90 protein-coding genes, 1 tRNA gene, 1 other RNA gene and 2 pseudogenes (1 of these 94 running past the window's edge) are annotated in these 115,343 nt (G+C 72.0%); 59 read left to right on the top strand and 35 right to left on the bottom strand.

The window, feature by feature from the left end:
- The 3 genes from ABGB21_RS18440 to ABGB21_RS18430 all read right to left on the bottom strand — a co-directional run.
- Positions 1–770, bottom strand: the 5' portion of a protein-coding gene (locus ABGB21_RS18440; RefSeq protein WP_347678650.1) for a siderophore biosynthesis protein. The gene continues 439 nt to the left of window position 1, outside the view; 770 of the gene's 1,209 nt are visible here — the first part of the coding sequence; its start codon is at positions 768–770; its stop codon lies off the left edge, out of view.
- Positions 771–922: 152 nt separating this feature from the next.
- Entirely contained in the window at positions 923–1,378 is a 456-nt protein-coding gene (locus tag ABGB21_RS18435; RefSeq protein WP_347678648.1) for an ABC transporter substrate-binding protein, read from the bottom strand.
- A 205-nt stretch (positions 1,379–1,583) separates the two neighbouring features.
- Entirely contained in the window at positions 1,584–1,775 is a 192-nt protein-coding gene (locus ABGB21_RS18430; protein WP_347653552.1) for a CsbD family protein, read from the bottom strand.
- A 212-nt stretch (positions 1,776–1,987) separates the two neighbouring features.
- Here ABGB21_RS18430 and ABGB21_RS18425 point away from each other — a divergent pair, with 212 nt between their 5' ends.
- The 5 genes from ABGB21_RS18425 to ABGB21_RS18405 all read left to right on the top strand — a co-directional run bounded on the left by ABGB21_RS18425 (position 1,988) and on the right by ABGB21_RS18405 (position 7,427).
- Complete coding sequence (locus tag ABGB21_RS18425) at positions 1,988–2,635, top strand: hypothetical protein (RefSeq protein ID WP_347678646.1); 648 nt, start codon at positions 1,988–1,990, stop codon at positions 2,633–2,635.
- The gene (locus tag ABGB21_RS18420; RefSeq protein ID WP_347653554.1) at positions 2,632–3,135 is read left to right on the top strand and encodes a phage holin family protein; all 504 of its coding nucleotides are present in this window, start codon (positions 2,632–2,634) and stop codon (positions 3,133–3,135) included. The genes ABGB21_RS18425 and ABGB21_RS18420 overlap by 4 nt, the downstream gene beginning before the upstream one ends.
- Positions 3,132–3,872, top strand: coding sequence for a DUF3618 domain-containing protein (locus tag ABGB21_RS18415; RefSeq protein WP_347678644.1), 741 nt, complete (start codon positions 3,132–3,134; stop codon positions 3,870–3,872). Before ABGB21_RS18420 ends, ABGB21_RS18415 begins: the two co-directional genes overlap by 4 nt.
- A gap of 184 nt (positions 3,873–4,056) precedes the next feature.
- A complete protein-coding gene (locus tag ABGB21_RS18410) occupies positions 4,057–4,566 on the top strand; it encodes a hypothetical protein (protein ID WP_347653556.1) in 510 nt (169 codons plus the stop codon).
- Between the two features lie 62 nt (positions 4,567–4,628).
- Positions 4,629–7,427, top strand: a complete 2,799-nt coding sequence (locus ABGB21_RS18405; RefSeq protein ID WP_347653557.1) for a S8 family serine peptidase — start codon at positions 4,629–4,631, stop codon at positions 7,425–7,427.
- A gap of 118 nt (positions 7,428–7,545) precedes the next feature.
- Here the strand turns inward: ABGB21_RS18405 and ABGB21_RS18400 are convergent, their stop codons facing one another.
- The 6 genes from ABGB21_RS18400 to ABGB21_RS18375 all read right to left on the bottom strand — a co-directional run bounded on the left by ABGB21_RS18400 (position 7,546) and on the right by ABGB21_RS18375 (position 15,697).
- Complete coding sequence (locus ABGB21_RS18400; protein WP_347653558.1) at positions 7,546–8,289, bottom strand: cellulose binding domain-containing protein; 744 nt, start codon at positions 8,287–8,289, stop codon at positions 7,546–7,548.
- Positions 8,290–8,360: 71 nt separating this feature from the next.
- On the bottom strand, positions 8,361–8,744 hold the full coding sequence (locus ABGB21_RS18395; RefSeq protein WP_347653559.1) for a DUF742 domain-containing protein: 384 nt from the start codon (positions 8,742–8,744) through the stop codon (positions 8,361–8,363).
- Positions 8,745–8,750: 6 nt separating this feature from the next.
- Positions 8,751–9,170 (bottom strand): roadblock/LC7 domain-containing protein, encoded by a 420-nt coding sequence (locus ABGB21_RS18390; RefSeq protein WP_347653560.1) that lies wholly within the window; start codon positions 9,168–9,170, stop codon positions 8,751–8,753.
- Positions 9,142–11,679, bottom strand: coding sequence for a nitrate- and nitrite sensing domain-containing protein (locus tag ABGB21_RS18385; protein WP_347653561.1), 2,538 nt, complete (start codon positions 11,677–11,679; stop codon positions 9,142–9,144). Before ABGB21_RS18385 ends, ABGB21_RS18390 begins: the two co-directional genes overlap by 29 nt.
- Entirely contained in the window at positions 11,676–14,372 is a 2,697-nt protein-coding gene (locus ABGB21_RS18380) for a helix-turn-helix transcriptional regulator (RefSeq protein WP_347653562.1), read from the bottom strand. Before ABGB21_RS18380 ends, ABGB21_RS18385 begins: the two co-directional genes overlap by 4 nt.
- Before the next feature lie 11 nt (positions 14,373–14,383).
- Positions 14,384–15,697, bottom strand: coding sequence for an Hsp70 family protein (locus ABGB21_RS18375; protein WP_347653563.1), 1,314 nt, complete (start codon positions 15,695–15,697; stop codon positions 14,384–14,386).
- A 414-nt stretch (positions 15,698–16,111) separates the two neighbouring features.
- Between ABGB21_RS18375 and ABGB21_RS18370 the strand changes: the two genes are divergently transcribed.
- The 3 genes from ABGB21_RS18370 to ABGB21_RS18360 all read left to right on the top strand — a co-directional run bounded on the left by ABGB21_RS18370 (position 16,112) and on the right by ABGB21_RS18360 (position 21,087).
- A complete protein-coding gene (locus tag ABGB21_RS18370; RefSeq protein WP_347653564.1) occupies positions 16,112–17,035 on the top strand; it encodes an IniB N-terminal domain-containing protein in 924 nt (307 codons plus the stop codon).
- A gap of 213 nt (positions 17,036–17,248) precedes the next feature.
- Positions 17,249–19,552: a dynamin family protein gene (locus ABGB21_RS18365; protein ID WP_347678642.1), complete on the top strand. Its 2,304-nt coding sequence runs from the start codon at positions 17,249–17,251 to the stop codon at positions 19,550–19,552.
- On the top strand, positions 19,549–21,087 hold the full coding sequence (locus ABGB21_RS18360; RefSeq protein ID WP_347653566.1) for a hypothetical protein: 1,539 nt from the start codon (positions 19,549–19,551) through the stop codon (positions 21,085–21,087). The genes ABGB21_RS18365 and ABGB21_RS18360 overlap by 4 nt, the downstream gene beginning before the upstream one ends.
- Before the next feature lie 76 nt (positions 21,088–21,163).
- Here ABGB21_RS18360 and ABGB21_RS18355 read toward each other — a convergent pair whose 3' ends face one another.
- The 3 genes from ABGB21_RS18355 to ABGB21_RS18345 form a co-directional block, all read right to left on the bottom strand.
- Complete coding sequence (locus tag ABGB21_RS18355; protein ID WP_347678640.1) at positions 21,164–22,174, bottom strand: hypothetical protein; 1,011 nt, start codon at positions 22,172–22,174, stop codon at positions 21,164–21,166.
- Between the two features lie 14 nt (positions 22,175–22,188).
- Positions 22,189–22,623 (bottom strand): hypothetical protein, encoded by a 435-nt coding sequence (locus tag ABGB21_RS18350; RefSeq protein ID WP_347653568.1) that lies wholly within the window; start codon positions 22,621–22,623, stop codon positions 22,189–22,191.
- A 118-nt stretch (positions 22,624–22,741) separates the two neighbouring features.
- Positions 22,742–23,941, bottom strand: coding sequence for a hypothetical protein (locus tag ABGB21_RS18345; RefSeq protein WP_347653569.1), 1,200 nt, complete (start codon positions 23,939–23,941; stop codon positions 22,742–22,744).
- A 134-nt stretch (positions 23,942–24,075) separates the two neighbouring features.
- Here ABGB21_RS18345 and ABGB21_RS18340 point away from each other — a divergent pair, with 134 nt between their 5' ends.
- The gene (locus ABGB21_RS18340; protein WP_347653570.1) at positions 24,076–24,618 is read left to right on the top strand and encodes a hypothetical protein; all 543 of its coding nucleotides are present in this window, start codon (positions 24,076–24,078) and stop codon (positions 24,616–24,618) included.
- 29 nt (positions 24,619–24,647) lie between these two features.
- Here ABGB21_RS18340 and argS read toward each other — a convergent pair whose 3' ends face one another.
- From argS to ABGB21_RS18325, 3 genes are all read right to left on the bottom strand, one after another.
- The gene (gene argS / locus ABGB21_RS18335; protein WP_347653571.1) at positions 24,648–26,375 is read right to left on the bottom strand and encodes an arginine--tRNA ligase; all 1,728 of its coding nucleotides are present in this window, start codon (positions 26,373–26,375) and stop codon (positions 24,648–24,650) included.
- 354 nt (positions 26,376–26,729) lie between these two features.
- Positions 26,730–27,602: an NAD(P)-dependent oxidoreductase gene (locus ABGB21_RS18330; RefSeq protein ID WP_347653572.1), complete on the bottom strand. Its 873-nt coding sequence runs from the start codon at positions 27,600–27,602 to the stop codon at positions 26,730–26,732.
- A 301-nt stretch (positions 27,603–27,903) separates the two neighbouring features.
- Positions 27,904–28,605 carry a GAP family protein gene (locus ABGB21_RS18325; RefSeq protein WP_347653573.1) on the bottom strand — a complete coding sequence of 234 codons (702 nt, stop codon included), beginning with the start codon at positions 28,603–28,605 and terminating at the stop codon, positions 27,904–27,906.
- Positions 28,606–28,991: 386 nt separating this feature from the next.
- Here ABGB21_RS18325 and ABGB21_RS18320 point away from each other — a divergent pair, with 386 nt between their 5' ends.
- Genes ABGB21_RS18320 through ABGB21_RS18310 form a run of 3 tightly spaced genes read left to right on the top strand, consistent with a single transcriptional unit; the run spans position 28,992 to position 33,243 of the window.
- On the top strand, positions 28,992–30,893 hold the full coding sequence (locus ABGB21_RS18320) for a sigma-70 family RNA polymerase sigma factor (RefSeq protein ID WP_347678638.1): 1,902 nt from the start codon (positions 28,992–28,994) through the stop codon (positions 30,891–30,893).
- 43 nt (positions 30,894–30,936) lie between these two features.
- Positions 30,937–31,770 (top strand): MerR family transcriptional regulator, encoded by an 834-nt coding sequence (locus tag ABGB21_RS18315; RefSeq protein WP_347653575.1) that lies wholly within the window; start codon positions 30,937–30,939, stop codon positions 31,768–31,770.
- A 9-nt stretch (positions 31,771–31,779) separates the two neighbouring features.
- Complete coding sequence (locus ABGB21_RS18310) at positions 31,780–33,243, top strand: aldehyde dehydrogenase family protein (protein ID WP_347653576.1); 1,464 nt, start codon at positions 31,780–31,782, stop codon at positions 33,241–33,243.
- Between the two features lie 83 nt (positions 33,244–33,326).
- Here the strand turns inward: ABGB21_RS18310 and ABGB21_RS18305 are convergent, their stop codons facing one another.
- Positions 33,327–34,559: an SUKH-3 domain-containing protein gene (locus ABGB21_RS18305; protein ID WP_347653577.1), complete on the bottom strand. Its 1,233-nt coding sequence runs from the start codon at positions 34,557–34,559 to the stop codon at positions 33,327–33,329.
- 114 nt (positions 34,560–34,673) lie between these two features.
- Here ABGB21_RS18305 and ABGB21_RS18300 point away from each other — a divergent pair, with 114 nt between their 5' ends.
- The 13 genes from ABGB21_RS18300 (at position 34,674) to ahcY (ending at position 50,961) form a co-directional block, all read left to right on the top strand.
- Complete coding sequence (locus ABGB21_RS18300) at positions 34,674–35,096, top strand: YbaB/EbfC family nucleoid-associated protein (RefSeq protein WP_347653578.1); 423 nt, start codon at positions 34,674–34,676, stop codon at positions 35,094–35,096.
- Positions 35,089–35,415 carry a hypothetical protein gene (locus tag ABGB21_RS18295; RefSeq protein WP_347653579.1) on the top strand — a complete coding sequence of 109 codons (327 nt, stop codon included), beginning with the start codon at positions 35,089–35,091 and terminating at the stop codon, positions 35,413–35,415. Before ABGB21_RS18300 ends, ABGB21_RS18295 begins: the two co-directional genes overlap by 8 nt.
- Positions 35,412–39,998, top strand: a complete 4,587-nt coding sequence (locus ABGB21_RS18290; RefSeq protein WP_347678636.1) for a toxin glutamine deamidase domain-containing protein — start codon at positions 35,412–35,414, stop codon at positions 39,996–39,998. The genes ABGB21_RS18295 and ABGB21_RS18290 overlap by 4 nt, the downstream gene beginning before the upstream one ends.
- A 152-nt stretch (positions 39,999–40,150) precedes the next feature.
- A complete protein-coding gene (locus ABGB21_RS18285) occupies positions 40,151–40,639 on the top strand; it encodes a DUF1877 family protein (RefSeq protein WP_347653581.1) in 489 nt (162 codons plus the stop codon).
- 129 nt (positions 40,640–40,768) lie between these two features.
- Positions 40,769–41,395 (top strand): hypothetical protein, encoded by a 627-nt coding sequence (locus ABGB21_RS18280; protein ID WP_347653582.1) that lies wholly within the window; start codon positions 40,769–40,771, stop codon positions 41,393–41,395.
- Between the two features lie 254 nt (positions 41,396–41,649).
- Entirely contained in the window at positions 41,650–42,321 is a 672-nt protein-coding gene (locus ABGB21_RS18275; protein WP_347655600.1) for an endonuclease V, read from the top strand.
- Positions 42,322–42,497: 176 nt separating this feature from the next.
- A complete protein-coding gene (locus ABGB21_RS18270) occupies positions 42,498–43,880 on the top strand; it encodes a hypothetical protein (protein WP_347655592.1) in 1,383 nt (460 codons plus the stop codon).
- Positions 43,881–44,004: 124 nt separating this feature from the next.
- Positions 44,005–45,390, top strand: a complete 1,386-nt coding sequence (locus ABGB21_RS18265) for a phosphomannomutase/phosphoglucomutase (protein ID WP_347678634.1) — start codon at positions 44,005–44,007, stop codon at positions 45,388–45,390.
- A 62-nt stretch (positions 45,391–45,452) separates the two neighbouring features.
- Positions 45,453–45,674, top strand: a complete 222-nt coding sequence (locus ABGB21_RS18260; RefSeq protein WP_347655590.1) for a Trm112 family protein — start codon at positions 45,453–45,455, stop codon at positions 45,672–45,674.
- Positions 45,674–46,867: an SIS domain-containing protein gene (locus ABGB21_RS18255; protein ID WP_347655599.1), complete on the top strand. Its 1,194-nt coding sequence runs from the start codon at positions 45,674–45,676 to the stop codon at positions 46,865–46,867. Before ABGB21_RS18260 ends, ABGB21_RS18255 begins: the two co-directional genes overlap by 1 nt.
- Positions 46,868–46,919: 52 nt before the next feature.
- Complete coding sequence (locus ABGB21_RS18250; protein ID WP_347655589.1) at positions 46,920–47,888, top strand: cation diffusion facilitator family transporter; 969 nt, start codon at positions 46,920–46,922, stop codon at positions 47,886–47,888.
- 3 nt (positions 47,889–47,891) lie between these two features.
- Positions 47,892–49,079, top strand: coding sequence for a mannose-6-phosphate isomerase, class I (gene manA / locus ABGB21_RS18245; RefSeq protein WP_347655588.1), 1,188 nt, complete (start codon positions 47,892–47,894; stop codon positions 49,077–49,079).
- A 382-nt stretch (positions 49,080–49,461) separates the two neighbouring features.
- Positions 49,462–50,961, top strand: coding sequence for an adenosylhomocysteinase (ahcY, locus tag ABGB21_RS18240; RefSeq protein WP_347655587.1), 1,500 nt, complete (start codon positions 49,462–49,464; stop codon positions 50,959–50,961).
- A gap of 131 nt (positions 50,962–51,092) precedes the next feature.
- On the opposite strand, the gene ABGB21_RS18235 is transcribed toward ahcY, so the two are convergent.
- Both ABGB21_RS18235 and ABGB21_RS18230 read right to left on the bottom strand, forming a co-directional pair.
- Complete coding sequence (locus ABGB21_RS18235) at positions 51,093–51,236, bottom strand: hypothetical protein (protein WP_347655586.1); 144 nt, start codon at positions 51,234–51,236, stop codon at positions 51,093–51,095.
- On the bottom strand, positions 51,233–52,435 hold the full coding sequence (locus tag ABGB21_RS18230) for an RDD family protein (protein WP_347655585.1): 1,203 nt from the start codon (positions 52,433–52,435) through the stop codon (positions 51,233–51,235). The genes ABGB21_RS18235 and ABGB21_RS18230 overlap by 4 nt, the downstream gene beginning before the upstream one ends.
- Positions 52,436–52,478: 43 nt before the next feature.
- Here ABGB21_RS18230 and ABGB21_RS18225 point away from each other — a divergent pair, with 43 nt between their 5' ends.
- Complete coding sequence (locus ABGB21_RS18225) at positions 52,479–53,513, top strand: stage II sporulation protein M (RefSeq protein ID WP_347655584.1); 1,035 nt, start codon at positions 52,479–52,481, stop codon at positions 53,511–53,513.
- Between the two features lie 36 nt (positions 53,514–53,549).
- Here ABGB21_RS18225 and ABGB21_RS18220 read toward each other — a convergent pair whose 3' ends face one another.
- From ABGB21_RS18220 to ABGB21_RS18200, 5 genes are all read right to left on the bottom strand, one after another.
- A complete protein-coding gene (locus ABGB21_RS18220) occupies positions 53,550–54,860 on the bottom strand; it encodes a DUF58 domain-containing protein (RefSeq protein ID WP_347678632.1) in 1,311 nt (436 codons plus the stop codon).
- Entirely contained in the window at positions 54,857–55,786 is a 930-nt protein-coding gene (locus ABGB21_RS18215; RefSeq protein ID WP_347655598.1) for a MoxR family ATPase, read from the bottom strand. Before ABGB21_RS18215 ends, ABGB21_RS18220 begins: the two co-directional genes overlap by 4 nt.
- Before the next feature lie 101 nt (positions 55,787–55,887).
- Positions 55,888–57,357, bottom strand: coding sequence for a DUF4350 domain-containing protein (locus ABGB21_RS18210; protein ID WP_347655582.1), 1,470 nt, complete (start codon positions 57,355–57,357; stop codon positions 55,888–55,890).
- Positions 57,354–57,968 (bottom strand): DUF4129 domain-containing protein, encoded by a 615-nt coding sequence (locus ABGB21_RS18205; protein ID WP_347655581.1) that lies wholly within the window; start codon positions 57,966–57,968, stop codon positions 57,354–57,356. Before ABGB21_RS18205 ends, ABGB21_RS18210 begins: the two co-directional genes overlap by 4 nt.
- Positions 57,965–58,810, bottom strand: a complete 846-nt coding sequence (locus tag ABGB21_RS18200) for a hypothetical protein (RefSeq protein WP_347655580.1) — start codon at positions 58,808–58,810, stop codon at positions 57,965–57,967. The genes ABGB21_RS18205 and ABGB21_RS18200 overlap by 4 nt, the downstream gene beginning before the upstream one ends.
- A gap of 349 nt (positions 58,811–59,159) precedes the next feature.
- On the opposite strand from ABGB21_RS18200, the gene mtrA reads away from it, so the two are divergent.
- The 5 genes from mtrA (at position 59,160) to raiA (ending at position 65,255) form a co-directional block, all read left to right on the top strand.
- Positions 59,160–59,849: an MtrAB system response regulator MtrA gene (gene mtrA, locus ABGB21_RS18195; RefSeq protein WP_331212357.1), complete on the top strand. Its 690-nt coding sequence runs from the start codon at positions 59,160–59,162 to the stop codon at positions 59,847–59,849.
- Positions 59,850–59,925: 76 nt separating this feature from the next.
- Positions 59,926–61,716, top strand: a complete 1,791-nt coding sequence (gene mtrB / locus ABGB21_RS18190; RefSeq protein ID WP_347678726.1) for an MtrAB system histidine kinase MtrB — start codon at positions 59,926–59,928, stop codon at positions 61,714–61,716.
- Positions 61,713–63,530, top strand: a complete 1,818-nt coding sequence (locus ABGB21_RS18185) for an LpqB family beta-propeller domain-containing protein (protein WP_347678630.1) — start codon at positions 61,713–61,715, stop codon at positions 63,528–63,530. The genes mtrB and ABGB21_RS18185 overlap by 4 nt, the downstream gene beginning before the upstream one ends.
- Positions 63,531–63,564: 34 nt before the next feature.
- On the top strand, positions 63,565–64,275 hold the full coding sequence (locus ABGB21_RS18180) for a ComF family protein (RefSeq protein ID WP_347678628.1): 711 nt from the start codon (positions 63,565–63,567) through the stop codon (positions 64,273–64,275).
- A gap of 323 nt (positions 64,276–64,598) precedes the next feature.
- Entirely contained in the window at positions 64,599–65,255 is a 657-nt protein-coding gene (gene raiA / locus ABGB21_RS18175) for a ribosome-associated translation inhibitor RaiA (RefSeq protein ID WP_347655577.1), read from the top strand.
- Positions 65,256–65,312: 57 nt separating this feature from the next.
- Here the strand turns inward: raiA and ABGB21_RS18170 are convergent, their stop codons facing one another.
- Positions 65,313–66,623 carry a GNAT family N-acetyltransferase gene (locus ABGB21_RS18170; RefSeq protein WP_347678626.1) on the bottom strand — a complete coding sequence of 437 codons (1,311 nt, stop codon included), beginning with the start codon at positions 66,621–66,623 and terminating at the stop codon, positions 65,313–65,315.
- Between the two features lie 198 nt (positions 66,624–66,821).
- On the opposite strand from ABGB21_RS18170, the pseudogene secA reads away from it, so the two are divergent.
- Positions 66,822–69,696 (top strand): annotated as a pseudogene (gene secA / locus ABGB21_RS18165) (preprotein translocase subunit SecA).
- Positions 69,697–69,791: 95 nt separating this feature from the next.
- Here the strand turns inward: secA and ABGB21_RS18160 are convergent.
- Both ABGB21_RS18160 and ABGB21_RS18155 read right to left on the bottom strand, forming a co-directional pair.
- Positions 69,792–70,154, bottom strand: coding sequence for an Rv3235 family protein (locus ABGB21_RS18160; RefSeq protein ID WP_347655574.1), 363 nt, complete (start codon positions 70,152–70,154; stop codon positions 69,792–69,794).
- Positions 70,155–70,902: 748 nt separating this feature from the next.
- Positions 70,903–71,130: a helix-turn-helix domain-containing protein gene (locus ABGB21_RS18155; RefSeq protein ID WP_347655573.1), complete on the bottom strand. Its 228-nt coding sequence runs from the start codon at positions 71,128–71,130 to the stop codon at positions 70,903–70,905.
- 292 nt (positions 71,131–71,422) lie between these two features.
- Between ABGB21_RS18155 and ABGB21_RS18150 the strand changes: the two genes are divergently transcribed.
- Complete coding sequence (locus tag ABGB21_RS18150; protein WP_347655596.1) at positions 71,423–71,935, top strand: hypothetical protein; 513 nt, start codon at positions 71,423–71,425, stop codon at positions 71,933–71,935.
- An 86-nt stretch (positions 71,936–72,021) separates the two neighbouring features.
- Here the strand turns inward: ABGB21_RS18150 and ABGB21_RS18145 are convergent, their stop codons facing one another.
- A complete protein-coding gene (locus ABGB21_RS18145; protein WP_347655572.1) occupies positions 72,022–73,185 on the bottom strand; it encodes a hypothetical protein in 1,164 nt (387 codons plus the stop codon).
- Positions 73,186–73,598: 413 nt separating this feature from the next.
- Here ABGB21_RS18145 and pruA point away from each other — a divergent pair, with 413 nt between their 5' ends.
- From pruA to ABGB21_RS18090, 11 genes are all read left to right on the top strand, one after another.
- Positions 73,599–75,227: an L-glutamate gamma-semialdehyde dehydrogenase gene (pruA, locus tag ABGB21_RS18140; RefSeq protein WP_347655571.1), complete on the top strand. Its 1,629-nt coding sequence runs from the start codon at positions 73,599–73,601 to the stop codon at positions 75,225–75,227.
- Positions 75,228–75,657: 430 nt separating this feature from the next.
- Positions 75,658–76,173 (top strand): helix-turn-helix transcriptional regulator, encoded by a 516-nt coding sequence (locus ABGB21_RS18135; RefSeq protein ID WP_347655570.1) that lies wholly within the window; start codon positions 75,658–75,660, stop codon positions 76,171–76,173.
- A 90-nt stretch (positions 76,174–76,263) separates the two neighbouring features.
- Complete coding sequence (prfB, locus tag ABGB21_RS18130; RefSeq protein WP_347655569.1) at positions 76,264–77,385, top strand: peptide chain release factor 2; 1,122 nt, start codon at positions 76,264–76,266, stop codon at positions 77,383–77,385.
- A 164-nt stretch (positions 77,386–77,549) separates the two neighbouring features.
- Positions 77,550–78,230 carry a cell division ATP-binding protein FtsE gene (gene ftsE, locus ABGB21_RS18125; RefSeq protein WP_331212371.1) on the top strand — a complete coding sequence of 227 codons (681 nt, stop codon included), beginning with the start codon at positions 77,550–77,552 and terminating at the stop codon, positions 78,228–78,230.
- A 79-nt stretch (positions 78,231–78,309) separates the two neighbouring features.
- A complete protein-coding gene (gene ftsX / locus ABGB21_RS18120; RefSeq protein ID WP_347655568.1) occupies positions 78,310–79,185 on the top strand; it encodes a permease-like cell division protein FtsX in 876 nt (291 codons plus the stop codon).
- Positions 79,186–79,336: 151 nt separating this feature from the next.
- Positions 79,337–79,813, top strand: a complete 477-nt coding sequence (gene smpB, locus ABGB21_RS18115) for an SsrA-binding protein SmpB (RefSeq protein ID WP_347655567.1) — start codon at positions 79,337–79,339, stop codon at positions 79,811–79,813.
- Between the two features lie 164 nt (positions 79,814–79,977).
- Positions 79,978–80,353, top strand: a transfer-messenger RNA (tmRNA) gene (gene ssrA / locus ABGB21_RS18110).
- Positions 80,354–80,780: 427 nt separating this feature from the next.
- Positions 80,781–81,371: a YqgE/AlgH family protein gene (locus ABGB21_RS18105; protein ID WP_347655595.1), complete on the top strand. Its 591-nt coding sequence runs from the start codon at positions 80,781–80,783 to the stop codon at positions 81,369–81,371.
- A gap of 118 nt (positions 81,372–81,489) precedes the next feature.
- Positions 81,490–81,562 (top strand) — tRNA-Ala (locus ABGB21_RS18100).
- Positions 81,563–82,036: 474 nt separating this feature from the next.
- Positions 82,037–82,282: a hypothetical protein gene (locus ABGB21_RS18095; protein ID WP_347655566.1), complete on the top strand. Its 246-nt coding sequence runs from the start codon at positions 82,037–82,039 to the stop codon at positions 82,280–82,282.
- 1 nt (position 82,283) lies between these two features.
- Positions 82,284–82,823 carry a DUF3322 domain-containing protein gene (locus ABGB21_RS18090; RefSeq protein WP_347655565.1) on the top strand — a complete coding sequence of 180 codons (540 nt, stop codon included), beginning with the start codon at positions 82,284–82,286 and terminating at the stop codon, positions 82,821–82,823.
- A gap of 248 nt (positions 82,824–83,071) precedes the next feature.
- On the opposite strand, the gene ABGB21_RS18085 is transcribed toward ABGB21_RS18090, so the two are convergent.
- On the bottom strand, positions 83,072–83,458 hold the full coding sequence (locus ABGB21_RS18085) for a hypothetical protein (protein WP_347678624.1): 387 nt from the start codon (positions 83,456–83,458) through the stop codon (positions 83,072–83,074).
- Between the two features lie 230 nt (positions 83,459–83,688).
- Here ABGB21_RS18085 and ABGB21_RS18080 point away from each other — a divergent pair, with 230 nt between their 5' ends.
- A complete protein-coding gene (locus ABGB21_RS18080; RefSeq protein ID WP_347678622.1) occupies positions 83,689–83,958 on the top strand; it encodes a hypothetical protein in 270 nt (89 codons plus the stop codon).
- Between the two features lie 179 nt (positions 83,959–84,137).
- Positions 84,138–86,963 (top strand): AAA family ATPase, encoded by a 2,826-nt coding sequence (locus ABGB21_RS18075; RefSeq protein WP_347655562.1) that lies wholly within the window; start codon positions 84,138–84,140, stop codon positions 86,961–86,963.
- Between the two features lie 30 nt (positions 86,964–86,993).
- Here ABGB21_RS18075 and ABGB21_RS18070 read toward each other — a convergent pair whose 3' ends face one another.
- Positions 86,994–87,509, bottom strand: a complete 516-nt coding sequence (locus tag ABGB21_RS18070; RefSeq protein ID WP_347655561.1) for a cupin domain-containing protein — start codon at positions 87,507–87,509, stop codon at positions 86,994–86,996.
- A 266-nt stretch (positions 87,510–87,775) separates the two neighbouring features.
- Between ABGB21_RS18070 and ABGB21_RS18065 the strand changes: the two genes are divergently transcribed.
- The 4 genes from ABGB21_RS18065 (at position 87,776) to ABGB21_RS18050 (ending at position 92,264) form a co-directional block, all read left to right on the top strand.
- Entirely contained in the window at positions 87,776–89,266 is a 1,491-nt protein-coding gene (locus ABGB21_RS18065; RefSeq protein WP_347655560.1) for an MFS transporter, read from the top strand.
- A 57-nt stretch (positions 89,267–89,323) separates the two neighbouring features.
- The gene (locus ABGB21_RS18060) at positions 89,324–89,926 is read left to right on the top strand and encodes a malonic semialdehyde reductase (protein ID WP_347655559.1); all 603 of its coding nucleotides are present in this window, start codon (positions 89,324–89,326) and stop codon (positions 89,924–89,926) included.
- A gap of 372 nt (positions 89,927–90,298) precedes the next feature.
- Positions 90,299–91,063 carry a glucose 1-dehydrogenase gene (locus ABGB21_RS18055; RefSeq protein ID WP_347655558.1) on the top strand — a complete coding sequence of 255 codons (765 nt, stop codon included), beginning with the start codon at positions 90,299–90,301 and terminating at the stop codon, positions 91,061–91,063.
- A gap of 55 nt (positions 91,064–91,118) precedes the next feature.
- Positions 91,119–92,264: a methyltransferase gene (locus ABGB21_RS18050; RefSeq protein ID WP_347655557.1), complete on the top strand. Its 1,146-nt coding sequence runs from the start codon at positions 91,119–91,121 to the stop codon at positions 92,262–92,264.
- Between the two features lie 16 nt (positions 92,265–92,280).
- On the opposite strand, the pseudogene ABGB21_RS18045 reads toward ABGB21_RS18050, so the two are convergent.
- The 4 genes and pseudogenes from ABGB21_RS18045 to ABGB21_RS18030 form a co-directional block, all read right to left on the bottom strand.
- A pseudogene (locus tag ABGB21_RS18045) lies at positions 92,281–92,721 on the bottom strand (isochorismatase family protein); the annotation flags it as partial.
- 124 nt (positions 92,722–92,845) lie between these two features.
- Positions 92,846–94,063 carry a 3-deoxy-7-phosphoheptulonate synthase gene (locus ABGB21_RS18040; protein WP_347678620.1) on the bottom strand — a complete coding sequence of 406 codons (1,218 nt, stop codon included), beginning with the start codon at positions 94,061–94,063 and terminating at the stop codon, positions 92,846–92,848.
- 127 nt (positions 94,064–94,190) lie between these two features.
- Positions 94,191–96,149 carry an anthranilate synthase family protein gene (locus ABGB21_RS18035; protein ID WP_347655555.1) on the bottom strand — a complete coding sequence of 653 codons (1,959 nt, stop codon included), beginning with the start codon at positions 96,147–96,149 and terminating at the stop codon, positions 94,191–94,193.
- A gap of 181 nt (positions 96,150–96,330) precedes the next feature.
- Positions 96,331–97,920: an FAD-dependent monooxygenase gene (locus ABGB21_RS18030; protein WP_347655554.1), complete on the bottom strand. Its 1,590-nt coding sequence runs from the start codon at positions 97,918–97,920 to the stop codon at positions 96,331–96,333.
- Between the two features lie 177 nt (positions 97,921–98,097).
- On the opposite strand from ABGB21_RS18030, the gene ABGB21_RS18025 reads away from it, so the two are divergent.
- Genes ABGB21_RS18025 through ABGB21_RS17995 form a run of 7 tightly spaced genes read left to right on the top strand, consistent with a single transcriptional unit; the run spans position 98,098 to position 105,404 of the window.
- On the top strand, positions 98,098–99,336 hold the full coding sequence (locus tag ABGB21_RS18025) for an aspartate kinase (RefSeq protein ID WP_347655553.1): 1,239 nt from the start codon (positions 98,098–98,100) through the stop codon (positions 99,334–99,336).
- A gap of 14 nt (positions 99,337–99,350) precedes the next feature.
- Positions 99,351–100,178, top strand: a complete 828-nt coding sequence (locus tag ABGB21_RS18020; protein ID WP_347655552.1) for a 2-amino-3,7-dideoxy-D-threo-hept-6-ulosonate synthase — start codon at positions 99,351–99,353, stop codon at positions 100,176–100,178.
- 36 nt (positions 100,179–100,214) lie between these two features.
- Complete coding sequence (locus ABGB21_RS18015; RefSeq protein WP_347655551.1) at positions 100,215–101,318, top strand: 3-dehydroquinate synthase II; 1,104 nt, start codon at positions 100,215–100,217, stop codon at positions 101,316–101,318.
- 4 nt (positions 101,319–101,322) lie between these two features.
- Complete coding sequence (locus ABGB21_RS18010) at positions 101,323–102,096, top strand: amidohydrolase family protein (protein ID WP_347655550.1); 774 nt, start codon at positions 101,323–101,325, stop codon at positions 102,094–102,096.
- The gene (locus ABGB21_RS18005) at positions 102,093–103,406 is read left to right on the top strand and encodes an AMP-binding protein (protein WP_347678618.1); all 1,314 of its coding nucleotides are present in this window, start codon (positions 102,093–102,095) and stop codon (positions 103,404–103,406) included. Before ABGB21_RS18010 ends, ABGB21_RS18005 begins: the two co-directional genes overlap by 4 nt.
- An 11-nt stretch (positions 103,407–103,417) precedes the next feature.
- Positions 103,418–104,599 (top strand): FAD-dependent monooxygenase, encoded by a 1,182-nt coding sequence (locus ABGB21_RS18000; RefSeq protein WP_347655548.1) that lies wholly within the window; start codon positions 103,418–103,420, stop codon positions 104,597–104,599.
- Between the two features lie 28 nt (positions 104,600–104,627).
- Positions 104,628–105,404: a 2,3-dihydro-2,3-dihydroxybenzoate dehydrogenase gene (locus tag ABGB21_RS17995; protein ID WP_347655547.1), complete on the top strand. Its 777-nt coding sequence runs from the start codon at positions 104,628–104,630 to the stop codon at positions 105,402–105,404.
- A 174-nt stretch (positions 105,405–105,578) separates the two neighbouring features.
- Here ABGB21_RS17995 and ABGB21_RS17990 read toward each other — a convergent pair whose 3' ends face one another.
- Positions 105,579–106,787, bottom strand: a complete 1,209-nt coding sequence (locus ABGB21_RS17990) for a LuxR C-terminal-related transcriptional regulator (RefSeq protein ID WP_347655546.1) — start codon at positions 106,785–106,787, stop codon at positions 105,579–105,581.
- An 856-nt stretch (positions 106,788–107,643) separates the two neighbouring features.
- Between ABGB21_RS17990 and ABGB21_RS17985 the strand changes: the two genes are divergently transcribed.
- The gene (locus ABGB21_RS17985) at positions 107,644–107,871 is read left to right on the top strand and encodes a TM2 domain-containing protein (RefSeq protein ID WP_347655545.1); all 228 of its coding nucleotides are present in this window, start codon (positions 107,644–107,646) and stop codon (positions 107,869–107,871) included.
- Positions 107,872–107,944: 73 nt separating this feature from the next.
- Here ABGB21_RS17985 and ABGB21_RS17980 read toward each other — a convergent pair whose 3' ends face one another.
- Positions 107,945–109,915, bottom strand: coding sequence for a penicillin-binding transpeptidase domain-containing protein (locus ABGB21_RS17980; RefSeq protein ID WP_347655544.1), 1,971 nt, complete (start codon positions 109,913–109,915; stop codon positions 107,945–107,947).
- Positions 109,916–110,223: 308 nt separating this feature from the next.
- On the opposite strand from ABGB21_RS17980, the gene ABGB21_RS17975 reads away from it, so the two are divergent.
- A complete protein-coding gene (locus ABGB21_RS17975) occupies positions 110,224–115,296 on the top strand; it encodes an NAD-glutamate dehydrogenase (RefSeq protein ID WP_347655543.1) in 5,073 nt (1,690 codons plus the stop codon).
- The last annotated feature ends 47 nt before the right edge of the window (positions 115,297–115,343 follow it).

The following is a 115,343-nucleotide window of genomic DNA, read 5'->3' as shown; positions in this document are numbered from 1 at the left end:
GCGACGACAAACTCGGTGTGGCAGGCGCCGAATCCGACACCGAGCGCGGCGAGCTGGGCCAGCACCTGCTCGGCGACGGACGGCGGCAGCTCCGGGACCCAGTCGAGCGCCGCCTCGACGAAGGTCGGCGGCGGGCCGAGCTCGGTCCGCCAGCCACCGAGCACCGTCAGGATGCGTCCGTCGCCGAACGTCTCCAGGGTGTGCAGGTCGCCGGCCAGGTACTCCTCGACCAGCAGCGGCAGCCGGGGCCGGCGGTCCCGGATCTCGGTGACCCGGCGGCGCAGGTCGGCCCGGTCCGCGACCAGGTAGACGTCCTCGCTCGCCACCCCCTCCCGGGGCTTGACCACCGCCGGGAACGGCAGGGCCCGCGCCAGGTCGGAGTCGTCGTCCGGGCCGAGCGCGACCGCCGCCACGGTGTCCAGTCCGGCGTCGGCCAGGGTACGTCTGGTGAGCCGCTTGTCCTTGCACCGCAGCGTCGCCCGCCAGTCCTTGCCGGGCAACCCGAGATAGTCGGCGGCCAGCGCGGTCGGCGTCTGCAGGTGGTCGCTGTTGGACAGCAGCGCGGTCGGCGGTTCGGCCGACTGCACCACGTCCACGATCGCCCGGACGTCCCGTACGTCGGCGCCGGTGAGCGTGACCTCGGGCAGGTCCGGCCAGTTCGTCGGCTGGTCGGTCAACACCGTCACCGGAAGGCCGAGCCGGGCGGCGGCCGGCAGGAAGCCGTCGAGCACCGCGTCGGTCGGGTTGAGCGCGGTCAGGTAGAGCCGCACGGACAGGCCTCCTCCGGCCGGGTCACCGCTGCGTCGGGTACGCCGGCGCGACGGAGCCGTCCACCGGCGGTCGGGTCGACGCGATCGTCGACACCAGGGTCAGGATGAGCGTCGACGGGGCCGCACCGCGGCGACCCGACGCACGTCCGGCGCTACGTGACCGGGTCGATCCGAAAGGTGTCGGCCAGGATGACGCCGACGAACGAGGCCCCTGTCATCAGGTGGGTGTTCCCGTCGCCGAACCGGACCACCGAGATCGTCGGGTTGTCGGCCCTGGTGTTGATCTCGTCGCCGAGCTGCTTCGCCCGGGCCTCGTAGCGGGTGAGTTCCTGGGCGGCCCGGATCTCCGCACCGAGGGCCCGGCCGAGCAGCGTGACGTTCTCCTTCCAGGTCGGACCGGTGGCGACGACGAGGACGGTCGGGGCGAGCGCGGCGAGCTTGTCGTACAGCCTGTCGTGCCGGACGGTCGTCGAGGCGATCAGGTCCGGACGCAGCGAGGCGATCAGGTCCAGGTTCGGCCTGTCCGACGCTCCGACGGCCATGGCCATTCCGGTCAGGCCCACCGCGAGTCGGGAGACCGCCCCTCGGCCGGTTGCGAATCGACGCATCTGTCGTTCCTCGTTCCGCACTAAGGTAAGGCTCGCCTATATCGCGGTTAGGCTATCCTTACTCGGCGGTGGAGGGAAATCCAGCGCGCCGTAAGTCGACGAACCGCGCCTACCGGCCGGTGGCGGTCCGTTCACGACAACGGGGTGGGCGGCCCGACGTCGGGCCGCCCACCCCGGCGGAGTTGACCGCCGATCCGTGACCGGATCAGTGCCGGCCGAACGCGTCGCGGGCGTCCCGGGCGGCGTCACCGACGTGGTCGCCGGCCTGCTTGACGTTCGCCTCGGTCTGCTCGGTGGCGCCCTCCGCCTGGAGCCGCTCGTTGTCGGTCGCGTCCCCGACCTTCTCCTTGGCCAGGCCGGCGACTTCCTCCACCTTGTGTCGAATCTTGTCCGTCATGCCCATGGTGTCCTCCAGTCGTCCTGACGTCGAAGCGCGACGTCGCTGTCCTGTTGGTGCCCGGCGGCGAGCGCCGGGAAACGACCTGTCCGACGGGCGGCGGCTTCCCCACCGGCCGGTCGCCGCCACGGTGGGTATAACTGCCGACGCCCCGGGTAGCCAGCGTCGTCGGCGGTTCCGTCGACCATGGTGGTAGAGCTGAGGGGCCTGTCATGACGCAGAGAGCGAGTGCCGGCGCGACCGGCGACGGCCTCGGGTCGACGACCCAGGCCGCCCGACAGGGCGCGACCGAGGCTGGTCAGCGGATCTCCCAGGCGGGCGGTGGGCTGGCACACAGCGCGGCTGACCGGGGCAGGGACGTCGCCGGGGAGGCCAGCCGGCAGGCGCAGAACCTGATGGGTCAGGCGTCCGCCCAACTCAGGGAGCAGGCCGGGGCGCAGCAGCAGCGGGCCGCCGACGGGCTGCGTCAGCTGGGGGAACAGCTGCGGATGATGTCCGACCGGACCGACCAACCGGGCGTCGCGACGGACCTGGTACGCCACGCCTCCGACCGGGTACAGCAGGCGGCACAGTGGCTGGACCAGCGTGAACCGGGCACCGTCCTGAACGACGTACGGGACTACGCCCGCCGCAGACCCGGACTCTTCCTCGCCGGGGCGGCGGTCGCGGGGATCCTCGCCGGCCGGCTCACCCGCAGCCGCGGTGGCATGTCCGGCCAGGGTGGAGAGCAGCAGGCAGGCGGCCACCCGGACGGCATGCGCGGGCAGCTCTCCGACCCGTCACAGCGGATGTTGGGCGAGATGGAACGCCGGCGACACGAACAGCCGAGCGGCGACGGCCGGGCCCGGGAGGCACGATGAGTTCCTCGGACGGCCAGGGCGCCGGACGGGACCGGGACACGGCGACCCAGACCGCGTACCGGGAGCCGGACCCGTTACGGACCCCGTTCCGGGAGCGGGACACCTCGCAGGCCTCGGTCGGCGAACTGCTCACCTCGATCACCCGTGACACGTCGACCCTGGTCCGGCAGGAAATCCAACTGGCCAAGGTGGAGCTGCGCCAGGAGGCGCGGACCGCCGCCACGGTCGCCGGGATGTTCGGTGGCGCCGCCCTGGGCGGACTGATGGTGCTGCTGTTCCTGTCGTACGCCGCGTGGTGGGGGCTGGCGAACGTGATGGACCAGGGCCTCGCGGCGCTGGTCGTGGCCGGGGCCTGGGCGCTGATCGCCGTGGTCCTGCTCTCGGTCGCCCGGAAACAGACGAGAAAGCTGAGCACCCTGCCGCAGACGGCCGAGTCCGTGCGGCGGACCCCGGCCGCCGTCCGTGGCCAGACCCATCGTCAATCGGGGGGACAACGATGAGCACCGATCCGAGTCAGATCCGGGCCGAGATCGAGCGTACCCAGGACGACCTCGGCGACAACGTGAACGCCCTGACCGACCGGATGAACCCGCGAAGCGTTGCGCGACGGCAGAAGGAGCAGGTCCAGGGCCGGGCCCAGGGCACCTGGCAGCGCATCCGCGACCGGGTGATGGGCACCGGCCAGCACACCCGGGACCGGATGACGGGCTCCGGCCAGCACGCCCGGGACAGCGTCGTGGGCGGCGCCCAGCAGACCCGGGACAGTGTGGTGGGCGGCGCCCAGCATGCCCGGGAAGGTGTGCAGCACGCCCGGGAGACCTCCCAGGCCCGGCTGTCGGCCGCCTCCTCGATGGCGGGTGACCGGATGCACCAGATGGGGCAGAGCGCCCGGCAGCAGACCGAGGGGCACCCGCTCGCGGCCGGGCTGGTCGCGTTCGGGCTCGGCGTACTCGCCTCCGCCCTGCTGCCGCCCACCTCGCCGGAGCGCCGGGTGGCGGGCCAGCTGCGGAACAAGATCTCCGAACACTCCGACCAGATCGACCAGATCAAGCAGCAGGCGACCGGCGTCGCCCGGCAGGCGCAGGAGAACCTGCGGGAGCCGGCGCAGCAGGCGGCGCAGTCGGTGCGGTCGAAGGCCGGTCAGGAGGCGGGCGGCATGCGCGACCAGGCCCGCTCGTCCGCCCAGGACCTGCGGGGACAGGCCCAGCAGAAGGCCGGCGAGGTCCGCCACCGCTGACCTGTGTGGAAGGGGTCCTGCCCACCGAGTTGGCGGCAGCCGGCGGTGGGCAGGACCCCTTCCTGACACCTCTGGACATCCTGTCCGGAGCTGACCGGGTCTGACTGATCAAGGACATTTGAATAGGAAGCAACCCGTTCGCCGCGCTAACTTCTCCCCGCTGTCCCGGGGGAGGGAGCGCGGCGTGACCGTACGACCCGTCGGATCCACCATGGCGGCGATCGGCTTCGTGCTGGTCGCCGCGGCCTGCGTCGAGTCGTCCGGCCCCCCGACCGTCCTCCCAGCCCCCTCCGCCCCGCCGACCTCGTCGGTGGTGACACCGCCGACCGGTCCACCCGACCCGCCACCCACCCCGGGCGCCTCGCCCCGGGCGTCCCACGCCGACCGGGCACTGTTCGATGCCCTGCGAGCCGGCCGCGGCGTGGTACGGCTGGTGGTCACCGTCGCCGTCGCGCACGTACCCGAAGCCGAGTTGCCCGATCCCGCCGCCGTACGACGTCAGCGGGACCGGATCGCCGACGTCCAGCGGCGGCTGCTCGCCGAACTGGCGCCGTACCAGGTCGAGGTGCTGACCCGGTACGAACGCCTGCCCCAGCTCGCCCTCACGGTCGACGAGCCGGCCCTCCGGCACCTGATCGGCTCGCCGCTTGTGGTGCACATCCAGCCGGACAGACCGGATTCCACCACCGACTGACCCGCTGGGCCTGACCCCCGTCCCCCGGGGCACGATGCCCTTCCCCCGACCAGGAGCGCACGGTGAAGAAGAGATGCCTGTTCCGCGCCCTGCTCGCCGCCGCGACCGTGGTGGCGACACTCACCCTCGTCCCGGCCCCGGTTCGGGCGGCGACGCTGACCGCCCCCGGCGATCGGGCCGGCCTCGGTGATCAGGCCGGCTCCGGTGATCAGGCCGCCCCCGGCGATCAGGCCGCCTCCGGTGCGGGCAGCGGTCCCGCGATCGACCCGGCACGGCGGGACCGTGAGATCCGCGGCCTCGTCGCCCGGGCCGAGGCGGAGGGGCCGCAGCGGGTCGTCGTCCGGCTACGCCAGCAGAGCGACCAGGCGACGGTGCTCAACAGCCTGCGGAACGCCCGCTCGGAGTTCCGGACCCTGACCCGTTTCCACCGCTATCCACTGTTGGCGCTCGAGGTCGGCACCCCGGCCCTGCAACGGCTGGCCGCCGCCCCGGAGGTGCTGCGGATCCAACCGGACGTGGCGCAACCACCGACGCTGGCGTCGAGTCTGCAGGTCATCAACGCCGACGACGTACACGACTTCGGGCACGTCGGCACCGGCCAGACGGTGGCGATCCTGGACACCGGCATCGACCGCGACCACCCGTTCTTCGCCGGCCGGCTGGTCGACGAGGCCTGCTACTCCAGCGACGGTGACGGCGAGCAGACGCTCTGCCCGAACGGCGGCACCAGCCAGACCGGTGCCGGTGCGGCGGACGCGACAACGGCGACCTGTGTGGACGGTACGACGAATCTCTGCGACCACGGCAGTCACGTGGCCGGAATCGCCGCCGGCGCCGCCGCCGGGGTCCCCGGCGCGCCGGGCGACGGGGTGGCGCCGGGCGCCGAGATCATCGCCGTCCAGGTCTTCACCCGGTTCGACAACGCCGACGACTGCGGTGACAACCCGGTCCCGTGCGTGCTGAGCTACGTCTCCGACCAGATCGAGGCCCTGGAGCGGATCGCGGACATCAGCGGCGGGCACGACATCGCGGCGGTGAACATGAGCCTCGGTGGCGGCGAGGAGGCCGCCGCCTGCGACGACGACGCCCGCAAGGAGGCGATCGACGACCTGCTGGCGCTCGGCATCACCAGCGTGGTCTCCGCCGGCAACGACGGGCACGGTGCCGCCGTCGGCGCCCCGGCCTGCATCTCGACCGCGGTCACCGTCGGCGCGACCACCGACGGCGACGCGGTGGCCGGGTTCAGCAACCGGGGTACGCTGCTCGACCTGTTCGCCCCCGGGGTCGGCATCGACTCCTCGGTGCCGGACAACACCTGGGCGAACTTCGACGGCACCTCGATGGCGGCTCCGCACGTCACCGGGGCGTACGCCGTACTCGCGGCGGCCCTGCCCGGGCAGACGCCGGCACAGCTCCTCACCGCACTGCGGGACACCGGGGTGCCGGTGACGTACGCCAGCGGCGGCGGCAACGTCACCACACCCCGGATCGACCTGCTCGCCGCGGCCGACCCGGCGATCCCGGACCCGCCGACCGCCGACGCCGGCGGTCCCTACCAGACCGTCGAGGGGACACCGGTGACGCTCGCCGGCAGCGGCACCAACGCCACCGCGTACGCCTGGGACTTCGACGGCGACGGCGCCTTCGACGACGCCAGCGGCACCAATCCGACGTTCGGCCTGGTCGGTCGGGACGGTGTGGTCACCGTACGGCTGCGGGTGACCGGCCCCGGCGGCACCGCCACCGACCAGGCCACGGTGACCATCACGAACGCGCCGCCGCAGGTGACCGCGACGGTCGGCGGCCCCCGGTCCGAGGGAGCGGCGGTCACCGCCAGCGGCACGGTCAGCGACCCCGGCTGGCTGGATCCGCTCACCGCGACCATCGACTGGGGCGACGGGACCAGCGGCCCGCTCACCGGCCCGGTCGAGAACAATCCGCCGAACGCCACCCTGACCTTCGACACCAGCCACGTGTACGGCGACAACGGCACCTTCACGGTGACCGTCTGCGGCAGCGACGACGACACCACCACCTGCGGCGACACCGAGGTGACCATCACCAACGTCGCCCCGGACGCCGGGATCGACCGGTCGCGGGCCGTCGACACCCCCGGGGGCAGCACGATCGTGACCCATGCCGACGACGAGGTGGCACTCTCCGCCCGGGTCACCGACCCCGGCAGCGACGACCTCACCGTCTCCTGGGACTTCGGCGACGGTGCCCCGACCCCGGACCGGACGACCACGTCGCTGGTCAACCCGCCGAATCCGGACCCGCCGTTGAGTCCGAGCGTGCAGCCCCGGGACATCACCGACACCACCGGGGTCAGCTACGACCGGGCGTGTGTCTACCAGGTCGGGCTGGCGGCCACCGACGACGACGGCGGTACGGACACCGACTCGGTGACCGTGGTCGTCCAGGACAACGGGCTGCTGAAGAAACTGCCGACGATCTGGTACCTGGAGTTCCTGGTGACCTCGTTGCCGCCGGAGCACCTGCCGGACGACATCCTGGAGTGCTACCTGGACATCGCCGGGCACATGAGCGCGGTCTTCGGCGAGGTGACCGACGCGTCGACGATCGAACGGGCCCGGAACGTGCTCGCGCTGCGGCTGCTGCCGACCGCGCAGCAGCGGTTCGACCGGGACCTGCTCGCGGTCTGGTTGAACTTCGCACACGGCCCGTTCGAGCTGGACGACCCGGTGGACACCGACTGTGACCTACATGCCGACGACGGCACCTTCGCGGAGGTGGTCGCCGCCGCCGAGGCGGTCCGGGTCAACCCGGCCTCGTCGGCCGCCGCGGTCCGGGCTCAGGCGGCGGTGCTGGAACGGGTCAACCTCTGCAACCCGCTCTGACCGGTCCGGCCGGCCCGGTTACCACCGGGCCGGCCGGGTCACGTCAGACCAGGTCACGTCAGACCAGGTCACGTCAGACCGGGTCACGTCGGACAACCGGGGGGTCGGCAGTCGACGCTCAGCGGTCGGCCGGCTTCGACGGCTGCGCACAGGGGCGGCCGTTGACCGCACAGCCGGTCGGCGCCGCGTCGAGCACCGCTCCGTCCACCCGGAACCGCACCCGCACCGAACCGCCGGCCGGGACCCGACGCGTCTCCTGGTCCGGTACGAACGTCCAGGTCGCCCCGTCCCGGCTCACCTTCGCACCGTCGACCAGGCCGATCGACTGGGTCTGCCGGGGCAGGGTCAGCACCAGCGTCCAGTCGCCGGCGGCACTCCGGCCCGGGTTCGTGATCGTCACCGAGGCGGTGTAGTGCAGCAGCGTGACGTCCTCCGTCGTGTAGCTGCCGAGCAGCGCGGCCGGCGGGGGTGGGGGCGGTCCGGGGTCGGCGTCGGTGTCGGCGGGCGGGTTCGGGGCACGGCTCGGCGGCGGGGGCAGCGGTGAGGAGGCCGGCGGAGTGCCGCTCGCCTCGCCCGGAGTCCGCCCGTCGTCGCCCCCGGCCTCCGGAGTGGGGCTCGGTGGGGCGGCCACCCCCAGCGGGGCGAGCTGGTCCGGTGCCCGCAACAGGGCGGCGACGACGAATCCGGTGCCGGTGACCACGGCCAGTGCGGCGGCGACGATCACGACGGCGAGAGCCCGGTCACCGCGCCGGCCCGCCGGAAGCCGGACCGTGCGACGTGCCAGCCCCCGGACGGCCGCCACCCCGGTCAACAGCAGGTCGAGTACGACGACCGGCAGGGTACGTGACGGACGTTGTTCCACCTCTTGCACTTACCTTCCCTCCACTGCGCGGGTGACGGCACCGGACCGGCCGCACCCCTCGGTTCCGGGACTCACAGCGCCCGCAGCCCGGCGAGCACCGCCTCCAGCAGTTCCTCCGAGGGCGCGTCCAGCAGCGGCGGCGCGTGGGTGTCGATCAGCCCCACCTCCAGCAGGTCGCCGAGCAGCACCCGGACCGTCCCCACCGGAAGGTCCAGCGCGGCGGCTATCTCGGCCACCGAGAGCGGCCGCTGGCAGTGGCCGAGGATGGCGGTCTGCTCCGGGGTGAGGTCCGCCCCCTCCGGTGCCGGACCGCGTGCCACCACCAGGGAGATGAGGTCGAACTCCCCCCGGACCGGCTGGGTACGTCCCCGCGTCATCGCGTACGGCCGTACCACCGGCCCGGCGTCCTGGTCGTACCAGGCGTCGTCGGTGCGGCCGTCGGTACCGGTGCGCACCGCGGGTCACCCCCCGGTCAGGTCATCGGCCGGCACCGGAAAGGTGGGCAGGTGCAGGTTGGCCTGACCGGCCGCCACCGCCACCTCGTACGCCATCGCGTCGACCTCGGTGTCCCCGGTGAACCGGACGGCGAGGATGGCGCCGCCCCGGGTCGCGGTGACGAAAAGGAAGGCCTCGTGCATCTGCACGATCACCTGACGTACCCCGCCGGGGCCGGCGTACCGGGCGGCGGCCGTCGCCAGGGCCTGCAGGCCGGCGACGATGCTGGACATCTGTTCGGCCAGTTCACCGTCGACCCCCCGGGAGACGGCGAGCAGCAGCCCGTCGGGGGAGAGTGCCACGGCATGCTCGGCGGCCGAGACACGGTCCACGAACTCGTCGAGGATCTCGACCAGGTTATCCGTCGTGACCAGGGCGTGAGTCACCTGTTGTCCTCTCACTGCTGGTGGGTTGGTCGCCGATGGGCGTCGGCAGGGTAACCGGCAGCTCGATCGTCATCGACCAATCGGGTTCGGCGGGGCGGGCCGGCGCACCGTTCTGGTGCGGGCCGGTCGCCCCGGTGGGCACGCCCGCCGAGGGGCCCAGGTGGGGCTGGCGGACCCGTACCGGCAGGGCGTCCGGCCCGTCTCCTGGGCGGGTCGGATCCCCGGGGTGGCCGACGCCGGTGTCGGCCGGGATCACCGTGTCGCCGGTCCCTTCCGGCGGATCCGGCCGGTCGGACCCGGCGTTGGCACGGTCCGGGTCGGCTGGCGGATCCGTCGGATCGAGGTCGGCGGTCCGGACCAGCAGGGTAGCCGGTATCAGCACGGTGGTGGCCGTGCCGCCCCGGGGACCGGCGGCCAGTTCGACCGTGATGCCGTGCCGGCGGGCCAGCCGACCGACGACGTACAGGCCGGTCATGCCGTGCAGCGGCGAGTCCGTCGGGGTGTCCCGGATCAGTGTGTTGAGGGTGGCGAGTTCGGCGGGTCCCCGGCCCACGCCGTCGTCGCTGACCACGATCGCCTCCGCACCGCCGCGGCGTTCGCCGGCGATCCGGACCGTGGTGGTCGGTGGTGAGCTGGCGAGGGCCGTCTCGACCACCTCGGCGAGCAGGTGGATCAGGTCGGGCAGGGCTCGTCCGGCGACCTCTCCGGACCAGTTCGGCGCCACCAGGACGCGGGCGTAGTCGGAGACCTCGGCCACCGCGCCGCGGACGACGTCGATCAGGGGCACCGGACGCCGCCAGCGTCGGCCGGGGGTGCCGCCGGAGAAGCTGATCAGCTGTTCGACGTTGCGGCGGATCCGGGTGGCGAGGTGGTCGAGGCGGAACAGTTCGGCCAGCGCCTCGGTGTCGGTCTCCCGTCGCTCCAGCGTGTCGAGCAGGCCGATCTGCCGGTGCAGCAGGGTCTGGTTCTCCCGGGTCAGCCGGACGAAGACCTCCCGGGCCCGCTGGTATGCCGCCAACCGCGCCGCGACCTGCGCGGTCCGTTCCGTCGCGCGGTCCGTCTGCGCCTGCCGGCGTACGGTCTGCGCCACCAGTTGTTCCCGTTGGGCGGCGAGCTGCCGGCGCTGGGTCGACAGCTGGGCGGCCTGGGCGGCGAGCCGGCCGGCCCGCTCCGCCTGCACCGCCACCCGGGACGCCAGTTCGTCCCGGGAGGTACGCAGCGCCGTGTGTTCGGTGCCGAGCCGGTCGAGGTCGTCGACGAGCCGCCGGGCGGCCCGGAAGGCGAGGACGACGGTACCGACCACCAGGACGAGACCGAGGCCGCCGACCAGGCCGACCTGGACCACCACACCGGCGGCGCCGGGCGCGGCCTGTTCGACGCTGTGCCGGACGCCGGCGCTGACCAGGCCGCGTAGTTCGGCCAGGGCGGGTTCGACCGCCGCCTGCCACTCCGCGGCCCCGACCGGCGGCCGCCCGGTGCCCGCCTCCGGGGTGGTGCCGGCCCGGCCACCGGTCAGCAGCTGCTCCTCGACGACCCGGAGCCGGGTGAGGACCGGTCCGGTGGTCATCCGTTCGTAGCTGGCCCGTTCGGTGGCGGAGAGCCCCGCCACCGCCTCGCCCCTTGCGAACCGTTGGACGACGACCAGCTCGGCGAACTGGGCGTGTTCGGTCGCGGTCAGCAGGTTCGCCGCGAGGGCGCCGGCGACCAGGGTGTCCTCCCGGGCCAGCAGCTCGATCGACCGCGCCAGTGCCACGAGCGGCCGGGTCTGTTCGGTCAGCTCCAGGTGTCGACTCGTCCACTGTGCGCCGTACACGGCGAAGCCGGCGTCGATGAGGCCGGCGTACGACGCCGCGACGGTGGCCCGGTCGACGCCGCCCCGGTCGATGTCCTCCCGCAGTGGCCTGACCGTCTCCAGTTGCCGGACCAGTTCGGCGGCCCGGTCCCGGGCCGCGCCCGCGGTCAGCAGCCGGAGGTCGCCGTCCTGGACGAACCGGCGCAGTTTCCCGATCGTGTTGTCGGTGCGGGACCGTTGTGCGGCCAGCGCGTCCCGGTGCCGGCCGGGCGCGGCCAGTTCGACCACGGTCAGCCGGCGCTCCGCCTGCAGGTCGAGCAGGAGCGTCTCGGTCGGCTGTCCGAGTCGTCCGGCGAGGGTACGGAGCGCGAGCAGGTCCATCGCGTCCCGGGTGGCCAGGAAGGCCCCGTATCCCCAGAGCAGGACGAGCACGACGAGTACGGCGGCGGTGAACCGGCGGAGTCGCTCGGCGGTGACCGGCGACGCGGTCCCCTCGGTCCGGTCCGGCCGACCCGTCCCGACCGGGTCACCCGCCGAGTCGCCACCGGCTGGGGATGCGGGCCGGTTGCCGCCGGTCGGTGGTGCGGGCCGGTTGCCGCCGGTCGGTGGTGGCGTGGCGTCCGGGTCGGTAACGGGTCTGGCGACCGGTGCGGTCCGGGTCAGTCGCCGGCCCACCCGGCCGAGGTCGCCGAGACCCCGCCGCAGCGCCGCCATCATCGCGCCACCCGCTGGCCTGACCAGGCGGAACCGGTCGGCTGGCCGCCGGACCGTTCCTCGGTGATGGTGCGCAGCCGGGCCAGCAGTTCGCTGCGGTTCGCGCAGTTCAGCCGCTGACGCATCCGGGCCACGTGGTGCTCCACCGTCTTCGCCGAGATGAAGAGGCGGTCACCGATCTGCTTGTAGGTCAGGCCACCGAGCACCAGTTCGGCGACCTCCCGTTCCCGTTCACTGAGTCGTCCCTCCGTCGGTGCGGTGACCGGGTCGGCGACCGGTGGGGTACCGGTGGCGGCCGGCCGGGCAGTTCCCTTCACCCCGGTCGGCCGGCCCTGCAGCATCCGGGCACAGTCGAGCAGCGTGGTCATCGCCCGGCGGTCCGAGGTACGGATCGCGGCCTGCCCGGCCAGCCGGGCGCCGTCCCAGCACAGGCCGATCCCGTGCAGGCCCCGGGCGGCGTTCTCCACCCGTACCGGGTCGACCTCGCCGCGCAGCACCTCCACCCAACTCTGCCCGGCGGCGGCCAGTACGGCGGCGTACGGGCTGTGGCCGGCGGTCGCGGTGAGGGCGGCGACGTGGGCGTCGGCGACCGTCGGCCGGTCGGTCATGATCGCCGCGTGCAGGCTGCTCCAGTGCAGTGGCAGTGTCCACATCGGCGGGTCGCCGAGTCGGGTCAGCAGGGTACGGGCCTCGTCGAGGTACGGCGCCAACCGGTCCAGTTCGCCGAGTCGGGCCGCGGCGATGGCGAACTCGCCGAGCGGCAGCAGGGTGAACAGGTCCACCGGATGCCGGACCACCGCCTCCCGGGCCCGCACCCAGCCGCGCTGCAGGCCGGGCAGGTCACTGTTGCGCCGGGCGATGCCGAGCTCGAGCGCGGTGGCGAAGAGCAGGTCACGGGATTCCAGCGGGGTGCCGCCGGCGGTCGCCGCCGCCAGCCGGGGCCCGGCGTCGGCGGTCCGGCCGCGCACCATCAGCAGCCAGGTCTGCAGCAGCCGGTGCCGGCGGGCGGTCAGCGTCGCGCCGAGACCGGCGGCGACCGCACGGTCCAACGTCCGCTCACCGATGTCCAGCTCGCCGGAGTGGATCGCGACCAGCGCGGCCAGGGCCGCCGGGCTCTCCGGCAACAGCACGGCGCGGCCGGCCGGCTCCAGCAGCGCGGACGCCTGCACGAGGGTGGAGAGCGCGGCGGTCGGTGGGCCGGAGAGGGTCTCCCGCAGCCCCCGGGCCATCAGCAGTGCGGCGCTGGCGAGCAGGGTCGGTGGGCCGTCGGTCGGCGGGTCGTCGAGCAGCCGGTCGAGCGGGCCGGCCTGACCGGTGCCGACCGCGCCGATGGCGGCGAAGGCCATCGAGGCCGGGGTGCCCGCCCAGCGGTAGAGCTCGACGGCACGGTCGGGATGCCCCCGGTGCACCAGCGCGGTGGCGGCCACCGCCGCCCCCTCCGCCCGGTACGGCGACTCGGCGTCGGCGATCAACCGGTCGGCCAGCCGCAGCGCGGAGTCGAGGTCGCCGGCGAGCGCCGCCGCCATCGCCCGGCGGGCCGCGGTCGGTCGGCCGGCCGCCTCGGCGACGGCGAAGAGCCGGGCGGCGAGCGGCGGGTCCTCGGCCAACGCCTCGTCACCGGCGGCCTCCGCCAGCCCGGCCGGGCAACTGCCGCCGATCCCACTGTCGATCATCGAGCGGACCAGTGGCAGCACCCGGCCGCCCCGCTGCAGCTGCAGCTCCGCCAGGTGCTGCCACACCACGGCCCGCTGGCTCGCCGGGCTCAGCGTGGCGATGGCGCGCCGGACGATCGGGGTCAGCCGGTCGTCCGGGCCGAGCAGCCCGCTGGCGCGGGCCGCGGCGAGCGGCGCGTCCAACTCCTCCGGTTGCCGGGAGAGCAGGGCGCCGAGCAGGTCGGTGGGGACACCGGCGCCGGCCGCCAGGGCCAGCAGCAGGCGCCGTACCTCAAGGTCGAGGCTCTCCAGTTCGGGGACGAACTGCAGCAGCACCGACCGGGGAATCTCCAGCCCGGGCCCGGTCGGGCGGGATCCCGGCGAGGGCGCCGGCTCCGGCCCGTCGGCACCGGTCCGGGGCCGGCCACCGCCGGACCGGCCGCCGTCGACGGCCGGCCGGCCGGGTCGGGCCTCCGCCCGGTCCGGGCCGGGGGCGGCCGGACGCAGCGCCCGGGCCAGCCACTCGACGAACCGGGGTACGCCGCCGGTCTGCTCGTGCACCAGCCGGGCGGTGGTCGGCGCCGCCGCGCCGCCGTGGATCCGGCCGAGGTAGGCGGCGGTCCGCTGCTCGGAGAAGGGGCCGAGCAGGACCGGCGGCCCGCCCCGGTGCAGGAGTTCCACCAGCTCCACCAGACCGGTCGGGCGGGGCCAGGGACGGAACGCGACCACCAGGCGGGTCTGGCCGGACTCGGCCAGCCGGCACAGTTCGCCGAGCGCGCCGGCGTCGAGCAGGTGGGCGTCGTCGACCAGGAGCGCGTGACCGGGATCGGCCGGGTCGGCCAGCTCCCGCCAGTGGTCGAGCACCACCATGCCGGCCTGCTGGTAGCTGCGCCGCAGCCGGGACAGGACGGCCGACTTGCCGTGGCCGCCGGCGCCCTGTACTGCGGCACTGAGCGGCGTCCGGGGGTCGGCGTCGACCCGGGCCAGGAACGCCTCGGTCTGCTCGTCGAGGACGAGCGGGGATCCGGTGTCGGTACGGAGCATCGGCGGCGCGCTCACCCGCGACCGGCCGTGAGGCGGGAAAGGGCACGCATCGGCAACTCCAGTGGGGTGATCCGGATCGGGGGGCGGGGTGGCAGGTGTTCGCGCCCGTCGGCGCCGGAACCGGGGGGCCGGCGGGCGGGTTCCGCCGCCGTGGACCGGTCCCGTTGGCGCGGCACGACCTCGCCCGGACCGTACCCGGGGCGGGGCGGCCGCATCACCGGTGGCCGTGGTGGGGGTCGGTTGCCCCGCTGCCGGTCCAGGATCTGGCTGCCGGCCAGTGCCGCGCCGAGCGCGACCGTGAGCTGCGGGTCGGGTGCGGTCTCGACCGGCACCGGGAACCGGGCGGCGAGCAGTTCGCGCAGCAGCGGGATCCGGGCCGAGCCACCGACCAGCAGGACGGCGTCGACCTCTTCCGGGCGCGGGCCGCGGGAGCGGACCGTCCGGGCCAGTTCGTCGACGGTCAGCGTCAGGGCGGGCCGAATCAGCTCCTCGAACTCGCCGCGGGTGACCGTCATCCGGAGGTCCCGCCGGGGCAGCCGTACGGAGATCTCGGTGCTGCCCACGTCGGTCAGGTCCACCTTGGCCCGGCGGCACTCCCGGTGCAGCCCGCGCAGCGCCGACCGGACCAGTGGGTCGGTGAGGTCGGACAGTTCCCGGCCCAGTGCGGTGCGGATCTGTTCGACCAGCGCGTCGTCGAGGTCGGCGCCGCCGAGGTGTTCCGGTTCGGGGTGTACGCCGCGCAGTTCGAAACCGAGCGGCTGGACCCGGTCGACCACGGCCGGTTCGAAGGTGTTGCCGCCGAGGGTGTGCACCGCGAGCGTCCGCCCGGCGAGCCCGTACCCGGCGTGGTTCGCGGCGGCGGCCACCGGCCCCGGTACGAGGGTGACGTCGGCGAGCCCGACCTCCCAGAGCGCCTCCTGGAGCAGGTGCCGGCGGTACGCGCCCCAGCCGGCCGGGTGGCTGAGCACCATCCACTCGGGGCGTTCGCCCTCCCGTTCGATGACCCGTTCGACCACCCACATCGCCAGCATCGCGGTGAGCGCCTGGGCCGTACACGCCTCGCCACCGAAGAGCAGTGGCACGTCGTCGCCGATCCGGGGTACGAAGTTCCGGGCGATCCAGCCGCCGTCGACGGGGTGCTCGTAGTCGTCGGGGTCGGCGACGGTGATCGACCGGTTCGTCGCCATCAGCAGGACGGACGGCACCGGGTGGCCGGTCGGGGCGAGCCGGACCGCCTCGGGCTGCTCCCAGGTCGAGCCCCGGGGGCGGATGACAGCGGCAGTCGTGGTGGTGCTGCCGATGTCGACGCCGAGGACATAGGGCATTCGATCAATCCTTCACCACGAGTTGTCGTCGGGCGGGCCGGTGGGTGGTGCACCGTTCCGCCGGTGTCGACGCCGGTCGCGCCGGGTGCGGGCCCGGGCGGTCGGGCTCGCCCGGTGGGCCGTTAGGGAGTCATCTTTTCGTACCAGAGATCTATCCGCCATCGGGACCCTAACTCTGGCGGAACGCATCCCCTAAGCCCCTAATCTGAACTTCAGGTTCGGCCCCAATCCGGGGCACGGCCGAACCGGGCACCGTCCCCGATGCCCGGGCCGGGACCGCCGGCTACGGTGAGCTACCAGATCCGAACGGCGCCACCGGGCCGGCTCGACCGGTGCACCCGCGTTGGCCGCACCAGCGTGGGGCGGCAGCGCAGCTCCGGCCAGTACGCCAGCTCGTTTGAGGAGACCGGCACGATGGGTTCGCCCCAGACACTGCACGACTTCGTGCTCAACCTGCTCACCAACCCGGATGCGCGGTCCGCTTTCGAGCTGGACCCGGAGGGGACCCTGCGGGACGCGGGGCTCACCGACATCACGGTCGCGGACGTGCAGGACGTGGTGCCGCTGGTTGTCGACTACGCGCCGGTCCAGGGGCTCGGTTCGCTGCTTCCGGTGACCGAGGATCTCGGCCTGGAGCAGTTCCAGCCCGACCCGACCGCGGTGATCGGGCAGTTGCAGCACGTCGCGTACCAGCTCGCCGCCGGCACCCACTCGACCGGTCCCGACCTCAACACCGCCGCGCTGGGTGTGATCAGCACCGTCGCGCCGGCGAGCCTGGGGGTTGTCGGCGCCGGGCTGCCCGGTCCGGGGCTCGACGTCGACCAGCCGCTTCCGGTGGCGCCGCTGGACGAGGTCGCGCCGACCGGGGTGGACCTCGACGACACCCTCGACTCGGGGCTGTCGGATCCGGTGTTGACCGATACCACGGGGGCCGGGGTGCCCGGCGGCCCGGACGGCGGCCAACTGGGTCTGGTCGACTTCGCCGGTGACACCCTGCACGGCACGCTCGACCAGGTGACCGGGCTGGTCGGCACGCTGGGCGTGACGGACGGGCTGGGCGGGGTCGGGAACTCGCTGGGCGTCGGTGATTCGGTCGCCGGGCTGACCGACGCCGTCGGTGGTGTCGGGGACGCGCTCGACGTCGGGCCGCTGAGCACCGCCGACGATCCAGCCCTCGACGACCTGGGTGTCACCTCGACGGTGACCGGTCTCACCGACCACGTCGGCGAGACACTGCGCGGGACCACCTCCGGTCTCGTCGGAGACACCGGGCCGACCGGAGACGAACACGCCTCCACCTCCGGCGGCCTGCTGGGCATCACGGATGACCTTCTCTGAGCGCGGGAAGCCCGTGTAGCCCGCCGAAGGCCGGACTGTGGTCCCACGGTCCGGCCTTCGGTTCTCCGGTGGTGCCAGCTCGCCGTACCGGCAGCCGATCAGGCCGTAACCGCTTCGCTGCGGTGGGCAGTGGATCGGGCCGGAAATCGTCGGTGCCGGCGCAGAGCCGAGTTCTCCTCTTGATAATTGCGGCGTAATCGGCACACTTGGTGCGTGGTGGCGCCCAACTGGCTTGACGTCCTCGACGAGATCGTCCGGGTCTCCGGCAGACACGGACGGGACGACCTCATCCAGTGGCTCCGGCGGCGACGCGCCCAGCTGCTGGATCCGAGACTGCGGGTGCTGGTCGTCGGTGAGCCCAAACAGGGCAAGAGTCTGCTCATCAACGCACTGCTCAACGCGACGGTCTGCCCGGTGGGTGAGGGAATCAGCACCACCATCCCGACCGTGGTCGGCCACGCCGAGACCCCCGGTGCCGCGTTGGTCTGGAGTCCGCTACCCGGCGGTTCCGGCCGGTCGGAGCGTCCCGGGTCGGAGCGTCCCGGGTCGGAGCGTCCCGGGCCGGAGCGTCCCGGGCCGGAACGGTCCGGAGCGTCCCGGTCGGACGGACCGGGCCGCCCGCCGAGCGGGCCCGGTCCGGATCCGTGGTCCGCCGCCGGTCACGGTGTCGAACCCCGGCCGGCGTCCCGGCGGGCAGGCCCCGGTCCGGCGGCCGCGCCACGGTCACCGGCGCCGTCGTGGCCGGAGACGGGCGCCGGACACACGGGCGCCGGACAGACGATGGCCGGACAGACGACAGCGGGACAGACGACGGCAGGGCAGTCGGCTGCGCGGGTGCGACAGCCGTCCCCACCCCCGGGCCCGCTCGGCACCGAGGTCGTCGGCCCGGCCCGCCGGATCGCCGTACCGATGGAACGGATCGCGGCCCGGATCAGTGGTCGTGGCGCCGGGATCGGTGACGGCACAGGTGCCCCGGAGACGGCCGGTCCGCCGTCCGCCGGCGGAGGTCGGGGGAGCGACCTCGACGGCACCGGGCCACGGCCCGGCACCGGGGTGGAACACGCCGAGATCGGCATTCCCCGGGCACTGCTCGCCTCCGGACTCGTGCTCATCGACACCCCGGGTATGGACGTGACCGACCCGCGGCGCCCGATCAGCCCGGCCGCCGCGCCCGGCCAGGCCGACCTGGTGCTGCTGGTCTCGGACGTGACCCGGGAACTCTCGGTGACCGAACTGAACCTGCTGCTGCACATCGCGCAGTCGCACGCGAACGTGGCCGTGGTGCAGAGCAAGATCGACATGGTGCCGCACTGGCGTGCCGTGGTCGAGCGCAACCGTCAGCACCTGGCCGACGCCGGTGTCGCCGCCGCGCTGATCCCGGTCTCCGCGACGCTGCGGCTGCAGGCGGCCCGGACCAACGACAAGCAGCTCAACGCCGAGTCGCACTTCCCCGAACTGATCAACCGGTTGAGACGGGACCAGGCCGGCAAGGCCGACACCCTGGGACGGAACGCGGTGGCGCTCAGTTCCCGTACCGTCCTCGAACAGCTGGCGGCGCCGTTGCGGGCCGAACTCGCGGTCACCAGCGCGGCCACCAGGTCCGGTCCGATCTCCAAACTGCACGCCGCGCAGCGCGAGGTCGACGAGCTGCGCCGCTGCTCACAACGGTGGCAGAACACCCTCAACGACGAGATGGCCGACCTGATCTCCGACGTCGAGTACGACCTGCGCGACCGGACCCGGCAGATCCTGCGCAAGGTCGACGAGGCGTTCGACACCGCCGACCCGCTGACCGGCTGGGACACCTTCCAGGAGTGGCTCACCGAGAACCTCACCGAGGCGGCGGAGGCGAACTACGCCTGGCTGGCCGAGCGCTGCGGCTGGATCGCCCAGCGGGTCGCCGGCGCCTTCGAGCGGTACGGCTTCGACGCCCTGCCGAGCTGGTCGGTACGGGTGCCGGAGAATCTGGCCGACCGGATCCAGGTGATGGAACAGCCGACGGTCGAACGGTTCACCCGCACCCAGAAGCTCGTCACCGGTCTGCGTGGTTCGTACGGCGGGGTGCTGATGTTCGGCCTGGCGACCACGCTCGCCGGGATGCCGCTGATCAATCCCATCTCGCTCGGCGCGGGTGCGCTGTTCGGCGGCAAGAGTGTCCGGGACGAGGGCAAGTCGCTGCTCAAACGCCGCCAGGCGGCGGTCAAGACCGCGACCCAGCGGCACGTCGACGACTTCTTCCTGCGGTTGAGCAAGGACACCAAGGACACCGCCCGGCAGGTGCAGCGGATGCTTCGCGACCACTTCAGCGAGCTGACCGAGGATCTGCAGGAGGGCATCGTCCGGTCGTTCCGCAACGCCAAGCAGGCCGCCGAGGTCGACGCGGCGCAACGCGACCAGCGGCAACGGCGGATCGCGGAGGAGATGAAACGGCTGTCCGACCTCTACGAGCGGGCCCAGGCGCTGGCCGGGGTCGCGGTCGTCGCCGGAGACCGCGGCGGGCTGGAGCCGGGGGCGTGACCCGACCGCACGAGCAGGTCCGCCCGGCCCGGCCCGGCCTCGACGAGGCCACCTGGGAACTGCTGACCGAGGCGGCGGAGGTCTACCGCAACGACCGGCGGGCGGTGCAGCGGCTGCACCGACTGCTGGAGCGGTTCGGCGAGCCGCTGCGGATCGCGGTCGCCGGACCCTGGCGGTCCGGCAAGTCGACCCTGCTCAACGCCATCATGGGAGAGGAGGTCGCGCCGGTCGAGGTCGCCGACGGACGTCAGGTCTTCACCTGGTACGAGGACGGTCCCCAGCCGCGGATCACCGCGTACCCGGCCAACGGGGCGCCCCGGGACCTCTCGGTCACCCGTACCGGCAACGGGATGCGGGTGGACCTCGGCGGCTGGCGCTGGGACCAGGTCGACGACCTCGTGGTGCAGTGGCCGGCCCGGGCGCTGCGGCACGCCGTACTGATCGACACCCCGGCGATCACCCCGGAGCTCGACCCGGCGGGCACCGGCGCGGCAGGGACAGCGGTCGAGCGCGCCCTGCCCGCGGCGACCGACGACGGCGCCGCGACCGTCGACCGGATCGTCCGCGAGGCGGACGCGGTGCTCTACCTCAGCCGGGACGGGCGCGGCGACGACCTGCGCGCGCTGCAGAGCACACAGCCGGGCTCGGTGGCCCGGGCGGCGCCGGTGAACGTCCTGCTGGTGCTCTCCCGGGTCGACGAACTCGCCGGCGGACGGGTCGACGCGCTGCTGACCGCACGGCAACTCGCCCGCCGGCACCGCCGCGACCCCCGGATCAACACCCGGTGTCTGAGCGTCGTCGCACTCGGCGGCCTGGTCGCGCTCGCCGGCCGGGTGCTGACCGAGCCGGAGTTCACCGCGCTGGCCGCGTTGGCCCGGTTGCCGAAGGCGGAGACCGACCTGCTGCTGCTCTCCACCGACCGGTTCACCGCCGTCGACTTTCCGGTCGCGATCGACGCCGCGGCCCGGCACGCGCTGCTCGACCGGCTGGGTATCTTCGGGGTACGGCTGTCGACCACGCTGATCCGGACCGGCTGTGACAGTCGGGCCCGGCTCTGCGCCGAACTGGTCCGGCGCAGCGGCCTGACCGAACTGCGCGAGTCGATCACCCGCTATTTCGTGGACCGGACCCCGGTGCTCAAGTCCCGGTCGGCGTTGGCCGCGCTGGAGTCGCTGCTGCGTACCGAGCCCCGGCCGGGTGCGAAGGAACTCCTCGCCCGGCTGGAGCAGGTGCTCGTGAACGCGCACGAGTTCCGCGAGCTGCGGCTGTCGGCGGCGCTGCTCGGCGGCCGGGTCCGGTTCGAGTCGGGCCTGGTCGCCGAGGCCAACCGGCTGATCGGCGGGGACGGCACCAGCCTGGCCGCCCGGCTGGGGGTCGAGCACGACGCCGGCGGCGACGAGCTGTGGGACCGGGCGAGCGCGGCGGTCGGCCGCTGGCAGGAGCTGGCCGAGGATCCGGTGTACGGGGCCGACCAGCGCCGTGCCGCCCGGATGGTGGTCCGCAGTTGCGAGGGGATGCTCGCGGAACTGGGTTGATCCTCCGGAGCCACCACCCGGCCGGCAACGCCGCGGTGCCGCCGCCGACCGGTTGGCGCCGCCCGGCCGGGAGCGGTCAGCTGTCCGGCAGCAGGTTCCGGGTGATCTCGTCCGGCCGGGCGTCACTGATCGCCGGTGCCGCCACCCAGAGTTGGCCGTAGTCCTTCCGGGCCGCGATGATCGTGTCGGCCAGCGCGCCGAAGGCGTCCTGGACCTTTCGCTCCTCCTCCAGGACATCACCGTCCAGCTTGGACATCGCCTCCGAGACCTTGACCGCGACCTCCTGAGCGGTCGGCGCGCTCAGCTCGTTCGTCTTCGGCGGATCCGGTACGAGTCCCTGTGACATGGTGCTGCTCATGATCAACACCGCGCCGGTGATGGCCAGGCCGCCGGTGCCCAGGGTCAGCGCCGTACCGACCGAGATGCCGATCAGGGTGCCCCAGGTGAAGCTCTTCGGGTCCTTGCCGTTGTTGAGGGTCTGCACCGCCTGGATCGACTTGTCGAGCAGTTCGACAACCGCCTTGCGATAGCGGATGTACATCACCTTGGTGCACTCGAGGTACTCGCGGCTGACCTTGGCGACCGCGGCCTGGTTGCCGGACGAGGTCTGCAGCGGGCTGACGAAGTTGTCGAGGAAGTTGACCTGGAAACTGCCCTCCCACTCGGCCATGTCGGTCCGGACGTCGTTGATCCTGGACAGCGCCGAACTCGCACCCTGGTAGTTGCCGGCGTCGTCCTGGCTGCCGCCGAACGAACTCTCGATCGTGCGCAACGCGCTGATCATCGAGTTGAGGGCGTCCGGATCCGGCTCCAGGTACTTCTCGAACGCCGGTTCCACCCACTCGTAGTACTCGTTGCGGACCGTGTTGCGGTATCCCTCGATCTCCTCCGGCGGAATCGGGGAGATGTTGTTGGGCTGGTCCGGGTGGGCCTGCTGGTACTCGAGGTCGACCGCCTTGCGCCACGACTCGATGTCGTCGAGGGTCTGTTTGATCAGCTCCTGCTTCAGCTGGGCGGCCTTGTCCCGCACGGTCGACTTGTATGTCCCTCCGGCCAGGTCGCCCGGGGTCTCCACCTGACTGCTCACGATGCGGGCTCCTTTCAGGGCCGGGGTGCCGGCTCACCGGGGTGGTCCGGGGCGCCCTCGACCGGGGGATTCGACATTGGGTCGTCCGGGTTGTGCTTCGAGGGGTCGTTCAGGATGCTGGAGAGTGCGTCGGAGCGGGCCATGTCGGCGTCGACGTACGCCTGCTGCGCCCGGCGCAACGCCGCACTCGCGTCCAGGACGGTGCTGCCGATGTCCTGGTACATCCGCTGCAGTTCGTCGCGGACCTCCGCCCAGGCCGCACCGACGGCGCTGGTCATGATGGTGCCGCCGGGGCCGGTCGGGGCGTTGGCGCGGAATCCGCCGTCGTCGTCCCCGGTCGCGCCGCCCAGTGCCCGGCTCGCGTCGTAGTAGACGTCCGCGATGCGGGGCAGATGTACGTCGGAGACCCGCCAGAGGTGGTAGAGGTCTCCACCCATGATCTGTACCATCGACACTCCTTGCCGGTCGTTCACGGACCGTGGTCGCCCGGGTGGCAGTTCCCGGCCGGCCGACGGTGGGGTTGTCGGTTCATCGGGTGCGGTGGTCGGAACCGGAGCGGTCGCCGCCTCACCGGTTCCGGCGTAGCCGGCGGGTGACCCAGCCGCCGAGCAGGACGAGCACGGCGGCGCCGGCGACGAAAGGCCACCACGGCAGGCCGCCACGATCCGTCTCCGGCGCTGGCGCGGCCGACGGAAGGAACGCGTACACCCGGTTGCCGGCACTGTCCACCAGGTACGCCGTACCCGAGGCGCCCACCGCGACCGGTCCGGCCGCCGGCCCGCCGGTCGACGGGAGGGTGGCGACCTCCGTGACGGCGTCACCGGCACCCAGCCGGCGCACCGTGCGGTCCTGCTGGTCGAGCAGGTAGATCCCGTCCGGTCCGGCGGCGACCGCGCTGACGTTGTTCACCGGGGTCCGGGCCGGCGGCCACGTCTGGTCCTCGGCGAGGCCCCAACCGCCGCCGCCGTCCCCGCCGGTCCGGACGACCGTGGCCACCCGCCCGCCGCTGAGGCGGTGCACCAGCAGACCGCTGCCGATCCACACCGCGCCGTCGCCGTCGACCGCGAGGCTGGCCGGGGCCGGTACGGGCACCGCGGTGGCCGGTCCGCCCGCCGCGGTCACCTGGGTGCCGCCGTTGCCGGCGACCGTGGTGATGACGCCGTCCGGGGTGACCGCCCGGACCCTGCCGTTGTCGGTCTCCCCGAGGTAGACGGTCCGGTCGGGGCCGACGGCGAGGCCGCCGAGTTGACCGAGGGTCGCCTCGGTGGCCGGGCCACGGTCGCCGGTACCGCCCCGCCGGCCGTCACCGGCCACGACCGACAGCCGGCCGTCGGGCGTCAGGGCGAGGACCCGGAACAGCCCACTGTCCGCGATGTAGAGGACGTTGTCCGGTCCGACCGCCAGCGAGGTGGGCAACACCAGGTCGAACCCGGTGCCCCGGACACCGTCCGGCACCGGCCGGCCCGGAACTCCGGCCCGACCCGTACCGGCGACCGTGGTGATGGTGCCGGCCGGCGAGACGGCCCGGACCGTGTGGTTGCCGCCGTCGCTGAGATAGACAGTCCCGTCGGCGGCCACCGCCACACCCGTCGGATGGTTCAGCGTCGCGTTCGCCGCCGGGCCGCCGTCACCGGACGCACCCGCGCCGCCGGTCCCGGCGAAGACCGTCAGGTCGTCGGCGTCCGCCCGGACCGGAGTGGACGGGAGCAGCGCCGCCCCGAGGACGACGGTGCCGAGCAGGGCAGTGAAACGACCGGGCGAGAACACGTGCCCTGTCTACCACAGGGGGGATAGGGGGCGATTGTCCGTACGGGACTGACTATGGTGGGACGGCATGTCCGGTCACGGAAGGGACGGTTATGGCCTCCATCGGTGAGCATCTGGACAGGATGGTCGTCACGGTGAACTCTCCCGATGAACGCATCCACGCCCAGGTGACCAACTACCACGACGTCGACATCTGGTTCAGCACCGGCGCGTACGACCGGTACGACGAGGACGACCTCGCCCACCAGCTCGCCCGGCTCGGCGTACTCACCTGGGTCGCCTACCATCGCGGTCGCAGCGAGGCGTACCAGAAGTCGCAGGGACTCAGCGCCCAGGAGCTGGCCGCGGCCGAGCGGCCGGCCGCCGACCCGCACCAGCGCCGGTACGAGGAGGAGCTCAACGCCATCGACGCCGAGGGGGTGTCGTCCGGTGGCACGGTCCGGATCCGTACCCGGGGCCTGATGCAGTGGGATGTGGTGATCGAGCCCGGTACGACCCGTCGGCTCGGCGAGGCGGCCTTCCTCAACGAACTCCACACGGCGATGAGGTCCCTGCTCAGTGACCGCGAAGTCAAGATCATCACGCTGAAGTCGGAGTACTTCGACATCGGCATCCCCCGGCGCTGGCGGGAACTGATGACCGAACTGCGGGCGATCAACCGACACCGTCGCGGCTGAGGAGAACGGCTCCACCGCCACCCCGGGTGTCACATCCGGTCCGGGGCGGTGATGCCCAGCAGGTGGAGGCCCTGCCGGAGAACCCGGGCGGTGAGCTCGCAGAGGGCCAGCCGACTCGCCCGGGTCCCGGCGTCGGCCCGCAGCACCGGACAGCGTTCGAAAAACGTGCTGAACGCGGTCGCGACCGCGTACAGGTGACTGGTGAGCCGGTGGAACTCCAGGGTCCGCTCGACTTCGCCGACCACCGCGCCGAAATCGAGCAGTTCCAGGGCGAGGGCCCGCTCGGCCGGATCCACGACCGCGATCCGGGCGCCGGCCGAGGGTCCACCACCGGCCCGGCGGAAGATCGACCGGATCCGGGCGTGGGCGTACTGCAGGTACGGGGCGGTGTTCCCGCCCAACGCCAGCATCCGATCCCAGTCGAAGACGTAGTCGCGGGTCCGCTCGCTGGACAGGTCGGCGTACTTGACCGCGCCGACCCCGACCGCCCGCGCCACCTCGGCCAGCTCGGCCGGGTCCAGCCCGGGACTCTTCTCCCGGGCCAGCGCCTCGGCCCGGGCGACCGCCTCGTCCAGCAACTCGCCGAGCTTGACCGAGTCGCCGGCCCGACTCGCCAGCTTCCGGCCGTCCGCGCCGAGCACCAGACCGAAGCCGAGATGTTCGGCCCGGACCGGTGGTCGGAGCCAGCCGGCCTGCCGGGCCACCGCGTACACCAGCTCGAAGTGCTGCCGCTGCGGTAGCCCGACCACGTAGAGCAGCCGGGTCGCGCCGAGGGTGTCGATCCGGTGCCGGAGCGCGGCCAGGTCGGTGGCGGCGTAGCCGTACCCGCCGTCGCTCTTGCGGACGATCAGCGGCAGCGGCTCCCCGTCCCGGCCGACGAACCCGGGTGGGAAGACACAGGCGGCGTCACCGCTCCCGGTGAGCACGCCGAGCCGGTCCAACTCCCCGGTCAGCGGGGCCAGTTGGCTGTTGTACCAGCTTTCGCCGACGAAGTCGTCGGCGGTCAGCAGCACCCCGAGCCGGTCGTAGACGGCCAGGAAGTACCGCTCCGACTCGGCGACGAGCCGCCGCCACAGCCGTACCGTGAACTCGTCGCCGGCCTGCAGCGCGACGACCCGCCGCCGGGACCGCTGCCGGAAACCCCCGTCGGCGTCGAACTTGACCCGGGCGGCCTGGTAGAACGCGTTCAGGTCACCGATCGACAAGCTGTCGCCGGTGGTGGACGCACCGAGGTCGAGCAGATGCTCGATCAGCATCCCGAACGGGGTGCCCCAGTCACCGAGGTGGTTCACCCGGACGACCCGGTGTCCGAGCCAGTCGAGCAGCCGTACGGCCGCGTCGCCGATCACCGTCGAGCGCAGGTGACCGACGTGCATCTCCTTGGCGACGTTCGGGGCCGAGTAGTCGACGACCACCGTCTCCGGGTTATCCACCGGCGGTACGCCGAGCCGGCTGTCGGCGGCCATCCTGGTCAGCAGCGTGGCGAGCAGTTCGTCGGCGACGGACAGGTTGACATAGCCGGGGCCGGAGACGGTCGCCGCCGAACAGACACCGGACAGGTCCGCCCGGTCGAGGGCCTCGGCGGCGACGTCCCGGGGTGGCCGGCCGAGCCGACGTGCCACGGCGAGCGCCGCCTCGGCCTGGAAGTCCGCGTGCCGGGACCGCCGGACCAGCGGATCCACCGCACCGCCCGCGACGGACGCGAACGCCGGCGCCAGCCGGTCGGTGAGCAGACTTTCGAGACTGGGATTCATCATCACGCCGATCTCACTGGCGGTCCGGATCGCTCCCTGCCCACCGGTACGGCGGGGCGGCGGCGGGCGACCCCGGACCGGATGGGAGGGAAGAAGAGCGGATCGATCGGCGACCGAACGGGACCGGCGGATCGAACCGCCGGTCACCACGGGTCAGGTCAGCGCAGGCGGTCGCGGCGTCGAGCCACGCGTCGCCGTCGGCCGAGCGGCGAGACCGGCTCGGACGCGGATGCGATCGCGACCTGGACCCGGGACATGTGAGGCAGCCTACCGCGCCGCGAGCGGGACCATCGGCGGGATTTCCGGCTGTTCGCCGTGACAGTTCCCGGACGGTGGTGGGACTGCGTTCGACACCGGTCAGGACGGATCCGGTTCCCGGGCGAGGATCGCCGGGTCGGTGAGGGTCGTCCGCCAGGTCGGATGTCGGGGCGTCCAACCGGCGGCGCGGGCCAGGGCGTTCGAGGCGGCGCGGCCCGGGGCACGCGACGAGATCCGCGGGGTACCGCGGTAACCGGCGGCCCGGGCGTACCCAGGTCCCCACTCGTCCACGTGCGTCGGGTCGTCGTCGACGATGTTGACCGGCCCGGCGGGCCAGTCGAGCGCGCGGACGGTCGCCTCGACAGCGTCGTCGACGTGAACCCAGCTTGTCCACGCCGTGGTCGCCTCGATCCGCCCCTGCCGGGCCCGGGCGGTCTGTGCGCCGTCCGGCGCGTACCAGGTGCCGGGCCCGTAGAGCAGGCCGTAGCGCAGGGCGACGCCGCACGGAATCCGGGCGACCTCGCGTTCGAGAAGCTCGATGGCGTCGTACGCGGGTTCGCCGGTCTCCGGCACGGTGGCGAACGGTTCCCGCTCGGTCGCCGGCGTCGGGCCCGGGCGGTACGCCCAGGAGATGCTCTGCGCGACCAGCCGGGTCACGCCGTGGTCGAGCATGCTACCGACGAGGTGTGCGGTGCCGTCGATCCGTAGTCGGCGGTTGGCGGCGAAGTCGAGTCCGGCCAGGTCGGTCAGTTCGTGGACGACGACGTCCGGAGCCGCGCGCTCCAGGGCCGCGTCGACCGAAGCGCGGTCGAGCGCGTCCAGCACGATCCCGTGTCCGCCGAGTCGCCCGATCAGTGGGATCCGGGACGCCTGCCGGGTCGTACCCCAGACCTGGTGGCCGGCGGCGACCAGCGCGCGGACCACGGCGGACCCGAGCAGGCCGGACGCACCGGCAACGAGAATCCTGGACATCACACCACCCTCGTCGGTCTCCGAACCATATTGCCGGCCCCGGGGGCGTCCGGTGGCCCGGTCATCCCACGCGCTGGTCATCCCACGCGCTGGTCAGGCCACCCGGTCGCGCGGTGGCATGTCCCGGATGACCGCCCGGGTCGCCGCGAGCCCGACCAGGAACCGGCGACGGCGACCGCAAAACGGCGGCGAGCAGCGGCTACGGCGCGTTCGACTCCAGGACCGGGCCGAGGACCGGCAGTCCAGGTTCGCCGCCGATCATGCCCTGGGCGAGTACGACCAGGGCGGCCAGCCGCCCGGTTCAGCCCACGACGTTCGGAAAGAGCCGGATCGCCGCGTCGCGGGCGACGAGGAAGCCGGCGATGCCGAGGATCCAGCCGGTCGCGGTGCCGGCCTTCTCCACGAGCCAGGTGTTGAGTCGCCGCAGCAGTCGTTCGGAGAGGCCGGGAAGGACGGCGCGGCCGGCGAGCAGCACACCGGCGGGCAGGACCATGACCAGGCAGTAGCCGGCCAGCAGCATCGGCACCGTCCACACGGCGAGGTCCGCGGTGGTCATCAGCCCGACCGCCCCGAGGTACGGCAGCATCGTCGCCACCTCGGCAAGCGCGGCGAGCAGGGCCAGGCCGAGCAGCCAGCCGACTGACGAACCGCCCGTGGTGACCCGGTCCCGCCACCGGGACACCGGACTCGGACCCCGGCGGCGTTTGCCGTCGAAACGGAAACTGAGCGCGAGAAGGCCGACCCCGAGGGCCAGTTGGGCGTAGTTCAGCACCGGGCTGTCGGCCGCGCCGTCGAGTGCGTCGACCAGCCGCCCGCCGCCGAAGAGCAGCAGCAGGCCGACGGCGAAGTAGAAGACCACGATGGTGCCGAGGTACCCGAGGACCCGTCCGACACCGATCCGCTCCGGGGAGAGCAGCAGCCAGATCGGGATGAAGAGGGTGCCGATGCTGGTGCTGTCGATCAGGGCGAGCCCGGCGAGGGAGAGCAGCAGGCCGCTGCTCATCGGGTATCTGTCGGGCGTGGCACGGATGTCCTGGTCATACCGCCAGTCTCGGTGCGCCCACGGCTGGTCGCCTCGGCGCCGGGAACGAGATCCGGTTACATCGTTGGACGGACCTCAGCGGACTCCGGATGGGCCTGGGCGGACCTCGGCGGACCTCGGATGGGCCTCGGACGGACCTGGACGGACCTGGACGGACCTGGACGGACCTGGCGGGTGCTGACCGGGGAGCGGCTTCACCGGCTCGAGACCGCAGGCGCCTGACCGGTCCGACCGTCGAACCGAGCCCGGCGATCCCGCGTACTGCCGGAAGAAACCGTAATCCGGCGGCCGCCGTAGCGTCTCCGAAACAGGAGCCCGTCGGAGATCGTGACGTGGCGTACGGAACCGTGAACAGTCAGCGATGGGAGTGGAGCGGCATGATCCGACCCGGCCGAAGTTATCCCGACCCCGGGGTCGTCCGTGCCGCCCGGGCCGGTGACCGGCACGCCCTCGACACACTGGTGGCCGGGTCGCTGCCGCTGGTCTACAACATCGTCGGCCGGGCGCTGCGGGGGCATCCCGACACCGACGACGTGGCCCAGGAGACGCTGCTCCGGCTGGTCCGGCACCTGGCCGAACTGCGGGACCCGGCCGCGTACCGGTCGTGGCTGGTGGCGATCACGGTCCGGCAGGTGCGGGACTGGCAGCAGGCCCAGCGGACCGGTACGCCCGGCGGGGCGACGACCGAGGTTCCGGACGAGGTGCCGGATCCGGCCGGCGACTTCGCCGGACTCACCATCCTCCGGCTCGGCCTCACCGACCAGCGCCGGGAGGTCGCCGAAGCGACCCGCTGGCTCGACCCGGACGACCGGGAACTGCTCGCCCTCTGGTGGTTGGAGGAGAGCGGTGAGCTGGACCGGGCAGACCTCGCCGCCGGCCTGGGACTGCCGGCCGGGCACGTCGCCGTCCGGGTGCACCGGATGAAGGAGCAGCTCGACGTCGCCCGTACCGTCGTCCGCGCGCTGCGGATCCGCCCCGGATGTCCGGAACTCGCGACGGTGACCCGGGGCTGGGACGGCGTACCTACCCCGCTGTGGCGCAAGCGGCTGGCCCGGCACGTCCGGGAGTGCGCCGACTGCGGACGCGCCGGCCACGATCTCCTGCCGGTGGAGGGCCTGCTGGCCGGGCTGCCGCTGTTGCCGGTGCCGCCGGGTCTCGGCGAGCGGTTCAAGGCGTCGGCCGGCGCGTACGCGGCGCCACCGCGTGGCCTGGGCCGGTTGTTCGGTACCGGGGCGCGCGGGGTGGCCGGCCCGGTCTCGGCCGCCGCCGCGGTCGCCGGCCTGGTCGTCGCGGTGCTGCTGGCGGTGCAGCTCAGCCGGCCGGGCGAGCCGGAGACGACGGCCCTCGCCGGTCCGGATCCGGCGCCGGGTGCCGCCGCGACGACCGGCGGTGGGCCGGGCCCGAGCCCCGGCGTCGGCACGCCGACCCCGTCGACCGGCACGCCGACCCCGACGGCGACCCCGAGCCGGCGTACGTCGGGTCGGCCGGCCGTGCCGGCGGCGCCACCCCGGACGTCGGAGAAGAAGGGCGTCGCGGTGTGGAACTTCCCCGGGGTCAGTCAGGCCCTCGCCAACTCCGGGGCGAGCTGGTACTACACCTGGGCGGCACACCACGACGGGGTCAGCACACCACGTGGGGTGCAGTTCGTGCCGATGATCTGGGGTCGGGACCACGTCACCAGCGCGAACCTGGCCCGGGCCAGGAGCGCCGGACCGTACCTGCTCGGGTTCAACGAGCCGGACCTGGCCGGCCATGCGGAGATGAGCGTGGAGGAGGCGCTGGACCTCTGGCCGAAGTTGCAGGCGACCGGCAGCAGGCTGGGCAGCCCGGCGGTCGCCTTCGGCGGTGACCGGCCCGGCGGCTGGCTCGACCGGTTCATGTCCGGGGCGAAGGAGCGCGGTCACCGCGTCGACTTCATCGCGCTGCACTGGTACGGCGGGGACTTCCGGACCGTGAACGCGGTGAGCCAGCTCCGGTCCTACCTGCAGGCGGTGTACGAGCGGTACCGGAAGCCGATCTGGCTCACCGAGTTCGCCCTGATCGACTTCTCCTCGGGGCAGGCCCGGTTCCCCAGCCAGCAGGAGCAGGCAGCCTTTGTCACGGCCGCCACGAAGATGCTCGGCGGACTGTCGTACCTGCAGCGGTACGCCTGGTTCGGGCTGCCCGCCACCGACAAGGACCGCAGCGGGTTGTTCCGCAGAGGTGACCAGCCGACCGCGGTCGGTCGGGCGTTCCAGGCGGCCGGTTGACCGGGAACTCCGGCAAGGGGGACAGAGTGGCGGGGAGTCCACGGTGAGCCGGGTCGGGGAGCGGGTACGTCCGGTCGACCTGGCCCGGCTGGTGAACGTCTCGACGCAGCAGATCCGCAACTACGTCGACGCCGGGATCCTGCCCCCGGCACCCCGTACGCCGAACGGCTACCGCAGCCTCACCGACCGGCACCGGCGGGCCCTGCTCGCGTACCGGGCGCTGGCCAGGGGGTACGGCTGGGGTGCGGCGCGGGCGATGATGCAGGCGATCCACGGCGGGCAGCTCGCCCGGGCGTTCGAACTGCTGGACGCCGGCCACGCCGCCCAGCACGAGGAGCGGCGGCTGCTCCGGGAGACCGGCGAGGCGCTCGATCGGATCGCCGGTCAGCCCACGGGAGGGGACCGGACCGGGGACTCCAGGGCCGGGCTGCGGATCGGGGAACTCGCCGCGCACCTCGGGGTCCGGACCAGCGCGCTGCGGGTGTGGGAGGCCGCCGGCCTGCTGACCCCGGGCCGGGAACGGGGCACCGGGTATCGCCGGTTCGGCCCGGACGACGTGCGCGACGCCCGGATGATCTGGCTGCTCCGTCAGGCGCGCTACCCGTTGCCGCAGGTCCGCGAGATCATGGACGGCCTGCGGCGTACCGGGAGCACGGAGGCGCTGCGGGCGGTGGTCATGCAACGCGACGCGGAGCTGACCCGGCGGGCGGGCGCCATGCTCGAAGGCGCCGGCCGGCTGCACGACTACCTCACGGCCTACCCGCCGACCGGGACGACATCGGACGCCGTCACCGTCGACGGTCCGGCACCGGTTGACACGGTGCCGGATGGCGTGGTGCCGGGTGACACGGTGCCGGGGCCCGACCCGGCGGACTAGGCTGCCGACGTGCAGTCCGTGCCGTTCCATCTCGCCGGGCGGCCCACCGAGGGCCCGGAGCCGCTGATCGTCCGGCAGCCGTACGACGGCCGGGAGGTCGGCCGGACCAGTTACGCCGACCCCGACCAGGTCGAGGCGGCGGTCGCCGCCGCCGGGGCCGTCGCGGACCGGGCCGCGGCCCTCCCGGCGTACGTCCGGGCGGAGGCCCTGGACCACGTCTCCCGGCGGCTCGCCGAGCGGGCCGAGGAGGTCGCCCGCCTGGTCGGCGCGGAGAGCGGCAAGCCGATCCGCTGGGCCCGGGTGGAGGTCTCCCGGGCCGTCTCGGTGTTTCGGTGGGCCGCCGAGGAGGCCCGTCGGTTCTCCGGCGACCTGCAACGGCTCGACACCGAACCGGCCGGCCAGGGGCGGCTCGCCCTGGTCCGCCGGGTGCCCCGGGGTCCGGTCCTCGGCATCACCCCGTTCAACTTCCCGCTGAACCTGGTCGCCCACAAGGTCGCCCCGGCGCTGGCGGTCGGCGCACCGATCGTGGTGAAACCGGCGCCGAAGACGCCGCTGAGCGCGCTGCTGCTCGGCGAACTGCTCGCCGAGGTGACCGAGCCCGACGGCCCCGGCAGCGGGCTGCCGGCCGGGATGTTCTCGGTGCTGCCGGTCCCCGACGACCGGGCCGGTGACCTGGTCGCCGACCCGCGGCTACCGGTGGTCTCGTTCACCGGTTCCGGCCCGGTCGGTACGGCGATCCGCCGGGCCGCCCCGGACAAGCACGTCACGCTCGAACTCGGCGGGAACGCCGCCGCGGTGATCTGCGCGGACTGGTCGTCCGACGCCGACCTCCGGTGGGCCGCCGAGCGGATCGCCACCTTCGGCAACTACCAGGCCGGGCAGAGCTGCATCGCGGTGCAGCGGGTCCTCGTCCACGAGTGGCTCCACGACGGTTTCCTGCCCCGGCTGGTCGACGCCGTCCGGGCCCTACGGACCGGGGACCCGGCCGACGAGACGACCGACGTCGGGCCACTGATCAACGAGGCGGCGGCCCGACGGGTGGAGAGCTGGGTCGACGAGGCGGTGACCGCCGGGGCGACCATCGAGGTCGGCGGCCGCCGCTCCGGTACGGGCTTCGCGCCGACCGTACTCACCGGAGTGCCAGCGGGCAGCCGGGTGAACACCGAGGAGGTCTTCGGGCCGGTGCTGGTGGTGGCGCCGGTCGCCGACGACGCCGCCGCGTTCGACGCGGTAAACAACTCGGCGTACGGGCTGCAGGTCGGCGTCTTCACGCACAGTCTGCAGACCGCGTTCGCCGCGCACCGGGCACTCCGGGTCGGCGGGGTGATCGTCGGCGACGTGCCGTCGTACCGGGCGGACCAGATGCCGTACGGCGGGGTGAAAGACAGCGGCGTCGGCCGGGAGGGCGTACGCAGCGCGATGGACGACTACACCGAACCCCGGGTGCTGGTGCTGTCCGGAGTGGACCTGTAGGGACGGCCTGCCGGAGCGCTGTGCCCCGGCTCACCAGGTGCCGTGGCGCTCTCGGCTCGCCGGGGTCCCCTCAGGCGTCGGGTTCACCAGGTGCCGTCGTCGTGCACCCGGTGCGCGGCGCGGCCGAGCAGCAGGTTGGTCAACGCGTCGTCGATGCCGGAGCCGATGAACCACTCGCCGGCCTGGTCGAGGGCGAAGACCCGCTCGTACTCGTCCATCGCCAGGATGCTGTCGCCCTGCTCGGTGCCGATCGGGAAGAGCCGGGCCCGGATCAGGGTCGCGAAGTCACCGAGGCTGTCCGCGGTGTGCGCCGCCGCCCGGGGATCCAGGTCGAAACGCCGGATCCAGACCTGCTCGCCGGGGCCGCGCCGGGCACTGACCAGCCCGGGGAACCGGGTCAACGCGCTCTCGACCGCCGGGAAGCTGGTATGCCGGTGCCGTTGGCCGGGCGTCTCGACGACCGTTGCGATCGCGTTGCGGGCCAGCAGGTCGTCGCCGAACTGTGGTCGCCAACCCGCCTCGACCAGCGCGGCACCCACCTCCGACGGGAACCGGCCCGGCTCGGGCAGCGGTTGCGGACCGGGGCGGGACTCCTCGGTGTACGCGAGATCCGACCAGGGCAACACCCCGAAGTGGACCAGCGCCCGCAGGCACGGCTCGCAGGGCCGGTCGGCCGGTCCGCCGTACGGGTCGCCGGACTCGCGTACCCGGAACAGGGCGAAGTGGGCTGTGGTGAGCAGTTCCCGGGCCACCGGCAGGGTCAGGGTGGGCTGGCGCAGGTTCGTCTGCCGGCGGTCGTACTCGTGTAGCAGGTCCGAGAGCACGATCAGTTCGGCGTGCCGGTCGCCGCCCCGGACCAGGTGACCGGACGGCAGGTCGGCCAGGTACGCCGCGACCAGCGGGTGGTGCCGGAGTTCGAGGTCACCCTTGGCGCCCCGGGCGACGTACCGGTCGGTGCCGAGGCTCAGGTGGGCGGCGGTGCCCGGCGTCGCCGGTCGGCGGCTCGTCCGACGTAGTTCGACGGCGGGGTCGACGGTTCGGATCCGGGGCGGCCGGGTGGCCCGGTCCTGGCGGTAGAGGTCCTGCACGACCGGGGAGGGCAGCCGGGGCCAGTTGGTCATCTCGCCGGTTTCCCGGTCGATGACGGTCAACGTCCCGTCGCCCGGTGCCACCGGTACGTCGACCGGGATCCGGGACCAGACGACGTAACCGAGGTCGAACTCGTCGACCACGGGGTCACATTCGCAGCCCAGACGTACGCCGTCCTGGCGCGACCACTCGGCGGCGATCCTGGTGACTTCCTCGTGGCTGATCACTGTGGACTCCCCGTCCGGTCGCCGGGCCGGTCGTCTGCCGAACCACTGGAGACAGCGGCCCTGTCCGTCGGTAGGATATCCGACTACCCAAAGCGATGACGGGGGTCGGCTGTGGTGGATGGCGCGAACCGCGACGCGAACCGAGCACTTCGGGCCCGCTTCGACGAGGTGTACGGCCAGTACGAGCGGCTCCGGTCCGGGTTGGCCGACCTGCAGGGGCAGTTGGCCGCGTTCCGGGCGACCGAGTCGTCGGACGACGGGCTGGTGACGGCGACCGTCGGCCCTCGTGGACAACTGGTCAAACTGGAGCTTGACCGTCGTATATACCGTGACGGCGACGCGAACGCGCTGGCCGCGAAGATCACCGCGACCGTGCAGCGGGCCGCCGACGCGGCCTCCGTCGGAGTGCAGGGACTTGTCGGCAACTACCTGCCCGCCGGCTCGGGGGCGGCCGACTTCCTCAAGGACGGCGACTTCGGCAGCCTGCTCCGGCGTAGTGACGCGGCCCTACGCGAGGAGGCGGAGCGGCGTGAGTGAGCAGGAGCTGTGGCTCGACCCGGGGCGGGCGCAACGGTCCGGCACCGATCTGTCGTACGCCGGTAAGGCGATCACCGCGCAGCACGACGGGCTGGGCGCCGAGATCAGGGCCGCCAGCGCGAACCGTCCGTGGGGCAGGGACGAGATCGGCGAAGCCTTCGAGCAGCGTTACCGCGGCTTCGAGGCAACGATCATGAAGGCCTGGCAGAGCGTCGGCCGGTACGTGGAGACGTTGGGCGCCAACGTCACGCAGTCGGTGCAGGCGAGCGTGCAGACCGACACGGCCAACTCGCAGCGCATCCAGCACGTGGACCGGTGACCGGGCGGGACCGACGGGAGGCGACGCCTCATGACCATTCTGCCCAGCCCGATTCCCCACCCCTCGACTTCTCCCCCTGGGACCTGCCCGGTTGGGTCTACGAGGCGCTGGAGTGGGTGATCGGGGTCGAGTGGCCGGAGGGGAACGAGAAGGAGGTCTGGGACCTCGCCGACCGGTGGTTCGAGCTGTCCGCCGGAATCGCCGGCCCCCGGGACGACGCGATCACCGCCGCGAGCGGGGTCCTCGACGGGTACGGCCACACCGGCTCGGTCGGTCAGGCCTTCGACCAGGCGTGGCGCCAGGTGGCCGACGGCGAGGAGGCGCCGCTCATCCTGCTCGCCGACGTGGCCCACGAGCTGGGGAAGCTGGTCGAGGAGTGCGGCTGTGACATCGAGGCTGCCAAGATCGAGGTTTGGATCCAGCTCGGCATCCTGGTGGCGGAGCTGATCGGTCTCGGGATAGCCGTCGTCCTCACCCTCGGCGCCGCCTCCCCGGCGGCGGCCGCCGCGATGGCCGTCACCCGGGAGATCATCAAGATGATCTTCAAGCGGCTGATCGGGCAGCTGGCCAAGAAGGCCCTGCGCAAGGGCGCCAAGGAGGCCGCCGAGAAGGCGGCGAAGGAGGTTTCGGAGCGGGGCCTGAAGTCGTTCGCGAAGCGGGCCGGCATCGACGGTCTGAAGGAGGCGGGCGAGGAGGTCGCGATCGACGGCGGCATCCAGGCCTACCAGAACAGCACCGGCCGGCGGGACGGCCTGGACATGGCCTCGCTGGGCATGTCGGCGGTGGGCGGCTTCGCCGGCGGTGCGGCCGCCTCGGTCGCCAGCCTGGGGCCGAACGCCTCCGGTGGGGCCGGCAGGTTCTTCGAGAACGTCGGCCGGGAGATGGGCGGCGAGGTGATCGCCGAGAACGCGGCGAGCCTCGCCACCGGCAACGGATTTGTCTCGCTCACCGATGCCGGAATGGCGGCGACCTCGGGCGCGGCGAGTTCAACGGTGAACCAGGCCAGCGACGCCGCCAGCAACCGGCTGGAGGGCCGGCTCGACGGGCTGTCCGGCCTGCCCGCCCCGCCCGGCGCGAACCCCGGTCTGGCCGCCGACCCGGTGGCGGGCCCGGCTGGTTCCACCGGCGCCCCACCGGGAGCCGGTCCCGCCGGCCCGACGAGTGGCGGGCCGGGTCCCTCGGGTCTGGCCGGGAGCGGGTCTGTTCCCTCAGCCCTGGCCGGCGGGCCGTCGACCGGGCCGGATCTGTCGTCCTTGGCGGGCGGTTCGGTCGGAAGCACCTCGCTGGCCGGTGACGCCCCGGCGGGCAGTCCCTCGGCGTTCACGGGATCGTCCGGCGGTCCGTCGGCGACCTCGTTCGGACCGACGGGGCTGCCGGGTCTGTCGGACGTCGCCTCGGGACCGTCGGCCACGACGGGCGGCTCCACGGCGCCGACCGGCGCTCCGGTGGGTGGGCCGACCTTCGGTGGCCTGTCGGTGGAGGTGGGACCGGCCGGTGCGGCGGTGGGCGGCCAGGCGACTGGAGCGACCGCCGGGGTGAGCCTGCCGTCGGTGGAGGCCACTCCGGTGACAACCCTGCCGGCCGCCCTGTCCCTCGACGCGACCGGTCCCGTGACCGTGCCGAATGTCGAGGTCGCCACGACCGGCCCGGTGGTGAGCGTCGACGCCGCCGCGACCGGCCCCACGACCGGCCCGGTGGTGAGCGTCGACGCCGCCGCGACGACCACCGCCGGTGATGTCGCCGCGAATGCCTCGGTGTCCGCGCCGGTCGGAGGTGTCGCGGCGGAGAGCCAGACAAGCGCCGAACGGCCCACCACGGTGGGACTCGCCGGGGTCGCCACCCCGGTCGTGGAGACGCCGGGGACGGCGCAGTCGACGGGCACGTCGGTCGGTGCGGGTGTCTCCACCGGCGGTACGCCCACCCCGGCCGCGGCCTCCGTCACGGTGACCGGGACAGCGGCCGGGCCGGCCGTTCCACAGCAGTCCGTCGCCCCGCCGTCGGCGGCCCCGGTCCCCGGCGCTGGACTCGCCACCCCCGCGCCGGTCGGTGGAGCGACCATGCCGGCGGTGTCGGTGACCGGGCCGTCGCCATCGGCCGGACCGGCGCTGTCCACGCTGACCGGCACCCCGGTCGGCGGCGTCACCGCCCCGGTCACTCCGGCCGGCCCGACCATTCCGCCGGCTTCGGCAACGCCGGCTGCCGGTGGCCCGTCCGTCGCGCCGGCCCTGCCGCCGACCCCGGTCGGACCGGCCGGTCCGGTGGCACCGTCGGTCGGTGGGCCACCGACGCCGCCCGGCCCACCGGGCTCCGCCGTCCCGGGGCCCGGGCCGAGCAGTTCCAGCGTCCCGGCCACACCCGCGCCGCCCCGGCCACCGGGTGAGGGACCCACGCCGCCCCGGCCACCGGTCGGGCCGTCCGGTCCGGCCGTACCGCCAGCGTCGACGGCCGCGCCTGCGCCGGTTGCACCCCCGCCGGTCGTGCCACTGACGCCGCCGTCCGGCGGGCCGCCGGTGGACGCCCCGCGCGGCGACAGTGGAACCCGGGTGCCGGAGCAGCGCACGCCCGACAGTCCGGGTCCCCGGCCCACGAGCGAGGACCGGTTCGGCGTGGTGGTGGCGGCGCCCGGCTCCGGCCGCCCGTCCGGGACACACCCGAACAGCGGCCAGGACCCGCGCCGGTCCGAGTGGGCCCGGTACGAGCAGAACCGGCGGGCGGACACGGCCGAGCCGCTGCGTCGGCAGGCCGATCGTGAGCGGGCGGTGGCGCGGGAACTGGCCACCGAGGCGCAACGTCTGCGGCAGTCGGGCGACCCGGCCCGGGCCGCGCTGTTCCAGCAGAGCGCGGATCGTACGGCGGCGTTGGCGGAGGCGCTCGCCCACCAGGCGAACCGGGTCCTGACCGGGCAGGTCAGACCACCGGTCGTCCGCGTCGACAGCGACACCGACTTCGTCCGGCTGAACACCGACTCCGGTCTGCTCGCCACCGGTGGCGTCCGTACCGGCAACCGGTCTGCGCTGACCGGCACGGACCATCCGCCGTCGATCGACCGGTCCCGCCGCTACAACCAGCGGTTCGGGCTGCGCCCGCCGCTCGCGGCCGACCAGGTGAACCTCGAGAACCAGATGCCGCGCAACCCGGACGGCAGCGTGGTCCGCAACGCCGATCCGCGGTGGGGCCGCTGGTTCGGGTTGGGCAACGACGGCGGGCCGGCCGCCGACCCGACCCGGGGCATCAACTGCGTGGACTGCGTGCTGTCGTTTTTCGAAACGTGGGCACACGGCCGGCCGCGGGTCTCCGCGCCCCGGACCTTCGACGCGTACGCCGAGGGTGACCCGAGCCGACCGCTCGACGGGGAGTGGGACGGCCCGGGGCGGATCGAGGACGCCACCGGAGGGCGGTTCCAGCAGCTCCGTACACAGGTCGACGGGGTTGACCCGGCGGCCGACCGGGCTGCCGTCGAGGCCGCGTACGGCGACCTGGAGGCTCAGCTCAGGGCCGGCGGCCCCGGCTCGATGGCCTTCCTGCTGAACAAGTGGGAGGGGGGTGCCGGACACGCCTGGGCCGCGATCAACCAGAACGGCACGGTCCTCTACGTCGACATGCAGACCGGCCAGATCGCCGACCGGCCGCTCTACGGCCACAGCGGCACGCCCTCTCCGTCCAACGTTATCCAGATCGACGCCCTGGTGGTCGGTCCGGACGGGCGGCCGATGCCGATGGCCAACCGTCCGACCGGGGTGGCCAGCAGCCGTCCGCCGCTGGGCGCCAGCCCGGCGTCGGCTCTCGAACCAACCGTCGACGCCACACCGGTGGCGCAGTCGGAGCCCGGTGCCGCCATTCCCTCGGACTACGCCGGCAACACTCCGGGTAACTCCGGTCCCCCGGTTGGCTACACGCCGCTGACCGCGCCGGACTCCTCGACGTTCGTGGACGGCAACGGCTACCCGCACCACATAATCCCGAACCCACCCCCGGGGCGGGACGCTGACGCGGTGAACTTCCTCAACGACCGGCTGCGGGCCGACGGTGAGCTGTACGACCCCAGCACCGGAAACGGTTCAATGTTCTACAACCAGGACGAGAACGATCCGTACATGGCCAGCCTCAAGGGGGTGGTGACCACGGCCGACGGGAAGGTCACCGTCGCCGGTACGACCGCCGACGTCATCAAGGTCAACTGGGTGAACGGACAGATGGTCAGCGTGGACTCCTACGACCTGACGACCGCTCGGTTGGGCCGGGAGGCCGCGGCCGTGAAAACGGCGACCAACAAGATGGGTACCGGCCCCACCCAGAAGAAGCAGACCCAGTACGTGGTGCTGCTGGCCATCGACGACGCGCAGGCCGAGGCGATGCGGAGGGAACTGGGCACCGTGCAGAACGTTCGGATCATCTGCCTGGACTCGGGATTCGACACCGGTGGGTTCCGGAGTGAGGCACACGTGGAGGCCCTGACCACAGCGGGGCTGCCGACCGCGGACGCGGTCGGCGACGGCGCCGGGAACAGTTCACCGGGCGCGGACCCCGACCCGGCGGGTGGTTCACCGGGAGGTTCGTCCTCCGGCCAGGGGCCGGCCGGTTGACCGGCGGAGCGGTGCCTCGGGTTACCGGGCCGGCGACGGCGGCATCCGCGAATGCCGGGAATTCGATTCAAACAAGGAATTGGAACTGATTTGACAGGGCCTGTGCCTATTTTTACGATCGCCGGACGCGATGACTTGAAGGGCGGCGTGTCGTGAGCGTATTGGGTGACCTGGTGCGGCTGGACCCAGAGCTTCTGGAAGAGCTTCGGTCCGTACCCGGCGAGGCATACGACCGCCTGTTGGAGATGGACCCCGAGTACCGGGTGGATCTCGACCGTGACTGGGCCGTGCTGTCCTTTCTGATGCGAACGGCGGGTTTTCCGCTGGATCCGATGACCGCCGGCCAGGCGTTTCCGGACGAGGACACCGCCTGGGGCGCGGGCGACGACTATCCGCTCTCCCGCTCACTGACGCCGCCCGAGGTGGCGCAGATCGCGGATCGACTGAACCGGACGTCTTTCGATGTGCTGGCGCCGCACCTGCCGGCGGCACTGGCCGCGAATGACCGCTCGGGTGTTCCACTGACCGCCGAACGCCTCGACGGTATCGGGCGTCTGGTCGGTCAACGTTACGCTGCGCTGGTCACCTTTTTTGACATCGCTGCGAAGAATGCTCAGTGCACCGTGTTCTGGGCGGCCTGACCCGTTCGTCGACCGGATCGGTATTCGGGAGCGATCCGATTCGCGGGGCGCCTCGGGCGATCGGGAAAGCCCGGAGACGGCCGGCCGTCAGGGACGTCCACATCGCTCTCCTAGTATCGGACGAGGACTATGAGTGAGGGCCGGGTCCGTTATTACCTCGACTGGGGCATTGCGCCGGGTGAGGAGGTCGCCGAGTCCGAGGCGGTTGCGGAGGGCGACTACTCGCGTGGGCACTTCGACGAGTTGGGCCAGCCGGATTTCGTGGAGTTGTTCGAGGACGGCGGCGTCTTCCACGTCGATTACTGGTCGACCGACCTGGCGGCGGTCCGCGACCGTCACCTGCGGCAACATCCGGGCATCCCGTTCGGCGTCCAGATGCCGGTGGAACGCGAGGGCGGGTATCGGTGGGACGTGTCGCTTCGTCACGACCGGCAGGGGGAGCAGGTGGGCCGGATCTTCATCCTCCACGACGAGGCCGGGCGGCCGGTGCTGGACGTCGCCGTAGACGCCCAGAACCGGCTCAGGAAACTCGAAAAGCAGCAGCACCATTCCACGGGTAAGGTGCGGTACGTCTTCCGGTATGACGTCGACGGAAAAATCGTGGACATCTACGACAATGTCAAGGGCGACAATCTCCGAGTCGACGAGGTGCTCCGTTTCATCGACGATCCGGATTTCTATCGGGATGGATTCTCGTTGCCGGCCGGAGTCTCCGGTAGGGTTCTGTCGCCGTTCTCGAGCGGCCAGGCGAGTTGACCGGGAGTTGTCGCCCGATCCGGTCGCGCTACTGCTGTCGACGGATCGGCGAACGGCCGTACGCCGCTGTCGGAATCTGCCGTGCCTGCGATGAATACCGAGGCGTCTCTTTTTCAACTGTCCAATGTTGATCCGTCAAGGGTGTCGTGACCTTCTGGTGATCGGGAGGCCGTTGGCGGCGGATTCTCGGTGCGCCCGGGTTGCCTCCCCGGCCACCCGGGCACCATCCTGCGTCGGTGGACGTGACAACCGCGATGACCTCGCCGCCACGTACGGTCGCCGAGGCGGAGGCCGTCCAGGACCGGTTGCGACCGCGGGTCGACCTGGTCGGGCCGGGGCCGGCCAAGCCCCGGACGGTGGCGGGCCTCGACGTGGCGTACGCCGAGGACGGTGACCGGCTCGCGGCGGCGGTGGTCGTGCTCGACGCCGCGACCCTGGCGGTCCGGGACGCGGTGGTGCTGCCCGGCCGGGCAGCCTTCGCCTATGTCCCCGGCCTCTTCGCGTTCCGGGAACTGCCGACCCTGCTGGCCGCGCTCGACCGGCTGACCGTCGAGCCGGAACTGCTGGTCTGTGACGGGCACGGGTTGGCGCATCCCCGGCGGTTCGGGCTCGCCTGCCACCTGGGGGTACTGACCGGGCTGCCGGCGATCGGGGTCGGCAAGACCCCGTTGGTCGGCCGCTGGGACGAACCCGGGCACGGTCGCGGCTCCTGGACGGCGCTGGTGGACGGCGTGGACGAGGTGGGGCGGGTGCTGCGTACCCGGGACGGGACCAAACCGGTCTTCGTCTCGGTCGGGCACCGGATGAGTCTGGACAACGCCGCCGCCCAGGTGCTCAACCTGGCCCGCCGGTACCGGCTGCCGGAGACGACCCGGGAGGCGGACCGGCTGTGCCGTACGGAGCTTCGCCGGCTCGGTGGCGGCTGAGCCCCGACGACGGGACTCGGCGCCGGGAGCCGCCATCGGTGGCCGTGGATCCGAACCGGATGTCGGGTCGGGAGTCGGACGATTCGGCCGGCGACGCACGGGGCATGAGAGGAAGGGACGGTGGTCGGCCACCGGTAGCCTGTGCCCGGACCCGAACTGCGACAAGCGAGGTAATCATGTCCCTGCGGCGTGGCATCACCTGGTTCGGAACGCTCTGCGCGGCCGTCGGTGCCACGCTCGCGGCGGGGGCCGTGCCGGCCGCCGCAGCCGGGGAGACGGTCCGGGTCAGCGCGTCCAGCAGCTTCAGCGCCGGCGGCTCACCGGGCGCGGTGTCGGTCAAGGTCTCGATGCGGTCCGGCGAGTGTGTGAACGTACGGACCCGGGTCGGCGTACAGCTGCCGGGGCTGACCCCGGCCCTGGTGCGGATGCACGTCGCGGCGGACGGCGCCTGGCGGCCGGTGCCGGTGAGTCAGGGCGGCGACGGACTTGTCGTCTCCGAGCGCACCGCGCCGGGCCAGGCCGAACTCTGTGCCCGGAAGAGTGTCAGCAGCCGGTACCGGGTCACCATGCTGGCCGGTGCGCCGCCCGGCCGGATGACCGTGCTGGGTGAGGCGTACGCGGTGGGTGGGGGGCTGCTCGGCCAGCACATCGACACCGCCCGGATGACCGGCCGGACCGGGGCGCTCGCGCTGCCGACCCGGTCGACCCCGACCCCGACGCCGGAGGCCACCGAGTCGGCCGAGTCCGACGAGCCGGCGGCGGAGTCCACCCAGGATGTGGCCGCCGGTCTGCCGGCCACGTCGAACGCCGCCGAGAACTCCGGTGGCGGTTTTGGGATCGGGACCCTGGTGATCCTGGTCGGCCTGGTGATGGTCGCGATCGGGATCGCGCTGCTGGTGGTGCTGGTCCGGCGGGGTCGGGCGGACCGGGCCGAGCGGGCCGGCCGGACCGTCGCCCCGGCCCGGGGTGGCCTGCCGCCGGTCGACACCCTGCCGACGGCGCCGATCCAACGGGGGGCCAGCCTGTACGGCGGTACCGGGCGTCCCGGCCCGACCGGCCGTCCGCCGGCCGGTCCCCTCGGTTCCGGGCCGGTTGGCTCCGGTCCGGTCGGCGCGGCACCGATGGGCAACGGCCCGGTGCCCGGCAATCCCGTGCCCGGCGGTCCGGCCGGTGCCGAGCGCACCCTGATCCTGCCGACGAGCGGATACAGCCGGTCCCGCCGGGACAGCCGGTCGACGGCGGGCGCCCCGGTTTCACCGGCACCTGGCACTCCGGTTTCACCTCCGGCTCCGGGCAGCCGGGTAGGGCCGGGTTCGGTCGCGCCGGTGTCGCCCGGCCAGCCGGTGCCGACCCAGTCGGGTGCGGAGCCGACGCAGCGAATCACGCCGGGTGTGGGTGCGGAGCCGACGCAGCGGATCACGCCGGGTGTGGGGGCCGATCCGACGCAGCGGATCACCCCGGCTGTGGACCGGACGCAGCAGATGGCGGCCGGGGACGGGGCGGCCGGTGGGGTCGACGCCACGTTCATCCTGCCCCGTACTCCTCCGCCGCAGGCGTAGGGAGGTATCTCCGCCGCCCGCCGGTACGGCCCCGGCGGGCGGTGCATCGGCATGGGGCGGGTCGGGGCGTTCGGCTCCGATACGCTCAAACCGTTGACCAAGTGGCCGGCTGAGGGGCGAGATCTTGTCTGATTTGTCCGCTATTGTCAAGGCGTACGACGTCCGTGGCACCGTTCCCGAGCAGTGGGACACGCGTGCGGCCGAGGCGTTGGGCGCGGCCTTCGCACAGCTGCTCCGTACCTCCGGGGAACAGCGCGAGACCGTCGTGATCGCCCACGACATGCGGGCGTCCTCGCCCGGGCTGGCCGCCGCCTTTGCCGCCGGGGTCCGGGCCGAGGGGCTCGGCGTGCTCGACGTCGGACTCGGCAGCACCGACCTGCTCTACTACGCCTCGGGCAGCCTGGACCTGCCCGGCGCGATGTTCACCGCCAGCCACAACCCGGCGCAGTACAACGGCATCAAGATGTGCCGGGCCGGTGCGAAACCGATCGGCCAGGACAGCGGACTCGCCGAGCTGCGGGACCGCGCGCAGGCGCTGCTGGACAAGGAGGAAGCCCGGCCCACGCCGCAGGTGCTGCCCCCGCTGGAGCGCCGGGACCTGCTCGCCGCGTACGCCGCCCACCTGCGTACCCTCGTCGACCTCTCCGGGATCCGGCCGCTGAAGGTGGTCATCGACGCCGGCAACGGCATGGGCGGACACACCGTGCCGGCGGTGCTCGGCGACGCGGTCCTGCCGGCCCTGCCGCTGGAGATCGTGCCGCTCTACTTCGAACTCGACGGCACGTTCCCGAACCACGAGGCGAACCCGCTCGACCCGGCGAACCTGGTCGACCTGCAGGACGCCGTACGCCGGCACAACGCCGACCTCGGGCTGGCCTTCGACGGCGACGCGGACCGCTGCTTCGTGGTCGACGAACGGGGCGAGCCGGTCTCCCCGTCCGCGATCACCGCCCTGGTCGCCGTCTGTGAGCTGGCCAAGCACCCCGGCGCCACGATCATCCACAACCTGATCACGTCCAGCGCCGTGCCGGAGATCGTCCGCGAGCACGGCGGCCAGCCGGTCCGCAGCCGGGTCGGGCACTCGTTCATCAAGGCCGAGATGGCCCGGACCAACGCGGTCTTCGGCGGCGAACACTCGGCGCACTACTACTTCCGCGACTTCTGGTTCGCCGACACCGGCATGCTGGCCGCGATGCACCTGCTGGCCGCCCTCGGCGAGCAGGACGGCCCGCTCTCCGCGCTCGCCGCGGACTACGAACGGTACGTCGCCTCCGGTGAGATCAACTCGACGGTACGGGACCAGCGGGCGAAGCTGGCCGAGGTACGGCAGGCGTACCCGGACGCCGAGACCGACGACCTGGACGGGCTGACCATCCGGTTCCCCGACGGGGCCTGGATCAACCTCCGCCCGTCCAACACCGAACCGCTGCTGCGGCTCAACGTCGAGGCGCCGACCGCGCAGCGGATGGCGACGCTGCGCGACGAGGTGCTCGGGCTGGTCCGTCGATAAGATCCCTCGGGCCGGTTCGGCATGTCACCCGGCCCGCCCACCCACGTGGAAGGAGCCGCGAAGTGGCCCTCGACCCGCAGTTGCTGGAGATTCTGGCCTGCCCGGACACGCACCACGCCCCCCTCGACTACGACGCGTCGGCGCAGACCCTGACCTGCACCGAGTGCGGGCGGATCTTCGAGGTACGGGACGACGTACCGGTGCTGCTCCTGGACGAGGCCCGTGGCGGCCCCGTCGAGCTGCTCGCCGACGAGACCGGCGGACCGGCGGAGCCGCGGTCATGATGATGGACGGCACGGCGGGCCTGCGCGGACGCCCGGTCGCGGACGACACGCTGCTCGACGACGTGGCGGCGCTGAGCGAGAACGACCCGGGCGGCATGCTCCGGCACACCGCCTCGGCCGGCGCCCAGGTCCGGGAGACCGCGGCGCTGACCGCCGAGGCCAACCTCGGGGTCCTCGCCGACGAGGGACGTCCCCGAGCCGTGGTGATCGCCGGCATCGGCACCGCCGCGCGGACCGGTGAGGTGCTCGCCACCGTCGCCGGACCGCGCTGCCCGGTACCGGTGATCCAGCACCGCAGCGCGGGGGTCCCCGGCTGGGTGGGCGCGGCCGACGTGGTCATCGCGGTCAGCGCCTCCGGACGCAGCCCGGAGGCGCTCGGCGCGGCCGAGGCCGCCGCCCGCCGGGGCGCCCGACTGGTCGCCGTCGGCGCCCCGGACTCCCAGCTCCAGTCGGTGGCCGAGGGGGCCCGGGCGCCGTTCGTCCCGGTGCCCCGCCGGGCGCCCGCCCGGGCCAGCCTCTGGGCGCTGACCGTGCCGGTGCTGCTCGCCGGACGCGCGCTCGGCCTGGTGAAGGTCAACGAGGCGGACCTGGCCGAGACGGCGGCCCGGCTGGACGCCGACGCCGACCGCTGCCGGCCCTCCGCCGAGTCGTTCGTCAACCCCGCCAAGTCCCTGGCGCTCGGGCTGGCCGGATCGGTACCGATCGTCTGGGGCTCGTCGCCGCTGGCGACGCTCGCGGCCCGACGGTTCGGTGACACCCTGTCGGCGAACGCCCGGTACCCGGTGGTGGCCGGCGCGCTCGGCGAGGCGGGCCGGGGCCGCGTCGGGCTGCTCGACGGGGTCTTCGGTGGCCTGGCCGAATCGAGCCGGGACATCTTCGCCGACCCTGACGAGGAGTCGACCGGGACACGGCTGCGGCTGGTCCTGCTCCGCGACGGCGGCCTGAACGCCGACGACGACACCGACGAGCCGCTGGTCGTGGAGGAGCGCCGGGCGGACGCGGTGCAGACCCTCGCCGACCGGCGCGGGGTGCGCTGTGACGTGGTCACCGCCGAGGGCGGCTCCACCCTGGAGCGGCTCGCCTCGTTGATCGCGGTACCCGACTTCGCCTCGATCTACCTCGCGCTGGCCCACGGCCTCGACCCGATGGCGGTACCGGCCATCACCGAGATGAAGGAGCTGGCCAACCCGTGACCGAGCAGATCGTCCGGCCCGGCGGCAGAGTGCCCCACCCCGGGGTGTCGTCGTGAGCGCCGGCGGGGGCACCAGGGCCATCGTCGCGGCCCTGCTGGCCAACCTGGGCATCGCCGCGACCAAGTTCGTCGCGTTCGCGCTCAGCGGCTCCTCGTCGATGCTGGCCGAGTCGATCCACTCGGTCGCCGACTCCGGCAACCAGGCGCTGCTGCTGCTCGGCGGGCGTCGGGCCCAGCGCAAGGCGACCCCCGAACACCCCTTCGGGTACGGCCGGGAGCGCTACATCTACGCCTTCATCGTCTCGATCGTGCTGTTCAGCCTCGGTGGCCTGTTCGCGCTCTACGAGGCGTACCACAAGTGGCACGAGCAGATGGACCACCCGGGCGGCATCGAGAGCTGGCGGTGGCTGCCGGTTGTCGTGCTGGTCATCGCGATCGGCCTGGAGTCGTACTCGTTCCGGACCGCGATCAAGGAGTCGAACGCGATCCGGGGCAAGGCCTCCTGGAAGGAGTTCGTCCGCCGGGCCAAGGCACCCGAGCTGCCGGTCGTGCTGCTGGAGGACCTCGGCGCGCTGCTCGGCCTGGTCTTCGCCCTGGTCGGTGTCTCGATGACCCTGGTCACCGACAACGGCTACTGGGACGCGGCCGGCACCGCGGCGATCGGTCTGCTGCTGGTGACGATCGCGATCGTGCTCGCCTTCGAGACCAAGAGCCTGCTGATCGGCGAGGGCGCCAACCCGGAGGACGTGGCGAAGATCGAGCGGGCGATCACCGACGGCGACGAGGTCGAGCGGATCATCCACATGAAGACCCTGCACCTCGGGCCGGAGGAACTGCTGGTCGCGGCGAAGGTCGCGGTGCGGCCGTACGAGACGGCGGCGGACCTCGCCGAGGGGATCAACACGGTCGAGGCGCGGATCCGCAACACGCTGCCGATCGCCCGGGTGATCTACTTGGAGCCGGACATATACCGGAACGCGGAGCAGCCGGCCGACGGGGTTTCGCAGCTCAAGGAGGCATAGAGGGTGGAGCCGCTGCACGGACGGATCCGCGACTACGCGTGGGGGTCGCGGACCGTCCTCGCCGAACTGCAGGGTCGTCCGACGCCGACCGAGGGGCCGGAGGCGGAACTGTGGTTGGGCGCCCACCCGGGCGATCCGAGCACGCTGCTGCGCGGCGACGCGCCGGTCAGCCTCGTCGAGGCGTTCGCCGCCGACCCGGAGCACTGGCTCGGCGCGGACGTGCTCGACCGGTTCGGGCAGCGGCTGCCGTACCTGCTGAAGGTGCTGGCTCCGGAGGCGCCGCTGTCGTTGCAGGCGCATCCGGACGCGGAGCAGGCCCGGGCCGGGTACGCGGCGGAGACGACGGATCCGGAGCTGACCCATCGCAACTACGTCGACCCGTACCACAAGCCGGAGATGCTGGTCGCGGTCTCGCCGTTCCAGGCGCTCTGCGGGTTCCGGGACCCGGCCCGTTCGGCGGAGTTGCTGGAGGCGTTCGGGGTGCCGGCGCTCGCGCCGGTGGTGACCGCGCTGCGCGGCGGGCTCGACGGGTTGCGGGACGCGGTCCGTACCCTGCTCAGCTGGCCCGCCGACGAGCGGGCCGGGCTGGTCGCGGCGGTGGTGGCGGCGGAGGTCCCGCCGGGGTACGCCCCGGCCGCCGACCTGGCCCGCGACCTGGCCGTACGCTATCCGGCCGACCCGGGCGTGCTGGTCGCGTTGCTGCTCAACCACGTCCACCTGGAGCCGGGTGAGGCGATCTGGATGCCGGCCGGCAACCTGCACGCCTACCTGTTCGGCGCCGGGGTGGAAATCCTCGCGTCCAGCGACAACGTGCTGCGTGGCGGGTTGACCCCGAAGCACGTCGACGTGCCGGAGCTGCTCCGGGTGCTGCGTTTCGAGGTGCTCGCCGATCCGGTGGTCAAGCCGGTCCCGGTGGTCCCCGGCGTGGTGACCTGGCCGGTGCCGGTCGACGACTTCGCCCTGCACGGGGTACGCCTCGACGACACCGTCGGGTCGGCGAGCGTCGAGGTCCGTGGGCCCCGGATCGTGCTCTGCCTCGCCGGTGCGGTGACGGTGGCCGACGCGGCCGGGTCGGTGCTGCTCGGGCCGGGGCAGTCGGCGATCGGGCCGGCGGACGGCGGGCCGGTGACGCTGAGCGGTGCGGGTGAGGCGTACGTGGCGTCGGTGGGTTCGCTTCCTCTTCCGGACTGAGGCTTGCGGGGCGTGCCGGGTGGGGGGTGGGGCCGGGCCGCCGGGGGCGACGCGCGCTACCCGGGACGGGGGAAAACAAACGTGAGTCGCCGCGAAACGGGAATTTGCGGATCGACTTGACACGGCTTTTGCTCAGTGTGACTCTGTGGGTACGCAGCGTTATCGCGACACGGGTCCGAGACGCGCGCGGGGAACCAAACCGGGGGGATGCGCGGGGCGGCCGGACACTGGGCGGGAGACGCCCGGGGACCGACCGCCCCGCGCGCTGTCCGGCGGTCACGGCCGCTTAGTGTCCGGATTGCGACCCCACCGTGCGCTGCCCCGATCCGTGCGGCGCGTAACGTGGAGGGTCGGCCAGCCGACCAGTACGACAGGAGCGTTCATGACCAGCACCCTCCCGGCACCCGCAGGTGGTCCGTCCGCCGGACCCCGCCCCGCGACCGTCGCCGAGGGCGACTACAAGGTGGCGGACCTGTCCCTCGCCGCGTTCGGGCGCAAGGAGATCCAACTCGCCGAGCACGAGATGCCCGGCCTGATGTCGATCCGTCGCGAGTACGCGGCGGAGCAGCCGCTGCGGGGTGCCCGGGTCACCGGCTCCCTGCACATGACGATCCAGACCGCCGTGCTCATCGAGACGCTGGTGGCGCTCGGCGCCGAGGTCCGCTGGGCCTCGTGCAACATCTTCTCCACCCAGGACCACGCCGCCGCCGCGGTCGTGGTGGGTCCGGAAGGGACCGTCGAGGAGCCCAAGGGCGTGCCGGTGTACGCCTGGAAGGGCGAGTCGCTGGAGGAGTACTGGTGGTGCACCGAGCAGGTGCTGCTCTGGCCCGACGGCCAGGGGCCGAACATGATCCTCGACGACGGTGGCGACGCCACCCTGCTGGTGCACCGCGGTGCCCAGTTCGAGGGTGCCGGCGCGGTACCGCCGGTGGAGACCGCCGACTCCGAGGAGTACGCGGTCATCCTCGGCCTGCTGCACCGGTCGCTGCGCGAGGACGACCGGCGCTGGACCCGGATCGCCGCCGGTATCAAGGGCGTGACCGAGGAGACCACCACCGGTGTCCACCGGCTCTACGAGATGCAGCAGAACGGCACCCTGCTCTTCCCGGCGATCAACGTCAACGACTCGGTCACCAAGAGCAAGTTCGACAACAAGTACGGCTGCCGTCACTCGCTGATCGACGGCATCAACCGGGCCACCGACGTCCTGATCGGCGGCAAGACGGCCGTCGTGATGGGCTACGGCGACGTCGGCAAGGGCTGCGCCGAGTCGCTGCGCGGCCAGGGCGCCCGGGTCATCGTCACCGAGGTCGACCCGATCTGCGCGCTGCAGGCGGCGATGGACGGCTACCAGGTCGCCACCCTGGACGACGTGGTGGAGACCGCGGACATCTTCGTCACCGCGACCGGCTGCTTCGACGTCATCCGGCACGACCACATGGCCCGGATGAAGCACCAGGCGATCGTCGGCAACATCGGCCACTTCGACAACGAGATCGACATGGCCGGGCTGGCGAAGCGTTCCGACGTGCAGCGGGTCAACATCAAGCCGCAGGTGGACGTCTGGCAGTTCGACGACGGCCACTCGATCATCGTGCTCTCCGAGGGCCGGCTGCTGAACCTCGGCAACGCCACCGGGCACCCGAGCTTCGTCATGTCGAACTCGTTCGCCAACCAGACGATCGCCCAGATCGAGCTGTTCACCAAGACCGAGCAGTACCCGGTCGGGGTCTACACGCTGCCGAAGCACCTGGACGAGAAGGTGGCCCGGCTGCACCTGGACGCGCTCGGCGCCAAGCTGACCGAGTTGACCAAGGAGCAGGCGGCGTACCTCGGCATTCCGGTCGAGGGTCCGTACAAGCCGGAGCACTACCGCTACTGAGCGCCGGCGCCGGCCGGGCCCGCCGAGTGCGGGTGCGGCCGGCGCGCGACCGTCGGAGCAGGGGAGCCCGGACCGTGGGCGGCATGCTGGCCGTCGCCGGTCCGGGCTCCGTCCGTTCCGGGTCGGTCGGGTCACCGGCGCTGCGGGCGTACCCAGGTCCAGACGCAGTAGACGAGCCAGACGACCGCGACCGCCGTGGCGAGTGGCCGCAACCGCAACGCGTTAAGCGCGATGATCAGCGCCAGGACGAACAGCCAGGGCAGGAACGCCTTCATCGGGCCGACTCACCGGCCCGGCCGGACTCGACCAAACCGTCCATGCCCGGCTGGTGGGGCCCGGGTGGCCCGGTCAGGGGCGCCGTGGGCGACGGCAGGGTCAGGACGCCCGGACGGCCCGGACCCGCCGGAACCGGAGCGGACCAGGGCCGGGCCGCGGTGGGCGGTGGCGTCGCCGCGCGTACCGCCGCCGCTGACCGCACCGCCGGCTGTGCCTCCGGTGCCGCCGGTCGTACCGTCGGTGCCGGGACGGTGTCGGCACCGGGCGGCGGAGTCTGGTCGCGGTCGGCCCGAGTGCCTCCGTCGTCGGCCGTGACTTCCGGCCAGAGCGCCATGGTCACCGACCGGGACCGGGCGAGCCGCTGCCGGGCCCGGAGATGCCGTTCGGTCAGCACCGCCGACAGGTACGCCCAATCGGGCAGGCCCGGCGGAGGCGGTGGGGAGGTCACCGCGGCGACCTCGGCCCAGAGCGAGGCGGCCAGCTGCCGTCGGGCCGGATCGGCCAGCGTCGGACCTCGGCTGAGCAGTTGGCGGACCGCCAGCGCGAGGCCGTCGTCCAGCCGGGTGAGGTCGAGGGTACGGGCCCAGCCCGCCAGCGCCGGCGTGGTGCCCGGTTGGTAGTGCGTGGCGGCCGGACTCCGTTCGTGGATGACCAGGGTGCCGGCCGCCAGATCGCCGAGCCGCCGACCGCGGGCGTCGGAGAGCATCACGGTCACCCCGGCCACCCAGGTGAGCAGTGGCAGCACCAGACCGGGCCACTCGACGGCGACCCCGACCAGGGCCCGGGTCACCGCCTGGCGGAAGCCCACCGGACCTCCGTCGTCGCGGACCACCCGGAGCCCGACGGCGAGTTTGCCGAGTGAACGGCCGTGGTTGAACGTCTCCCAGAGCACCGGATAGCCGATCAGGACCAGCACCGCCAGGACGGTCTGCAGGCCGCGGCCGACCGCCATGTCCGGCAGCCCCACGATCCCGCTGGCGGCCAGGGCACCGAAGGAGAGGGTGAGCACCGCCGCCAGGAGGAGGGCGAGCAGCACCTGGACGACCACGTCGATCAGGAGCGCGAGGACCCGCGAGCCGAGCCGGGCGACCCGGACGTCCAGTTCGACCGCCTCTCCGCTGACCAGACCGGCGTCGGCGCCGAGGCCGGCCGCGAATGCGGTCCGGGCCGAGCTCGGCCTCGGTGGTTGCGCTGTCACGTGCACAGTGAACACTATGGTCGCGAACTGACGAGGAGACGAGTTGGATCTCGATGCGTACGTGGCGGAGCACAACGCGCAGTGGCGACGGCTGGCCGTGCTGTGCCGGCGCCGCCGGTTGACGGCGGAGGAGGCCGACGAGCTGGTCGCCCTCTACCAGCGGGCGACCACCCAGTTGTCCGTGGTACGCAGCCGCCTGCCCGACCCGGCGCTGGTGGCCCGGCTGTCCCGGCTGGTCCTGGTCGCCCAGGGCCGGCTCACCGGGCGGCCCGGGTTCTCCTGGTCGATGGTCGGCCGGTTCTTCTCGACCAGCTTCCCGGCGGCGGTCTACCGGACCTGGCCGTGGTGGTGCGCGGTGGCGGTCGGGTTCTGCCTGGTCGCGGGCTTCTTCATGTGGTGGATCGCGGACCATCCGGAGCAGGCCGCGGCGCTGGTCGGCGACGAGGCCGCCGCCGAGATGTTCGCGTCGCGCTTCGTCGGCTACTACAGCGAGTACGCCGCGCCCAGCTTCGCCTTCCAGCTCTGGACCCACAACGCCTGGATCGCGGTCCGCTGCCTCGCCTCCGGGGTGCTCATCCTGCCGGTGTTCTACCTGCTCTGGCAGAACGCCCTGAACATCGGGGTGACCGGTGGGGTGCTGGCCTCCTTCGACCGCACCGGACTCTTCTTCAGCATGATCACGCCACACGGTCTGCTGGAACTGACCGGCATCTTCGTCGCCGCCGGTGTCGGGCTGCGGATCGGCTGGGCGTGGATCGCGCCGCCCGCCGACCTGACCCGGGGACAGTCGGTCGTCCGGGCGGCCCGTACCGGGATGGTGGTCGCGCTCGGCCTGGTCGGCTCGTTCGCGGTCGCCGGCCTGGTCGAGGCCTTCGTGACCCCGGCGGCGGTGCCGACCGCGGTCCGGATCGGCATCGGAGTGCTCGTCTGGCTCGGCTTCCTCGGCTACGTGGTCGTCTTCGGCCGCCGGGCGTTGGCTGCCGAACGTGCGGCGGCGGCCGAGGAGGAGGTGGGCACCGCCCGGCCGGCGGCCGAATCCGTGACGGCGTATCCGGGCGCCGCACCCGGGACGGTGTAGCCGGGTGCCGGGCCGCCGACCCGGCGGTGCACCCGGTCAGAGCCGGCCGAGTGCCTTGAGCCGCAGATAGGTGTCGCTGACCATCGACGCCAGCCGGTCGGCCGGGGCGTCCACCACGGTCACCCCGTGCCGGTGCAGTGCCTGCCGCACCCGGTCCCGGTCGGCCAGCGCCCGCCAGGCGGCCGCGGTCGCGTACGCGTCCTGGACCCGCTCCGGTCTCCGGGTGCTGAGTTCCGCCAACACCGGATCGTGCACGGCGGCCACCAGCACCTGGTGCCGGGCGGCCAGCCGGGGAAGCACCGGCAGCAGCCCCTCGCCGAGCGCCCCCGCCTCCAGCGCGGTGAGCAGCACCACCAGGCAGCGGCGCCGTTCCCGGCGGAGGATCTCCCCGGCGACCAGTTCGAAGTCGGTCTCCACCAGGTTCGGCTGCAGCGGCGCGAGCGCGTTGACCATCCGGGGGAGCGCGCCCGACTGGTTGCCCCCGGTCACCGCCACCCGGACCGCGTTGTCCACCGCGAGCAGGTCGACCCGGTCACCGGCCCGGCCGGCCAGCGCGGCGAGCAGCAGCGCCGCCTCGATCGAGGCGTCGAGCCGGGGTACGTCACCGACCCGTACCGCCGCCGTCCGTCCGGTGTCGAGTACACACACCACCCGGCGGTCACGTTCCGGTCGCCAGGTCCGGACCAGTACGTCGGCCCGCCGGGCACTGGCCCGCCAGTCGACCGAGCGGACGTCGTCGCCGACGACGTACTCGCGCAGGGTGTCGAACTCGGTGCCCTGGCCGCGTCCCCGGGCCACCTGGGTGCCGTCGATAACCCGCAGCCGGGCCAGTTTCTCCGGCAGATGCCGGCGGGACTCGAACCGGGGCAGCACCCGCAGGGTCCACGGTGGGGTCGCCGGCTGACCGGAGCGCTGCCGGAAGGCGAGTCCCAGCGGCCCGTACGAGCGCAGGGTGAGCCGTACCGCCGGCCGGTCACCGCGGCGGCTGGGGGTGAGCTGGGTCGGCAGCACGACCCGGGCCCCGGCCGGGATCCGTAGCTGCCGGTTGTCCGGGAAGTCGGGGCGGGCTCCGGCCGACGGCACCCAGGCGTCCCGGACCAGTGCGCGCAGCGTCCGGTGGGAGGTGTTGTGCAGCTGCACCGAGACGGTGGCGGTCTCGCCGAGGCGTACCGTCCGGGCGCCGTGGCGGCTCGCCACCACCGCCGCGGGTGGTACGGCGAGCGTCCGGTCGACCACGGTCAGCGCCAGCACCGCGCCGGTCATCAGCAGCACCCCCAGCCAGGGGGCGGACCAGAGCGGGAGGGTCAGCGCCCCCGCCCCGAGCAGGGCTGCGGCCCGCCAGGTCATCGTGGCGTCGGCACGGTGTCGAGTACCGCGTCCAGGACCGCGGCGGTGGTGACCCCCTCCAGTTCCGCCTCCGGGCGCAGCCGGAGCCGGTGCCGGAGGGTGGGCCGGGCGACCGCCTTCACGTCGTCCGGGGTGACGTGGTCGCGGCCGGCCAGCCAGGCCCACGCCTTGGCGGTGCCGAGCAGCGCGATCGCGCCCCGGGGCGAGGCACCCAACTCCAGGGCCGGGGTGCGCCGGGTCCCCCGGCAGAGGTCCACGATGTATCCGAGGACCGGTTCGGCGACCGCGACCCGGGCCACCGCCGCCCGGGCCGCCGCCAGGTCCGCGGCGTTCGCCACCGGGCGTACGCCGGCACTGGTCAGCTCGCGCGGGTCGAAGCCGGCGTGGTGGGCGCGGAGCACGCCGAGTTCCTCGTCGCGGTTCGGCAGCGGCATGGTCAGGTTGAGCAGGAACCGGTCGAGCTGGGCCTCGGGCAGTGGGTACGTCCCCTCGAACTCGATCGGGTTCTGGGTCGCGGCCACGATGAACGGGTCCGGCAGCGGTCGCCGGTTACCCTCCACCGACACCTGCCGTTCCTCCATCACCTCCAGCAGCGCCGCCTGGGTCTTCGGCGGGGTGCGGTTGATCTCGTCGGCGAGCAGCAGGTTGGTGAAGACCGGCCCCTCCCGGAAGGTGAAGGCGGCGGTACGCGGGTCGAAGATGAGCGATCCGGTCACGTCGCCGGGCATCAGGTCCGGGGTGAACTGGAGCCGCTTGGACTCCAGGTCGAGCGCGGCCGCGATGGTCCGGACCAGCAGGGTCTTGGCCACCCCGGGTACGCCCTCGAGCAGCACGTGACCCCGGCAGAGCAGGGCGAGCACCATGCCGGTGACCACGCTGTCCTGTCCGACGACCGCCTTGCCCACCTCGATCCGGAGCCGGTGCAGGGCCGCCCGGGCGTCGTCGGCCCCGACGGGGGTGGGGCCCGGCTGGGTCGGTACCCCGTGCGGTGGGACGGCGAGCGGATCTGCGGTTCCGGCGGGTCGGGTCACCGGGTCTCTCCTTCGAAGTGGTCGTGCCGGGGCGGGTGGGGTGGGTGCTGCCCGGCCGGGGGAATCAGGTGGTCGAGGGCCCGGGCCAGGTCGAGCAGCTCCGGGTTGCTGGTCGGGTCGGGCCCGAAGAGCAGGTGGTGTACGTCGTCCGGGGATCGTCCGGTGTTCGCCGCGACGACCCGTACCACCTCTGCCTCCGGCGTCTCCGGTGTCAGGTTCAGCACCGGCCCGAGCCGGTGCAGCGCCGCGGCCCGCAGGATGCCGGCGGTCGGCCCGTACGCCCGGGCGCGGTGGTAGAGCCGGCCCCGGCCGATCGTGGTCTCGGCGGCGGGCACCGTCACCGGCAGCGGCTCCGGTACCGGCGGGCCGAGCCGGCGGGAGCGCCAGAGCGCGGCGATGAGCAGGGCCAGGGCGAGTTGGACGAGAAGTGCCCAGAACCACGGAGGGAAGGCGTCCGCCAGTGGGTTGCGGTTGTCCGGACCGTCCGCCCGCCGGTCGTCCGGCTGCTGCCGCTGCTCCGGTTGCCACGGCTGGCTGCCCTCGGAGCCCTGCGACGGCCCGCTCCCGCTCCCGTCACCGTCGCCGGAGCCGGGCGCCGGGTCGTAGCCGCCCGGCGGCGGGCTCCACTCCAGCTCACCGTCGGGGTGGGCGGGCGGTACCGGTTCCGGGCCGGCGAGGTCGAGCCAGAGCACCCGTCGGTGTACGCCCAACAGTCCGGCGGCCAGGTCACGGTTGTGCCACTCGTCGATCCGGTCGTTGCGGAACGGGTCACTGGCGCCAACCACCACCATGTCGTTGCCGCGCCATCTGCTCCGGGCCACCCCTCCCGCGAAGCAGAGGTCGGCCCGGAACGACAGCTGGGGCGGGTCGGCGTACCGCTGCCGGAACACGGCGGCGGGGCCGACCGTGCTGATCTCCGGCAGCCGGCACGGCCGGCCGTCCGGGGCGGCGGACGGCGCCGTCCCGGTGGCCCAGCGCCGGCCGGCGTCGACCAGGGGCACCCGGGCCACCGACAGCACCTGCGGTGGTGGGTCCACCAGCAGCACCCGGACGTTCTCGGCGGGGTCGACCAGCACCTGCCAGTACGCCGGATGGACCAGGCCCGGTGTCGGTACGAAGATCGTGACCCCACCTCCGGCGGCCCGGCCCAGCGCCTGCGGGGTGGTGGTGACCCGTTCGACGGTGACGCCCCGGGCGCGCAGTTCGGCGGCGAGCCGGCTGCCGCCGACGTCGGCGCTGCCGGTCGGGGCGAGCAGACCCGGGTCCGGGTCGGGTTGGTCGACCTCCCGGGTGACCAGGGTGGTGGTCAGCAGCGCGGCGGCGACGCCGAGCGGAATGACCACCCGGTGCCAGCGGCGGCGACGTCGGGCCCGGTCCGGGGCCCGGCCGGGTGGTGCAGCGGCGGCGGGGCCCGCCGGCTCCGTCGACGGGGCGGTCGTCGGGTCCGGGGGTGAGGTGGTCGTCATGTCCGGGCGCTCCCGTCGCCGCCGGAGGCGGATCGGCCGGCGAGGACCTCGTCCAGTTCGGCGGCGAGGTCCCGCATCCGTTCGTCGTGTTCCGGACGGGCCGGACGTTGGCCGTACCAGAGGTCGGAGAAGATCTGGCCGGCGTCGTGCAGCGGCCGGTTCAGTTCGGGCCGGCTCCGGGCCGCCGTGGCGGCGATCTCGACGACCGTCATCCCCGGCTGGTGTTCCAGCACCCGCCGGTCGACCAGGCGGCGGACCATGCCCCGGAGCCGCTCCCGGACCGCCTCGGCGTACCGGCCGTCCCGGGCCAACCGGTCGGCGAGCGAGACCAGCGTGGCGACCGGCACGTCGGGCAGTTCGGGCCCCGGTTCCGCCTCGGGTTCGGCGACCGGCTCCGGTGCCGCCTCCGGCACGGGCTGCCGTCGGGGTCGTCGTCGCCACCGCCGGAAGAGCCGCCAGCGGGGCAGCCGCCGGGGCACCCAGGCCGGGAAGTGGTACCAGGCGAGCGCGACCAGGATCGTGGCCAGCACCAGCAACAGTGCGGCCAGCGGCAGCGGGACGTGGTCGCCGAGCGCCGCCGTGGCCTCGGTCCACCACCGGCTGACGCTCACGGCCGGACCGCCGACGGGGTGGGCCGGAGTTGGCCCGTACGGCGGGCCTGGGCGATGGCGATGTCCATTCCCTCCGTACGGATCCGGGTCTCCAGGTGGACGACGGCGTCGAGGCAGGCGAGCACGGAGTAGGCGATGCTGTTGATGACGGCCCAGAGCACCGCCCCGAACGGCACGAGCCAGGCCGGGTCGAGCAGGCCGACCCCGTCCAGGCCGACGAAGACGCCGATCGTCAACCCGACCCGCAGGATCCACCAGACGAGGTAACCGAGCACCCGGATTCCCGCCGCCCGGCCCCCGAGCCGTAACGCGAGGGAAGCCGACCGGCCCAGTGCCCGCAACGGTCCGACCCGTTCCAGGGCGACCGCCGGCGCCAGACCGCCGAGCAGTGCGATGGCGACGATCCAGGCCGGCATGGCGAGGGCGGCGAGGAACATGAGGAGGCCACCGAGGGCGGCGACCGCCACGGTCGGGCCGTACCGGGCGCCGGTCGGCCGGAGCATGTTCGGTAGCGGCGCGGTCGGATACACCAGCAGGGTTCCGGCCGCACGTGCCGTCAGGTTGCCCAGCAGCGCGATGATCACGACCTCGGCGGCCGCCCCGACGGCCAGCAGGAACCAGTACCCGCCGAGGTTGTCGAAGTCCGGCAGGTAGCCCGGTGGTGCGACCCCGGTGGCGAGGCGCAGCGGATACAGCAGGAGTTGTTCCGACGCGGCGAGCCCGATCGCGACCGGGAGCAGGGTCCGGGCCTGGCGGCGGAAGAGCAGCACCGCCGAGTCGAGGAGTTCACCGACCGTGAGTGGGCGCAGGGGCAGTACGGCGGTCGGACCGGCGTCGGACAAACGCACTCCTGGCGGCAGCGGGGGTTCAGCGGGGAGACGCAGCAGTCATGGTGACACGGCGGGTCATCCGGCCGTGCGCCCGCTCGGTCCGATCCGGTACCAACGGCCGGGAATGATTACGTTAAGTATTTCGTGCAGTTGCACTGAGTGTCTGGCGGTGTGTCCGGCGGTGCTTGTCCTGACGGCGATGAGCAGCGGATACGTGGTGCCGCCGGTGGTTCGGAGGCTGGTGCCCCGTCACTGCCCACGGTAAGCTACTGCGCTTCGTGACCATGGTTTGACCGACGCGCCCGCCGCACCGGCGGGCGCGGGACCCACGGTGTTGAACAGAGGATGGAAGATTAGTCCCATGAGAGCCCGGGTACTGGTCGTCGACGATGACCCCGCACTTGCCGAGATGCTCGGTATCGTGCTGCGCAGCGAGGGGTTCCTCCCGTCGTTCGTCGCCGACGGCGAGCGGGCGCTGACCGCGTTCCGGGAGAACCGGCCCGACATCGTCCTGCTCGACCTCATGTTGCCGGGAATGAGTGGGATCGACGTCGCCCGGGCGATCCGTGCCGAGTCGGGCATCCCGATCGTCATGCTGACCGCCAAGAGCGACACCGTCGACGTGGTGCTCGGGCTGGAGTCGGGGGCCGACGACTACGTCGTGAAGCCGTTCAAGCCCAAGGAGCTGGTGGCCCGGATGCGGGCCCGGCTGCGGCGGGGCGAGGACGCCGCACCCGAGCTGCTGACCATCGGGCCGCCCGGCAACCAGATCAGCATCGACGTACCGGCCCACACCGTGAGCCGGGACGGCGAGGAGGTCAAACTGACCCCGCTGGAGTTCGACCTGCTGGTGGCGCTGGCCCGCAAGCCGCGTCAGGTCTTCACCCGTGAGGTGCTGCTGGAGCAGGTCTGGGGATACCGGCACGCCGCCGACACCCGACTGGTCAACGTGCACGTGCAGCGGCTGCGCGCCAAGATCGAGCCGGATCCCGAACGACCCGAGGTCATCCTCACCGTGCGGGGAGTCGGCTACAAGGCGGGCACCGGATAGCCTGGGGTGCACTGTGGCCCGCACCCTGACCTCGGTCTCCGCCCTGCTCGCCCACGTCGCCCCGGCCGGGCGGCGGCTGTGGCGCGTCGGTTCGGCCCGGACGACGGCGACCGCGGCCGGGTTGCACCGCACCTGGCGGCGCTCACTCCAGGTCCGGGTCGTGACCATCACCCTGGTCGCGTCGAGCCTGCTGGTGGGCGGTTTCGCCTACCTGGTGGTGCACAACATCACCGACATTGTGCTGGAGAACGCCCGACGGGACGTCAAGAGTCGGCTCTCCGATGGTCAGGAGTACGCGGCCAAGCAGCTCAGCAACCACACCGCCCCGTCCGAACAGGGGCTGCGGGCCACCTTCGAGAGCACGGTCAACTATCTGGCCGGCGGTGATCCGGCACAGCTCGGCGGGGTCGTGGTGGCCCTGGAGGCCGGCGGATCCCCGGACGTCCCGCCCGCGACCTCGCCGCAGGTGGACGTGGACGGGATCCTCAGTCCCGAGCTGCGCGAGATGGTCGAGGACGGCAAGGTCGCCGACCAGATCCGCACCGGTGACCTGTTCAGCACCGGGCACACCACCAAGTACCTGATCTACGGGTCGCCGGTGCCGACCCGGTTCGGCCAGGTCGAACTCTACTATTTTGTCCCGTTGACCCGGTGGGACCAGATCGCCACCGGGGCCCGGTCCACCGTACTGGCCACCGGGTTCGCGCTGGTCGTCCTGCTCGGCCTGCTCGCCGGCCTGGTCACCCGGCTGGTGGTCAATCCGGTACGGGTGGCCGCCCGGACCGCCCAGCGGCTCTCCGCCGGGCTGCTCGACCAGCGGATGGTGGTCAACGGCGAGGACGACCTGGCGATGCTCGCCGCCTCGTTCAACCAGATGGCGACGAACCTGCAACGGCAGATCGTCCGGTTGGAGGAGATGTCCCGGCTGCAGCGCCGCTTCACCTCGGACGTCTCGCACGAGCTGCGTACCCCGCTGACCACCGTACGGATGGCCGCGGACCTGATCTACGCCGAGCGGGACGGGTTCGACCCGGCGGTCACCCGTACCGCCGAGCTGTTGCACGCCGAACTCGACCGGTTCGAGGACCTGCTCACCGACCTGTTGGAGATCAGCCGGTTCGACGCCGGCTTCGCCATGCTGGACGCCGAGCCCACCGACCTGGTGCCGGTGGTGCGTCGGGTCGCCGACCGGTTGGAGTCGCTCGCCCGCCGGTGCGGGGCGCCGCTGCGGCTGGTGGTGCCGGACGCCCCGGTGATCGCCGAGGTCGATCCACGCCGGGTGGAGCGGATCCTGCGCAACCTGGTCGGCAACGCCGTCGAACACGGGGTCGGCAAACCGGTCGAGGTGGTCCTCGGGGTGGACGAGACCGCGGTCGCGGTCACCGTCCGTGATCATGGAGTCGGGTTGAAGCCCGGCGAGGAGAAGCTGGTCTTCAACCGGTTCTGGCGGGCCGACCCGTCGCGGGCCCGGCAGACCGGCGGCACCGGGCTCGGCCTGTCGATCAGTCTGGAGGACGCCCGGCTGCACGGCGGTTGGCTGGAGGCGTGGGGTGCCCCGGGCGAGGGGGCGCAGTTCCGGCTCACCCTGCCCACCCGGGCCGGTGACCGGTTGACCTCGTCGCCGCTGCGGCTGGTGCCGGCCGACGCCCCGGACGCGGTCACCCTCCGCTGGCCCGCCGAACCGCTGCCCGCCGGTCCGGAGTCGGCTCCCCGCCGGTCGGCCGGCACGGAGCCGCGCGGCGACGGACCGGACGAGCTGCCCGACCCGGCACCGCCCGCCCAGCCGGCCGACCCGGCGGCACCGCCGTCCCGACGGGTCGGCCCGAGAGCTGCGGTCGAGACCGGACACCGCGAGGTGACCCGATGAGGTGGCGGCTTCCCGTCGTACTGCTCGCCGTGCTGCTGCTGCCGGCGGCGACGGCCTGCGGCATCCCGGACGAGACCGAGGTCCGGGTCAACGGCTCGGGGCCGCAGGCGGAGACCGGCCCGGCGGGCCGGCCCGGCGATCCGCCGCGCAGCCGCGCCGAGAGCAGCAGCGACGAGTTCCGGTTCGCCCAGGATTTCCTGACCGCCGCCGCCGGTGAGGCGGACGAGGCCTACCAGCGGTTCAACGACTTCATCGTGCCGGAGAAGCGGCTGGCCCCCCAGCCGGGCAACGAGATCAACGTCATCCGACTGGACGCGCCGCCGCTTGTCACCTTCAACAACGACGGCACCACGTCGATCACCATCGAGCGGGTGCAGCAGGTGGGCGTGCTGCGGGCCAACGGATCGATCGGCGAGCCGATCGCCACCGAGAGTTCGTACACGTTCACGGTCGGGCAGGCGCCGACCGAACCGGGTGAGGTCGGCGGGCTCTGGGTGCTGGACCCGCCGCCGGTCGTGCTGATGACGGACGAGGCGCTGCAGCAGTACTACCGGGAGCACACCATCTACTTCTGGAACGTCAACCGGGACGCCCTGGTGCCGGACCTGCGCTACCTCCCGGTCACGGTGCCGGTGCAACGGCAGGCCACCGAGGTGCTCGACTGGTTGATCGGCGGCCCGACGGACTGGCTCGGCACGGCCGTCGTACGGCTGCCGGACGGTACCGGTCCGCTGGGCAACGTTCCGGCGCCGAAGGAGGGCGGCCGGCTGGAGGTCAACCTCTCGGTGAAGGCGGGAGTACTCGACACGGACGTCGAACTGGACAAGCTCTTCAACCAGATCGTCTGGTCGCTCAAACTGAGCCCGACGCTGTACAGCGAACTCGAGTTGAAGATCCAGAACCAGAGTCGGAAGGTCGCGGTCGCCGAGGACTGGCGGCGGAACCACCCCCTCTACCAGCTCGGTGCACCCCCGGTCCGGTACGGCGTGCTGGCCGGCACCGTCTACCCGTTGTCCGAGCCGGGCGAGGAGCCGATCGTGCCGATCGCGCCGGAGGCCAACCGGGACATCGTCGCGGCGAGCCTGAACCGGGCCGGCGCGACGATCTCGGCGGCACTGGTGACCAGCGAGCAGACCCGGTTCCGGCTCCGTACCGGCGCGGGAATCGGTACGGTCCGCGAGTTCCGTACCGGGCGGAAATCCTTCGGCACGATGGGCCGACCGGTGTGGTTGAAGCGGGCCGGCAACGTCGGCCCGACCGGGCTGGTCGTCGCGGACGGCGGACTCTACGAGTTCCGTACGGACAGCGCCACGCTGACCCCGGTGCCGCTCACCGGCGCGTCCGGTCGGGTGACCGCGGTGGGAGCGGCCCTGGACGGCAACCGGATCGCCTTCGTCGTCAGCGGCCGGCTCTACGTCGCGGGGGTCCGGACCGTCGACGGCACGTTGAGCGTCGGGCCGTCCCGTCAGGTCGTCACCTCGTTGCGTGACCTGACCGCGGTCGACTGGTACGGGGAGAACTCCCTGGCGGTGGCCGGTGTGGAGCGGAACGGTCGGGCCGCGGTCTACAAACTGAACGTGCACGGGGCGCAGGAGACGGCACTGATCACGGACGTCGGTGCGGCGGTCACCCAGTTGGCGACGTACCCGGAGAACCCGGATGCCCCGGTGCTGTCCCGCCCTCCGCTGTACGAGGCCAACCAGGTCGCGTACGGCACCGGCGGCAGCCCGATCGGCCGGGACCAGGTGGTCGCCGGTGCCTCCGGACTGCCACCCGGCTCGGCCACCCCGACCGCGCCGTTCTACCTCTACTGACGACCGGCTCTTCGAACGGCGGACGGGGGCAGTGGTGCTGGCGGGGATCTGGTCCGACCTGGCCGATCTGGTGCTGCCCGCCGAGTGTGCCGGCTGCCGGGGGCTCCGGCTGCCGCTGCGGCAGGGCGCCTGCGCCGCCTGCGTCGACAGGCTCGCGGCCCTGCGTCCGGCGCCGACTCGCCCGACACCGGCGCCGGTGGGACTGCCGGATCTGGTGGCCCTCGGCCCGTACCAGGAGGTGTTGCGGGAGGCGCTGCTGTCGTACAAGGAGCGGGGCCGGCACGGGTTGGCCCGGCCGTTGGGCCGGCTGCTGGCCGAGGTGGTGGCGGAGGCGGTCGGTGAACCGCGGCCGGTACTGCTGGTGCCGGTACCGGCGACCGCCCGGGCCGTCCGGGCCCGGCACGGCGACCACCTGCGGCGGCTGGCCCGGCAGACGGCTCTCCGGTTGCGGGTGGCCGGCTGGTCGGTGGCGGTCGCGTATCCGCTCCGGGCCCTGCCCCGACCCGACTCGGCCACGCTGGACAGCGCCGGCCGGGCCGCCGCGGCGGAGGCCGCGTTCCCGGCCCGGGTCGGGCGGGTGCCGGCGGCCCGGCGGGCCGCCACCGGTCGGGCCGTCGTGGTGCTGGACGACATCGTGACCACCGGCGTGACCCTCGCCGCCGTGACCCGGTCGCTGCGCGGCGCCGGCATTCCGGTGTACGCCGCAGCGGTGCTCGCCGCCACCGTGCGCCGTGGTCGCGGCTGACCCGTACCCCGTCGGCGCCGACCCGCGCGGCCCGGCGGGGGTGAACCGCACGGCCCGTGCTGACTCTGCGTGCCAGTGTTTTCACCCTATCGCGTCCGCTGTGGAATCTTTCGGAATTGGTCTTGGTGAGTGGGGTGACGACCGGCCCGACAGGCGTTAGCGTTTTGTTTACCGGGGGTATGAGGGGTGTTCCAGCCCTCCGGGAGCACCTGGAAGGAGGCGCAGCCGCAGCGATCCGGTCGAGCCGAATGGACTTCCCAGGGGGCGGGCTGACCGGGATTTTTGTTTCTGCACGACTCTCCGACGGCGCAGGGAGGTCACGCATGGATCTCGTGGTAAAGGGCCGAAACGTCGAGGTGCCGGATCATTACCGGCAACACGTAGCCGACAAGCTCGCGAAGATCGAGCGCTATGATCACAAGCTTATTCGGGTCGACGTGGAACTCTTTCACGAACGCAATCCGCGACAGTCCGATCACTGCCAGCGAATAGAGATTACCTGCATCTCCCGAGGTCCGGTGGTGCGCGCCGAGGCGTGTGCGAAGGACTTCTACTGCGCACTCGACGCCGCGATCGCGAAGCTCGACACCCGGCTCCGCCGGGCCGCCGACCGGCGCCGCGTACACCGGGGGCGGCATGCGCCACTCTCCGTCGCCGAGGCGACCGCGAACCTCCCGGTGGCCGACTTCGGCGACGCCGCCGTGGCCACCCTGACCCGGCCGGCGCCGGAGCAGACCCGCAACGGACGGGAGGCCGAGCCCGAGTACGACGGCTACGAGGAGTACGACGACGCGCAGCCCTGGCACATCGCCCGGGAGAAGGTCCACCCCGCCGAGCCGATGACGGTCGACGACGCCCTGTTCCAGATGGAACTCGTCGGGCACGACTTCTATCTGTTCCTGGACAAGGAGTCCGGCCGGCCGAGCGTGGTCTACCGACGCAGGGGCTACGACTACGGCATCATCGCGCTGACGAACTGACCGTCGGTACCACCCCGTCGGGTCCGGGGGCCACCCCCGGACCCGGTGCGGTGGGGTTCAGGCGCCGGTCCTGGCGGGCGTGACCAGCCCGAGGTCACCGGGGAGCAGTGATCCGACCCAGGCGTCGGTCCGGGTGCCACGGTGGTTCAACGCGTGCCGGGCGGTGCCCTCGAAGACGAAGCCGACCTTCTCCACCGCCCGCCTCGAGGCGGTGTTGCCGACGTTGGCCCGCCACTCGATCCGGGCCAGCCCGAGGGTGGTGAAGCCCCAGGTGCAGATCGCCGTCACCGCGGCCGGACAGTAGCCACGACCGCGCGCGTACGGCGGCACCAGGAATCCCAGGTCGCCCACCAGCGGGTCGGCCGGCGACACCCGGAGTTCCATGACCCCGGCGAACCGGTCGTTGTCGTCGGCGATCGCGAACGCGGCGCCGGTCGCCCGACGCCACACCGTCGGGCCGTGCTCGTGGACGAAGAACTCCGCGTCCGACGGCTGGTACGGGTCCGGCACCGTGGTCCAGCGGACCGTCTCCGGGTCCTGGCAGGTGGTCACGAGGTCGGCCAGGTCGCGTTCGTCGAGCGGACGCAGGCGCAGCTCCGTACCGGCCGGCGTGCGGGCGAACAGCACCGGCTGGGCGGTGCCGAAGACGGCCGCCCGGCGGGCCTCCAGCGAGCCGGGACCCCCGGGCAGCGGTCGGCCGGGATCCCCGGCCGGTGCGCCGCTGTCCGCGGGCGGCGGTGCGGAGGGATCCCCGGCCCGTGGGCCGGTGCCGGCGGGCTGCGGTGCGGCCGGCTCTCCGGGGTGCGCTCCGGCCAGGTCCTCGGCGAGCAGCGAGCCGATCCAGCCGTCGTCGCAGCCGGTCCGACCCGGGTGGGCGAGCCGGAGCCGTCCCTCGATCCGGAAGCCGGCGCGGAGCGCGACCAGCCGGGAGCCGTGGTTGCCGACCTCGGCCTGCCAGATGATCCGGCGCAGCCCCAACTCCCGGAACGCCCACCGGCACAGCGCCCGGGTGGCCCGGACGGCCACGCCGCGTCCCCGGGCCCAGGGGGCCGTCCAGTAGCCGACCTCCGCCGTGTTCAGGCTCGGGGTGATCGCGACCAGTCCGCAGGAGCCGAGCAACTCGCCGGTGGCCGCGTCGCAGACCGCGAACGGAGCGCCGCTTTCGGTCGCCCAGGCCTGCGGGGCGATGGTGCCGACGAAACCCTCGGCGTGTTCCATCCGGTACGGCGCCGGGATGGTGGTCCAGCGCTGGATGTCCGGATCCTGGCAGGCCCGGTACACGGCCTCGGCGTCCTCGGGCCGCCACGGCCGCAGCACCAGTCCGTCCTCGGTGATGGTCACGGACCCTGTCGGGGCGTTCCGGGTCATTCGGTCATCTTGCTCCTGTAGCTGCACCCACGCATGATCGCAGCGGGTTCGCGCTCGGCGTAATCGGATTTGCTGCGCGCCGGCCCGCTGGTCGGGCGAAATGTCTGGCTCAGTCAAGCTGGAGGGCGGCGTGACTGACGGCGGGGCCGGTGATGCGCCTACGATGGTTCGGCAGACTGTCTAGGGGAGCGTTGATCCGTGTCGATTCTTGAAAAGGTCCTTCGCGCGGGCGAAGGGCGCATGCTGCGCCGGCTCAAGGCGATCGCGGCTGCCGTCAACTCGATCGAGGACGACTTCGTCAACCTCACCGACGCGGAGCTGCGCGGCATGACCGACCAGTTCCGGGAGCGGCTGGCGGACGGCGAGACCCTCGACGACCTGCTGCCCGAGGCGTTCGCCACGGTACGCGAGGCGGCCTCCCGGGTGCTCGGCCAGCGTCACTACGACGTACAGATCATGGGCGGCGCCGCGCTGCACTTCGGCAACATCGCCGAGATGAAGACCGGTGAGGGCAAGACCCTGACCTCGGCGCTCCCGGCGTACCTGAACGCGCTCTCCGGCAAGGGTGTGCACGTCGTCACCGTGAACGACTACCTCGCCGAGCGGGACGCCGCCTGGATGGGGCGGGTGCACGAGTTCCTGGGCCTGACCGTCGGGGTGGTCCTGCCGAACCGTCCGGCCGCCGAGCACCGGGCCGCGTACGAGGCCGACATCACGTACGGCACCAACAACGAGTTCGGCTTCGACTACCTCCGGGACAACATGGCCTGGAGCAGGGACGATCTCGTCCAGCGGGGGCACAACTTCGCGATCGTCGACGAGGTCGACTCGATCCTGATCGACGAGGCCCGTACGCCGTTGATCATCTCTGGTCCGGCCGAGCACTCCGCCCGCTGGTACGGCGAGTTCGCCCGGGTGGTGGACCGGCTGCAGGCCGGCAAGGACGGCGAGGGTGACTACGAGGTCGACTACGCCAAGCGGACCATCGCGGTGACCGAGCGGGGCGTGGCCAAGGTCGAGGACCGGCTCGGCATCGACAACCTCTACGAGTCGGTCAACACCCCGCTCGGTCGGCTACCTGAACAACGCGATCAAGGCCAAGGAGCTCTACAAGCGCGACAAGGACTACATCGTCAACGAGGGCGAGGTCCTGATCGTCGACGAGTTCACCGGCCGGATCCTGCACGGCCGCCGCTACAACGAGGGCATGCACCAGGCCATCGAGGCCAAGGAAGGCGTGGAGATCAAGCAGGAGAACCAGACTCTTGCCACGATCACCCTGCAGAACTACTTCCGGCTCTACAGCAAGCTCTCCGGGATGACCGGTACGGCCCAGACCGAGGCCGGCGAGTTCAACAAGGTCTACAAGGTCGGGGTCGTCACCATCCCGACCCACCGTCCGATGGTCCGGGTGGACCGGCCGGACGTGATCTACAAGACCGAGAAGGCCAAGTTCAACGCGGTGGTCGAGGACATCGCCGAGCGGCACGCCATCGGGCAGCCGGTCCTGGTCGGCACGGTCTCGGTGGAGAACTCGGAGATCCTCTCCCAGCTGCTGCGTCGCCGGGGCATCCCGCACGCCGTCCTCAACGCCAAGTTCCACGCGCGGGAGGCGGAGATCGTCGCCCAGGCCGGGCGTAAGGGTGCGGTCACGGTGGCCACCAACATGGCGGGCCGTGGTACGGACATCCTGCTCGGCGGCAACCCCGAGTACCTGGCCGCCACCGAGCTGCGCCAGCGTGGCCTGGACCCGGTCGAGCACGCCGACGACTACGCCAAGGCGCTGGAGGAGATCCTCCCCAAGTGGAAGCAGGCGTGTGACGCCGAGGCCGAGGAGGTTTCCGCCGCCGGCGGCCTCTACGTGCTGGGCACCGAGCGGCACGAGTCGCGGCGCATCGACAACCAGCTGCGCGGTCGGTCCGGCCGACAGGGTGACCCGGGCGAGTCCCGCTTCTACCTGTCGCTGCAGGACGAGCTGATGAAGCGGTTCCGGGCCGGCGCGGTCGAGGCCGTGATGGAGCGCTTCAACATCCCGGAGGACGTGCCCATCGAGTCGAAGATGGTCACCCGCCAGATCAAGAGCGCCCAGGCCCAGATCGAGGGCCAGAACGCCGAGATCCGTAAGAACGTCCTCAAGTACGACGAGGTGATGAACAAGCAGCGCCAGGTGGTCTACGCCGAGCGCAAGCGGGTGCTCGACGGCGAGGATCTGAACGACCAGATCCAGCACATGATCGAGGACACCATCACCGCGTACGTCACCGGGGCGACCGCGGACGGCTACGCCGAGGACTGGGACCTCGACCAGCTCTGGTCGAGCCTCAAGCAGCTCTACCCGATCGGGATCACCGTCGAGGACGTGGTCGAGGAGTCCGGCGGGGAGCGCAACACCCTGGACGCCGACTTCCTGCTCGAGCAGGTCAAGCAGGACGCGTTCGCGGCGTACGGGCGACGCGAGGAGCAGCTCGGCAGCGAGGCGATGCGCCAGTTGGAGCGGATGGTGCTGCTCCAGGTGATCGACCGGAAGTGGCGTGAACACCTGTACGAGATGGACTACCTGCAGGAGGGCATCTCCCTGCGGGCGTACGCCCAGCGCGACCCGGTGGTGGAGTACCAGCGCGAGGGCTTCGACATGTTCGCCACCATGATGGACGGGATCAAGGAGGAGACGGTCGGTTTCCTCTACAACGTGGAGGTCCAGGTCGAGGAGGCCAGGCCGGCCGCGTCCGACCAGGCCGAGGTGGACGCCGAGGCCGGGCCGGCGGAGCCGCCGGTGGAGATCCGGGCCAAGGGCCTCGGTCGGGCTCCCCGCACCCAGGGGCTGCAGTACTCGGCCCCGACCATCGACGGTGAGGCTCCGGCCACCGGTGGTGTGGCGGTCGAACGGCCGCAGCCCCAGCCGCAGGCGCCGGCGCTCGGGGTCGGTGGCCCGCCCGCCCCGGCGGCGATGTCTCGGCGTCCCGCCCAGGGGCAGGCCAGCGGTGCGGCGAACGCCCCGTCCCGGAACGCGCCGTGTCCGTGTGGGTCGGGCCGGAAGTACAAGCGCTGTCACGGAGCGCCCGGCGGCGCCTGACCGCTGACCCGTACGTACCCGCGCGACCCGGCCGCCCCGTGACGGCCGGGTCGCGCGGTGTTTCGCCCCGGTTCCGCCGGCAGGCGCCGGGCGGTTCAGAGCAGTTCGGCCGAGACACCGAGCCATCGGCCCTGGCGTCGCTCCATCCGGAACGCCAGGGCCCAGGTGCGCCCGGTCACCCCGACCGCGGCGGCGGCCTCGACGACCCCGGGTCGCGGCTCGCAGACCCGCAGTCGGCGTAGCTGCAGGGTGCGCGGCGGCTGGCCGGGGCGGCGAGGACTCAGGATCCGGGCGGCCGCCGAGGCGAGCTTCTCCACCACCTGACCGGCGTCGCCGGGGTGGCACCGGGGCCGGATGTGCCCGGCCGGACGGAAGCCGTTGACGATCTCCAGGCACGGGTGGAGGAACGACCTCGCCGCCCGCCTGGCCTCGGGGCTGGCACCGGCGAGGCTCTCCACCGGCGCTCCCGGCGCTCCCGGCGCTCCCGGCGCTCCCGGCGTTCCCGGCGTTCCCGGCGTTCCCGGCGTTCCTGGCGCTCCCGGCGTGGTCGGCCCCGGCCCGGTGCCGGCGCCGGGATCACCGGCTGGCGGGCGGGGCAGCGGGACCGCGTCCGGAGCCCGGCGGCGCCGGCTGTGCGGGGCGGAACGGGCGGCGTACCCGGGGGCGGCGGGCGTCCCCGGCCGGGCGACCGGTGGCCCGGTCTGCGGAGTGTGCCGGCTGCCCGGTGTGGCCCGTCGGTGTCCCGGACCAGAGTGCGCGCCGTCAACCCGGGCGGCTGACTCGGCTGGTTCGGCCGACACCGGGTCACCGGGTCGCCCGAACCAGACTCCGGGCGTGCGCTCGTCGTCGAACGGCGGGTCGAGAGGCGGTACGGGGCGCAGTCGTACGGCGGGACGGACCGGGGGCCGGCTGCGGGTGGAATGCATCCGAGATCCTCCATGATCTTGCATTTGCCTTCGTTTGCCTCCGACAGCGCCAATTTGTAGCTGATTCAGTGCTCGTCGTCAATGCGTGCGGCGGGCATGGGACCCACGTTCGCCGGCTTGTTATCAACCGGAGCGGTTCGGTAACCGACGATCGGGGCGCGGCCGGACGCCACGGACCGGCCGGACCGGCACCGACGGTGGTTGACCCGGACGGTAGCCGGCAGGACCGACAGGACCGGGCGGGCGTGGTGGGGGAGGTGCGGGCCGAGGGCCGGGGGAACTACTCGGCGTCCCGCTCCACCAGCGGGTTGCCGGCCACCCACTCGGCCGTCTCGGCGTACTTGCGCTGGATGTACTCCTCGAGGCGGGCGCGTTCGACCCGCCACTGCCCCCGGCCGCCGATCTTGATCGCCGGCAGTTCACCGCTGCGGACCATGTGGTAGACCTGCGAATCCGAGACGTTCAGCTCGGCGGCGACGTCGGACAGCAGCAGGAATCTCGGCGTCACGTAAGAACTCCCGCAGGTCGGTGGTTGCCTTAGTTTGCCATCGACCGCGTCGCGCTCGCCTCGGCCGTCAGGCTCTCCGCTTCACCGGTCCGCCCCGGCGACGGCGGGGCACCGACCGACCGACGCGGTCGTCGTACCCGGCGGTCGGCCACGGCCCGGCACGGGATCCGCTGCCACCTGGCGTGCGCCTGGTGTATTACCGTCGCGGGTGACAGAGGAACCGGCGCCGGCCGTGCTCGGCGTGGACGCGACGGCCGCCGTCGCGGGCAGCCGTCGAGCGGGAGAGACGATCGTGGCAGAACAGCTCGTCCGGGTGTACGTCCCGGCCACCGTGCCGATGCTCGCCGAGTTGCGGCAGGAGGGCTGGATCCTCGCCCCGCACGCCCACGCGGTGACTCCGGAACTGCGGGAGTGGTACGCCGAGGGCGACGACGAGGAACTCGAGTACGTGGCGTTCACCCGGGCCGCCCAGGAGGCGCTGCGCCTGCTGCACGCCGATCCGGACGCTCCCCGACGCCGGGTCGTGGTCTCCGCCGACCTGCCCGCCCCGGCCCTGCGCCGGCACGACCCGGAGCTCGGTTCCAGCACCGTACGGCTGGACGGGCGGATCGCCGTCGGCGCTGTCGCGGCGATCCACCTCGACGGGGTCGACGCGCTGGACGACGTCGCGGCGGCGGTCGACGTGGTCGAGCAGGCCCTGGCCGGTGACGCGGACGCGCAGTTCACCGTCGACGGCGTCGAGGACCACGAACTGGAGTGGTACGACGTGTCGGAGCTGGACACCCTCTGCGACCCGACCCCCTGACGCGCGGCGGTGCCGACTGAGCCGACCTGGGCTGGTCGGCGGTGCCGACTGAGCCGACCTGGGCCGACCTGGGCCGGTCGGCGGACTCAGCGACCGGCGACCGGCTCCGGCGAGTCCGTCGCCGGAGTGGTCGTCGGCTCGCCGTCGGCCGGGTCCTCGTCGACCGGAGTCCCGTCGGTCCGGTCCGCGGACGACCGGGTCAGTTCGGTCGGGGCCCGACCGCTCGTGCCGGGACCGTCCGGGTCGGTGGGCCGGGGCGGTGTCTCGACCGCCGACCCGTCGGCCGGACGGAGGGTCCGGCCGAAGGCGATGACCGTGGTGAGCGCCCCGACGAAGAACACCACCATCACGTGCTCGAACCGCTGCCCGTCGAGCCAGCTCTGCCCGACGTGGTCGGCCTCGCTGACCGCACCGGCCATCCGGAGCACCTCGGCACCGGCGGTCCGGGTGAGCACCTCGGCGATGAGCAGCAGCACACCCGGTCCGCCGCCGGCGATCAGGTACGCCGGCCAGCGCAGTGCCGCGCCGCCGGCCCCCCGAGCGGCGGCCCGGCGACCGGCGATCCGCAGGTAGCCGAACGCCAGCAGGCCGGCGGCCAACCCGCTGGCCAGTGAGGACGTCCAGGAGAACCACTGGAGGGCGGTGTACTGGGAGGTGTAGGTGTCGCCGGCGCCGTAGAGGGAAAGCAGCGGCTCCTGGAAGTAGCTCAGCGCGAAGCCGACCGCGAAGACGGCCAGCCCGGCGGTGACGACCGCGGCCACCACGAGAGTGTTGCGCAGTCCGCCGGCGATGCCACCGACGGTGGCCGCGGCGGCGGTGGTGCCGGCGAGGACCATGATCGCCGAGCCGTCGCCGTAGCTGAGGTTCACCGCGAGCGCGGCGAGCAGACCGGCCGCCAGGCCGGCGGCGAGCGCCGCCGCGAAGCGCGGGGTGGCCCGTCGCACGCCGAAGCGGCTGAGTACGGCCGCCAGGGTGAGGCTGACCGCCGCTCCGCTGACCAGGCTGGCCGAGATGATCCCCGGCAGGGCGTACGCGGCGGAGGTGATCGCGATCGAGGTGAAGCCGGCGGAGGTGATCGCCCACTTGGCGGACCAGAGCATCGCGGCGAGCCAGCCGATGGCCAGCAGAGCGAGCACCGGGGCGCCGGGAGCCGGCACGGGTACGCCGGGCTGGGTGGCGGTCGTCGCCGACCCCGTTTCGACCGGTCGGTCGGGAGCGGAGGTCGCGGTGGTGCCGGACTCTTCTGTCATCATCTCCCCTTCACAAGCTGACCGGCCGTGTCGACCCCGGCAACGACGGGGCCGCCAGGCGGCCGCCGGTCCCTCAGCGTACGCGGGCCGGCCGGGGCGGCGGATCGCCGCCGGTACGGTCCGGCCGGGTCCCGCCTGGCCCCGGGCGACGCTGCCCACGGCGGCGGTACGACGGCGTGGCCCGGCCGGCCGTCGGTGTGACGCCCGCCACCGGGTACCTGGTTGGGCTGCGACGGGGTCGGGACAATGTCCTGCCGGGCCGGCCCGGAGATCCGCCCATGGGAGGATTGGCGCAGGTCCCGCCCTCGTACTCCCTGGAATCCCCGGGGTGCCGGGGCAGGGTGACCGGCCGACCAGCCGGCCCCGGCGGGACCGATCCCGTCACCGCAGCCGAGATCGCCCGGGAGTAAACCATGGACGCCGTTCTCTCCGTACCCGAGCCGCGTAACGAGCCGGTCCGCGACTACGCGCCCGGTAGCGCGGAGCGGGACAGCCTGCAACGCCGGCTCGGCGAGTTGGCCGCCGAGCGGCGGGACCTGCCGATGACCATCGGCGGCGTGCAACGGATGGGGGCGGGTGCCGCGATCGACGTCGTACAGCCGCACCGGCACCAGCATGTGCTGGGGGTCACCCACAACGCAACCAACGCGGATGCGCTGGCGGCGGTGACGGCCGCGAAGCAGGCTGCCCCGATGTGGCGTGATTTGTCCTTTGCCGAGCGGGCGGCGGTCTTCCTCCGTGCGGCGGACCTGCTCTCCGGTCCCTGGCGGGACACCCTGAACGCGGCCACCATGCTCGGCCAGTCGAAGACCGCCATCCAGGCCGAGATCGACTCTGCCTGCGAGCTGATCGACTTCCTGCGGTTCAACGTCGCCTTCGCCCGTCGGCTCCTCGGCGAGCAGCCGCTCTCCTCGCCCGGGGTGTGGAACCGGTTCGACCACCGGCCGCTGGAGGGCTTCGTCTACGCGATCACCCCGTTCAACTTCACCGCGATCGCGGGCAACCTGCCGGCCGCGCCGGCGCTGCTCGGCAACACCGTGGTCTGGAAGCCGGCGCCGACCCAGCAGCTCGCCGCGCACTTCACCATGCGGCTCTTCGAGGCGGCCGGCCTGCCGCCGGGTGTGATCAACATGGTCACCGGGGACGGCATCGCCGTCTCCGAGGTGGCGCTCGCCGACCCCGACCTGGCCGGCATCCACTTCACCGGCTCGACCAAGGTGTTCCAGAAGCTCTGGCGGATGGTCGGGGAGAACATCGCGAACTACCGGGGCTACCCGCGACTGGTCGGCGAGACCGGCGGCAAGGACTTTGTCGTCGCGCACGCCAGCGCCGACGTCGACGCGCTGCACACCGCGCTGATCCGCGGGGCGTACGAGTACCAGGGGCAGAAGTGCTCGGCCGCCTCTCGGGCGTACGTGCCCCGGTCGTTGTGGGAGGGCGGGCTGCGGGACCGGCTCGCCGCCACCGCCGACGGGCTGGCGTACGGCGACGTCACCGACTTCACCAACTTCGGTGGCGCGGTGATCGACGCGAAGGCGTTCGCCCGGCACACCGACGCGCTCGACATGATCTCGAACGACCCGCACTGCCGGATCGTCGCCGGAGGCACCGCTGACGACTCGGTCGGGTACTTCGTCCGGCCCACCCTCTTCGAGTGCGACGACCCGGCACACGACTCGTTCACCACGGAGTACTTCGGTCCGATCCTCGGCGTGCACGTCTACGACGACGCCCGGTACGACGAGGTGGTCCGGCAGGCCGAGTCGATCGCCCCGTACGCGCTCACCGGGGCGATCTTCGCCACCGACCGGCGGGTGATCGACCGGACCAGCGAGGTGCTCCGCTACGCCGCCGGCAACTTCTACGTCAACGACAAGCCGACCGGCGCGGTGGTGGGCCAGCAGCCGTTCGGCGGCGCCCGGGCCAGCGGCACCAACGACAAGGCCGGTTCCTGGCACAACCTGATCCGGTGGATGTCGCCGCGCACGGTCAAGGAGACCTTCGTGCCGCCGACCGACCACCGCTACCCGCACATGGGCTGAGTACGACGCCCCGGCTCCGCCTCCTGGTCCGCGCCAGGGGGCGGAGCGGAGCCACGGCCGTGCCAGGGAGCGGGAGCCCCGGCCGTGCCCCTGGTCCGCGCCGCCACGCGCCACCCGGATCGGCGTGGTCGCGGTCGGGATACGGCAGTTCCGGCAAACAGCCACATAAACGATGAAAGTTGACTAACCTCCCCAATTGGCGCAGGTCGCGTCGAGGCCCGGGTTCCGCCCGGGCGCCGGGCCGTGCCGTCGTCGGGTGATATCGCCCGGCCATCGCCCTCGGTCGATCAGTTCGGCCGGGCTGCCGCGTGCCCTTCCATTGATCGTCCTCATCCGACAGTCTCCGCCAGACAGTGCACAATGGAGACTTTGACCAGCGGATAGTGCCAAATCCTGGACGGGACGCCGGCAAAGTGGCAGCGTGGAGGGCATGGCGGATGTTGGTATCAACCCCACTGCGGCAGCCCTGCTCGGGCTGCTCCACGAAGGACCGATGACCGGCGGTCAGTTGATGGCCGCCGCTGAGCGGCGTCTGGCGCCGTACTGGTCGATGACCCGGAGCCAGGTCTACCGGGAGTTGCCGGCCCTGGCCGAGCAGGGACTGGTCCGGCTCGGCAAGCCCGGCCCCCGGTCCAGTCAGCCGTACGCGATCACCGCGGCCGGAAAACGGACATTCTCCCGATGGCTGACCGAGGCACCGGGCAAGGACACGATCCGTAACCCGACGGCGCTCCGGGTGGCCTTCGGCCCGCAGCACTCGGCGAACCAGATGCGTGCCCTCTACAGCAACGCGAACGAATATCACACCGAGGCCCTCGCCTCGGCCCGGGAGCAGGCCAGGGACGCGAAGAAGGCCGGCGACTCGTACGGCGCGGCCGCGCTCGAGTTCGCGGTGGCGTACCACAAGGCGGCGCTCTCCTGGCTGAAGAGCGCCCCGGCCAGCTGACCGGGACCGGCGGGGCTCCCGGCGCCGGCCCCGGCGCGGTTCGTCGCCGCGACGGTCCGGTCGTCCGGGCGACCAGTACTCTTGACTGTCGTGACCGCTGCCGAATACTCCGACCAACTCAAGGATCTTGACGCCACCCTGCGCAACATCGAGGCTGTCCTCGATGTCGACCGGCTGCGTCAGAGCAAGGCAGAGCTGGAGGAGGCGGCCTCCGTGCCGGATCTCTGGGACGACCAGACCCGGGCCCAGGAGGTGACCTCCAAGCTCTCGTACGTCAACGGCGAGCTCGCCAAGCTGGAGAGCCTGCGCGGTCGGCTCGACGACGCCCGCGTTCTGCTCGAACTGGCCGAGGCGGAGGCGGACGCCGGGGTGCTCGGCGAGGTCGAGACGGAGATCGGCGGCCTGCGGAAGTCGATCGAGGAGCTGGAGGTCCGCACCCTGCTCTCCGGCGAGTACGACTCCCGGGAGGCGCTGGTGGCGATCCGGGCCGGTGCGGGTGGCGTGGACGCCGCGGACTTCGCCGAGATGCTGCTCCGGATGTACCTGCGCTGGGCCGAACGGCACGGCTACCCGACCGAGGTCTACGAGACGTCGTACGCCGAGGAGGCGGGCCTGAAGTCGGCCACGTTCGCGGTCAAGGTCCCGTACGCCTACGGCACGCTCAGTGTCGAGGCCGGTACGCACCGGCTGGTCCGGATCAGCCCGTTCGACAACCAGGGGCGGCGGCAGACCAGCTTCGCCGGGGTCGAGGTGCTGCCGGTCACCGAACAGACGGACCATATCGACATTCCGGAGAACGAGCTGCGGGTCGACGTCTACCGGTCCTCCGGCCCCGGCGGGCAGAGCGTGAACACCACGGACTCCGCGGTCCGGATCACCCACCTGCCCACCGGGATCGTGGTGACCTGTCAGAACGAGAAGTCCCAGCTGCAGAACAAGGCGTCCGCGTTGCGCGTGCTGCAGGCCCGGCTGCTGGAGCGCAAGCGCCAGGAGGAACAGGCCAAGCTCGAGGGGCTCAAGGCCGACGCCGCCGGGTCGTGGGGCGACCAGATGCGCTCGTACGTCCTGCACCCTTATCAGATGGTGAAGGATCTGCGTACCGAACAGGAGACGGGCAACCCGGCCTCGGTGTTCGACGGCGACCTGGACGCGTTTATCGAGGCGGGAATCCGTTGGCGGAAGCAGCGTCAGCTCGCCGGTGACGCGGCGTGAACACGCCTCGCGTCAGTATGGATGCGAGGCGTGGTCGGAATTGATCGCCAGCGTGTGCGTGGTGTGAGCGAGGATCAACGCAGCGCAAATTCTGCACAAATGTCGGGCGGACAGGCCGGGCTCCGGTCTTGGCCTTTTCGTTACGACGCGTAGACTCACCACCCGTGATTCAGCTTGAGCAAGTGACGAAGACGTACCCGAAGGCGTCCCGGCCATCGCTCGACAGCGTGTCGGTCTCGATTGAGAAGGGTGAGTTCGTCTTCTTCATCGGTCCCTCCGGATCCGGCAAGTCGACGATCATCAAGCTGCTGCTGCACGAGGTCACCCCCACCAAGGGGCGGGTCGTCGTGAACAACAAGGACGTCACCTCGATGCGGTCCTGGAAGATCCCCAACTTCCGCCGCTCGATCGGCTGCGTCTTCCAGGACTTCCGGCTGCTGCCCAACCGCACCGCGTACGAGAACGTCGCCTTCGCCCTCGAGGTCATCGGCAAGACCAAGGCGGTCGCCCGTCGGGTCGTGCCCGAGGTGTTGGAGCTGGTCGGCCTCGGTGGCAAGGAGCACCGGTACCCGCACGAACTCTCCGGTGGTGAGCAGCAGCGTGTCGCGGTTGCCCGCGCCTTTGTCAACCGACCACTGATCCTGCTGGCCGACGAGCCGACCGGAAACCTCGACCCGGACACGTCGATCGAGATCATGCGTCTGCTGGACCGGATCAACCGCACCGGAACCACGGTCGTGATGGTGACGCACGATTCCAACATCGTGAACCAGATGCGTCGTCGTGTCATCGAGATCGAGAGCGGTCGGATCGTCCGGGACCAGGCGCGGGGTGTCTACGGCTGACCGGGTCGCCTCGGACCCGTGCCGACGGCCCTGATTCGACGACGAACGACCCCCTGCGGAGATCCGGAAGGAACCCCCGATGCGCTTGAAATACGTCCTGTCCGAGGTGATGGTCGGACTGTGGCGGAACGTGACCATGACCATCGCGATGATCATCACGATGGCGGTCTCACTGACCATGCTCGGCGCGAGCGGCCTGATGTACCTCCAGGTCGACGCGATGAAAGACGCGTACTACAAGGACATCGAGGTCTCGATCTTCCTTGACGCCGCGGTCACCGAGCAGCAGCGCACCGAGCTGCAGACGGAACTGGAGAACGACCCCCTGGTCCGGGAGGTCAAGCACGAGACCAGGGAGGAGGCGTACGAGCGGTTCAAGCAGCTGTTCGCCGACTCGCCCGACCTGGTCAACGCGGTGCAGGCGGACAAGCTGCCCGAGTCGTTCCGGATCAACCTGAAGAACCCCGAGCAGTACCAGCAGATCTTCGACCAGTACAAGGACAAGGAGGGGATCGACGACATCATCGACCAGCGTCGACTCCTCGAGCAGATCTTCAACATCCTCGGCGCGATCCAGAACATGGCGTTGGCGGCGGCCTCGGTGATGGCGATCGCGGCCCTGCTGCTGGTCGCGAACACGATCCAGGTGGCGGCCTACAGCAAGCGCCGCGAGGTCGCGGTGATGAAGCTGGTCGGTGCCTCCAACTGGTTCATCCAGGCCCCGTTCGTCCTGGAGGCCGTGGTCGCCGGTCTGCTCGGCGCGATCATCGGTTTCGGTCTGATCGTGATCGGCAAGGTCGTCCTGCTCGACGGCTCGCTGCGGGACCTGACCGACCTGCTCACCCCGATCCAGTGGGGCACCGTCCTGCTGATGCTCCCCTTCATGGCGGCGGTCGGCGGACTGGTCAGCGCGGTCACCGCCTGGGTGACGCTCCGCTTCTACCTGCGGGTCTAGCTTCTCCTCCCTACCTTGCGGGTCCCTTTCCGGACCCCGGAGCATCGGTGGTGCGCACAGGGCCCCGGCCGGCGCGAAAAGCGCGAGCCAGGGGCCCTGTGCCGCGAGGTAGCATTGCGCGGTTGTCCAGCGGATGAGGAGGTGTGGCGCCATGCCACGGGAGAAGGGGCGCAAGGTCGTCGCCTCCAACCGGAAGGCGCGGCACGACTACGCCATCCTCGACACGTACGAGGCGGGCATGGCGTTGACCGGCACCGAGGTCAAGTCGTTGCGGGCCGGACGCGCCTCACTTGTCGACGCCTTCGCCCAGGAACGGGACGGCGAGATCTATCTGCACGGCATGCACATCCCGGAGTACGCCCAGGGCACCTGGACGAACCACGAGCCGCGCCGGACCCGCAAGCTGCTGCTCAACCGGCAGGAGATCATCCGGCTGATCGGCAAGCTGCGGGAGAGTGGGCTCACCCTGGTGCCGCTGTCGGTGTACTTCTCCGACGGCTGGGCCAAGGTCGAGATCGGGCTGGCCAAGGGCAAGAAGGCGTACGACAAGCGACAGGACCTGGCGAAGCGCGACGCCGACCGGGAGATCCAGCGGGTCAGCGGCCGACGCGGCAAGGGCATGGAGTAACCGCCCCGTCGTCCGGTTCGACACCGGTCGCGGCGTACCGGAGACGTTGATCACTTCCTCCGGATGGCCGGGCACGCCGGGCCGGTATCCGGAATGAACTCGTCGGGGTGAGGCGTTAGGCTAGGAGTGGCCGTCGGGCAGTCGCCCGGATGGCAGGGATACCAGGGGGTGACTGGTTTCGACTTCGTACGTTGAGGCAGGGGAAGCGAGCCGAGGAAGCCGACGTCGTCTCGAGAATCGGTCGTCGGAAACCAATAAGCGCCAAGAGCAATCGCGCTGACTACGCTCTCGCCGCCTGAGGCGAGTAGCTAGTCTGTCGGCCTGGGAGTGCCTTCGGCCCAGTTAGCCGGCATCAGCTAGGAGGCTGGCCAATCGAACCCGGTCGCGGGGTTCGTGCGGCGAGATTAATCAGCGACTGGGCCCGTCACACCGACTCGCTCGCGTGATCGGAGGGGCCGAGTAGAGGCACAGCGAGCTGCGCTCGGAGAAGCCCTGGCAAGGCGACGAAGGACCCGGGTTCGATTCCCGGCACCTCCACGGACACCTTGGCTGTGCCCCGGTCACACCGACCGGGGCACAGCTGTGTCTGCGCCGGTTACTCCATCCGCACCCGTACCGGCCAGGCGACCGGTCCAGCGCTGGGCGAGGCGACCGGTCCAGCTCTGGGGCCGGGCCGGGCTGCCGGTCCCGCTCGGGCCGCCGTCCGGTTCCTCGGCTGTTCTGGATGGCCTCCTGGCCGATTGAGCTGTCAGCAAAGCGCTCAGCGGACTGGCCCTCCAGGCCTTAACCATCCGCAGTGGTCCAGGCTATGGTGCGAGGCATGGCGTTTACTGCGCGCAGGATCACCATCGACGCTGCGGATTGGGTCGCCTCCCCGCGGCCCGGTGTTGGCCTCTCCGACGGATCGACGCGGCGGGCCGACCTGCGGTTCGTGTCGTCCGGGCGGGCCGAGTAGCGGGTGGCGGGCGTGTTCGGTGAGGGGCAGGCGATCGGGGGACGGTCGATGGAGTCGATGACCGGGCAACTGCTGGTCGCGACCCCTGCGTTGAAGGACCCCAACTTCGACCGGACCGTGGTGCTGCTGGTCGCCCACGAGCCCGGCGGCGCGCTCGGCGTGGTGCTCAACCGGGCGACCGAGGTGCCGGTCTCCGAGGTGCTCGGCGCCTGGGGCGGGCTGGCCAGGGACCCGGCGGTGCTCTTCGAGGGCGGCCCGGTGCAGCCGGAGTCCGCGATCTGCCTGGCCAGGATGCGTACGCCGAACCAGCGGGTGAAAGGCATCCACCAGGTCACCGGCTCGGTCGGCACGGTCGACCTCTCCGTCGACCCGGAGCAGCTCCGGGACGCGGTCACCGGGATCCGGGTCTTCGCCGGCTACTCCGGTTGGTCGCCCGGGCAGGTGGAGGAGGAGGTCGCCCGCGGCTCGTGGTTCGTCCTGGACGCGCTGCCCGGGGACGCCTTCATGGAACGGCCGGATGATCTCTGGGCGATGGTGCTGCGCCGGCAGGGTGGCATCATGGCGGCGGTTGCCCACTTCCCGCCGGACGTCCTGATGAACTGATCGGCCCCTGGTTCGGGCCGGTCGGGGCGGCCAGCGGCGCGCGGTGGGGCCCCGGATGACCGGGGCGCCGGAGGTGTGTACTATTCCGTGAGTGCCCGGGAGACCGGGCAGCAGGTGAGGGGCCGTGGCGCAGCTGGTAGCGCACCACACTGGCAGTGTGGGGGTCAGGGGTTCGAGTCCCCTCGGCTCCACCCAAACCGCAGGTCAGACCAGCGCCCTGGTCGGAAGCGAGACTTCCGGGCCAGGGCGTTCGTCGTATCTGGCACCGGTAGAACGTCACGTGCCAGATCTGTGCCAGACCAGGTTGTGATCTTGGTTCTCGCCTCCGTGATCAGAGCGTCCAGCGCTGCCGCGATGGTGTGATCGCGATCACGGATCGCGTGCTGACAAAATATCGCAGCCAGGGTGCTTGAATGGCCGGTCCGAGCCATCAGCTCCTTGAGTCGCGCCGCTCTGCGCGGACCAGGTGCTGCCCGTGTGCCGGAGGTCGTGTAAGTGCAGACCGGTGTCCGTCGGGATGCTGGCATCCCTGAGCGCCTTTGTGTCCGACCCGGTAGAAGTACGGCAGCCGTCGTTCGGGATCTTGGTGCGGGTCGGTAAATGCGGAGCGGCCACCGCGTGATCGTCTGTGTGTTGTGGACAAACAATCGGATCTTGCGGTGGCCGTGGGTCACAGCGTAGACGCTGCCGGATGGCGGCGCGCGCTCGCCCTGTTCCAACGAATCGGCCTGCAACTGCTGATCGTGACCCCGTTGCAGAAGATCCACGTCATCGAACCGTACGTGGCCGCGGTCGGGTTCGTGGACAACCCGAACGGCAACTACTCGCGCTTGCAGAGCCTGACCATCGAGGAGTACCACGAGCGGCGGCAGGCACACGAATTGGGCGCGTCGTCCGCGTCCCAGGCCTGACATGGCCGCTGCCTCGCGGGTACCACGCTGGACCGAGCCCGACGATCTGGTCGAACGGCTGCGTCGTCGATGGGAGACGGGGGAGCTCCTGACTGCGCTGGGACGGGGTACGCCGTGGCAGCCGGTCGTCGTACCGCTGCGCGCCCCGACCGCAGCCGAACTGGCCGATCATTTCGGCGCGGCTCAGGAGTGGATCGGCCGATGGCGGAAGGTCGACACGGATCTCGTACGGCTTGAGCAGCGTACCGTCGGCGGCCGGTTGATCGGCGCCAACCGTGTGCCCGCCCGGGCGGTGATCGACACTCCCGAGCAACTCTGGGCACTGTTGCGGGTTGGTGCGCAGGTGGCGACGTACGAACGACTACTGAAGGCCACCCAGGTCAGCGCACCGGCATTACTGGACTGGATGGCGGCCCATCCGATGCAGGTGCTCGGGCACGCGGATCGGTGGAGCAACCTGGTTGACGCCGTGCTCTGGATCGACCGGAACGGGCGGCCGGAGACGTACCTGCGGCACGTCGACGTGCCGGGAGACCCGTGATCCTGCCGGACCAGTTGGCGTCGGTCACCAGGGACGGAGTCCCCCAAGGGTTGAACTCGGGCCAGACGCAGAGCACGCCCTGCGGGCAGTTCCCGGGCGGATAGATGTCGTCCGACGTCTGGGAAAGCGCCGCCGAGGCGGGAGAGGTGGCGGCAAGCGCGCCTGCGACGGCTGCGGCGACAGCGAAGGACCTCAGCACGGTTCACCTCCTTGTCGATCGATGGGTGTCGGACTCGCCGTGTGGAGGATCAGCGGCAGTTGTGCGTGTGGAAGTCCACCCTCGTCACGGTCACGGGCACGTACAGGTGCCCGTCGCCGGAGGTGGCGCAGAGGGTGCCGGTGTAGACCGTCCCGCCCCAGTTGGCGGTCCAGGTGATGTCGACGTTGCGGGAGGTGTAGTTGTAGAAGTTGAACATCGTGACATTGCCGGCCCAGTCCGTGGTGGTGACCAGGGACGGAGGCGCGGTGGGACCTTCCGGCGGGTGATCCGTGTTGGCCCAACCGCAGAACGTGCCCTGCGTGCAGTTCCCGGGTGGCCAGATTCCGTAACCTGCTTGCGCGGTTGCCGCCGAGGCGGGAGAGGCGGTGGCCAGCACGCCTGCGACGGCCGCGGCGACAGCGAGGGACTTCAGCACGTTGCACCCATTTTCCAGAGAAACATATCGATGTATGTGAAATTTACGCGGGGAAAATTGACCAGTCAAGCACCTGACGTGACCCGCTCACCCGGCAGTCACCGGCGCTGGTCTCACCAGGCCAGGTGACCCGCGACAGACCGACCTGAGCCAGCCGGACCGGGGCGGTCGGCCGGTGGATCGCCGTGATGACACCGCTGGTGTCCGCGGACATGACCGTGAGGAGGCCCATGACATCTCTGCGGGCACGGCTGGAGGACGAGCTCGTCGCGCTCAACGAGCGGTTCGGGGAAGGTGTATCCGCGTACCGGGTGCAGCCGCTGCGGTCCCGCTCCTTTGTGGGCACCGAGTCGCGGCTGAACATCGCGCCGGAGTTGCTGCGGCAGGTGGCGTTCGGCGCCGAGACCGATCCGGGGGTCCCGTTCTCCGGCTCGCGGAGTGCGGCACCGCCGGGACCCAAGGTCCCGGTGACCGTCCGACCGGTGGCGACTGTGTCGTAGACCACTTCCGGGAAGCCGCGCATACCGTGCTCGGGCACGAGGACGAGGTCGGCGTCGGTCCACCCGGCGTCCACCCGGTCCGAACCGACCCCGTCGCGCCCGGAAGCATGTACGCCGGCGGCCCCGGATGAGACCGATGCCCCCGTCGGGCACGGCAGCAGCCGGTAGGTTCGATACCCATGCGGACAGGGGCGGGCCACGACACGATCCCGCTCGTCGGACGGGCCGATGACGAGCAGCGGCTTCGATCCGCCCTGCTGTCCCTGGCCGCGGGCAACGGTGGCTGCGTCATCATCGAGGGACCGGCGGGTATCGGCAAGAGCCGGATGCTGGCCGAGGTTGCGGACCAGGCTGTTGAACTCGGGCTGGTGATGGCCCGGGGACGAGCGACCGAACTCGACCATGTCGCGCCACTCAGCACCCTGTTGAACGCGCTGAGCGGGTCGGATCAGCCAGTGCTGAGCAGGTCTGACCTCACCAACCTGCGCAGACACGAGGACGGTCGGTTCTGGCTGGTCGACCAGCTCACCGGGCTGATCGAGAACTACAGCCAACAGCACGCACTGGTGGTCTGTCTCGACGACGTGCAGTGGGCCGACGAGCTCAGCGCGCTGACGCTGCGGATACTCGTGCCGGCGCTGCGCTCGTCGCCGGTCCTGTGGCTGCTGGCCTGCCGGCCGTTGCCGGCACGATCGTCCACGCGGCACGTCTTCGACTGGTTGATCGCCGAGGGAGCGGGCCGGCTGCCCCTCGGCCCGCTCCCGGAGCAGGCCGTCGCCGAACTCTGCGTGGAGATTCTCGGCGCCCAGCCCGGCGAGTCGCTGCTCGCCCTGGTCCGCGGCAGCGGCGGCAATCCGTTCCTCCTGGAGACCCTACTCACCAGCCTGCGTGACGGAGACCGGATCCGGATCGTCGACGGCGTGGCGGTCCCCGTCGGCAACGAACTTCCCGTCGGCTTCCTCACCGCGGTCGACCAGCGCCTCGGCGACCTCCCGGACGGCGTACGGCGGTTGCTGGAGGCGGCGTCGGTGCTGGGCCGCCCGTTCACGCTGCACGAGGTCGCGGGCGTACTCGACGAACCGGCGGTCCGCCTGCTCGACCCGGCGAAGGAGGCGGTCGACGCCGGAATGCTGCTCGACGGCCCCACCGCCTTCACCTTCCGGCACGACCTGATCCGGGAGGCCATCTACGGTCGGCTCTCCGGCCCGGCCCGGCAGGCGCTGCACCGGGTGGCGGCAGGCGTGCTCCAGACGGAGGGACGCCCGGCGGGCGAGATCGCGCAGCACCTGATCAGGGGAGCGCTGCCCGACGACCCTCGGACCCTGGCCGTGGTGCGGGAAGCGGTCGCCCAGGTCGCTCCGACCGCCCCCGGCACCGCCGCCGACCTGATCCTCGGCGTGCTCGGGACGTTCACCGGCCGTGATCCGGAACGCGTCGGACTGGTCGCCGGGGCGGTACGACTGCTGGCGTCCGCCGGGCGTCTCGCCCAGGCCCGCGAACTCGGTGAGGTGTACCTCCGCCGGGGCCTCGCCGCGCCGACCGAGGCGGCCATCCTGCTCGGCCTCGCCGAAGCGCTCAAGCACGCCGGCCAGGACCGGGCGGCGATCGAGTACGCCGACCGCGCGCTCGCGCTGCCGGACGTGCCGACCGGGGAACGGGCCCACCTGCTCGCCATCCAGGCCCACGCGCTGCTGCAGATCGACGACATCGTGGCGGCGGACCGTTCCGCCCGGCTCGCCGCCGAGCTGGGTGGCCCGGTGGGAGAGCACTCCGCCGTCGTCTTCGCGCTCGAGGCGCGTTGCGTGGCGGCGTATGCACGAGGCGCCCTGACCACCGCCGCCGAGTACGCCGAAGCGGCGGTGCGACTGGCGGACGAGGTCGGCGGCGAGGCACGGCAACGCCATCCGGCGCTGTGGCGGGGCATGGTGCTGGCCGCGATGGACCAGCTCGACGAGGCCGCCGCCGCGTACGCCGCCGACAAGGTGGCGACGGACGAGCTCGGCACGGCCTGGTCCCGGCCGCTCTGGCACCACCTGCACGCCGACCTGTGCCTGGCCGCCGGCCGGCTCGACGACGCCGAGGCGGTGGCCGAGGCGGGACTGCGGGTCGCCGAACAGCTGGGGGCGAGCGCGGTGGTGCCGTCGCTGCTGGCGACGCTCGGGCAGATCGCCCTGCACCGCGACGACCTGCCGCGCGCGCTGGACTACCTGCGCCGAGCCCAGCACCACGTACACAGCGGCATCGGCGTCATCGCGGAGGAACTCGCCTGGGAGCAGGCGCTCTACGCGGACGCGACGGGCCGGCCGGAAGGCGTGCTCGACGCACTGGCCCGGCTGTACGACGCCCTTCCGGAGCGGCTGTACCTGATCGTGCACAACCCCTTCGCCGGACCGCACCTGGTCCGGATGGCGTTGAACGCCGGAGACCCGGAGCGGGCGGCGGCGGCGGTCCGCGCCACCCGCGCGGCGGCCGAACTGAACCCGGGCAGCGCCTCGCTGGCCGGGGCCAGCCGGCACGCGGAAGGGCTACTGCACGGCAACCTCGACGCCCTGCGGGACGCGGTGGTCGCGCTGGCGGACAGCCCGCGCCCGTACGGCCGTGCCTCGGCGACCGAGGACGCCGGTGTCGCCGAGTACGCGGCAGGCAACTCGAGCGCCGCGATCTCCCTGCTGAAGTCGGCGTTGAACGAGTACGCCGCGGCGGGTGCCAAGCGGGACGCCACCCGGATCCGGCACCGGCTACGCGCACTCGGGGTGCGCACCGCGCGGGCGCAGGGGGAGCGTCGCCCCCGTACCGGCTGGGGGAGCCTGACCGAGTCGGAGCTGCGGGTGGCGCGGTTGGTCGCCGACGGACACACCAACCGGCAGATCGCCGACCGTCTCTTCCTGTCGCCGCACACGGTCGACAGTCACATCCGGCACGCCTTCGCCAAGCTCGGTGTCTCGAGTCGGGTCGATCTGACCCGGCTGGTGCTCACCAACGACCAGCCGGGCCGGGAACCCTGACCGCTGAGGAGCGCCGTCCAGCCGAGCCGGTCAGGTGGCGGTGTCGCCGGGGCCGGGCAGGGGGCCGAAGTGGCGTCGGGAGACGGCTTCGGCACGTCGCACGTCGGAGTGGGTGAGCCGCTCGTCCTTCTCGCCAGGCCGGACCGGCCGGCCGATGTCCCGGAAGAACTGCTCCATGTCGCTGGGCGTGTAGAGCAGGAGCATCCGGCCGGCTCGCCCGGTCGTGTTACGCCAGCTGTGCATGGTCCCCCGGGGGATGAACGCGTAGTCGCCGGCGGCGATGACAAATTCCCGGTCGCCGGCGCGGACCTCGAACGTGCCCTCCAGGACAAAGAAGGACTCGTCGGAGCCGGCGTGCAGGTGCGGAGGCGGACCGTTGCCGGGCGGGACGGCGATGCTCACCCCGGTCAGCGCGCCGCCGGTCGTCTCGGCCGACGCCAACAACGTGTACCGGGACAGCAGCGGCCCCTCGCCCTCGGCGAACGGACCGGGCAACGCCTCCGGCACCCACAGCGGGACCCCGCCGTCGGCGGGTACGTGTGCCACCACGGGTCCGTTCCGTCCGTCAACCTCTGACAAGGCAGCCCCCTCCGCATCGTCACCGATCGCGTCAAGCGTGCCGCGCCGGAACCGCCGGGGGCATCACGGATCTTCGGGAGATGGCCGGACGGGCAGTCCGACCGACGTCGATCGCCAATGGCGTGAACACGTGATGCCTGGTCACGTCCGGGCAGGCGAGGCTTCGAGGCGAAGGGCACACGGGTGTTCCGCCGGGACCAGGTGCGCCGTACGTCGACTGCCGAGGAATCAGCATGAGCGGTACCAGCACACGTCGGCACAACCCGTGGGCGGCGTTCAGCATTCTCGCGGTCACCCAGTTCATGGTCGTGCTGGACGCCAGCATCGTGTACGTCGCGCTCCCCTCCATCCAGCGCGACCTCGGGTTCGCCGCCGCGGACCTGGCCTGGGTGATGGACGCCTACATCCTGACCTTCGGCGGGATCATGATGCTCGGCGGCCGGGCCGGCGACCTGCTCGGTCGGCGCCGGGTGCTCCTGCTCGGACTGATCTGGTTCGGCGTCGCCTCGTTGGCCTGCGGGCTCGCCACCGAGGCGTGGCACATCGTGGTCGCCCGGGGCGCGCAGGGGCTGGGGGCGGCGTTCATCGCCCCGGCCGCCCTGGCCCTGGTCACCGACACGTTCCCGGAGGGCCCGAGCCGGTTCCGGGCGCTCGGGATCTTCGCCAGCATCGGGGGTTTCGGCGGTGCCGCCGGCACCCTGCTCGGTGGACTGCTGACCGCCGTCGCCTGGCAGTGGGCCTTCCTGATCAACATTCCCATCGTCATCGTCGTGCTGGTCCTCGGCGTACGGCTGCTGGCGGCACAGCCGCCGGCCGGTACCGGCGGCGTGGACCTGATCGGCGTGCTGACCAGCACCGGCGGGCTCTGTCTGCTGCTGCTCGGACTCCTGCGTGGCGGGGTGCAGGGCTGGAGCGAACCGGCGGTCCTGCTCGCCTTCCTCGGCGCTGCGGTCCTGCTCGTCGCCTTTGTCCTCCGGCAGGCGACGGCCGCGCAGCCGCTGGTTCCGCGGTTGCTGTTCCGGATGCGGGGGGTGGTGCTGGGCAACGGTGCGAACATCGTGGCCGGCGCGATGCTCTTCGGCGTCTTCCTGGTACTGACCCTGCACCTGCAACTGGCCAGGGGTCACACCCCGCTGCAGGCCGCGCTCTGGACCATGCCGATCAGCGTCTGCCTCTTCCTCGGTTCGAACCTGGTCAGCCGGATGTTCGCCCGGATCGGTCCGATCAACGCGCTGGGTGGTGCGCTCGCCCTGCAGGCCGTGGCGCTCGCCTGGTGGTCGGTGGCGCTCAGCGCCGACGGTCCGATCCTGACCTCGTTCGTGCTGCCCGGCATGGTCTGGTCCCTCGGCTGCGGGGCCGCGATCGTCAGTGCCTTCGTGGTCTGCACGAACGGGGTGGACGGCCCGGTGATGGGCGCGGCCTCCGGCCTGGTCAGTACGACGTTGCAGGTCGGTGGGGCGTTGGGCGTGGCCGTGCTCAGCATGATCGCCCACCACGGTGCGACGACGGCCGGGGCACCGCTCGCCGAGTTGAGCGACGGCCAGTCGGCGGCCCTGCTCACCGCGGCGGTGGTGGCCGCGCTCGGCGTGCCGCTGATGCTCTGGCTCCGCGCCGGCGCCCGCGCCGTCGTGCCGCAGGGGGACACGCCGGCATTCGCCAACGCCGGATCGGCGGACGACCGGCCGACCCTCGCCAACCCGGACATCTCCCGTCCACGGCCCTGACGCTCGCGGCGCTGTCCGCGGCACCCCGGATCCTCGACGAAGGAAGGAGACGACCCGATGTCGTCTGACCACGTACTCATTGATCAAATTGCCCAGAACCTGCTGTTCCGTGACGCACGGACAGCGAACACCTTCTCCGACGAACCGGTCTCCGACGAGCAGATCGAGGCGTTGTACGACCTGGTGAAGTGGGCGCCGACCTCGTTCAACCAGCAGCCGCTGCGGGTGGCGTTGGTCCGCTCCGAGGCGGCGAAGAGCCGCCTCGTCCCGCTGATGTGGGACAGCAACCAGGGCAAGACGGCCGCGGCCCCGCTCAACGCCGTGCTCGCCGCCGACCTCGAATTCCACGAGAACCTGCCTGAGCAGTTCCCGGTCTTCCCGCAGGCGAAGGAGATCTTCTTCGCCGAGGAAGCGGCCCGGGTCGAGTCGGCGCTGCTCAATGCGACCCTCCAGGTCGCGTACTTCATCCTGGGGGTCCGGGCGATCGGGCTCGCCGCCGGGCCGATGACCGGTTTCGAGGCGGACAAGGTCAGCGAGGAGTTCTTCCCCGGTGGCCGGCACCGCGCCCTGGCCGTGGTGAACGTCGGCAGGCCGGGGCCGAACGCCTGGTACGACCGCCTGCCACGGCTCTCGTACGACCGGGTGTTCAGCAACCACTGAAACCACGGCGGGCTCTGATGACCCGCACCGAACAGTGCACCACCAACGGGGGCGCGTCCCGTCCCGTACCGGTCTCCACCCTGAGTGGACCGGGCCGGGCGGGGTGGCGAGTACAACAGGTTCCGTCCGGCCGGACCAGCAGGTCCGACCCGACGGCGATGCGATGACGGCGGGCGTGGTCGGCCGGCTCCGGGCCGGCGACCGCGTGGCCCACACGCGGATCACATCCCAGGCGGAAACGGCCCGGCGGACGTCGCCGTGCCGGTCCGGCCGGGCGATCGGCGACCGCATCGTGCCGCCTCGGCGGTCGCGTCCCTCCAGTTGCATCCGGGCGAGTGCGCCCGAAGTTTCGACCAGCCGATGGAGGGCGACGTGTTGGCCCAACGATTCACTGACAGGACGGTGCTCGTCACCGGGGGCGGCTCGGGCCTCGGCCGGGCGATAGCCCTGGCCTTCGCCGACGAGGGGGCCACCGTCGTGGTGGCCGGACGGAATCCGGATCCGCTGCGGGAAACCGTCAAACTCGTCGAGGAACGGGACGGCCGGGCGGACCACGTCGTCGCGGACGTGACCCGGGCCGCGGACGTGGCCCGACTGGTTACGACGACCGTACGCGAGCACGGCGGACTGCACGTGGCGGTCAACAACGCCGGCGTCCTCGCCGCCGCGGGACCGGTGGCCACGATCGACGAGTCGGAGTGGTCGCGGGTTCTCGCCACCAATCTGACCGGCACCTGGCTGTCGATGAAGTACGAACTCGAACACATGGCGGCCAACGGCGGCGGGACGATCGTCAACATGTCCTCGGCCGTGGGGCCGCACGTGACCGTGCCCGGCCTCGGGGCGTACGGCGCGACCAAGGCCGCGATCAGCGCGCTGACCCGTACTGCGGCCCGGGAGTACATCGGTCGCGGGGTCCGGGTCAACGCGGTCAGTCCCGGCCCGTGCGACACCGAGATGTCGTTCCTGCCCGGCGAGTCGGAAGCCGAGCGCGCCGCCCGGATGGGCGCGATCCTGCCCGTCGGCCGGGTCGGGACCCTGGCCGAGATCGCCGACGCCGTGCTCTGGCTCGCCTCGCCAGAGTCCGGGTTCACCGTCGGACTCGACCTCGTCGTCGACGGCGGAGCACGCGCCTGACCACAGTGTCGACCCACCACGATCCCGCTGTCCGCAATCCCGAAGGAGTGGAGCCATGTCGCTCACCCCGACCGATCCCCAGCTGACCCACATCGAACCGCTCCGCGAGCTGTTCTACGCGCACTACCGGTTCCAGTACCTCAGCGCCGCCTGCGAGTTCGGGCTCTTCGAACTGCTCAGCCGGGAACCGGGGCTCACCCGGGCCCAGGTCGCCGAGCGGCTGGGCATCGAGCAGCAACCGGCCCGGATCCTGCTGCTCGGTTGCGTCTCGGCCGGACTGCTGAGGAAGGAGGGCGACGGATACCACAACACCCCGGTCTCCGAGCCGCTCGCCGGCAAGCTCGACGACGTGCCGGCCGCCTTCGTCCCGTGGGAACAGCACGTCAACTACCGGCCGATGGCCTGGTTCTACGAGTCGCTCAAAGCGAACACCAACATCGGGTTGCAGCGTGAGATCCCGGGCGACTCGCCCACGTTGTACGGCCGGCTCGCGCTGGACCCGAAGCGTGAGACGACGTTCCACAACATGATGGGCTCGGTGAGCCGGCTCGTCGCCGAAGAACTCGTCCAGCAGCTCGACCTGTCGCCGTACACCCACCTGCTCGACGTGGGCGGCGGCACCGCGGTGAACGCCACCTACCTGGCACGCCGGTGGCCGAACCTGCGGGTCACCATCGTCGACCTGCCGACGATCGCGGAGACGGCGAACCAGAAGATCGCCTCCCTCGGCCTGCAGGACCGGGTACGGGCGGTGGGGCTCGACGCGTTCAACGACGAGTTCCCCAAGGGCTGTGACGCCGTGCTCTTCGGGCACTTCCTGGAGATCTGGTCGGTCGAGCGCAACAAGGACCTGATCGCCAAGGCCGCCCGGGCGGTCGAGCCGGGTGCCGGCATCTTCGTGGTGACCCCGGGGGCGGACGACGACGAGACCGGTCCCGACCTGGCCGCCGCGCTCTCGGCGTACTTCCTGACCGTCGCCTCCGGCGAGGGCATGGTCTACACGTGTGCCGAGTACGAGCAGTGGTTCGCGGAGGCCGGTTTCGAACCGGCGGGACGGCGTTCGTTCTCCGGACCGGCGGCTATCCGCGCCGGTCACCGGTCCTGGACCCGCGGGGGCGGGCCAGCACCGGCGCGGCCCCGGCGGCGGCGACCAGCTCGTCGGTGGTCGGCACGGCCGCGCAGCGCTCGGCGGCGTAGGTGAGCGCCATTCGGTGGTACTCCAGGGAGAAGTCGGCCACCGCGTCGGCGACCAGGAACGGCTGGATGTCGTTGGCGAACGCCTCGGCGGCGGTCATCAGACAGCCGACGTGGGCGTACACCCCGCAGATGATCAGCTGGTCGCGACCGGTACGGCGGAGGAACGGCACCAGCTCGGTACGGTGCAGGGCACTGTACCGCCACTTGGTGAGCATCAGGTCGCCCGGCGCCGGTTGCAGCGGGTCCACCACCTCACGATGCTCGGGAGCGGTCGTCATACCGGCGCCCCAGAAGTCCTTCAACAGTCCGCGCTCCTCGTCGGACATGCCGCCCGGTTGGGCGGTGTACGCCGTCGGCACCCCGAGCGCGGTGTAGTGCCGGCGCAGTCGCTCGATGTTGCGGACCAGGTCGACGAGGGGCTGCTCGCCGGTGGGGAAGAAGCGGACGAAGTACCGCTGCATGTCGTGGATCAACAGGACGGCCCGGGCCGGGTCGACCCGCCAGGCCACCCGGGTCTCGGGAACGTCGTCCCGGTCGGGCATCGGGTACGGGCTGATGCGCGGAATGCTCACTACGGTCTCCTCATCAGGTCCAGCTCGCCGCGACCCGCAGGGCCTGCTCCGGGTTGAGTCGGGGGTCGCAGAGCGACGTGTAACGGTCACCGACCCGGTCGAGGTGGTCGGCGTCCGGTACACACTCGGTGACGTCGTGCGGTGTCGTTTCCAGGTGCAGCCCGCCGGCGGTGCCGCCGGCCCCGGCGACCGCCCGCCGGAAGGCGCGCACCTCCTGAACGATCTGTTCGAGCAACCGGGTCTTGCGTCCGTCGCGGGCGGTGACGGTGTTGCCGTGCATCGGGTCGCAGAGCCAGATGACCGGGTGACCCGCGTCCCGGACCGCGGTCACCAGTTCGGGCAGGCGGCGGGCTGCCAGGTCCGCGCCGAGACGGGCGATGAGCGTGAGGCGCCCCGGCTCACGCCGCGGGTCGAGGCGGGCACAGAGCTCGCGTAGCTCCCCCCGGCCGGTGCCGGGCCCCACCTTGCAGGCCACCGGGTTGGCGACCGAGGAGAGCAACCGGACGTGCGCGCCGTCGAGTTGCCGGGTCCGGTCTCCGATCCACGGCCAGTGTGCCGAGGTGAGGAGCAGCCGCCCGTCCGGTAGCCGCCGGAGCTGGGGCAGCTCGTAGTCCAGGACCAGCGCCTCGTGGCTGGTCCAGACCGTCGTCGTCGGATCCGGCGCCCAGCTGGCGGTGTGCCACAGATAGTCCACCGCGAGGCCCGCCGCGCGGTGGCAGCTGAGCATCCGTAACGGGTCCGGCCGGCGGCTCACCGGATCCGGCTCCGGGCCGTTGATCAGCATGCCCCGGAAGACCGGCAGTTCGATGCCGTGCCGGATCTCCGTGGGCCGGGTACGGGGTTTGGCGAACTGGCCGGCGATCCGGCCGACCCGCAGCACGGGCTGGCCGGTCCGGGTCCGGAGTACGCCGGCCAGCGCGTCGAGCAGACCGACCTTGTACGACAGCTGCCCGGGCGTACACTCCGCCGGATCCTCGGCGCAGTCACCGGCCTGTATGACCAGCAGCCGGCCGGCGGCGACCTCGGCGAGAGCCCGACGCAGGCCACGCACCTCGTTCCAGCCCACCAGCGGCGGCATCCCGGCGAGGTCGGCCCGGACACGTTCGGCCAGCCACTCGTTCGTCCAGGCGGGCTGCTGCTCCGCCGGAAGGAGCCGAAGGTAGTCGAGTTCCCGCTCGTGTAGTTCGGTGGCGAATTCACCCGGACGGGTCAGCGTCTGTTCGCCGATCACCGGGACTCCTCTCGTGACGCGGTACGCCACCCGACCGGATCGGACGTCCGGTTCGGGTGGTCGATCTCGGATGCACCCGTCGACCCGGCGGTCGACCGGGTCGGCGGACCGGACGCACGGCCAAGGTTCAGGGCAGGAGAGCCGGTGCCGGGTCGTCCGCCCGGGGTGGTGCCGTCGGGACGCGCGTGGTACCGGCCAACAGCTCGGTGCTCACCCGGCTGATGAGCTCGACACCCCGGCGGGTCAGCACCGACTCCGCGTGGAACTGCATCGACCGGAAACGCTCGCCGCGCGTCGCGTGCACCACGCCGGTCTCCCGGTCACGGCAGATCTCGACCACCCCGCCCGGCACCGGTGCCGGCAGCAGATCCGCCGAGGCGTACGCGGCGAAGGTGTTGTAGAAGCCGCACTCCTCCTCGCGGCCGAAGACCTCGACCGTCCGCTGCGCCCCCTGGTTCGGGGTCGGTAGGCGGCGGACCGGCAGCCCGAGCAGCTGGGCGAGGACCTGGTGACCCAGGCAGACCGCCAGCAGCGGGCGGTTCTGCTCGAGGAGCTGCCGGATGACCCGCCGCATGGCGGCGATCTTGGGATGTCCGGCCGCCCGCGGATCGCCCGGTCCCGGCCCGACAACCGTCAGGTCGTACTCCTGCGGCCGGTGGTCGGCGTCGAAGCGGCGGATCGTCACGTCGAGCCCGAGCGCGGTCAGCTGGTGCCCGAGCATCGCGGTGAAGTTGTCCTCGCAGTCGATCACCAGTACACGCCGACCGAGCAGCGACGCCACCGGCTGGGACCGTGCCTCCGGCGACTGTAGCCAGAACCGCGCCAGACGCTCGTTGCGTCCGGCCAGCGCGCGCTCGAGGTCCGGGTCCCGCCAGAGTCCCGGGTCGCGCCAACCCGGGGCGACCGGTGGCGCGCTGCCGTCACCGAACGCGGCGAGCAGGGACTCCGCCTTCGCCCGGGTCTCCGCCGCCTCCGACCGGGGATCCGAGTGCCGGACCAGGGTCGCGCCGACGTCGATCCGGACCCGGCCGGTCGGGTCGATGTCCGCGGTACGGATCCCGATCGCCGAATCGAGTACCCGCTGCCCGGTCGGCTCCCGACCGATCAGCGCGAGCGCACCGGCGTAGTAGCCCCGTCCGCCCGGCTCGTACCGCGCGATGACCCGACAGGCGCTCTCCAGCGGGCTGCCGGTGACGGTCGGCGCGAAGAGCGTCTCGTGCAGGACCCGTCGTACGTCGAGTTCGGTGCGGCCCCGGATGAAGTACTCGGTGTGGGCGAGGCGGGCCATCGGCCGGATCCGTGGGCCGATCACCTCGCCACCGCCTCGACAGAGCCGGCCCATCATCTTGAGTTCCTCGTCGAGCACCATGTACAGCTCGTCGACCTCCTTGCCGTTGTCGAGGAAGTCACGGAGCGCGGCCAGGTCGGGCGGACCGGGCGGGTAGCGGAACGTCCCGCTGATCGGGTTCATGGTGGCCACGCCGTCGACCACGGTGACGTGACGCTCCGGGCTCGCCCCCACCAGCGAGCGGCCGCCGGTGTGGACGAGGAACGTCCAGTGCGCGCCGGTCTCCGCGGCCAGCAGCCGGCCGAACACCGCGAGCGCGTGCCGCCGCGGTTCCTCGGCGTATCCCACGATCTCTGCCGACAGCGAGCGTTTGATGACGAAGTTGGCGCCCTCGCCGGTGCCGATCTCGTCGTCGACGACCCGGCGTACGAGGTCGGCGTACCGCCGGTCGTCGAGGTCGAAGCCGACGTCACGCAGCGGCGCCGTGACCCTCGGCAGTCCGGCCAGGACCTCGTCCCGGTCGAGGGCACGCCACCGGTGCACCCGCAGGGCCGTCAACGGCGTGCCGTCGTCGACGCAGGCGAAGCCCCGCTCGGCGATCTGCCGGTAGGGCACCAGCGCGAGCACGTCGGGGCCGGCGACCTCCGGGCGACCGACCGGCACGGGAAGGTCGGCCAGCCTCGGTACGGTGCACGTCGTACCGGTGATCAGGAGGACGCGGTCGCCGTCGGAGTCCGGTCGGTGCAGCAGGGCGAACGCCGGGATATCCGGGTCGAGGACGTCGTGCAGCCAGGTCATCTCGCTCGCTTCCAGTGAAGGGACAGCGGATCGTCGGTGGCGGGCGTCCGAAGCCCGTGGGCCGGAGATCGGCGCGGTGTCGGGTCCGGTGACGGTTCGGTCAGCATCAGCAGCGGTAGGTGCCGGCCGTGGCTACCCGGGTCGAGCCGGACGGGTCATCCGGCGTGGACCGGGTCGGTGGTCAGTGGCCCAGCACCAGGTCGAGCAGCGCGGCCGGGTCCGCCGGTGCCTGATCGGCCCGCCAGGCCACGTGCTGGTCCGGTCGGACCAGCACCAGACCCCGCTCCAGCACCTGCCGTGCGTGCGGCTCGTCGACCACGACGTGGGCCAACGGCAGCCCACGGCCGGCCGCCTCGTCGACCAGCCCTTTGCCGGCGTGGCTGCCGGAGCAGTCCAGCAGGGTCAGCACCGGACCGAGCAGGTCGTACAGTTCGGTGCCGTCGGCGAGTCGTACGCTCGGCAGCCGGCCGCCCGGCCAGCTGGTGGGTGTGATGCGCCGCCAGTCCCAGGCCGGCTCGCTGCCCGACTCCCGCGGCACCACAGGTGAGTCGTGGTAACGCTGTCCGAAGTGGATGCCGATGTTGTCGATCTGGTGCCGCTCCTGGTCGAGGAAACCGGCGAGCTGGGCGCGGGAGGCGCCGGCGGCGGCGAGTGTCGGGTAGCGTCGCCACACGTCGAGCAGGTTCGCGCACATCTCCCGGTTGAAGAGCGCCACCGGCCGGCGTTCCGCCTGGTAGCTGTCGAGCAGACCGGGTCCGGCCCAGCCGTGCACCGTCGCGGCCAGCTTCCAGCCCAGGTCGACGGCGTCGCCGATGCCGGTGTTGGCGCCGTGTCCGCCCGTCGGGAAGAACTGGTGCGCGGCGTCACCGGCGACGAAGACCCGGCCGCGACGGTACGTGTCGGCCACGGCCAGCCGCCCCACCCAGTCGGCGACCACCAGCACCTCGTCGACCCGGACGTCGACGCCGAGCCGGCTGCGCAGCTCGGTCACCGGGTCGACGTCGCGCTGCTCCGGCTCGAAGAGCGGGAACGTACCGGTCCAGAGCTGGTCGCCGTCCCGGGAGACCAGGGTGAGCCCGCGCGCGGCGATGGTGAGGAAGAACCGGCCGTGCCGGTGCAGCACCGGATCGGTGCTCCGGAAGAAGACGTCGCGGTGCGTCACCTCCGGCTCGACCGAGCGGCTGTCGATGCCGGCCGCCTGACGTACCGTGCTGTTCGCGCCGTCACAGCCGACCAGGTAGCGGACCCGGACCGTCTCCCGCTCGCCGTCGGCGGTGGCGAGGGTCGCGTCCACCCCGTCGGCGTCCTGGCGGAAGCCCTCGAAGGCCCACCCTTCGCGGAGCCGTGTCAGCGGCGACCGGCGTAGCTGGCGCCGGCCCAGCTCCTCCAGTCGGGAACCGATGACGCGCTGGTACGGCTCGCGTGGCATGGTGCCGTCGTTGAGCTCTGCCATCCGCACCCGGACCTGGTCCACCGAGGGGTACTCCCAGACCGACACGGGTGGCCGGTCGAGCGTCTCGATCCACTGGAAGTTGAACAGGTGGTCGGCGGGGACACCCAGTGACCGGATCTCCTCGGCCAGCCCGAGTCGCCCGAAGTGCTCCATGCTCCGGCCGTTCAGGAAATCCATCTTGGGGTGACGCGAGGCGGTACGGGCCCGGTCGACGACCAGGCTCGGCACACCGTGCTGGGCCAGGACGGCGGCGAGCGTGGCACCGACCGGCCCGGCGCCGACGATGAGTACCGGCGGCTCTGAGGTGGCGGTTGGCATGTGGTCGAGCGTGCCGCATTCCGGCCGCCGGGACAGTACGTCAGGCCAGAAACAGCGCGAGCCAGTCAGCCGACTACTCGGGTAGGTAGTTCGCCGACCGCCGAGTGCTCACTAACGTTTTCGGTACCGGTCCGATTCGACCGCGGCGAATTCCTGTTCTTTTTCCCGGGGAGTCTCATGCGAATTGTGGTGCGCAAGTACGGCGGCACCTCGTTGGCCGACGCCGACCGGGTCCGTCGCGCGGTCGCCTCGGTCGCGGACCTGCACGCCACCGGCACGTCGGTCGTGCTGGTGGTGTCGGCGCAGGGCGACACCACCGACGAGCTGCTCGGCCGGGCCGCCACGCTCGGCGGCAGCGCGGCCGGCCGGGAGACGGACCAACTGCTGGCGACGGGCGAGATCGTCTCGGCCGCGCTGGCCGCCACCGCGCTGGCGGCGATCGGCGTGCCGGCGGTGTCGTTGACCGGCGCCCAGGCGGGCGTCGTCGCGGAGGGACCACCCGGTGCCGGTCGGATCGCCGACGTCGACACCACCCGCATCGCCCGGCACCTGGCCGAGCGGCGAGTGGTGGTCGTCGCCGGTTTCCAGGGCGTGGACGCCGCCGGCGACGTACTCACCCTGGGCCGGGGTGGCTCCGACACGACCGCGGTGGCACTGGCGGCGGCGTTGGACGCCGACGCCTGTGAGATCTACACCGATGTCGACGGCATCTACAGCGCGGCGCCCCGGGTGGTTCCCGGAGCCCGGGTACTGCCCGAGGTTCCGGCCGAGGTGGCGGTGGAGATGTCGTTCGCCGGTGCCAAGGTGCTGCACTCACGGGCGGCGGAGCTGGCCGCGGCGCGCGACATCGAGCTGCGGGTGCGCAACGCCCTGCGGGACAGCGCCGGCACCACGGTCCGTCGACGTGGCGCGGGACCGTCGCTGGAGGGCCCAGGGGTGCTCGCGGTGTGCCACGAGCTGGACGTGGTGCGGGTTCTGATCCGGTGCGACGGCCCGCGTCGGGACCTGGCCGGCGAGCTGCTGTCGGTACTCGCGGAGTACCACGCGCCGCTGGACCTGGTGGCCCGTTCGGGTCCTTTCGAGGACGAGTTCCGGATGGGGTTCACCATGCAGCGCGGCGATCTGGACAGGGTCGCACCGGAGTTGCGGCGCCGGCTGGCGGCGGTCGGGGCCACGCTGGTGCTCGACGAGCACGTGGCCAAGGTGTCCCTGGTGGGGGTGGGCCTGCTCAGCCGACCCGGGTACACCGCCGCGCTGCTCGCCGAGTTGACCGCCGCCGGCATTCCGACGTCCTGGCTCTTCACGTCGCAACTGCGCACCTCGGTCACGGTTCCGTTGGACCGGGCGTTGGACGCGGTCGCGCTGCTGCACCGGAAGCTCGTACTCGATCAAGACTGGTCGATGGCGTCCAGGTGAAACGGGGGTACACCATGGCAACCAACACCGCGTTCGGACGGCGCGTCCGGCTCGACCGGCTCTACCGACACGACAGCAGACGGCTGCTCGTCGTGCCGTTGGACCACTCGGTCACCGACGGCCCGGTGACCGGGGGTGCCGGAGTGGACCGGCTCATCGGTCAGCTGGCCGGCAACGGCGTCGACGCCGTGGTGCTGCACAAGGGCAGCCTCCGTTACGTCGACCACCGGTGGTTCAGCGAGCTGTCGCTGATCCTGCACCTGTCGGCCAGCACCGTGCGGGCCGAGGACCCGGACGCCAAGTACCTGGTCGCCACGGTGGAGGAGGCGCTGCGGCTGGGCGCCGACGCGGTCAGCGTGCACGTCAACCTGGGGTCGCGCGAGGAGGCGCGGCAGATCGCCGACCTCGCGATGGTCTCCGAGGCGTGTGACCGGTGGAACCTGCCGCTGCTGGCCATGATGTACCCGCGCGGCCCACAGGTGCACAACCCTCGTGATCCGGAGCTGGTCGCACACGCGGTCACGGTCGCCGCCGACCTCGGCGTGGACATTGTCAAGACACTCTATGTCGGCTCCGTCGACGAGATGGCCGACATCACCCGCAACGCCCCGGTTCCGGTCGTCGTCGCCGGTGGCCCACGCCGGACCGACCGGACCGAGGTGCTGGCGTACGTGGCCGAGGCGATGCGGGCCGGCGTGACCGGAGTGGCGATGGGACGCAACGTCTTCCAGGCGGACGCCCCGGCGCGGCTGACCAGGGAGATGTCGGCGTTGATCCACCGCGAGTCCGTGCCGCCCAGATCCACCCCGGAACCGGAGCGGTTCCCGGCGACCGTCCGCTGAGCGCGGACCGGCCACACCCGCATCGAGGAGGAAGTCGTGAAGCTCTGCTGGCTGGACGTACGTGAAGCGGGAGCAGCCCGCGCCGCGATCATCGAGGAGGGGGTGCACCAGCGGGTCGACGGCATCGTCGCGGCCGACCCGGAGACGCTGGCGGGACTGCCGCCGACCGTGACGAGGGTGCTGCTGCCGGGGGAGGGCGAACTTCCCGAGGACCTTGGTGGCGCGGACGTTGTCATCGTGGACGAGACGACGCACGGGCACCCGGCCGAGTTGGCCGCCCGGTACCCGGACGTCGAGTTCGGCCGGTACGTCGAGATCGTCGACGCGGCCTCGCTCGACCGGGCCTGCCAGGTGGCCCGGACCGACCCGTGGAGTCTGCTGCGGTTCCGCGACCCCACCAAGATCCCGCTGGAGATTGTCATCGCGGCGGCGTCCGGGGCCAAGGGCAGCATCATCACGGTGGCCGAGGACATCGAGGAAGCCGAGATCATCTTCGGTGTCCTGGAGCACGGCTCGGACGGCGTCATGGTCGCGCCGCAACGGGTCGGGGTGGCCACCGACCTCAAGGCGGCGGCCCAATACCGCCCGGACGACCTGACGCTCACCGAGCTGGAGGTCACCGGGGTCACCCACGTCGGCATGGGCGAACGCGCCTGCGTCGACACCTGCACCTACTTCAACGAGGACGAGGGAATCCTGGTCGGTTCGCACTCCAAGGGCATGATCCTCTGTGTCAGCGAGACCCACCCGCTGCCGTACATGCCGACCCGGCCGTTCCGGGTCAACGCCGGCGCGATCATGTCGTACACGCTCTCGACCAACAGCCGTACCAGCTACCTGAGCGAGCTGAGGGCGGGGGCCAAGGTACTGGCGGTCGACGTGAAGGGCCGTACCCGGGTGGTCACCGTCGGTCGGGTGAAGATCGAATCCCGACCCCTGCTCTCGATCGACGCGGTGGCGCCGAACGGCACCACCGTCAACCTGATCCTCCAGGACGACTGGCACGTACGGGTGCTGGGGCCCGGTGCGGCCGTACTCAACAGCACCGAACTGAAGCCCGGCGACCGGGTCCTCGGCTACCTGCCGGTGGAGGACCGGCATGTCGGTTACCCGATCAACGAGTTCTGCCGCGAGCAGTGAGCCGATGCCCGTCTTCGATTTCCACGTCCGGCTCGTGCCCCGTCCGGGCGAGTACGAGCGGCTGCTCACCGTACTCGACGAGTGTCAGATCGAGCGGGCCGCGGTCGCCGCCGGCGGCACGATCGACCTGCGCCGCCTCTCCCGGCAACTCGTGGAGGGCGGCCATGTCGAGACCGACGCCGACAACGAGGCGGTCCTTGCCGCCGGTACCGCCTCCGGCGGCCGACTCGTCCCCTTCTACTTCGCCAACCCGCACCGCCCCGTCGACGACTACGCCCGCCGCGGGGCGGAGTTCCACGGGCTGGAGATCTCGCCCGCGGTGCACGGTGTGCCCCTGACCGATCCTCGGACGGAGGCGTTCGTCGCCGAGGCGGGGCGCCTGGCCCACCCGGTCTACCTGGTCTGCCTCACCCGCCCGGGCTGCACCGTGGCCGACCTGACGTGGCTGGCCGGCCGACACCCTGAGGTGACCTTCGTCCTCGGGCACAGCGGTATCGGCAACATCGACTACCACGGTGTGGACCTCGTGGCGCCGGTGCCGAACATCCTGGTCGAGACATCGGGCGGATACAGCGGGGTCCTCCGTGCCGCGATCGACCGGTTGGGTGCCCGGCGGGTGCTCTTCGGCTCGGAGTTCCCTCTCCAACACCCCTCCGTCGAACTCGCGAAGTACCGGGCGGTCGGGCTCGAACCCGCGCAGTGGGCGCTTGTCGCCTGGGAGAACGCCATCCGCCTGCTCGACCGGACACATCCGGGGCCTGACGGGAGATTCGAATGACCATACTCGACCGGTCGCTGCCGCAGCTCGGGGACTGGAAAACCGAGGAAGATCTGCTGATCCTGCAGAACGCACAACTGGGGACCATGCTGGGCTGGGCGGAAGCCTCGCCGTTCTACCGGCGGCGGTTCGCCGACCGGCCGCCGACCGACCGGTCCGGGTTGTTGGCCCAGCCGTTCACCACGAAACAGGACCTGCGGGACCAGTACCCGTTCGGCCTGCTCGCGGTGGACCGGCGGGAGCTGGCCACGTACCACGAGTCGAGCGGGACCGCCGGCCGTCCGACCGCCTCGTACTACACCGACGCGGACTGGGTGGACCTGGCCGAGCGGTACGCCCGCAAGTGGATCGGCATCTCCGCCGAGGACACCTTTCTCGTACGTACCCCGTACGCGCTCATGATCACCGGACATCTGGCGCACGCGGCGGCCCGACTGCACGGCGCCACGGTCGTCCCGGGCGACAACCGTTCGCTGGCCATGCCGTACTCGCGGGTGATCCGGGTGCTGCACGACCTCGGGGTGACCCTCACCTGGTCGATGCCGACCGAGACGCTGCTCTGGGCCGCGGCGGCCCGCGCCGCCGGCCACCGTCCGGGTACGGACTTCCCCGCCCTGCGGGCCCTCTTCGTCGGGGGCGAGCCGCTCAGTGCCGCCCGGCGTGCGCGGATCAGCGAGTTGTGGGGGGTGCCGGTCATCGAGGAGTACGGGTCGACCGAGACCGGCAGCCTCGCCGGCGAGTGCCCGAACGGTCGTATGCACCTCTGGGCGGACCGGGCCGTCTTCGAGGTCTACGACCCGACGACAGGTGAGGTCGGTACCAGCGGGCGGGGCCAGCTCGTGGTCACGCCCCTGTACCGGCGGGCCATGCCGTTGCTGCGGTACAACCTCGAGGACGAGGTCGAGGTCTCCGACGCGCCGTGCGAGTGCGGCTGGGTGCTGCCGACCGTACGGGTCCTCGGCCGGTCCGCCTTCGGATATCCGGTCGGCGACGCCCGGGTCACCCAGCAGCGTGTCGAGGAACTGGTCTACGGGCTGCCGATCGAGTACGAGGTGTTGTTCTGGCGGGCCCGCGCCGAACCGGACCGGCTGCGGGTCGAGATCGAGGCGCCCGACGAGCACCGGTCAGCGGCGCGGTCGGCGCTGACCGCGGCCGCCGAGGCGGAGTACGGCGTGCCGGTGGAGGTGACGGCCGTGCCGCTCGGCACGCTCGTGCCGCAGCACGTACTCACCGGGGTGCACGACGTGGTCAAGCCGCGCGGTCTGTTCGGCGCGGACGAGGACTGGGACAAGGCCCTGCTCTACTACTGAGAGGATCTGCCGTGGGACAGCGCGATCCGCGGATTGCGGTGGTCGGTGCGGGAATCGCCGGTCTGACCGTCGCGGCCGGGCTGACCCGGCTCGGGCTGGCCAGCACGGTTTTCGAGCAGGCGCCGCAGCTCGGAGAGGTCGGGGCCGGCCTGCAACTCGCGCCGAACGCCGTACGGCTGCTGCGCCGGCTCGGGCTCGGCCGCGAACTCGACCGGGTGGCGGTACGTCCGGAGGCGATCGAGATGCGCCGTTGGCAGGACGGCGAGCTGATCATGGTGACGGAACTCGGTGACGCCTGTGAACAGCGGTACGGCGCCCCGTACTACACGGTTCACCGAGCCGACCTGCACCGCTGCCTTCGCGCGTTGCTGCCCGACGACCCGGTGCGGCTCGGCCGGCGCTGCCGCTCGGTCAGCGAGCGGCCGGACGGGGTGGAGTTGGGCTTCGACACCGGGGAGGGCCACCGGGCCGACCTTGTCGTCGGCGCGGACGGCATCCATTCGGTGGTCCGGGCGGCCCTGCTTCCGGACCGGCCCCGTTTCTCCGGCGAGACGATCTACCGGGGCCTGGTTCGGGCGGATCGGCTGCCGAGCCTGGCGGAGCGTCCCCGGGTGCGGCTCTGGCTCGGTCCGGGCCGGCACGTGGTCTGCTATCCGGTGTCGGGCGGAGACTGGATCAGTTTCGGGGCGACGGTGCCCGCCGACGACTGGCAGGTCGAGTCCTGGTCGGCCGAGGCGGATCCGGGCGAGCTGCGCAAGGCGTACCAGGGTTGGCACCCGGACGTGGTCAACCTGCTGGCCGAGGCCGACCCGGTCCGCCGGTGGGCGTTACACGATCGGGACGCCGTGGACCGGTGGAGCACCGACCGGCTGACGCTCGTCGGCGACGCGGCGCACCCGATGCTGCCGTTCTTCGCCCAGGGTGCCAACCAGGCCGTGGAGGACGCGTTCGCCCTCGCCGCGTGCCTGGCCAGGACGGACGGCGGGGTCGCCGGGGCGTTGCGACGTTACGAGGAGGTCCGGGCGCCCCGGGTCGCACAGGTGCACCAGCGGTCGCGGGGCAACGCGACGGCACTGCACCTGCCCGACGGCGTGGCGCAACGGGACCGCGACGCGGCACTGCGTCACCGGGCCGACCTGTCGCACCAGGACTGGCTGTACGGACACGACGCGGAACTGGTCGGCACGGGCTGACGGTCGACCGCAAACGGGGAGGACAGGCATGGACAACAGCGGGATCAAGGGAACGGTGGCCATCGTCACCGGGGCCGGGCAGGGCATCGGCCGGGCGGTCGCACGTGACCTGACCGAACGTGGCGCCTGGGTGGCGGCGGTCGACCGCGATGCGCACCTGCTCGCCCGGACCGTGGAGGAGATCGGTACGGGGTGCACCGCCTTCGCCACCGATGTGCGCGACCCGGCGGCGGTGAGCCGTAGCGTGGACCTGGTCGAGGAGCGGCTCGGACCGGTCGGCATCCTGGTCAACGTCGCCGGGGTGCTGCCGATGGGCCCGCTCATCGAACTCACCGACGAGCAGTGGGAGGCGGCCTTCGCCGTCAACACGCACGGGGTGTTCCAGTTCTCCCGGGCGGTGGCCCGGGGGATGGTGCGTCGCGGCGGCGGCGCGATCGTCACGGTCAGCTCCAACGCGGCCTACCTGCCGAGGGTACGGATGGGTGCGTACGCGGCGTCGAAGGCGGCGGCGACGGCGTTCACCAAGTGCCTGGGTCTCGAACTCGCCGAACACGGCATCCGGTGCAACGTCGTTTCACCCGGCTCGACCGACACGCCGATGCTCCGGGGTCTGTGGACTGACGAGAGCGGCCCCCGTGCCACGCTCTCCGGGTCGTTGGAGTCGTATCGCACGGGGATTCCGCTGCGCAAACTGGCCAGGCCGGAGGACGTGGCCGAGGCGGTCGCGTTCCTGCTCTCCGACCGCGCCGGGCACATCACCATGCACGATCTGTGTGTGGATGGTGGGGCCACGCTCGGGGTGTGATCCCGGCGGCGGACCGGGCCGGCAGGGCGGTGCGGGATCAGGACCGCCAGGGTGGGGCAGGGCGTCCGGCCTGGCGGCTCGGGCCCGCGCCGACGGCACGACAGACGACGGGCGTGAACAGGCGGTCCGTCGGCGGGGCCGGCGCCCGGGCGCCGGCCCCGCACCCCCCGTGGGTCAGATACCGGGCTTGACCGATGTGCGCGGGACCGGTTCGAAGTCAGCCACCATCTTGGCCAACTCGATCCGGGAGTTGACCTTGAGCTTCCGGAAGATGCGCCGGAGGTGGTAGTTGACGGTGTGTGGCGAGAGGTATACGCGGCGGGCGATCTGCTGGTTGGTGAGCCCCTCACCGGCGAGTCGCGCGATCAACTGCTCGTTCTCGGCGAGGCCCGTCCAGACCGTGTCGAGTGGCGGCCGCTCGTCCGGTCGATGTCTCGCCGTTTCCTGTAACGCCGCGTGCAGATAGGTTGGGGCGCTGTCCCGGATCGCCCGCCACAGCAGCGTGTTGCAGAACGCCAGACGCGGGCCGTCCCCGGTTCTTATCAGCCCGGCGTCGATCGCCTCCTCGAACAGTGGCAGCAGGCTCGTGACCGGCTCGGTCATGAAGCTGGCCATGGCGATCGGGCAGAACTTCTCGTCGAGTACCGCGGCCATCTGCAGCATCCGGCGGCAGCGCGGCGAGAGCGCGTTGAGTCGTCCGCGTACGAGTTGGGTCACCCGCTCGGGCATGGTCTCGCGCAGGAGTTGGATGCGTCCGTCGACCTGGTGCAGCGCGCCCTCCTCGGCGAGTCCGGTGAGCAGCGCGGTCATCATCCGTGGGTTTCCCCCGGCCTGGGCGAGAAACGTCGAGAGCGCGGCTGACGGTGGAGCGTCGAGCATTTCGGTGACCAGTCGGGCGACCGCGTCGTCAGGCAGGTCGGCAAGGGCCGCGTAGCTCACCTCGTCGACGGGGACGGCGGTGAGCCGGTGTGGCGGGCGGACGGTGACCAACCAGGTGACGCTGGCCCGGTGGTTCCGGTTGAGGTGACGGATCTCGCGGGTCAGTTGGTCGGGATCGGCCAGGTGCGCGTCGTCGACAGCAACGAACAACGGGACGTCGAGGCTGGTCACCGCCGGACCGGCGTGTTCGGTCCGCGGTGGCGGCGGAGACACCCCGTCGCAGCAACTCGGACAGTCGGTCAGATCACGTCCGTCGAGCGGGCCGAGCACCTGGAGCCCCTGTTCGCGCGCGAGCGCGACCCCCTCCCGAAGCAGGTGGCTCTTGCCGACGCCCTCACCGCCCTCGACGACGAGTGCCCGGGTCGTCGTCGGGCCGTCGGACCGGACGATCAGGTCTGTCAGCTTGTCGATGGTGCCACGTCTGTCGTGCGTGATTCGCCACATTCTTCCCCCGTTCTACATGTGGTCGCATGCGTGTCGCTGGTCTCCTCAGGCCGGGATATTCCTCTCGGTCGTCGGCTCGCGGGCGCCAGCGGAGATTACCCGGCGTGCCTGTGAACCACCTCTGAAATAGTCTTCCATGTCGTCAACCCCGATTTGGGTACGCCTATCTCTGTCTCGACCGTCCACTCTGCGGCAATCGGCCAAAATCGGATGTCGGGCCCGGCGCCGCGCTGCGCTGGGCGGATAGCGGTCGCCCTGGCAAGGTTTCGTTTCCCTGCTGGTCGACGGCCGGTAACCGGGTCGACTTGTGGCTGCGGCGGAACCGCTCATGCCGTTCGTCCCGCCCGATTGTTTCTCTGGATCACGTCACGGGCATCGGGTGTATGCGTGATTCTCGTGGTGACGTGGGTCATCCACGTCGACGATCGAGGTTTACCAAATGGCGTGAACACGGGATGGTGGTCCGGCGGATCGAGGTTCTCGGTACGGATGGTTCGTTCGGCGGTCGGCGTCGGGTCGTCCGCACCCGCGCGGTCTCACCGGGAGACCGGCAGTCTGGCGCCGTGACCCCGGACTCCTCGCTGGTGATCCGACCACGGGTACGGAGGCGGAAGTCCGGCGCGGTCGGTTCGCCCGGACGGGTGGGCGGATTGTGCGCCGGAATCCACCCGCCGGACGTGCGCGGGTGAGACGTCCGGTCAGACGCCGTCGACCTACCGGCCAGCGGGGCAGCCTGAGGTGCCTGTCTGCGGTAATGTGCGCGTTCGTTGTGCCACCCGGACTGTCGTCCGGCGGCACCGTGGCGCCGAACCCCCTCGGCGTACCCCTCTGCTTGTGTGTCCTGAAAGGAATAATGATGTCCGCTACCGGTCAGGCGGCCGGCCAGAAGTCCTGGCTCGTCGCGGTGCTGCTCTGCTTCTTCCTCGGCGGGTTCGGCGTGCACCGGTTCTACGTCGGCAAGATCGGCACCGGCATTCTCATGATCGTCACCTTCGGTGGCCTCGGCCTCTGGGTGCTGATCGACTTCATCATGATCCTCATCGGCAAGTTCACCGACAAGCAGGGCCTCGAGCTGGCCCGCTGACCCCCGGTCGGTTACGACAGCGGCCCCGAACCGTCCGGTTCGGGGCCGCTGTCGTGGCTGCCTACGGACGGACTCAGTTTCCGGCGAGGTCGCGCAGGAACCTCTCCGCGATCGGGACGGCCGTGGCCGAACTCGACCCACCCTTCTCGACGAAAACCGCGATCGCGACGTCCCCCTGCCAGCCAACGAACCAGGCGTGGGTGTGCGCCGGGTTGTCGTCGTACTCGGCGGTGCCGGTCTTGCCGTAGACCGGTTTACCCGGCACGTCCCGCAGTGCGGTCGCGGTGCCGCCGGTGACCACCTCGCGCATCATGGTCCGCAGTGGTTCGACCGAGCCGGCCTTCAGCTGCGGGCCGGGCGGCGCGGACTCACCGGGAGCCGGTTCCAGGACCAGTTTCGGCTGCTGCCACTGGCCTCGGGCCACCCCGGCGGTGGCCGCCGCCATGGCCAGCGGGCTGACCAGCGTGGTGCCCTGCCCGAACGCGGCGGCGGCCCGTTCGGGGGCCGGACCGCCGGTCGAGACCTTGCCACTGAACGCGTCGACACCGAGCTGCCAGGTCCCCTCCAGGCCGAGGCTGCGGCCGGCGGCGGCCAGCCCGTCCGGGCCCAGCTTCGGCGCGAGTGCGGCGAACGCGGTGTTGCACGACTTGGCGAAGTCGACCCGGAACGGCACCGTGCCGAGCGCGAAGTTGTCGGAGTTCTTGAACGACCGTCCCTCCACGGTGAACGTCTTCGGGCAGTCGACCGGGGTGTCGAGGGCGACCGCACCGGCGTCGAGCAGGCCGAGCGCGCTCACCATCTTGAAGGTGGAGCCGGGCGGCACCTGGGCGGTGAAGGCGAGGTTCTCGGCGGTGTTGCCGTTGGCGGCGGCGAGTACGGTGCCGTCGCTGATCCGTACCGCGACCAGGGCGCTGCGTTGTCGGACACCCTGTAGCGCGTTGTCGGCCGCGGTCTGGGTCGGTACGTCGAGGGTGGTCTTCACCGGGGCGCCCTGTTTCGGCTCCTGCCGGAACAGCTCGGTGCCGGTCGGGGTGACCGAACCGTCGGGCCGCCTGCTCGCGATGATCACACTGGTGCCGACCGTGCCGCGCAACTGCTTCTCGTACCGGCCCTGGAGACCACCGTGTCCGACCGTGTCGCCGAGTTCGTAAACCCCGGGGTCGGCCGTCATGTCGTCGGCCTGGACCGGATCGACCGAGCCGAGCAGGGCCCGGGCGAAGTCCCGGGTCGGGGCGAGTTCGCGTTGCTCGTCGCGGAACTTCGTGCCCGGCAGGTCGTAGATCCGGGGCTTGATCTGCAGGTACGCCTCCCGGCGCAGGCTCACCACGTCGACGAAGGCGTTCGGCTTCGCCTCCTTCAGCCGGTCCGGCAGGTCGGAGACATCGATCGGGGGCTCGATCCGGGGCCGGATCGCCCGGAACGCCGCGTCCAGCTTCTTCGCCAGGTCCGGTGCGTCGGTCACCTGGTCCGGCTGCACGCCGACCAGGACCACCGGCCGGGGGCGGACGATCTCCGCGCCGGCCGCGTCGGTGATCGGCGCCCGGGCTGCCGGTAGCCGACGTACCGCCAGCTGGTCTCCGCTGGTGAGCTGCGGCTGGACCACCTTCGGCTCCCAGATGATCTGCCAGTTGTCGTCGTCGCCACGCGTGAGACGCAGCTCGGACGGGTAGCTCCAGTGGGTGTCACCCGGCAACGTCCAGTCGACCCGTACCGTGGCGGTCGCGCGGTTCTCTGTGATCTTCGCCGCACCCTCCCGACGGAGCGCGGGTGGGGTCTTGGCCAGGTCGCCGGAGAGTTGTTTGATCTCCTCGGCCACGTCCGTGGCCGGGACCCGCTGCCCGGCGGGGTTGCGGAAGCCGACCGGGTTGAGGTCACCGCCGCGCCAGCCGGCGAGGAACGCGTCGACCGCCTGCTCCGGCCCGGGGGACTCGGAGCAGGCGGCGAGGGATCCGGTGCCGAGCAGTAGGCCGGCGAGGGCGAGGACCGGCAGTCGACGCCGTGCCCACCGGAGAGGAGGTCGATGGGGTGGATACCGCAAGCGCATGCCGTGTCGTCACCTTTCGGGTGTGCCCGCCGCCGTGACAGCCACCGGCGGCAGCATGACGGTAGTACGCCGCCGCCCGTCCATGCGCCCGCGTGCCGGACTTCCGGTGGCGGACCCGGTGCGGTGGGTGATGGCAGGGGCAGTGTGGGTAATCCGGGGCGGGCGTGCCCGCTATCCGCAACGGGTGACGGGACAACGTCCAGCTCCGGACGTCCGGCCGGCGGTCCGCTGACAGGCGGGTGGATCGGCAGGGCCTAGTCTGGGCGGAGAGTGACCCACGGCGTGGTGGGTCGAGGGGAGTGGCACCGATGAACCGGCGTCCGGCGATCACACCGGAACCCGCTCTTCGGCCGGCTTACGCTGGTCGGGACGACAGCTACGATTCGGCGGTCGACGACGACGGGGCGGGTTCTCGGCTCGCCTCGGGGGTCACCGGCGTGCCGGGGGCCAGCATCGACACCCTGTACGACCTGGGCTTACCCGCGGAGGCGCTGGCCGACGACGTCGAGGACGCGGATCTCGACGAGCCGGTGCCGAACGCCGAGCGGCTGGTCGCCCAGGCGGTGGCGCTGGCCGGCGACGACCACGACGTGGCGACCCTGGTCGACCGGTTCTGGCGGTTCGCCCCGGACGAGGAGCTGATCGGGTTCACCGCGGAGGAGATGCTGGCCGCCGCGCGGGAGCATCGGGAGTTGGCCCGGCAGCGGGTGCCGGGCGAGTTGAAGTTGCGGATTCACGAGCCGGCGCCGGAGCAGCAGCACACCGTCATTGAGATCGTTACAGACGATATGCCCTTTTTGGTGGATTCGGTCACCGCGCTGCTCACCGGCCACCACCTTGACGTCCACCTGTTGGTGCACCCGCTGGTCGTGGTCCGCCGGGAGCCGCTCGGCCGGTTGACCGAGGTCGCAGCCGACGTCGAGCCGGACGACGCGATCGACGGCGACATCGTGGAAAGTTGGATGCGGATCGAGGTGGATCCGATCCGCGGCGACCAGGACCGGGCCCGACTCCGGTCCGAGCTGCAGCGGGTACTGACCGATGTCCGGGAGGCGGTGGAGGACTGGCCGAAGATGCGCCAGCGGGCCCTCGCCCTCGCCGACGAGCTGGCCGCCGCCCGTACGGCGGAGAACCGCCCACCGGTGCCGGAAAAGGACATCACCGACTCGGTGGAGCTGCTCCGCTGGTTGGCCCACGAACACTTCACGTTCCTCGGCTACCGCGAGTACCGCCTCGTCGACACCGAGAACGGGAGCGCGTTGCAGGCGGTGCTCGGCACCGGCCTCGGCATCCTGCGCCAGGACTCCACCATCCCGCGCACGCTCTCCTCGATGACCCCGGAGGCGGCCGCCAAGGTGCGGGAGAAGCGTCTGCTGATCATCACCAAGGCGAACTCCCGGGCGACCGTGCACCGCTCGGCGTACCTGGACTACATCGGGTTCAAGATCTTCAACGAGGCCGGCGAGGTGGTCGGCGAGCGGCGGTTCCTCGGCCTGCTCGCCACCGCGGCGTACCGGACCAGCGTCCGGGAACTGCCGGTGGTCCGACGCAAGGTCGCCGAGGTGCTGGACCGCTCCGGGCTCAGCCCGCGCAGCCACTCCGGCAAGGACCTGCTGCAGATCCTGGAAACCTACCCCCGCGACGAGCTCTTCCAGATCAAGACCGACGACCTCTACCAGGCGGTCATCGGCGTGCTCCGGATGGCCGGCCGCCGCCAGTTGCGGGTCTTCCTGCGCCGCGACGGCTACGGCCGGTTCATCTCCTGCCTGATCTACCTGCCCCGGGACCGGTTCACCACCCAGAACCGGTTGCGCATGCAGGAGATCCTGCTCCGTGAGTTGAACGGGGTCGGCGTCGACTACACCACCCGGGTGACCGAGTCCATGCTCGCCCGGGTGCACTTCATCGTCCGGACCGACCCGGCCAACCCGCCCGGCGACCTCGACGCCGACCTGCTCGCCGAGGAACTGGCCGACGCCACCCGACTCTGGGACGACGACTACCGGCTGGTGTTGGAACGCAAGCTCGGTGACGAGCAGGCCAAACACCTCTTCACCCGGTACGCCGACGCCTTCCCCGAGGGCTACAAGGACGGGCACACCCCGTACGAGGCGATGAAGGACCTCGCCAAGCTGGAACTGCTCGAGGAGCCGGGCCAGCTCGAGATGCACATGTTCCGCAAGTTCGCCCCGCCCCGCCCGACCGCGGCGGTGGGCACGGAGGCGGAGGGTGGCAAGCCGGCCGCCGCCGAGGACGTCCGGTTCAAGGTTTACCGGTACGGCGAGCCGATGATGCTCTCCGCCGTCCTGCCCGTCCTGCACTCGCTCGGGGTACGGGTGGTCGACGAGCACCCGTACGAGGTGGAGCGGATCGACGGCCGGATCTACCTCTACGACTTCGGCTTGGAGCTGCCGGATGGTGCCCGGGACCTGACCGAGGTCCGGCCCCACGTGGAGAACGCCTTCTCCGCCACCTGGCGGGGCGAGGCCGAGGTCGACGGCTTCAACGAGCTGGTGCTGCGCGGCGGGCTGACCTGGCGGCAGGTGGTGGTGCTGCGGGCGTACGCGAAGTACCTGCGGCAGGCGGGAACCGTCTTCTCACAGGACTACATGGAGTCCACCTTCATCGCGTACCCGGAACTCGCCGGGTCGCTTGTCGACCTCTTCGAGACCCGGTTCTCGCCGCTGCTCGGGCTGACCGCCGAGGAGCGCACGCTGCGCAGCAAGGAACTGGTCACCTCGATCGGGCAGCAGCTCGACGAGGTGAGCAGCCTCGACCAGGACCGGATCCTGCGGTCGTACCTGACGCTGATCCAGGCCACCCTGCGGACGAGTTTCTACCAGCGGCGTACCGACGGGCGGCCGAAGCCGTACGTGGCGTTCAAGCTCGACCCGCAGGCGGTGCCGGACCTGCCGGCACCCCGCCCGAAGTACGAGATCTTCGTCTACTCGCCGCGTTTCGAGGGTGTGCACCTGCGGTTCGGCCCGGTGGCCCGGGGCGGTATCCGCTGGTCGGACCGGCGGGAGGACTTCCGGACCGAGGTGCTCGGCCTGGTCAAGGCGCAGATGGTGAAGAACGCGGTGATCGTGCCGGTCGGTGCCAAGGGCGGCTTCGTGTTGAAGCAGAAGCCGGGGGACCGGGACGAGGCGGTCGCCTGCTACCAGGAGTTCATCTCCGCCATGCTGGACGTGACCGACAACCTGGTCGGCGGGCGGATCGTGCCGCCGCAGGAGGTGGTCCGGCACGACGGCGACGACCCGTACCTGGTGGTGGCGGCGGACAAGGGAACGGCGACCTTCTCCGACATCGCCAACGAGATCTCGGTACGCAACGGGTTCTGGATGGCCGACGCGTTCGCCTCCGGCGGCTCGGCCGGCTACGACCACAAGAAGATGGGGATCACCGCCCGGGGTGCCTGGGAGTCGGTGAAGCGGCACTTCCGGGACATGGGGATCGACACCCAGAGCCAGGACTTCACCGTGGTCGGGGTCGGTGACATGTCCGGCGACGTCTTCGGCAACGGGATGTTGCTCTCCGAGCACATCCGGCTGGTGGCCGCCTTCGACCACCGGCACATCTTCCTGGACCCGAACCCGGACGCGGCCGTCTCGTACGCCGAGCGGCGGCGGCTGTTCGACGTCCCGCGGTCGTCGTGGGCGGACTACAACGCCGAGCTGATCTCGGCCGGTGGTGGCGTCTTCCCGCGTACCGCGAAGTCGATCACGATCACCCCGGAGGTCCGGGCGGCGCTCGACCTCGACTCCGGGACCGAGTCGATGTCGCCGCCGGAGCTGATGCGGGCGATCCTGACCGCGCCGGTCGACCTGTTCTGGAACGGCGGCATCGGCACCTACGTGAAGGCGTCGTCGGAGTCGAACGCCGAGGTCGGGGACAAGTCCAACGACCCGATCCGGGTGGACGGCAAGGACCTGCGCTGCCGGGTGGTCGGCGAGGGCGGCAACCTGGGCTTCACCCAGGTCGGCCGGATCGAGTACGCCGTCGCGGGCGGCCGGATCTTCACCGACTTCATCGACAACGCGGCCGGGGTGGACACCTCCGACCACGAGGTGAACATCAAGATCCTGCTCGGCGCGTCGGTCGCCGACGGCGAGCTGACCCGCGAGGATCGGGACACGTTGCTGGCCGAGATGACCGACGAGGTCACCGAACTGGTGCTGCGGGACAACTACGACCAGGCCCGGGCGATCGGCAACGCGCTGGCCCAGGCGCCGTCGCTGCTGCCGGTGCACCGCCGGATGATCAGCGACTTCGAGCGGGCCGGTCACCTCAACCGGGAGCTGGAGGCGCTGCCGCCGGACGAGGAGCTGGCGGTCCGGACCGACTCCGGACTCACCGCGCCGGAGTTCGCGGTGCTGCTGGCGTACGTCAAGATCGTGCTGGAGCGGGAGATCCTGGCCGACAGCCTGCCCGACGAGGAGTGGACCTCGGAGGTGCTCGCCGGCTACTTCCCGACCCCGCTGCGCGAGCGGTACGCCGACCGGATGGCGGAGCACCGGCTGCGCCGGGACATCGTCACCACGGTCCTGGTCAACGAGGCGGTCAACCGGGGCGGCATCTCGTTCATCTACCGGGTGGTGGAGGAGACCGGTGCCTCGGCGGCGGACGTGATCCGGGCGTACGTGGTGGTCCGGGAGGTGTTCCGGCTGGGCGAGGTCTGGGCCGACATCGAGGCGCTGGACAACCGGGTGCCGACCGAGGTGCAGACCGCGATCTACCTGGACACCCGTCGACTGCTCGACCGCGCGGTCCGCTGGCTGGTCACCAACCGGCGTTCGCCGATCGACGTACCGACCGAGATCGACCGGCTCAGCGACGGGGTGGCCCGGCTCCTGCCCGAGCTGGGAAACCTCTTCGTGGGTGGCGAGCGGGCGGCGCTGGAGGCGCACATCGAGTTCTCGGTGGAGCGGGGCCTGCCCCGGGACCTGGCGGAGCGGGCGACCCGGCTGATGTACAGCTTCGGCCTGCTCGACGTGGTGGAGACCGCCGCCGGCACCGGACGCGACGTCGGCGAGGTGGCTTCGGTCTACTTTGTCCTGTCGGACCGGTTCCGGGTCGACTCGCTGCTGTCGAAGATCTCCCTGCTGCCCCGGGAGGACCGTTGGCAGACGCTGGCCCGGATGGCGCTGCGTTACGACCTGTACGCGGCACTGGCCGCACTCACCGCCGAGGTGCTCGGCGCCACGTCGGCCGATCTGCCGCCGGAGGAGCGGGTGCAGGAGTGGGAGCGGTCGAACGCCATCTCGATCACCCGTACCCGTAAGGCGATCGGGGAGTTCGACGAGTCGCGGGCCGACCTGGCGGCGCTCTCGGTTCTGTTGCGGCAGATCCGCACCCTGGTGCGTACCTCGGCGGCGGGCTGACCGCCGTCGCGGGTGAATCGGTCACGACGTTGTCGCCCAGGTGCGCA

This window comes from Plantactinospora sp. B24E8 (assembly GCF_039871735.1).
Classification (GTDB): domain Bacteria; phylum Actinomycetota; class Actinomycetes; order Mycobacteriales; family Micromonosporaceae; genus Plantactinospora.
Note: the sequence above shows the minus strand (reverse complement) of the source record. Positions and strands in the feature narration are given on the sequence as shown.

Bases quoted from the DNA above. Each gene is read 5' to 3' on its own strand.
- ABGB21_RS18435 (WP_347678648.1), bottom strand. From the start codon at position 1,378: ATGCGTCGATTCGCAACCGGCCGAGGGGCGGTCTCCCGACTCGCGGTG.
- ABGB21_RS18430 (WP_347653552.1), bottom strand. From the start codon at position 1,775: ATGACGGACAAGATTCGACACAAGGTGGAGGAAGTCGCCGGCCTGGCC.
- ABGB21_RS18425 (WP_347678646.1), top strand. From the start codon at position 1,988: ATGACGCAGAGAGCGAGTGCCGGCGCGACCGGCGACGGCCTCGGGTCG.
- ABGB21_RS18420 (WP_347653554.1), top strand. From the start codon at position 2,632: ATGAGTTCCTCGGACGGCCAGGGCGCCGGACGGGACCGGGACACGGCG.
- ABGB21_RS18415 (WP_347678644.1), top strand. From the start codon at position 3,132: ATGAGCACCGATCCGAGTCAGATCCGGGCCGAGATCGAGCGTACCCAG.
- ABGB21_RS18385 (WP_347653561.1), bottom strand. From the start codon at position 11,679: ATGATGGCGGCGCTGCGGCGGGGTCTCGGCGACCTCGGCCGGGTGGGC.
- ABGB21_RS18380 (WP_347653562.1), bottom strand. From the start codon at position 14,372: ATGCTCCGTACCGACACCGGATCCCCGCTCGTCCTCGACGAGCAGACC.
- ABGB21_RS18375 (WP_347653563.1), bottom strand. From the start codon at position 15,697: ATGCCCTATGTCCTCGGCGTCGACATCGGCAGCACCACCACGACTGCC.
- ABGB21_RS18370 (WP_347653564.1), top strand. From the start codon at position 16,112: ATGGGTTCGCCCCAGACACTGCACGACTTCGTGCTCAACCTGCTCACC.
- ABGB21_RS18350 (WP_347653568.1), bottom strand. From the start codon at position 22,623: ATGGTACAGATCATGGGTGGAGACCTCTACCACCTCTGGCGGGTCTCC.
- argS (WP_347653571.1), bottom strand. From the start codon at position 26,375: ATGATGAATCCCAGTCTCGAAAGTCTGCTCACCGACCGGCTGGCGCCG.
- ABGB21_RS18330 (WP_347653572.1), bottom strand. From the start codon at position 27,602: ATGTCCAGGATTCTCGTTGCCGGTGCGTCCGGCCTGCTCGGGTCCGCC.
- ABGB21_RS18325 (WP_347653573.1), bottom strand. From the start codon at position 28,605: ATGAGCAGCGGCCTGCTGCTCTCCCTCGCCGGGCTCGCCCTGATCGAC.
- ABGB21_RS18280 (WP_347653582.1), top strand. From the start codon at position 40,769: ATGAGTGAGGGCCGGGTCCGTTATTACCTCGACTGGGGCATTGCGCCG.
- ABGB21_RS18275 (WP_347655600.1), top strand. From the start codon at position 41,650: ATGACCTCGCCGCCACGTACGGTCGCCGAGGCGGAGGCCGTCCAGGAC.
- ABGB21_RS18270 (WP_347655592.1), top strand. From the start codon at position 42,498: ATGTCCCTGCGGCGTGGCATCACCTGGTTCGGAACGCTCTGCGCGGCC.
- ABGB21_RS18255 (WP_347655599.1), top strand. From the start codon at position 45,674: ATGATGGACGGCACGGCGGGCCTGCGCGGACGCCCGGTCGCGGACGAC.
- ahcY (WP_347655587.1), top strand. From the start codon at position 49,462: ATGACCAGCACCCTCCCGGCACCCGCAGGTGGTCCGTCCGCCGGACCC.
- ABGB21_RS18235 (WP_347655586.1), bottom strand. From the start codon at position 51,236: ATGAAGGCGTTCCTGCCCTGGCTGTTCGTCCTGGCGCTGATCATCGCG.
- ABGB21_RS18220 (WP_347678632.1), bottom strand. From the start codon at position 54,860: ATGACCTGGCGGGCCGCAGCCCTGCTCGGGGCGGGGGCGCTGACCCTC.
- ABGB21_RS18210 (WP_347655582.1), bottom strand. From the start codon at position 57,357: ATGACGACCACCTCACCCCCGGACCCGACGACCGCCCCGTCGACGGAG.
- mtrA (WP_331212357.1), top strand. From the start codon at position 59,160: ATGAGAGCCCGGGTACTGGTCGTCGACGATGACCCCGCACTTGCCGAG.
- ABGB21_RS18185 (WP_347678630.1), top strand. From the start codon at position 61,713: ATGAGGTGGCGGCTTCCCGTCGTACTGCTCGCCGTGCTGCTGCTGCCG.
- raiA (WP_347655577.1), top strand. From the start codon at position 64,599: ATGGATCTCGTGGTAAAGGGCCGAAACGTCGAGGTGCCGGATCATTAC.
- ABGB21_RS18170 (WP_347678626.1), bottom strand. From the start codon at position 66,623: ATGACCCGGAACGCCCCGACAGGGTCCGTGACCATCACCGAGGACGGA.
- ABGB21_RS18145 (WP_347655572.1), bottom strand. From the start codon at position 73,185: ATGACAGAAGAGTCCGGCACCACCGCGACCTCCGCTCCCGACCGACCG.
- pruA (WP_347655571.1), top strand. From the start codon at position 73,599: ATGGACGCCGTTCTCTCCGTACCCGAGCCGCGTAACGAGCCGGTCCGC.
- ABGB21_RS18135 (WP_347655570.1), top strand. From the start codon at position 75,658: ATGGCGGATGTTGGTATCAACCCCACTGCGGCAGCCCTGCTCGGGCTG.
- ftsX (WP_347655568.1), top strand. From the start codon at position 78,310: ATGCGCTTGAAATACGTCCTGTCCGAGGTGATGGTCGGACTGTGGCGG.
- smpB (WP_347655567.1), top strand. From the start codon at position 79,337: ATGCCACGGGAGAAGGGGCGCAAGGTCGTCGCCTCCAACCGGAAGGCG.
- ABGB21_RS18090 (WP_347655565.1), top strand. From the start codon at position 82,284: ATGGCCGCTGCCTCGCGGGTACCACGCTGGACCGAGCCCGACGATCTG.
- ABGB21_RS18080 (WP_347678622.1), top strand. From the start codon at position 83,689: ATGACATCTCTGCGGGCACGGCTGGAGGACGAGCTCGTCGCGCTCAAC.
- ABGB21_RS18075 (WP_347655562.1), top strand. From the start codon at position 84,138: ATGCGGACAGGGGCGGGCCACGACACGATCCCGCTCGTCGGACGGGCC.
- ABGB21_RS18065 (WP_347655560.1), top strand. From the start codon at position 87,776: ATGAGCGGTACCAGCACACGTCGGCACAACCCGTGGGCGGCGTTCAGC.
- ABGB21_RS18060 (WP_347655559.1), top strand. From the start codon at position 89,324: ATGTCGTCTGACCACGTACTCATTGATCAAATTGCCCAGAACCTGCTG.
- ABGB21_RS18050 (WP_347655557.1), top strand. From the start codon at position 91,119: ATGTCGCTCACCCCGACCGATCCCCAGCTGACCCACATCGAACCGCTC.
- ABGB21_RS18035 (WP_347655555.1), bottom strand. From the start codon at position 96,149: ATGACCTGGCTGCACGACGTCCTCGACCCGGATATCCCGGCGTTCGCC.
- ABGB21_RS18030 (WP_347655554.1), bottom strand. From the start codon at position 97,920: ATGCCAACCGCCACCTCAGAGCCGCCGGTACTCATCGTCGGCGCCGGG.
- ABGB21_RS18025 (WP_347655553.1), top strand. From the start codon at position 98,098: ATGCGAATTGTGGTGCGCAAGTACGGCGGCACCTCGTTGGCCGACGCC.
- ABGB21_RS18020 (WP_347655552.1), top strand. From the start codon at position 99,351: ATGGCAACCAACACCGCGTTCGGACGGCGCGTCCGGCTCGACCGGCTC.
- ABGB21_RS18010 (WP_347655550.1), top strand. From the start codon at position 101,323: ATGCCCGTCTTCGATTTCCACGTCCGGCTCGTGCCCCGTCCGGGCGAG.
- ABGB21_RS18005 (WP_347678618.1), top strand. From the start codon at position 102,093: ATGACCATACTCGACCGGTCGCTGCCGCAGCTCGGGGACTGGAAAACC.
- ABGB21_RS17995 (WP_347655547.1), top strand. From the start codon at position 104,628: ATGGACAACAGCGGGATCAAGGGAACGGTGGCCATCGTCACCGGGGCC.
- ABGB21_RS17990 (WP_347655546.1), bottom strand. From the start codon at position 106,787: ATGTGGCGAATCACGCACGACAGACGTGGCACCATCGACAAGCTGACA.
- ABGB21_RS17985 (WP_347655545.1), top strand. From the start codon at position 107,644: ATGTCCGCTACCGGTCAGGCGGCCGGCCAGAAGTCCTGGCTCGTCGCG.
- ABGB21_RS17980 (WP_347655544.1), bottom strand. From the start codon at position 109,915: ATGCGCTTGCGGTATCCACCCCATCGACCTCCTCTCCGGTGGGCACGG.
- ABGB21_RS17975 (WP_347655543.1), top strand. From the start codon at position 110,224: ATGAACCGGCGTCCGGCGATCACACCGGAACCCGCTCTTCGGCCGGCT.